Source organism: Paenochrobactrum glaciei (assembly GCF_039522165.1).
GTDB classification, from domain to species: domain Bacteria; phylum Pseudomonadota; class Alphaproteobacteria; order Rhizobiales; family Rhizobiaceae; genus Paenochrobactrum; species Paenochrobactrum glaciei.
The window spans coordinates 287804-403146 of record NZ_BAAADE010000003.1; the positions used below are offsets into that span (position 1 = coordinate 287804).

At 48.7% G+C, this 115343-nt stretch carries 107 protein-coding genes, 1 pseudogene and 2 riboswitches (2 of these 110 running past the window's edge); of the genes and pseudogenes, 66 read left to right on the forward strand and 42 right to left on the reverse strand.

All coding sequences use genetic code 11. From position 1 onward, the window contains the following. The 4 genes from attM to ABDZ76_RS10895 form a co-directional block, all read left to right on the forward strand. A protein-coding gene (attM, locus tag ABDZ76_RS10880; RefSeq protein ID WP_343805307.1) for an AttM family quorum-quenching N-acyl homoserine lactonase crosses the window boundary here: on the forward strand, positions 1–91 show its 3' portion. It extends 701 nt beyond the left edge of the window; the window shows 91 of its 792 coding nt (coding positions 702–792); its start codon lies beyond the left edge, outside the window; the stop codon is at positions 89–91. A gap of 212 nt (positions 92–303) precedes the next feature. After that, positions 304–2679 carry a penicillin acylase family protein gene (locus ABDZ76_RS10885; protein ID WP_343805310.1) on the forward strand — a complete coding sequence of 792 codons (2376 nt, stop codon included), beginning with the start codon at positions 304–306 and terminating at the stop codon, positions 2677–2679. A gap of 186 nt (positions 2680–2865) precedes the next feature. Then, a complete protein-coding gene (kynA, locus tag ABDZ76_RS10890) occupies positions 2866–3696 on the forward strand; it encodes a tryptophan 2,3-dioxygenase (protein WP_343805312.1) in 831 nt (276 codons plus the stop codon). Between the two features lie 37 nt (positions 3697–3733). Beyond that, a complete protein-coding gene (locus tag ABDZ76_RS10895; protein ID WP_343805314.1) occupies positions 3734–4537 on the forward strand; it encodes an alpha/beta hydrolase in 804 nt (267 codons plus the stop codon). A 26-nt stretch (positions 4538–4563) separates the two neighbouring features. On the opposite strand, the gene ABDZ76_RS10900 is transcribed toward ABDZ76_RS10895, so the two are convergent. From ABDZ76_RS10900 to ABDZ76_RS10915, 4 genes are all read right to left on the reverse strand, one after another. Further along, complete coding sequence (locus tag ABDZ76_RS10900; RefSeq protein WP_343805316.1) at positions 4564–5007, reverse strand: PACE efflux transporter; 444 nt, start codon at positions 5005–5007, stop codon at positions 4564–4566. 161 nt (positions 5008–5168) lie between these two features. Further along, positions 5169–6068: a bestrophin family protein gene (locus tag ABDZ76_RS10905; RefSeq protein ID WP_343805318.1), complete on the reverse strand. Its 900-nt coding sequence runs from the start codon at positions 6066–6068 to the stop codon at positions 5169–5171. Positions 6069–6256: 188 nt separating this feature from the next. Further along, on the reverse strand, positions 6257–7048 hold the full coding sequence (locus ABDZ76_RS10910; RefSeq protein WP_343805320.1) for an alpha/beta hydrolase: 792 nt from the start codon (positions 7046–7048) through the stop codon (positions 6257–6259). 27 nt (positions 7049–7075) lie between these two features. Beyond that, positions 7076–8209: an FAD-dependent oxidoreductase gene (locus tag ABDZ76_RS10915; RefSeq protein ID WP_343805322.1), complete on the reverse strand. Its 1134-nt coding sequence runs from the start codon at positions 8207–8209 to the stop codon at positions 7076–7078. Between the two features lie 494 nt (positions 8210–8703). On the opposite strand from ABDZ76_RS10915, the gene ABDZ76_RS10920 reads away from it, so the two are divergent. Then, a complete protein-coding gene (locus ABDZ76_RS10920) occupies positions 8704–9882 on the forward strand; it encodes an ABC transporter substrate-binding protein (RefSeq protein ID WP_343805324.1) in 1179 nt (392 codons plus the stop codon). Positions 9883–10044: 162 nt separating this feature from the next. Here ABDZ76_RS10920 and ABDZ76_RS10925 read toward each other — a convergent pair whose 3' ends face one another. Further along, positions 10045–12249, reverse strand: a complete 2205-nt coding sequence (locus ABDZ76_RS10925; protein WP_343805326.1) for a hypothetical protein — start codon at positions 12247–12249, stop codon at positions 10045–10047. 208 nt (positions 12250–12457) lie between these two features. Next, a riboswitch (cobalamin riboswitch) is annotated at positions 12458–12649 on the forward strand. A gap of 172 nt (positions 12650–12821) precedes the next feature. Between ABDZ76_RS10925 and ABDZ76_RS10930 the strand changes: the two genes are divergently transcribed. Genes ABDZ76_RS10930 through ABDZ76_RS10950 form a run of 5 tightly spaced genes read left to right on the forward strand, consistent with a single transcriptional unit; the run spans position 12822 to position 16849 of the window. Further along, entirely contained in the window at positions 12822–13832 is a 1011-nt protein-coding gene (locus ABDZ76_RS10930; RefSeq protein ID WP_343805328.1) for an ABC transporter substrate-binding protein, read from the forward strand. 2 nt (positions 13833–13834) lie between these two features. Then, complete coding sequence (locus tag ABDZ76_RS10935) at positions 13835–14881, forward strand: FecCD family ABC transporter permease (protein WP_374844570.1); 1047 nt, start codon at positions 13835–13837, stop codon at positions 14879–14881. Beyond that, positions 14878–15651 (forward strand): ABC transporter ATP-binding protein, encoded by a 774-nt coding sequence (locus ABDZ76_RS10940; protein WP_343805332.1) that lies wholly within the window; start codon positions 14878–14880, stop codon positions 15649–15651. The genes ABDZ76_RS10935 and ABDZ76_RS10940 overlap by 4 nt, the downstream gene beginning before the upstream one ends. Then, complete coding sequence (locus ABDZ76_RS10945; RefSeq protein WP_343805334.1) at positions 15651–16076, forward strand: pseudoazurin; 426 nt, start codon at positions 15651–15653, stop codon at positions 16074–16076. The genes ABDZ76_RS10940 and ABDZ76_RS10945 overlap by 1 nt, the downstream gene beginning before the upstream one ends. Next, the gene (locus ABDZ76_RS10950; protein WP_343805336.1) at positions 16076–16849 is read left to right on the forward strand and encodes a class I SAM-dependent methyltransferase; all 774 of its coding nucleotides are present in this window, start codon (positions 16076–16078) and stop codon (positions 16847–16849) included. The genes ABDZ76_RS10945 and ABDZ76_RS10950 overlap by 1 nt, the downstream gene beginning before the upstream one ends. Positions 16850–16938: 89 nt before the next feature. Here the strand turns inward: ABDZ76_RS10950 and ABDZ76_RS10955 are convergent, their stop codons facing one another. Beyond that, positions 16939–17097, reverse strand: coding sequence for a hypothetical protein (locus tag ABDZ76_RS10955; protein WP_343805338.1), 159 nt, complete (start codon positions 17095–17097; stop codon positions 16939–16941). 272 nt (positions 17098–17369) lie between these two features. On the opposite strand from ABDZ76_RS10955, the gene ABDZ76_RS10960 reads away from it, so the two are divergent. Beyond that, positions 17370–19040, forward strand: coding sequence for a formate--tetrahydrofolate ligase (locus ABDZ76_RS10960; protein WP_343805340.1), 1671 nt, complete (start codon positions 17370–17372; stop codon positions 19038–19040). 57 nt (positions 19041–19097) lie between these two features. On the opposite strand, the gene ABDZ76_RS10965 is transcribed toward ABDZ76_RS10960, so the two are convergent. Together ABDZ76_RS10965 and ABDZ76_RS10970 are read right to left on the reverse strand one after the other, a co-directional pair. Beyond that, positions 19098–19337, reverse strand: a complete 240-nt coding sequence (locus ABDZ76_RS10965) for a hypothetical protein (protein WP_343805342.1) — start codon at positions 19335–19337, stop codon at positions 19098–19100. Positions 19338–19383: 46 nt separating this feature from the next. After that, positions 19384–19560 (reverse strand): annotated as a pseudogene (locus tag ABDZ76_RS10970) (plasmid stabilization protein); the annotation flags it as partial. 201 nt (positions 19561–19761) lie between these two features. Here ABDZ76_RS10970 and ABDZ76_RS10975 point away from each other — a divergent pair. Continuing rightward, positions 19762–20157 carry a PRC-barrel domain-containing protein gene (locus ABDZ76_RS10975; protein WP_343805344.1) on the forward strand — a complete coding sequence of 132 codons (396 nt, stop codon included), beginning with the start codon at positions 19762–19764 and terminating at the stop codon, positions 20155–20157. Between the two features lie 137 nt (positions 20158–20294). On the opposite strand, the gene ABDZ76_RS10980 is transcribed toward ABDZ76_RS10975, so the two are convergent. Then, a complete protein-coding gene (locus tag ABDZ76_RS10980; RefSeq protein ID WP_343805346.1) occupies positions 20295–20498 on the reverse strand; it encodes a CsbD family protein in 204 nt (67 codons plus the stop codon). Positions 20499–20708: 210 nt separating this feature from the next. Here ABDZ76_RS10980 and ABDZ76_RS10985 point away from each other — a divergent pair, with 210 nt between their 5' ends. The 4 genes from ABDZ76_RS10985 (at position 20709) to ABDZ76_RS11000 (ending at position 22860) form a co-directional block, all read left to right on the forward strand. After that, positions 20709–21017 (forward strand): PepSY domain-containing protein, encoded by a 309-nt coding sequence (locus tag ABDZ76_RS10985; protein ID WP_343805348.1) that lies wholly within the window; start codon positions 20709–20711, stop codon positions 21015–21017. 17 nt (positions 21018–21034) lie between these two features. Continuing rightward, entirely contained in the window at positions 21035–21622 is a 588-nt protein-coding gene (locus ABDZ76_RS10990; protein ID WP_343805350.1) for a hypothetical protein, read from the forward strand. Positions 21623–21752: 130 nt separating this feature from the next. Continuing rightward, a complete protein-coding gene (locus tag ABDZ76_RS10995; RefSeq protein ID WP_343805352.1) occupies positions 21753–21965 on the forward strand; it encodes a hypothetical protein in 213 nt (70 codons plus the stop codon). 53 nt (positions 21966–22018) lie between these two features. Next, positions 22019–22134: riboswitch (TPP riboswitch) on the forward strand. Positions 22135–22212: 78 nt separating this feature from the next. After that, the gene (locus ABDZ76_RS11000) at positions 22213–22860 is read left to right on the forward strand and encodes a TenA family protein (protein WP_343805354.1); all 648 of its coding nucleotides are present in this window, start codon (positions 22213–22215) and stop codon (positions 22858–22860) included. 48 nt (positions 22861–22908) lie between these two features. On the opposite strand, the gene ABDZ76_RS11005 is transcribed toward ABDZ76_RS11000, so the two are convergent. Continuing rightward, complete coding sequence (locus ABDZ76_RS11005) at positions 22909–23841, reverse strand: LysR family transcriptional regulator (RefSeq protein ID WP_343805356.1); 933 nt, start codon at positions 23839–23841, stop codon at positions 22909–22911. A 602-nt stretch (positions 23842–24443) separates the two neighbouring features. On the opposite strand from ABDZ76_RS11005, the gene pip reads away from it, so the two are divergent. The 8 genes from pip to ABDZ76_RS11045 all read left to right on the forward strand — a co-directional run bounded on the left by pip (position 24444) and on the right by ABDZ76_RS11045 (position 34235). After that, complete coding sequence (gene pip / locus ABDZ76_RS11010) at positions 24444–25373, forward strand: prolyl aminopeptidase (RefSeq protein ID WP_343805358.1); 930 nt, start codon at positions 24444–24446, stop codon at positions 25371–25373. Between the two features lie 68 nt (positions 25374–25441). Continuing rightward, positions 25442–27250 carry a S9 family peptidase gene (locus ABDZ76_RS11015; RefSeq protein ID WP_343805360.1) on the forward strand — a complete coding sequence of 603 codons (1809 nt, stop codon included), beginning with the start codon at positions 25442–25444 and terminating at the stop codon, positions 27248–27250. Between the two features lie 38 nt (positions 27251–27288). Then, positions 27289–28713 carry a M20 family metallopeptidase gene (locus tag ABDZ76_RS11020; RefSeq protein WP_343805362.1) on the forward strand — a complete coding sequence of 475 codons (1425 nt, stop codon included), beginning with the start codon at positions 27289–27291 and terminating at the stop codon, positions 28711–28713. 105 nt (positions 28714–28818) lie between these two features. Continuing rightward, on the forward strand, positions 28819–30447 hold the full coding sequence (locus tag ABDZ76_RS11025) for an ABC transporter substrate-binding protein (RefSeq protein ID WP_343805364.1): 1629 nt from the start codon (positions 28819–28821) through the stop codon (positions 30445–30447). Positions 30448–30572: 125 nt separating this feature from the next. After that, entirely contained in the window at positions 30573–31640 is a 1068-nt protein-coding gene (locus tag ABDZ76_RS11030) for an ABC transporter permease (protein WP_343805367.1), read from the forward strand. Between the two features lie 6 nt (positions 31641–31646). Beyond that, positions 31647–32585, forward strand: a complete 939-nt coding sequence (nikC, locus tag ABDZ76_RS11035; protein WP_343805369.1) for a nickel transporter permease — start codon at positions 31647–31649, stop codon at positions 32583–32585. Positions 32586–32589: 4 nt separating this feature from the next. Beyond that, positions 32590–33453 (forward strand): ABC transporter ATP-binding protein, encoded by an 864-nt coding sequence (locus ABDZ76_RS11040; RefSeq protein ID WP_343805372.1) that lies wholly within the window; start codon positions 32590–32592, stop codon positions 33451–33453. A gap of 5 nt (positions 33454–33458) precedes the next feature. Continuing rightward, the gene (locus ABDZ76_RS11045) at positions 33459–34235 is read left to right on the forward strand and encodes an ABC transporter ATP-binding protein (RefSeq protein ID WP_343805582.1); all 777 of its coding nucleotides are present in this window, start codon (positions 33459–33461) and stop codon (positions 34233–34235) included. Between the two features lie 82 nt (positions 34236–34317). On the opposite strand, the gene uxuA is transcribed toward ABDZ76_RS11045, so the two are convergent. The 10 genes from uxuA to ABDZ76_RS11095 form a co-directional block, all read right to left on the reverse strand. Next, positions 34318–35517: a mannonate dehydratase gene (uxuA, locus tag ABDZ76_RS11050; protein WP_343805374.1), complete on the reverse strand. Its 1200-nt coding sequence runs from the start codon at positions 35515–35517 to the stop codon at positions 34318–34320. Between the two features lie 49 nt (positions 35518–35566). Continuing rightward, entirely contained in the window at positions 35567–36634 is a 1068-nt protein-coding gene (locus tag ABDZ76_RS11055) for an ABC transporter ATP-binding protein (RefSeq protein ID WP_343805376.1), read from the reverse strand. Between the two features lie 5 nt (positions 36635–36639). Continuing rightward, positions 36640–37875 carry an AGE family epimerase/isomerase gene (locus tag ABDZ76_RS11060; RefSeq protein ID WP_343805378.1) on the reverse strand — a complete coding sequence of 412 codons (1236 nt, stop codon included), beginning with the start codon at positions 37873–37875 and terminating at the stop codon, positions 36640–36642. 3 nt (positions 37876–37878) lie between these two features. Further along, positions 37879–38763, reverse strand: coding sequence for a carbohydrate ABC transporter permease (locus ABDZ76_RS11065; RefSeq protein WP_343805380.1), 885 nt, complete (start codon positions 38761–38763; stop codon positions 37879–37881). Next, the gene (locus ABDZ76_RS11070; RefSeq protein WP_343805382.1) at positions 38763–39647 is read right to left on the reverse strand and encodes a carbohydrate ABC transporter permease; all 885 of its coding nucleotides are present in this window, start codon (positions 39645–39647) and stop codon (positions 38763–38765) included. The genes ABDZ76_RS11065 and ABDZ76_RS11070 overlap by 1 nt, the downstream gene beginning before the upstream one ends. 107 nt (positions 39648–39754) lie before the next feature. Next, positions 39755–41083, reverse strand: coding sequence for an ABC transporter substrate-binding protein (locus ABDZ76_RS11075; RefSeq protein WP_343805384.1), 1329 nt, complete (start codon positions 41081–41083; stop codon positions 39755–39757). A 95-nt stretch (positions 41084–41178) separates the two neighbouring features. After that, on the reverse strand, positions 41179–42465 hold the full coding sequence (locus ABDZ76_RS11080; protein ID WP_343805386.1) for a neutral/alkaline non-lysosomal ceramidase N-terminal domain-containing protein: 1287 nt from the start codon (positions 42463–42465) through the stop codon (positions 41179–41181). Then, positions 42462–43631: an N-acetylglucosamine-6-phosphate deacetylase gene (locus tag ABDZ76_RS11085; protein ID WP_343805388.1), complete on the reverse strand. Its 1170-nt coding sequence runs from the start codon at positions 43629–43631 to the stop codon at positions 42462–42464. Before ABDZ76_RS11085 ends, ABDZ76_RS11080 begins: the two co-directional genes overlap by 4 nt. After that, complete coding sequence (locus ABDZ76_RS11090) at positions 43631–44410, reverse strand: sugar isomerase domain-containing protein (protein ID WP_343805391.1); 780 nt, start codon at positions 44408–44410, stop codon at positions 43631–43633. Before ABDZ76_RS11090 ends, ABDZ76_RS11085 begins: the two co-directional genes overlap by 1 nt. Beyond that, complete coding sequence (locus ABDZ76_RS11095) at positions 44403–45191, reverse strand: 6-phosphogluconolactonase (RefSeq protein ID WP_343805393.1); 789 nt, start codon at positions 45189–45191, stop codon at positions 44403–44405. The genes ABDZ76_RS11090 and ABDZ76_RS11095 overlap by 8 nt, the downstream gene beginning before the upstream one ends. A 278-nt stretch (positions 45192–45469) precedes the next feature. Between ABDZ76_RS11095 and ABDZ76_RS11100 the strand changes: the two genes are divergently transcribed. Beyond that, on the forward strand, positions 45470–46483 hold the full coding sequence (locus ABDZ76_RS11100) for a LacI family DNA-binding transcriptional regulator (RefSeq protein WP_343805395.1): 1014 nt from the start codon (positions 45470–45472) through the stop codon (positions 46481–46483). Between the two features lie 56 nt (positions 46484–46539). Here the strand turns inward: ABDZ76_RS11100 and nagB are convergent, their stop codons facing one another. After that, positions 46540–47307, reverse strand: a complete 768-nt coding sequence (gene nagB, locus ABDZ76_RS11105) for a glucosamine-6-phosphate deaminase (protein ID WP_343805397.1) — start codon at positions 47305–47307, stop codon at positions 46540–46542. 336 nt (positions 47308–47643) lie between these two features. On the opposite strand from nagB, the gene ABDZ76_RS11110 reads away from it, so the two are divergent. After that, complete coding sequence (locus ABDZ76_RS11110; RefSeq protein WP_343805399.1) at positions 47644–48480, forward strand: YggS family pyridoxal phosphate-dependent enzyme; 837 nt, start codon at positions 47644–47646, stop codon at positions 48478–48480. Here ABDZ76_RS11110 and yddG read toward each other — a convergent pair. Beyond that, positions 48449–49330, reverse strand: a complete 882-nt coding sequence (gene yddG, locus ABDZ76_RS11115) for an aromatic amino acid DMT transporter YddG (protein WP_343805401.1) — start codon at positions 49328–49330, stop codon at positions 48449–48451. The genes ABDZ76_RS11110 and yddG overlap by 32 nt on opposite strands. A 271-nt stretch (positions 49331–49601) precedes the next feature. Between yddG and ABDZ76_RS11120 the strand changes: the two genes are divergently transcribed. From ABDZ76_RS11120 to ABDZ76_RS11140, 5 genes are all read left to right on the forward strand, one after another. Then, on the forward strand, positions 49602–50795 hold the full coding sequence (locus ABDZ76_RS11120; protein WP_343805403.1) for a M20 aminoacylase family protein: 1194 nt from the start codon (positions 49602–49604) through the stop codon (positions 50793–50795). A gap of 271 nt (positions 50796–51066) precedes the next feature. Next, positions 51067–52362: an MFS transporter gene (locus ABDZ76_RS11125; RefSeq protein ID WP_343805405.1), complete on the forward strand. Its 1296-nt coding sequence runs from the start codon at positions 51067–51069 to the stop codon at positions 52360–52362. A 177-nt stretch (positions 52363–52539) separates the two neighbouring features. Then, positions 52540–53370 (forward strand): PhzF family phenazine biosynthesis protein, encoded by an 831-nt coding sequence (locus tag ABDZ76_RS11130; protein ID WP_343805407.1) that lies wholly within the window; start codon positions 52540–52542, stop codon positions 53368–53370. 240 nt (positions 53371–53610) lie between these two features. Then, positions 53611–54744, forward strand: coding sequence for a DmpA family aminopeptidase (locus ABDZ76_RS11135; protein ID WP_343805409.1), 1134 nt, complete (start codon positions 53611–53613; stop codon positions 54742–54744). Positions 54745–54926: 182 nt separating this feature from the next. Beyond that, entirely contained in the window at positions 54927–55679 is a 753-nt protein-coding gene (locus ABDZ76_RS11140) for a histidine utilization transcriptional repressor HutC (RefSeq protein ID WP_343805412.1), read from the forward strand. Between the two features lie 6 nt (positions 55680–55685). On the opposite strand, the gene ABDZ76_RS11145 is transcribed toward ABDZ76_RS11140, so the two are convergent. Next, positions 55686–57053: a formimidoylglutamate deiminase gene (locus ABDZ76_RS11145; RefSeq protein ID WP_343805414.1), complete on the reverse strand. Its 1368-nt coding sequence runs from the start codon at positions 57051–57053 to the stop codon at positions 55686–55688. Positions 57054–57189: 136 nt separating this feature from the next. On the opposite strand from ABDZ76_RS11145, the gene hutI reads away from it, so the two are divergent. The 5 genes from hutI to ABDZ76_RS11170 are packed head-to-tail and all read left to right on the forward strand — an operon-like array spanning position 57190 to position 63104. Next, complete coding sequence (hutI, locus tag ABDZ76_RS11150) at positions 57190–58407, forward strand: imidazolonepropionase (protein ID WP_343805416.1); 1218 nt, start codon at positions 57190–57192, stop codon at positions 58405–58407. Between the two features lie 40 nt (positions 58408–58447). Beyond that, positions 58448–59983 (forward strand): histidine ammonia-lyase, encoded by a 1536-nt coding sequence (gene hutH / locus ABDZ76_RS11155; protein WP_343805418.1) that lies wholly within the window; start codon positions 58448–58450, stop codon positions 59981–59983. A 2-nt stretch (positions 59984–59985) separates the two neighbouring features. After that, positions 59986–60780: an N-formylglutamate deformylase gene (gene hutG, locus ABDZ76_RS11160; protein WP_343805420.1), complete on the forward strand. Its 795-nt coding sequence runs from the start codon at positions 59986–59988 to the stop codon at positions 60778–60780. A 20-nt stretch (positions 60781–60800) separates the two neighbouring features. After that, positions 60801–62474 (forward strand): urocanate hydratase, encoded by a 1674-nt coding sequence (gene hutU, locus ABDZ76_RS11165; protein ID WP_184223642.1) that lies wholly within the window; start codon positions 60801–60803, stop codon positions 62472–62474. A 57-nt stretch (positions 62475–62531) separates the two neighbouring features. Beyond that, positions 62532–63104, forward strand: coding sequence for a HutD/Ves family protein (locus ABDZ76_RS11170; RefSeq protein ID WP_343805424.1), 573 nt, complete (start codon positions 62532–62534; stop codon positions 63102–63104). Here ABDZ76_RS11170 and ABDZ76_RS11175 read toward each other — a convergent pair. Further along, positions 63101–63952 (reverse strand): MurR/RpiR family transcriptional regulator, encoded by an 852-nt coding sequence (locus tag ABDZ76_RS11175; RefSeq protein ID WP_343805426.1) that lies wholly within the window; start codon positions 63950–63952, stop codon positions 63101–63103. The two genes, ABDZ76_RS11170 and ABDZ76_RS11175, sit on opposite strands and share 4 nt — an antisense overlap. A gap of 181 nt (positions 63953–64133) precedes the next feature. On the opposite strand from ABDZ76_RS11175, the gene murA reads away from it, so the two are divergent. From murA to ABDZ76_RS11220, 9 genes are all read left to right on the forward strand, one after another. Next, a complete protein-coding gene (gene murA / locus ABDZ76_RS11180; RefSeq protein WP_343805428.1) occupies positions 64134–65390 on the forward strand; it encodes a UDP-N-acetylglucosamine 1-carboxyvinyltransferase in 1257 nt (418 codons plus the stop codon). 8 nt (positions 65391–65398) lie between these two features. Continuing rightward, positions 65399–66286, forward strand: a complete 888-nt coding sequence (locus ABDZ76_RS11185) for a glucosamine kinase nucleotide-binding domain-containing protein (RefSeq protein WP_343805430.1) — start codon at positions 65399–65401, stop codon at positions 66284–66286. A gap of 179 nt (positions 66287–66465) precedes the next feature. After that, complete coding sequence (gene murQ, locus ABDZ76_RS11190; protein ID WP_343805432.1) at positions 66466–67389, forward strand: N-acetylmuramic acid 6-phosphate etherase; 924 nt, start codon at positions 66466–66468, stop codon at positions 67387–67389. A 68-nt stretch (positions 67390–67457) separates the two neighbouring features. Next, the gene (locus tag ABDZ76_RS11195; protein WP_374844571.1) at positions 67458–68960 is read left to right on the forward strand and encodes an ABC transporter substrate-binding protein; all 1503 of its coding nucleotides are present in this window, start codon (positions 67458–67460) and stop codon (positions 68958–68960) included. A gap of 76 nt (positions 68961–69036) precedes the next feature. After that, a complete protein-coding gene (locus ABDZ76_RS11200) occupies positions 69037–69996 on the forward strand; it encodes an ABC transporter permease (RefSeq protein ID WP_343805436.1) in 960 nt (319 codons plus the stop codon). After that, positions 69996–70835, forward strand: a complete 840-nt coding sequence (locus ABDZ76_RS11205; RefSeq protein WP_343805438.1) for an ABC transporter permease — start codon at positions 69996–69998, stop codon at positions 70833–70835. Before ABDZ76_RS11200 ends, ABDZ76_RS11205 begins: the two co-directional genes overlap by 1 nt. Then, positions 70832–72583, forward strand: a complete 1752-nt coding sequence (locus ABDZ76_RS11210) for an ABC transporter ATP-binding protein (RefSeq protein ID WP_343805440.1) — start codon at positions 70832–70834, stop codon at positions 72581–72583. Before ABDZ76_RS11205 ends, ABDZ76_RS11210 begins: the two co-directional genes overlap by 4 nt. Before the next feature lies 1 nt (position 72584). Then, entirely contained in the window at positions 72585–73580 is a 996-nt protein-coding gene (locus ABDZ76_RS11215; RefSeq protein ID WP_343805442.1) for a serine hydrolase domain-containing protein, read from the forward strand. Between the two features lie 11 nt (positions 73581–73591). Then, positions 73592–74707 carry an anhydro-N-acetylmuramic acid kinase gene (locus ABDZ76_RS11220; protein ID WP_343805444.1) on the forward strand — a complete coding sequence of 372 codons (1116 nt, stop codon included), beginning with the start codon at positions 73592–73594 and terminating at the stop codon, positions 74705–74707. 8 nt (positions 74708–74715) lie between these two features. Here ABDZ76_RS11220 and ABDZ76_RS11225 read toward each other — a convergent pair whose 3' ends face one another. Next, positions 74716–75147: a GNAT family N-acetyltransferase gene (locus ABDZ76_RS11225; protein ID WP_343805446.1), complete on the reverse strand. Its 432-nt coding sequence runs from the start codon at positions 75145–75147 to the stop codon at positions 74716–74718. A gap of 150 nt (positions 75148–75297) precedes the next feature. On the opposite strand from ABDZ76_RS11225, the gene nagA reads away from it, so the two are divergent. From nagA to ABDZ76_RS11250, 5 genes are all read left to right on the forward strand, one after another. Beyond that, positions 75298–76455, forward strand: coding sequence for an N-acetylglucosamine-6-phosphate deacetylase (nagA, locus tag ABDZ76_RS11230; RefSeq protein ID WP_343805448.1), 1158 nt, complete (start codon positions 75298–75300; stop codon positions 76453–76455). Between the two features lie 157 nt (positions 76456–76612). Continuing rightward, entirely contained in the window at positions 76613–77221 is a 609-nt protein-coding gene (locus tag ABDZ76_RS11235; protein WP_343805450.1) for a biliverdin-producing heme oxygenase, read from the forward strand. Between the two features lie 424 nt (positions 77222–77645). Continuing rightward, positions 77646–78491, forward strand: a complete 846-nt coding sequence (locus ABDZ76_RS11240; RefSeq protein ID WP_343805452.1) for an ABC transporter ATP-binding protein — start codon at positions 77646–77648, stop codon at positions 78489–78491. After that, positions 78488–79279 (forward strand): ABC transporter permease, encoded by a 792-nt coding sequence (locus tag ABDZ76_RS11245; RefSeq protein WP_343805454.1) that lies wholly within the window; start codon positions 78488–78490, stop codon positions 79277–79279. Before ABDZ76_RS11240 ends, ABDZ76_RS11245 begins: the two co-directional genes overlap by 4 nt. A gap of 24 nt (positions 79280–79303) precedes the next feature. Further along, the gene (locus ABDZ76_RS11250; RefSeq protein ID WP_343805456.1) at positions 79304–80344 is read left to right on the forward strand and encodes an ABC transporter substrate-binding protein; all 1041 of its coding nucleotides are present in this window, start codon (positions 79304–79306) and stop codon (positions 80342–80344) included. A gap of 106 nt (positions 80345–80450) precedes the next feature. On the opposite strand, the gene ABDZ76_RS11255 is transcribed toward ABDZ76_RS11250, so the two are convergent. The 3 genes from ABDZ76_RS11255 to ABDZ76_RS11265 form a co-directional block, all read right to left on the reverse strand. Continuing rightward, positions 80451–83357: a TonB-dependent receptor gene (locus tag ABDZ76_RS11255; RefSeq protein ID WP_343805458.1), complete on the reverse strand. Its 2907-nt coding sequence runs from the start codon at positions 83355–83357 to the stop codon at positions 80451–80453. Between the two features lie 85 nt (positions 83358–83442). Beyond that, positions 83443–84423: a FecR family protein gene (locus ABDZ76_RS11260; protein ID WP_343805460.1), complete on the reverse strand. Its 981-nt coding sequence runs from the start codon at positions 84421–84423 to the stop codon at positions 83443–83445. A 61-nt stretch (positions 84424–84484) separates the two neighbouring features. After that, the gene (locus ABDZ76_RS11265; protein ID WP_343805462.1) at positions 84485–84979 is read right to left on the reverse strand and encodes an RNA polymerase sigma factor; all 495 of its coding nucleotides are present in this window, start codon (positions 84977–84979) and stop codon (positions 84485–84487) included. A 318-nt stretch (positions 84980–85297) separates the two neighbouring features. On the opposite strand from ABDZ76_RS11265, the gene ABDZ76_RS11270 reads away from it, so the two are divergent. The 4 genes from ABDZ76_RS11270 to ABDZ76_RS11285 all read left to right on the forward strand — a co-directional run bounded on the left by ABDZ76_RS11270 (position 85298) and on the right by ABDZ76_RS11285 (position 90539). After that, positions 85298–85801, forward strand: coding sequence for a sigma-70 family RNA polymerase sigma factor (locus ABDZ76_RS11270; protein ID WP_343805464.1), 504 nt, complete (start codon positions 85298–85300; stop codon positions 85799–85801). 82 nt (positions 85802–85883) lie between these two features. Then, complete coding sequence (locus ABDZ76_RS11275) at positions 85884–86846, forward strand: FecR family protein (RefSeq protein WP_374844568.1); 963 nt, start codon at positions 85884–85886, stop codon at positions 86844–86846. A gap of 208 nt (positions 86847–87054) precedes the next feature. Further along, positions 87055–89748: a TonB-dependent receptor gene (locus ABDZ76_RS11280; RefSeq protein WP_343805468.1), complete on the forward strand. Its 2694-nt coding sequence runs from the start codon at positions 87055–87057 to the stop codon at positions 89746–89748. A gap of 185 nt (positions 89749–89933) precedes the next feature. Then, positions 89934–90539, forward strand: a complete 606-nt coding sequence (locus ABDZ76_RS11285; protein WP_343805470.1) for a flavin reductase family protein — start codon at positions 89934–89936, stop codon at positions 90537–90539. Between the two features lie 19 nt (positions 90540–90558). Here the strand turns inward: ABDZ76_RS11285 and ABDZ76_RS11290 are convergent, their stop codons facing one another. The 4 genes from ABDZ76_RS11290 to ABDZ76_RS11305 all read right to left on the reverse strand — a co-directional run bounded on the left by ABDZ76_RS11290 (position 90559) and on the right by ABDZ76_RS11305 (position 93296). Next, complete coding sequence (locus tag ABDZ76_RS11290) at positions 90559–91188, reverse strand: response regulator transcription factor (protein ID WP_343805584.1); 630 nt, start codon at positions 91186–91188, stop codon at positions 90559–90561. A 1-nt stretch (position 91189) separates the two neighbouring features. Beyond that, positions 91190–92254 carry a sensor histidine kinase gene (locus tag ABDZ76_RS11295; RefSeq protein ID WP_343805472.1) on the reverse strand — a complete coding sequence of 355 codons (1065 nt, stop codon included), beginning with the start codon at positions 92252–92254 and terminating at the stop codon, positions 91190–91192. A 40-nt stretch (positions 92255–92294) separates the two neighbouring features. After that, positions 92295–93023, reverse strand: a complete 729-nt coding sequence (locus ABDZ76_RS11300) for an MgtC/SapB family protein (RefSeq protein ID WP_343805586.1) — start codon at positions 93021–93023, stop codon at positions 92295–92297. Between the two features lie 87 nt (positions 93024–93110). Next, on the reverse strand, positions 93111–93296 hold the full coding sequence (locus ABDZ76_RS11305; RefSeq protein ID WP_343805474.1) for a hypothetical protein: 186 nt from the start codon (positions 93294–93296) through the stop codon (positions 93111–93113). 498 nt (positions 93297–93794) lie between these two features. On the opposite strand from ABDZ76_RS11305, the gene ABDZ76_RS11310 reads away from it, so the two are divergent. The 5 genes from ABDZ76_RS11310 (at position 93795) to ABDZ76_RS11330 (ending at position 97410) form a co-directional block, all read left to right on the forward strand. Then, positions 93795–94130 carry a hypothetical protein gene (locus ABDZ76_RS11310; RefSeq protein ID WP_343805476.1) on the forward strand — a complete coding sequence of 112 codons (336 nt, stop codon included), beginning with the start codon at positions 93795–93797 and terminating at the stop codon, positions 94128–94130. A gap of 97 nt (positions 94131–94227) precedes the next feature. After that, positions 94228–95196 carry a magnesium transporter CorA family protein gene (locus tag ABDZ76_RS11315; RefSeq protein WP_343805478.1) on the forward strand — a complete coding sequence of 323 codons (969 nt, stop codon included), beginning with the start codon at positions 94228–94230 and terminating at the stop codon, positions 95194–95196. Positions 95197–95253: 57 nt separating this feature from the next. Beyond that, entirely contained in the window at positions 95254–95514 is a 261-nt protein-coding gene (locus ABDZ76_RS11320) for a hypothetical protein (protein WP_343805480.1), read from the forward strand. 76 nt (positions 95515–95590) lie between these two features. Next, positions 95591–96517, forward strand: coding sequence for a CorA family divalent cation transporter (locus ABDZ76_RS11325; RefSeq protein WP_343805482.1), 927 nt, complete (start codon positions 95591–95593; stop codon positions 96515–96517). After that, the gene (locus ABDZ76_RS11330; protein ID WP_343805484.1) at positions 96514–97410 is read left to right on the forward strand and encodes a CorA family divalent cation transporter; all 897 of its coding nucleotides are present in this window, start codon (positions 96514–96516) and stop codon (positions 97408–97410) included. The genes ABDZ76_RS11325 and ABDZ76_RS11330 overlap by 4 nt, the downstream gene beginning before the upstream one ends. Before the next feature lie 62 nt (positions 97411–97472). Here ABDZ76_RS11330 and lplAB read toward each other — a convergent pair whose 3' ends face one another. After that, positions 97473–98522 carry a lipoate-protein ligase LplAB gene (lplAB, locus tag ABDZ76_RS11335; protein ID WP_343805486.1) on the reverse strand — a complete coding sequence of 350 codons (1050 nt, stop codon included), beginning with the start codon at positions 98520–98522 and terminating at the stop codon, positions 97473–97475. A 158-nt stretch (positions 98523–98680) separates the two neighbouring features. Between lplAB and ABDZ76_RS11340 the strand changes: the two genes are divergently transcribed. Next, a complete protein-coding gene (locus tag ABDZ76_RS11340) occupies positions 98681–99859 on the forward strand; it encodes a MalY/PatB family protein (RefSeq protein WP_343805488.1) in 1179 nt (392 codons plus the stop codon). A gap of 79 nt (positions 99860–99938) precedes the next feature. On the opposite strand, the gene ABDZ76_RS11345 is transcribed toward ABDZ76_RS11340, so the two are convergent. Next, complete coding sequence (locus ABDZ76_RS11345; RefSeq protein WP_343805490.1) at positions 99939–100382, reverse strand: acetyltransferase; 444 nt, start codon at positions 100380–100382, stop codon at positions 99939–99941. Between the two features lie 182 nt (positions 100383–100564). On the opposite strand from ABDZ76_RS11345, the gene ABDZ76_RS11350 reads away from it, so the two are divergent. Then, a complete protein-coding gene (locus ABDZ76_RS11350) occupies positions 100565–101149 on the forward strand; it encodes a class I SAM-dependent methyltransferase (RefSeq protein ID WP_343805492.1) in 585 nt (194 codons plus the stop codon). A 74-nt stretch (positions 101150–101223) separates the two neighbouring features. Here ABDZ76_RS11350 and efeO (ABDZ76_RS11355) read toward each other — a convergent pair whose 3' ends face one another. From efeO (ABDZ76_RS11355) to efeU, 4 genes are read right to left on the reverse strand one after another with little or no spacing between them, the layout of a single operon-like run. Further along, the gene (efeO, locus tag ABDZ76_RS11355) at positions 101224–102042 is read right to left on the reverse strand and encodes an iron uptake system protein EfeO (protein WP_343805494.1); all 819 of its coding nucleotides are present in this window, start codon (positions 102040–102042) and stop codon (positions 101224–101226) included. Between the two features lie 28 nt (positions 102043–102070). Beyond that, on the reverse strand, positions 102071–103381 hold the full coding sequence (gene efeB, locus ABDZ76_RS11360) for an iron uptake transporter deferrochelatase/peroxidase subunit (RefSeq protein WP_343805496.1): 1311 nt from the start codon (positions 103379–103381) through the stop codon (positions 102071–102073). Further along, positions 103378–104559 carry an iron uptake system protein EfeO gene (efeO, locus tag ABDZ76_RS11365; protein WP_343805498.1) on the reverse strand — a complete coding sequence of 394 codons (1182 nt, stop codon included), beginning with the start codon at positions 104557–104559 and terminating at the stop codon, positions 103378–103380. The genes efeB and efeO (ABDZ76_RS11365) overlap by 4 nt, the downstream gene beginning before the upstream one ends. Positions 104560–104568: 9 nt before the next feature. Continuing rightward, positions 104569–105390, reverse strand: a complete 822-nt coding sequence (gene efeU / locus ABDZ76_RS11370) for an iron uptake transporter permease EfeU (protein ID WP_343805500.1) — start codon at positions 105388–105390, stop codon at positions 104569–104571. Between the two features lie 417 nt (positions 105391–105807). On the opposite strand from efeU, the gene ABDZ76_RS11375 reads away from it, so the two are divergent. The 5 genes from ABDZ76_RS11375 (at position 105808) to xylB (ending at position 109735) form a co-directional block, all read left to right on the forward strand. Beyond that, positions 105808–106173, forward strand: coding sequence for a hypothetical protein (locus tag ABDZ76_RS11375; RefSeq protein WP_343805502.1), 366 nt, complete (start codon positions 105808–105810; stop codon positions 106171–106173). Between the two features lie 119 nt (positions 106174–106292). Then, positions 106293–106970 (forward strand): energy-coupling factor ABC transporter ATP-binding protein, encoded by a 678-nt coding sequence (locus ABDZ76_RS11380; RefSeq protein WP_343805504.1) that lies wholly within the window; start codon positions 106293–106295, stop codon positions 106968–106970. Further along, positions 106967–107596 (forward strand): energy-coupling factor transporter transmembrane component T family protein, encoded by a 630-nt coding sequence (locus tag ABDZ76_RS11385; protein WP_343805506.1) that lies wholly within the window; start codon positions 106967–106969, stop codon positions 107594–107596. The genes ABDZ76_RS11380 and ABDZ76_RS11385 overlap by 4 nt, the downstream gene beginning before the upstream one ends. A 10-nt stretch (positions 107597–107606) precedes the next feature. After that, positions 107607–108164, forward strand: a complete 558-nt coding sequence (locus ABDZ76_RS11390; protein WP_343805508.1) for a biotin transporter BioY — start codon at positions 107607–107609, stop codon at positions 108162–108164. Between the two features lie 107 nt (positions 108165–108271). Further along, complete coding sequence (gene xylB, locus ABDZ76_RS11395; protein WP_343805511.1) at positions 108272–109735, forward strand: xylulokinase; 1464 nt, start codon at positions 108272–108274, stop codon at positions 109733–109735. Between the two features lie 110 nt (positions 109736–109845). Here the strand turns inward: xylB and ABDZ76_RS11400 are convergent, their stop codons facing one another. From ABDZ76_RS11400 to ABDZ76_RS11415, 4 genes are all read right to left on the reverse strand, one after another. Then, on the reverse strand, positions 109846–111684 hold the full coding sequence (locus ABDZ76_RS11400) for an ABC transporter ATP-binding protein (RefSeq protein ID WP_343805513.1): 1839 nt from the start codon (positions 111682–111684) through the stop codon (positions 109846–109848). Between the two features lie 65 nt (positions 111685–111749). Further along, entirely contained in the window at positions 111750–113498 is a 1749-nt protein-coding gene (locus tag ABDZ76_RS11405; protein WP_343805515.1) for a gamma-glutamyltransferase family protein, read from the reverse strand. 44 nt (positions 113499–113542) lie between these two features. Next, positions 113543–114421: an ABC transporter permease gene (locus ABDZ76_RS11410; protein ID WP_343805517.1), complete on the reverse strand. Its 879-nt coding sequence runs from the start codon at positions 114419–114421 to the stop codon at positions 113543–113545. Continuing rightward, a protein-coding gene (locus ABDZ76_RS11415) for an ABC transporter permease (protein WP_343805519.1) crosses the window boundary here: on the reverse strand, positions 114418–115343 show its 3' portion. It continues 22 nt past the right edge of the window; only the last 926 of its 948 coding nucleotides appear in the window; its start codon lies beyond the right edge, outside the window; it ends in the stop codon at positions 114418–114420. Before ABDZ76_RS11415 ends, ABDZ76_RS11410 begins: the two co-directional genes overlap by 4 nt.

Here is a 115343-nt window from a genome sequence, read left to right on the forward strand (position 1 = left end):
AGTTGCAGAAAAAACCGGTGCAATGGTTGTGACCGGTCATGATCCGGATGCGTGGGGCTCATTCAAAAAAGCACCTGATTTCTACGCGTAATTTGAACGTCTGATCAGTATAAAAGGAGAGGTGAAAACCTCTCCTTTTTTGTTATTTATTTTAGGAAATTCTTATATTTGGTAATATTAACAACAGGATAGATGAATTGAACTAAAGTTGTAAAATTGATTGACCGACCGATCGGTTATGATTACAAATTTAAGAACGCTAAGGAGGATTAGCGCATAGTGTGAACATTGCAGGAGGATTTAATGTTCCAGAAACGCGCTTCGGCGCTTGTCGTTCTATTGTTGTCGACAACAGCAGTGACGCTGACAAATGCTCCGTCATTTGCTGCCACGGAAGTGGAAATTATCCGTGACAACTGGGGCGTGCCTCATGTTTATGCTGATACAGCCTATGGCGTTTATGCCGGCTTTGGTTATTCGGTCGCAACCGACAGACTTTTCCAGATGGAAATGTCAAAACACACTTCATTAGGCACGGTTTCTGAAGTTTTAGGTTCTGAAAAACTGGGCTATGATATTGGCACCCGTGCTGATTTTGATCATGCTGACATCAAAGCGCAAATCGAAGCTTTGCCGAGCGAGCAGCGCGATATTTTGCGCGGTTATGCTGCTGGTTATAACAAGCGCGTAGCTGAGGTTTTAGCAGATCGCGAACATCTTTTGCCAAAAGAGTTTTCTGATCTGGGCATCGAGCCGACTGTTTGGAGCGATTTTGATGTCGCGATGATCTATGTCGTGACCATGGCCGGACGTTTCTCGCATTACTCATTGGAACTCGATAATGCGAAAGTTTTGGCAAAGCTTGAAAAAGAACACGGTAAGGAAAAAGCTAAAATCCTTTTTGACCAGATGTACTGGCTTGAAGACCCGCTAGCACCAACAACAATGCCGAAAGAGCAAGAGCCACAGAAAAAAGCAGACTTAAACAATTTGCTGGATGGCACGCGTTTTAGTGCTTTGCTTGATAAGACTGTGCCGGGTGGTGATGAAGCCCGCCCGCGTGCATCCAATCTTTGGATTTTGGGGCCGAATAAAACCACTGATGGCTCAACCATTTTGATGAATGGCCCGCAATTTGGTAATTTCAATCCGTCTTATGTCTACTCAATCGGCTTGCATGGCGGTGGTTTTGATCTGACCGGCTCAACACCATTTGCGGTGCCTAATATTTTGTTTGGTACCAATGGCGAAATCGCTTGGGGGGCTACAGCTGGTCCTTTAGACGTCAATGACTATTACCAGCTGAAACTTAACCCTGAAAATCCGAAGCAATATTGGAAGAACGGCGCATGGCAGGATATGCATGTGCGCTCTGAAAGCTTCAAGGTTAAAGGTCAGGCTGACGTTCAAACCGATGTCTATGAAAGCGATTACGGCGTTGTCAGTCAGATTGATCTGAAAAACAATACGGCTTATGCCTTTAATCGCAGCTGGAAGGGTAAGGAAATCCAAACCCTGATGGCTTGGACAAATTCTACCAAAGCACAAAATCATGATGAGTGGTTGAAGCAGGCGCAGGATGTCGCGACAACCATCAATTGGTATTATAGCGATAAAAACGGCAATATCGGTTATGTTTCGCCGGGTTATCTGCCAGTACGACAGAAAAACCATGATGAGCGCGTACCGGCTTTAGGCGACGGAACAATGGACTGGATGGGTATCCGCCCGTTTGCCGATGTGCCAAAAACCTATAATCCGGCTCAAGGCTGGATTGCGAATTGGAACAACCGCTCTGCGGCTGGTTCGGTTGCTAATTTTGAAGCAACACCATGGGGTGCAGCTGATCGCGTTGATGAAATCATGGCGCTGATCACGCAAAAAGACAAGCTTACACCGGAAGATGTCTGGGATATTAATGAAAAGATTGCATTCCTTGATATCAATGCCCGTGCGCTTTTGCCTTTCCTGCTCAAAGCTGGCGAAAAACTGCCAGCCGATGATGCGCGCTTGCCAGCAATCAACATCCTGAAAAACTGGGATTCCCAGATGATCAGAGATGAAAAAGGCCGTGCTAATTCTCCGGCAGTGGCTATTTTCCAAGGCTGGGTTAAGGTCATGGTGCAGGATGTTCTGACGGCGAAGAAAGCCGGCATTGATCCGACAACGGCTGTTAATCGCATTTCCCGTGCAACGCAGGTTCTTCGCAATGCCTTGCTGGGCGATGAAGCCGGCATCAAACAAGAGTTTGATTTCTTTGAAGGCGCAGACAAAAATGAGGTCATGTTGACAGCATTGACCAAAACGCTTGCAGCTTTGTCAAAGGAATATGGCAGTGATCAGCCTGAAGCATGGTTGATGCCGCTTGATCAGCATGTGTTTCAGACCAAAAATTACCGTGGCATTTTGCAAACAACTGAAAATAACAAAATTGAAGTTGGTACCAATATGAACCGCGGTACACAAAGCGATCTCATCACCTTTAAAGATGGCGGTGTGAGTGTATGCATGGTGACCCCTCCGGGACAAAGCGGTTTTATCGATCCGGCAGGGCAAAAATCCAAACATTATGATGATCAGGTGAAGCTCTATGATGATTTTGAATGTCGTCCGCAAGCTTTCACCCGCGCAGATGTTGAAAAGTCGGGTGTGGAAAGGATCAAGCTGACGGTCGAGTAAAATCTGCACAAAATTATAATACGGCCCTGTCTTCAGGGCCGTATTTTTTATGCTGGCAAGATCGGTGTTTTCAGGCGGCATAGAGCCAATAAAATATTCGGCTTTTGTTATCTGCAAGATTAAGTATATGGTGCAGATAGTTTCAGCTTTTTATAAGCGACATCTAATAAAAGTAGTGAGCGAACAATGACTTATGACCCTTCTAAAGATGGTGCGCAGATGGATTTTCGCCAGCGCATGTCCTATGGCGATTATTTGCAGATCGACCAGATCCTATCTGCTCAGCATCCGCTCTCTGTCGCTCATGATGAGATGTTGTTTATCATCCAGCATCAAACTTCCGAACTCTGGATGAAACTGGCGCTTTATGAGGTTAATGGTGCACGCCAGATGATCGCGCAGGATCGTACCAGTGAAGCTTTGAAAATGTTGAGCCGCGTGGCGCGTATTTTTGAGCAGCTTAATTCTGCTTGGGATGTGCTGCGCACAATGACACCATCGGAATATACGCAGTTTCGTGACGATCTGGGGCAGAGTTCCGGCTTTCAGTCATGGCAATATCGCCTGATTGAATATGCCGTTGGCAACCGTAATCTGGCGATGTTGAAGCCACATGAACACCGTCCTGATCTGCTTGAGTTGCTGGAAGCTGAATTAGCACGGCCTTCGCTTTATGATGAGGTTTTGCGCCGCCTTTCCCGTATCGGCTTGAAAGTGCCGGAAGCGGTTTTGCAGCGCGATTTAAGACAAGCCTGGCAGTTTGATGAAGACGTTTTGAAAGTGTGGGCCGAAGTCTATCGTGATCCGTCGAAATATTGGGAAGCCTATGAAGTGGCTGAAAAACTGGTGGATTTTGAAGATTATTTCCGCCGATGGCGTTTCAACCATGTCACGACGGTTGAACGTGTTATTGGTTTCAAACGCGGAACTGGCGGCACGGCAGGCATCACTTATTTGCGCCGCATGCTAGAGGTGGAATTATTCCCTGAACTTTGGCGCGTCAGAACCGAGCTTTAAAAGCGCTGGAAATTAGTTTTTTAGAACGGACAAGACCATGCAGCGCGATTGGAATGAAGAATTTGCAAATTCGGCCTATATTCCGGGTTCTGAAATTCTGCCTCAACTTTGGGCGAAAAACGCAGCAGATTATCGCGCTTCAACGCCCGTTCAGCTTGATATTGCTTACGCTGATGCGCCGCGCACCCTTTTGGATTTGGTTTTTCCTGAAGGGACAAGCAAAGGTCTTGTTGTTTTTGTGCATGGCGGTTTTTGGACAGAATGCTCCAAATCCGATTGGACAGATTTGGCCGAAGGCGTCCGTTTAAATGGCTGGACTGTTGCCGTGCCGGGTTACACACTTGCTCCGGATGCTAAAATTTCGGACATTGTCAGTGAGATTGCCGCTGCCATTACAAAGGTAGCATCATTGGTTACTGGGCCAATTAAGCTGGTCGGACACTCAGCCGGCGGACATCTTGTAACACGGATGATCTGTCAGGATAGTTTGCTAGATAAAGCCATTTTAGATCGTATTCAGAATGTTTTATCTATCAGTGGCGTGCATGATCTGCGTTTGTTGCAAAAGACCAGATTGAATGAAAAATTACAGCTGGATGATCTGGAAGCAGAGCGCCAAAGTCCGGTATTGCTGCGGCCTTTACCTTCTATTCCGGTGACCTGCTGGGTGGGGGCTAATGAGCGGCCGGAATTTTTACGCCAATCACGTCTGCTGGCGATGATTTGGGATGGTATGGCGCCGGTCAAACTGGTTGAGGAACCGGAGCACAATCATTATTCCATCTTGGAAAGCTTAAAAAAGCCAGCCTCAGCACTGGTGGCTGAATTGCTGGCTTATTAATAGTCTGGCCAAAGCTCTTAAGTTTCTTAAAGTTTTTCAGCCTGTGTTTTATAATTCGGCAATGAAAAAATCATGTCGAATATATAGGTGAACACAAAGGTATAGATCAGGAAGAACAGCAATAGCACGGCTTCCATCTCGAAAGCCTTCCAAAAACCAACCGAATACCAAGCCATGTAAATCGGAATGATAATAACAAACAGGCCGAATTCGAAACCAAGTGCATGGCCAATACGAGTTATGAGTGTGCGGCCTTCGCTCTGTCGCATGGCTTCCATCTTCTCAAAGAGAAAATTGTAAGTGTAATTCCATGCAACGGCGATCAGCGAAATTGCAGTGGCAATTGGCAGTGAACCTTGCACATCACTTCCGCTCAACAACATGAGTAATGCAGTAGATGCGGCAATGGCAATAATTTCAAAAATAGCAACATAAAGAATGCGCCGTTTGACCGGCGATAGGACGAACATAGTCGGCTCCTGAGCTAGATACCTAACCTGCGAGCCGGCACGCCCCGGCACTCATAATAATGAAAAGAAAAAGCAGATCGCGGTTTTCCATCTGCTGAAGCAGAAATAATCAAGCATGGCTGATTAGTCAAGACTTGGCTAAAATAGGGTTGTGGAACTGGTTATTTCAACACATAGCCAACAGGTTCTATGCGCGGCGGCAGTGGTTTTTCGCCAAGCGCGAAAAGCAGTTCGCGCTCAACGGTTCTGCGCATTGTATCAAGCGGCAAAGCATTAGGGTCGTTGCCAAACGGGTCTTCCAACTGATGGCCGAGTGCTTCAAGCCCGAAAAATGTGTAAGCAACCAGCAGCACCGGCAGTAATGTCCACCATGCCAGCGAACCTGCCAAAGCAAAAGGCAGCGTGACGCAAAAAATAAGTGCTGTGCGGTGCAATAAAAGTGAATAAGCAAATGGCACGGGCGTTTGCATGATGCGGTCACAACCGGCATGAACTTGTGAAAGTCTGGTTAGCTGTGTTTCTAAAACAGAATAATGAATGGCACTGATTTTGCCGGTTTCGGTGAGTTCTAAGAGATGGGCGCCGATTTGATCCAAAATATCATTGGTTAGGTTAGGGCTTTCAGGATCCATTTGGATGTTATCGAGCCATGGTTTGATCGCAATATCGACAGGTGTTTTACGGGTATGCGCAGAAAGGCCTGCCGTGAAGGCACAGAGTCTGCGATAAATAAACTCTTTATCCTGTTGCTCAAGCTTTGAGGTCTGGCGCGCAAGTGAGCGGCAGGCGATGATCAGTTCGCCCCATAATTTGCGCCCCTCCCACCAACGGTCATAACAGGCATTGTTGCGAAAGCTCATAAAAACAGAAAGCGCAATACCGATCAGCGTAAACGGAATGGCGCTGATTTGTTCAAAAATGCCCGGATATTCTTTGGCTGCAAGCACAGCGACGATGCTTAAGATCGCAACTGCTATGAGATGGTAGATAATGCGTGGAATGATAGAGCCATTAATTGAAAAGAGTATGTCTTTGAAGGATGGCTTTGAGCGAATGATCATGAGGGCATTCCACGGCATAAGGGTTATGAAAGTGGCGGAACCTTATGCCTTCTCTTTAAGAGGCTCAATATAAAACTGTTAAAAAGAGTGAGCGAAAGCATGTTCGTTTGTCTCACGCTTTAAGTGAAATTTAAAAAAGCCGCAGTCACTTAATCAAATGACTGCGGCTTTATTGGTGTTTTTATGCGTTATTTGGCAAGCACATTTTTGATGACCTGTGCAACATTGGCTGGTTGCTCAAGGGTCGGAAAATGTGTGGTGCCTGCCAGTTTAGTTGGGTTGAACCATGGATTTTCGGCGGCAAAATCCAGTTGCGCTTGTGTATATTCCGGCTCAAAAGGCTGAGAATAAATATGGGTAATGGGGCGTGTTTGCGCCATTGCCGCCATGCGTTGCATTGGGCTGCCCCATTTGCGATAGGCTTTGCCAATCTCGCGGCCGGAACGCGCCCACATGTCATATGAATAATCAGCCATTTCATTGTTGACGTGATTAACAATGTCAGCGTTTTCAGTGTCGCCGATCCAATAATCAAAAAAGCCTGAGCGACCATCTTCCCAGACCTGGCGATCCTGAATGCCATCAATCAGCTCAAAAAAAGCTACATTTGGTTGGTTCATGATCCAGTCAATCACCACTGATTGTGGTACGCGGCTCGTGCCCAGACGGTCAGTAATTTCAATATTCGCCCAGCCACCATGCGATGTTGAAACCGGCAGAAATTGATCAAGTTTCAGCTCATTGACGAAGGCAGCCAGATCATCTGCTTGTTGATTAATGTCGAAATCACCATCATGCTCGCGATGGTCGCCATGTCCGCGCCAGTCAAAGCGAATGACACGGTGAGCTTTTGCAAGTTCCGGCACTAAAGTTTTGAATAAGCGATGATCCTGACACCAGCCGGAAAGCAGTACAATTGCCGGTCCGCTTCCAGTTTCATCCCATGAAAACTGATTATTGCCGATTTTAATCGAATTCATAATTGTTCCTCCTCACTTTTTATAAATTCAGGTGCCGGTCGGAACATGGCGCGCTGTTTTCATCCGCTCGGCGCCGATTTGTGCGCATTGAGCTGTGATTTTTAAGACATCCGAACGCACAGTATCCGGCCAGTAATTCATGTCACCCAATCGCTCGGCTGTATCTTGGGTGTGCTCAGTCATCGGGCGTTCACGCGCTTCCCAGGCCGCCAATGCGGTTGGAATGTCGCTGTGTTCATCCAGTGCTACTGCCAGACCCAAAGCATTCATCAATGCGCATCCGCCGCCTTGTCCCAAATAAGGCGGCATGGCATGAGCGCCATCACCTAAGATAGCAACCCGCCCTTTGCTCCATGCTTTCAGTTTCAAAACTTCAAACGCATCCCAGCGACCGGCATCACCAAAGCGATCAATTAAAGCGCCTAGATGTGGGAAACTTTCCTTCCAAAGTGCTGCATCAATCGGTGTCTGATAAGCAGCCTTGTCTTCTACAGACGCACAAAGCGCGATGTAGAGATCTTTTTCACTGGCTGGTGTATAAAGTATGCGGCGGGAGCCTGAAAAATATTCCAGATAACGTGGTAAATCTTCCGCGATAACATCGGAGTCAGCACGGTTGATCATCATCCGCACAGCACCGTATCCAAGAGGCTTCCGGTACATCAGCAGATCAAGAGAATCCCGCACTTTCGAGTTAATACCATCGGCACCAACAACCAAATCAGCTTTAACTCTACTGCCGTCAGCCAAAAGCAGTTCGCCTTCCGGTGTGGCTCCTATGGCCTCCGAATTGGTGACGATTTCAACGCCTGCGCGGCGCGCTGCATTCACAAGTGCAGTTAGAAGTGTTTCGCGTACAATTGTCACCAGCTTGGCGCCGCCCGGTTTGTTGCCAACCGGAATTTCTTCCATTGTTTCATTGAGGTGATCACGGGTATAGAATTCCGGCCCCTCATGAGCGCCGACGATGGCTTCTTCATAGGCGCCAACTGCCTTTAAAACACGTAAGCCATTGCTCCAGATATAAATACCGGCGCCGAATGTGCGTAAATTGGATGAGCGTTCATGCACTCTGATGCTCCATCCGCGTTGTGCAAGTGCTGCTGCCAAAGTTAAACCGGCAATGCCTGCGCCCGCTATCTCGGCATGACGTTTGGTCATCTTATTCCTCCCCAGGACCTTGATTTTTTTACAACGGTTTCAATAATCGCACATAAAGAAAAGTGAATTCTTGGGCTGTAGATATGAGTAAACTGAATAACTGATTAAAATCCAGCGAGCGTCAAAGTGAAATAGTGCGCGATAGCGATAAGGCATATCTCTGCTCACCACGGTATTTCTTGCATGAAAGCGTTCTTATCGGCGCTTTTGGCAAGGCAATAATCTTCTTTGATTTCCATATTTCAGCGGAATGGAATGTATGTTCTTTAAATAATTTGCAGCACCTGACGCGAGCATCACAAAATGGTGAGCGATATGCAAAAGCGTGGAAAGGGGTGCTCTCTCGATCAGGTATTCTTTATTGTCATAACAGAGAGCCAAGTCTTCAATTTACGGCTCTTTGCCTTTCGGCCTTAAATGTTGGTCAAAGTCTCCGGTTCAAATGTGATTGAGCTGAGAAAGACACGATAAAATCAACAAAAAAGGGGAAGAATATGCGCAAGTTTTTATATTGTAGTGGCACGGCACTGGCGTTAACGATGGCTATTTCAGCTTATGCGCAAGAGCCTGTCAGTATCGGGATGATAACGACCTTGTCAGGCCCTGCCGGTTATTTAGGGCAGGATATCCGCGATGGTTTCCAGCTTGCCATTGATGAAAATGGTGGTGCGCTTGGCGGTAAACAAGTAGTTCTCAAGGTTGAGGATGATAGTTTGAAGCCTGGCAATGCAAAGCAAATTGCAGAAAAAATGCTAAGTGAACAGGGGATCAAGCTTTTTACAGGGATGGTTTTTGCGAATGTGGCCAGTGCTGCATTAGTGGATATACTTGATGAAGACGGGATCTATGTGAGCCCGAATACGGCTTCAGCAAATTTTGCAGGGAAAGAGTGCCATCCAAACTATTTTGTAAGTTCATGGCAAGATGACGGACAAGGTGAGAGCGCCGGTGCCCTTGCTCAATCGATGAATTATCCGACCGCTTTTTTACTCGCGCCTAATTATCAGGCAGGCCATGAAACAATGGATGCCTTTAAGCGGTTTTATAAAGGCGAGATTATCGGTGAAATTTATACGCAAATGGCGCAAACGGATTTTTCTGCTGAAATTGCACAAATTCGCGCGGCCAAACCATCTGTTGTTTATGAGTTTCAACCGGGCGGGTTGGGAATTGCGTTTATGCAGCAATATCAACAATCGGGCTTGTTAAAAGAAATCCCTATGGTGGTTCATCCAGCTTCACTTGATCAGGTTATTGTACAAGCGGTTGGTGATGCAGCTAATGGTGTGCAGGTGACAAGCCATTGGAACGAGGATTTCGATAATCCGGAAAACAAGAAATTTGTAGCTGCATGGAAGGCGAAATATAAAGATCGTCCGGTTACATATTATGCTGCTCAAGGTTATGATGCAGCCTTGATGATGGGTGCAGGCCTGTCAGGTACAACAGGTGATAAGATTGTTCCTGAGGAGTTTCGTAAGTCGCTGCTTGGTGCCGAAATACCATCGGTGCGCGGTGAGTTTAAACTGGGCAAAAACCAGCACCCTGTTCAGGATTGGTACGCTTTGAGAGCTACAAAAGATGCAAATGGCAAAGCATATTTAAAAACGGACAAGAAGATATTGACAGCGCATAGCGATATATATGCTGCATCTTGTCAGATTGATGATTAAATGAGTGCTTTTAAAAGTCGCGCTTGCGGGACTTTTGAGCAATCCGGCGCTCTCAATATGTTTAGAACTATGGAGCTTATTATATAGTGCGAGTAACTCGCGCAATAAATGATCATAAAAATACCAGCCCGAAGGCTGGTATTTTTGTTTTATTGTAGGGTTTTACTCAGCTGTTGCGCTGATGTTCACCTTATCCAGCAAGCTCATTGGGTTTTGTGTAATGGCCAGCATTTCAAATGCACCAATGCCTCTTTCACTCTTTGCCTTGATGGAAAGCGTGAAAATATTCGGATTGGCAATGAACTTATTCAGCATTTTAACAGCGTCCTGAATTTGCGGGCTACTTTCTGCAAATTCAGCAGCCAACATTGCAATTGTCAGAGCTGCGAGCTGGCGTGTTTCTTCTTGCGTCGAGCCATTTTCCTGCGCGGCAATTTTAATGGCACTGTCAACCATGCCCTTATCTTCAATGCGCAGATTAATTTCTTTGGCTGTCAAACCAAAGGCTGCAATTTGCATCAGCGCTTTATCGCCGGAGAAGAAATCGCGTGACATGCCACCCATCACACCTGAAAGCGCGATAGAGCCAAGCTTATCGCCTTTATAGGAGATGTCTTTGAAGATCAGCGATTCACTTGGTTCATCCCAGAGAATGTGAGTATTGGATGAAATAACAAGACGATCCAGCCCCAGTTCGTGTAGTTTAAGCGATACGCTGTCAGCTTCCTGAGGGACAGGAATATCCAAATCATCATAGCTGATCTGAACGTCGGTCGGAATACCATTGACCGGATTAAGTAAGGCGAGACTCATGTTTTTCGCCTTGAACTTTACGCGTGTCGGCATCGCCGGAGTTGCGTCTTCTTCTGCTTCCTCGGCGTCTTCGATGACATCGTCACTATCATCGTCTGAATCTTCCGCAGTCGTATCGCCAGCTTCTGCCTCAGTTGTTTCTTCTGTTTCAGGTGCAGTGATTTCAGCTGCATCATCCTGATCTTCATCCGGTGTTGTCAGCGTGTCAGGTGTGCCTTCGATACCGTCCATTTCCGCGTCATCAACAGTATCGGCATCATCTAGTTCTGTGTTCGGCAGGTCAGCATCAATACCGGTAATACGGAATGTACCCATCGTCGGCATTAAAGTTGTAAATGGAAAATTGTCCATTTCATCTGAAGGGACTTCAAGCAGTTTCTTTGCGGCTTCAAGCGATGAAGTATAATCAAAGCCATTCCAGGAGAATTCATCCAGCTTGAAATAGTCGGTTTCGGTGCCGATGTTCATGCCTTTCATCGACATATCAAATGCTTGTTTATTGAAAGTCATCGCCACACTGGCAATGGTGCCGGAAGGCTTTGTTTCATCCTTAGGCATAATTTTGATGCCCAGAAATTCGGCGTCACCTTTACCAAAGATTTCGTAAATTGTAATCAGCTTACGGAAAAGATCGCGGCGTTCGTCGTCACTCAAATCATCGATTTTTTCAACGGCCGCCATTTCCTGAATCATATCCAGAAATGGAATTTCCGGCAGGCGCATGGAGAAACCGGCACTTTTGATTTCTTCAATCGTAGCGGTTGCTTCCGGCAGTTTGAAGGTGATGTCTTTGGTCGAATAAGCACCTTGGATTTGCTTGATGTCGTTATCATCACCGTTGGCTTTTTCGGTGTAGAACCGTGTCATGAAGGCGGCATCAATATCCTTGCCTTCAGTTTGGCCGATAAGAACAGTCATAGGCTCTTTGTTGATTGAGCCGTCATCCTGCGGGACTGCCACAGTCATGTCCACTTGTGCATTATCAAGCTTGATAGATGCAATTGAACCGCTCTTCATGTCGTTGAGCGTGAGGTTTTTATAAACGGTTTTTTGTGTCGTATCGAGAATAGACTGCTCGACCTGAATTTCAGAAAGATGAACTTTTTTAGCTGCAAAACGCTCAACGCGCTGCGCAGGTGTCAGATCGCTGCCGCCGCCAAAAACATCGGCGAGCATTTGACGGTTAAGATTGGCATCTTCAATCTGCAAATGCGGGATGTTGATTTTGAAATTGTTGAATTCAGTGCTGATGCCGGTGGCATCGACCTTGCCGGTTAAAAACAGAAATTCAGGGCGACCGTCAAAGCTGGCAATATTGACAATCTTGCCGTTCTTCATCGGCAATGACACGTTTTTCAGGTGAATATTGCCGAAGAAATCAGCCGAGACACTCTCAGCCTTGCCGCCGCGTTTTTCGATCTGACTGGTGATCGCATTTTGCAAGCTATATTTATAGCCGGTAAGGCCGCCACCAGCCACAACAATGATTGCAACCGTTGTCCAGAGAAGCGCTTTGCGTCCTTTTCTGCCAGTGGATTGAGCCTGATCTGCCATTTATAACCTCTAAATTCTGTTTTGCTAATAAATTGCTTAACCGCTTAAGGAGTGAAAGCCATCGCCGCAAGTAAAAAATAATGTCAGATTGTGTAGACTAAATGCTTATTCCAAAAAATGCGCGACCATAGAAAAAAGGCCGAACTATCAGTCGCTGCATATCGGCGAAGCGCAATGCCAATGATGACTTGCGGGATCAGGTATGTTCGACTAGACCTTCATCGTCGGTTTCCGTAAGGAATCAAAAGGGAATCCGCCATCGCTTGTCGATGAACCGGAACTGCCCCCGCAACTGTAGGCGTTGAGCGTACAACAATAAGCCACTGTGACTGATGTCATGGGAAGGCGTTGTACGTGTCGAGGCGCCAGTCAGGAGACCTGCCGGCAAAAAACTGTAACGCGGCCCGGACGGGGTGTCCGGGGGGGTGTCGTATGAATTTTGCCACAAGACGCATTGATGCGTCAGCCATTGTCAGCACAGAGAAAACAGCCTTTTCGGCTGTTATTGATGCTTGTCTTTGCACCGGCATTCCCTCCCTGTCTTCCGGTCGCCTCATCAACCGGAGACGTTCATGTTTCATAAGAGACTGATTGCGGCAGCTTTAACTGCTGTCTGTTTTGCATTGCCTGCACAGGCAGAAACCAGCTATCCGCTGACTTTGAAAAACTGTGGCGTCGATGTGACTTTCGATGCGGCACCTAAAAGCACTGTCAGTGTTGGTCAGGCTGCAACAGAAATTCTTTATTCGCTTGGTCTTGGTGACAAAGTGGTTGGAACTGGCGTTTGGTTCACCGAAGTTCTGCCAGAATATAAAGACCTGAACGCGAAGATTGAGCGTCTTGCTGACAATGATCCAAGCTTTGAAGCCATTGTTGCTAAAAAGCCGGAACTCGTCTCCGTTCAATATGAGTGGCATATCGGCCCGCAGGGCATTATTGCAACACGCGAACATTTCAAAGATGTCGGCATCCCGACCTATGTTCTGGCGACAGATTGCATGCAGAAAGACAATAGCGTTGGTTCCGACGGCACCCGCAGCGAAATGTTCAAAATTGAGAATATTTACGCCAGCGTTACCGAACTTTCGCAGATTTTCAACGTTCCTGAAAAAGGCGAAGCACTGGTTGCAGACCTGAAGGCACGCGAAGCCGCTGCTGCTGATAAAGCCAAAGCACTCGGCCTTTCCGATGCGACTGCTTTGTTCTGGTTCTCATCGGCTGAAATGGACGTTGATCCATATGTTGCCGGTGGCAAGGGCGCACCCGCCTATATGATGGAAAAGCTGAACCTTCGCAATGTCATTGAAAGCGATGAAGAATGGCCAACCGTCAGCTGGGAAACCATTGCACGCGCTAACCCGACCGTTATCGTGATTGCAAAAATGGATCGCCGCCGTTTCTTGGCTGATGATGTCGAGAAAAAGCTTGAATTCCTCAAAAATGATCCGGTCGCCAGCCAGATGGATGCAGTTAAAAACAACCGCATTATTATCATGAACGGCCATGCGATGGATCCGTCAATCCGTAATGTTGCAGCCCTTGAAATGCTGGCTGAAAAACTGGCCGGATTTGATCTGAAATGATTATGCGTGCAGCCTCCGGTTCTCAAGGACGTTCTGTCTTTTTGCGGGTTCTGTTTTGGAGCTTGCTGGGGGCTGCCGCTTTGATATTGGCAATCCTGATCGGGGTTGTTGTTGGTGAAACGCCTTTGCCGCTTGAAAGTGTGGCAACGGTGTTTGCCAATAATTTATGGGGCGCAACCTATCCGGTTGACCGCATTGATCAGGGCATTATCTGGTCATACCGTTTGCCGCGCACACTTGTGGCGGCGGCCTGTGGCGCAGGGCTGGCATTGTCCGGTGTGGTTTTGCAATCTTTAGTGCGCAATGCTTTGGCCGACCCTTATTTGCTCGGTGTTTCTGCCGGTGCCTCTACGGGTGCTGTGGCCGTGACGGTGCTTGGGATTGGCGGTGGTGCTATTGGCATTTCGGCTGGTGCATTCAGCGGTGCCGCTTTAGCCTTTTTGCTGGTTGCAGCCTTGGCGCGCGCAGCTGGTGGTGGCTCGGTTCAGCTGGTGCTTGCCGGTATTGCCGGATCGCAGCTTTTCAATGCGTTAACCTCGTTTTTTATTGCAAAATCAGCCAATGCCGAACAAGCGCGCGGCATCATGTTTTGGCTGCTTGGTAATTTGTCCGGCGTGCGCTGGCCGGATGTGACTTTGGCTGTTCCAGCCGCTTTTTTCGGCTTTCTGGTTTGTTTATGGTTCACCCGCGCCATGGATGCTTTCACCTTTGGCGCTTCGTCGGCTGCCTCATTAGGGATTGCGGTCAGGCGGGTGCAAATTGTGCTGATCGGTGCCACAACATTGATGACGGCGACGATGGTCAGCCTTGTGGGTTCCATTGGTTTTGTCGGCCTTGTTATTCCGCACGCCATGCGCTTCGTCGTGGGGCCGCGTCATGGGCGGTTGGTGCCAGCCTCTGCCTTGGCGGGTGCTGTGTTTTTGATTGCTGCAGATATTGCTTCGCGCACTCTTATTCCGGGGCAGGTAGTGCCAATTGGCGTTGTTACGGCTCTTGTGGGGGCTCCTGGTTTTGCATTGATCCTTATCAGCAACCGGAGGCGCATATGATACTGGCTGCGGAAAAACTCGGCTGGGCATCCGGCGGCAAACAGATTGTTTCTGATGTTTCATTTGAGATCAGAGCGGGCGAAAGCTTCGGGCTGATCGGGCCTAATGGCTCGGGTAAATCTACCTTGTTGCGTTTGCTGGCAGGGCTTTTGCCGCGGGCGCAGGGGCAAGTCATGCTTGATGATGTGCCGCTGAAGCGCCTGACGCGCCGTGAAATTGCGCAACGCATTGCGTTGGTTGAACAAATTGCCGAGACATCGGAAGCATTGCGCGTGCGTGATGTGGTGGAGCTTGGCCGTACACCTTGGTTGTCGGCGCTCTCACCCTATGGCGCGCAAGATCTTGCAATCGTTGATGAAGCTTTATGTTCTGTCGATATGCTGCATATGGCCGACAATGATTGGGCAACCTTATCAGGCGGTGAAAGGCAGCGCGTTCATATTGCGCGCGCCTTGGCACAACGCCCGAAACTTTTAATTCTTGATGAGCCGACCAACCATCTCGACATTCATCATCAGCTGGCTTTATTGCGCCTTGTCAGCTCATTGCAGGTGACAGTGGTGATGGCGTTGCATGATCTTAATCAGGCCATGGCGTGTGACCGTTTGGCGGTGATGGATGGCGGCCGGATGATTGCTTGCGGCAAGCCCGCCGAAGTGCTGACGCCTGAACGTATCTCCGGCATTTTCCGTGTTGGTGCAAGGCCGCTGCATGACTGCGCCGACGATAGTATGATTTTTCGCTTTCACCATTTAGAGGAACATAATTGATGAAACTCGTTGCCGCCTTGCTGGTTTGTCTGATTGCATCTCCTGCACTTGCCGAAACTTGGGAAGTGAAAATGTATAACCGCAATGAGCATGGTTCGATGATTTATGAGCCGGAATATTTGAAAATTGCACCGGGCGACTCTGTTAAATTTGTGAAAACCCACCCAGGTCATAATGCGGCAACGATTGATGGTATGATCCCTGAGGGGGCTGAGCCGTTTAAGTCCAAAATCAATGAAGAAGACTTCACTATCAGCCTGCCGGTTGAAGGCAGCTATGCGATTAAATGCTCGCCGCATTATGGCATGGGCATGGTAATGCTGATTGAAGTGGGCGAAAATGCACCGGCACCGGTTTTTGCAGAAGATATGCCAAAGCGTGCCCGTGATCGTTTTGAAAAAATCATCGCAGAGAACCGCCAGTAATGAGCAGCAATTACGATCTGAAAGAAGATATTCGTGATTACTGGTCGCGCCGCTCGAAAAGTTTTGATCGGGCTTTTGGTCATAAAATTGAAAAAGGGCTGGAAGCGGAAGCATGGGCGCAGCCGATGCGTGATCATTTGGGAGAGACGCCAAAACGCGTGTTGGAACTGGCCTGCGGCACCGGCGAAGTGACAAGGCTGGTGCATGATCTCGGTCATGATGTGACAGCGCTTGATTTTTCTGAAGATATGCTGGCGGTCGCACGCTTAAAACATGCGGGCAAAGACCGCTTGCGCTTTTTGTTGGCTGATGCCGGTCAAACGATGGAAGCGGCAGACAGCTATGATGCTATTTTGTGCCGCCATCTGGTTTGGACATTGGTGGAGCCGGAGGTGGCATTTGCTGATTGGTTCCGCATATTGCGTCCCGGTGGCCGTATTTTGATTTATGATGGTGATTGGGCAAAGCCGCAGGCATCAGGTCAGTGGGCTGCGCGTTTGCTGGCGTTGTGGGACAAAATCTCACCGGATGAATATTATGACGGGCCTGTCAGTGAGCGCCATGCAACAATTATGGAGCGGTTGCCGTTTGGCGAAGGGCTCACTTTTGAGCGCCTCGCACCGATGCTGGAAGCCGCCGGTTTCAATTCTATCAAGCGATTGTCGCATGATCCGATTGCGCAGGCACAAAGGCGCACATGTGGTTTGCGGAATAATCTCCGCACCCGCGTTTACAGCCGCTTTATTTTGGTGGCTGAAAAGCCATCTGCTTGAAGATAACAACATCATTCACATGATTGAGCCCCGAAACGGGGCTCAATTTGTTTTAAACTCGGATTAGAATTTAATGTTCAGTTTGGCATTCACGCCATTTTGCGTAATGCCGGAGCCGAATTGGCATGATATTCTGTATCTGCTGCAACAGGCAGTTTTTCTGGTGCTGTTTGCGCAAAGGCTAACTGCGGCGCTACCAGTGCAGTTGAAAGCGCAAGAAATTTTAGACCTTGGTTTGAAGAATACATAGCCGCCCCAAATATTTTTATTGATTATATGCATTTTGACGATGACATAAGATCAGTATTGTTAGAGAACTTATTTGAAAGCTTCTATCGCTGAAAATAGGTAATTATGAAAAGTGAATTAATTTTTACGTATGAAATTGACCACAAACACTTCGAAGAAACGGCATGTATGGAAAATACGGGATGAACACGGAACGTGACAGAATGCCGTTGTGAAAACCAGTGCTGAGCGGTTATGACTAGTAAAAGCTGTTTTGCCACTGGAGTGTTCTATGAAGTCTGATATCGAAATCGCTCGCGCCGCTCACAAACTACCAATTACAGAGATCGCCGCGAAGCTTGATCTCGTGGCGGGTGATTTACTGCCTTATGGTCACGATAAGGCAAAGCTGACGCATGATGTGGTCAACAGATTGCAAAACGCACCTCGCGGCAAGCTTGTTTTAGTGACGTCCATTAATCCGACGCCGGCAGGTGAAGGTAAAACCACGACATCAGTCGGGCTTGGTGATGCGCTGAACCGGATTGGTAAAAAAGCAGTCATATGCTTGCGTGAACCAAGTCTCGGACCCAATTTTGGTATGAAAGGCGGTGCCGCTGGTGGCGGTTATTCGCAAGTCATTCCGATGGAAGATATCAACCTGCATTTTACGGGCGATTTTCACGCAATCAGCAGTGCCAATAATCTGCTGGCTGCTATGATCGATAATCATATCCATTGGGGTAACGATTTAAGATTTGACACTAGGCGTGTGACTTGGCGCCGTGTGGTTGACATGAATGATCGTGCACTGCGTGATATTACTGTTGCTTTGGGCGGTCCCTCGAATGGCTACCCACGTGAAACCGGCTTTGATATTTCGGTTGCTTCCGAAGTGATGGCTATTCTTTGTTTAGCTGAAGATCTGAGCGATTTAAAAGCGCGTTTGGCGCGGATTATTGTCGGTTATAATCTGGATAAGCAGCCGATAACCGCAGCTGACTTAAAAGCTGATGGTGCAATGACCGCTTTGTTGAAGGATGCTTTGCAACCTAATCTGGTGCAGACCATCGAGAATAATCCGGTCCTGATCCATGGCGGGCCATTTGCTAATATTGCGCATGGTTGCAACAGTGTGATTGCAACAAAAACAGCACTGGCACTGGGTGATTATGTGGTCACTGAAGCCGGATTTGGCGCAGACCTCGGCGCGGAAAAGTTCTTCAATATTAAATGCCGCAAGGTTGGGTTGAGCCCTGATGCGGTGGTGGTTGTTGCTACAATCCGTGCGCTGAAAATGAATGGTGGGGTTGCTAAGAGCGAGCTTGCCGCAGAAAATACGCAGGCTTTGAAAAAAGGTAGCGTTAATCTCATTCGCCATATTCAAAATGTGCAAAAATTCGGTTTACCTGTTGTGGTCGCCATCAATCATTTTGTGACTGACACTGAAGCAGAAATTGCGGTGTTGAACGAGGTTTGTGATAATCTCGGCGTGCAGGCTATTTTGTGCCGTCATTGGTCAGAAGGTGGTGCCGGTGCAGAGGAACTGGCTCATGCTGTTGCAAAATTAGCAGATCATAATGAAGCTAAACTACAATTGCTCTATGATAATAAACTGCCATTGTGGGAAAAAGTGCAAAAGATTGCGCGTGAAATTTATGGTGCAGCTGATGTAAGCGCTGACTCGTCTGTGCTGAAGCAATTGGAACAGTGGCAGGCGGCCGGATTTGGTGATCTGCCGGTTTGCATGGCGAAAACACAGTATAGTTTTTCAGCTGATCCAACGGCCCTTGGCGCGCCGTCAGGACATATTATTCCTGTACGAGAAGTAAAACTCTCTGCGGGTGCCGGCTTTATTGTAGTTATTTGTGGAAGCATCATGACCATGCCGGGCTTGCCGCGCGTGCCGGCAGCTGAGCATATTGGCCTTAACGAGAATAATGAAATTCAGGGGTTATCCTGATTTTTTAAAAATTAATGAAGTGAAACACCCCTAAGCCATAATAGCTTAGGGGTGTTTTTATTTATTATGTAATGTTTTTCTTTTCTGCCAATAGCGGTTGCGCAGTCGTGGTGCTATCATCCATGAGGCGATGGGTGTGAGAACAATGCTCAAAACCACCACAGCAGGTAATAAATATTTCGCTTCCTCTGCTAGTTCAGGCACCGATAAAACGATGATTGCCCCAACTCCAAAAAATACGGCATTGACCATAACGCTTAGTGCGGCAGCGATTTGAAATCTAACTGAAGTCATCATTTCCTCCTGCTAAGTGTTTGTTTCATCTTGGTTAGGTTTTTTTCTGTTTGGCACGGCCGGAACCACCCGGTTTTTTGCCGCCGCCATCCTGTTTGTTGACAGTCACCCAAGCAATCCGCTCAGCTTCTTTCTCGGATGTGCCGTGCTTTTCATAGCCTTCTGCTATGTGTTCTGCTTTTCGTTTTTGCTTGTCGGTATATTTGGATTTGTCACCATTCTCCATCGTCTTCTCCTATGCCAAAGTTGAACGATAAGTACTCTGTAAGGGTAACGGGGAGCAGCTGGATGGGTTCCGGCTAAAGTAAAATTCAAATTAGGATCACAAAATAATTCAAAGATATCAAAAGCTTGATGAAACTTTCATAAGCGCTACTGCATTCATCTTATGTACGTCATAACAATGATCAAGAAGATGGAGAATAAAATGCGCCGTATTCTTATTACGACTTTAGCCACAGCTGCGATGATTAGTTTTGCTCATGCGCAAACCGTTACAACGACAGAAACAGAAGTGTTTGTAACCGCACAACCAACTGATGTTTTGAGCAGTAATGTCGTTGGTCTTAATGTGTCAGATGCTGAAGGAACTGTTTTTGGCGAAATTAAAGATCTGATCGTTTCTGACAATGAGCTGGCGGGTTATATTGTTTCTGTTGGCGGCTTCTTAGGGATAGGTGAAAAATATGTGATTGTTAGTCCGCAATCTGTAAACATCACCTATGTCGCTGATGATAAATCATGGCAGGCAACTATGAGTGCGACTAAGGAAGAAATCGAAAAGGCGCCTGAATTTAAATATGTAGGGCGTTGGGAAAAATAAGTCCCTATTTAAACAAATGCCGCCAGTCTGTGGCGGCATTTTTATGCGTTAAAATAGCATTTTAATAATAAGCCTATGGTGCTTTTTATACAATCGATACATATAAACAGTGCGCCATGAAGGCGCACTGTTTTTAATTACCAATTCTGATTGTTGTACCAGCTATCTATCTCATTCTTGACGCGGTCTTTTTCAATGCCGTAGCGTTCTTGAATTTTACCTTCGAGCTGTTCCCGGCGGCCTTGAATTTGATCGAGGTCATCGTCTGTGAGCTTTCCCCATTGCTCTTTAACTTTGCCTTTAACCTGTTTCCAATTACCTTCGATACGGTTCCAATCCATTGATCTTCTCCTTTGCTTTATGAGGGTATTAAACCAACGCGGCAGCTTCAAAATGGTTCATAGTATTTTGAAGAAAAATCATAACTCTATATAAAATAAAGATATTTTTGTTTATGTAACTTGTTGTGAATAAAAATTCAGGAACAATTTTCAAAGCTCATGTGTTTACCAAATATCACTGAAATGCAGTGACAAACACAGGAGCTGATCATGAATTATAAAACTATGACGCTCGTAGCTGCTTGCATTTGTATCCCAACATTAGGGCAGGCACAGACGACACCAACCACAGATAAGCCAGCAGTTGTTATGCCGGATCAAGCCAATCCGTCAGCACCCGTTAAAGGTGAAAATAGCTTCACTCAAGATCAGGCGAAAAGCCGGATGGAAGAAGCGGGGTTTACCAATGTGATGGGGCTCACCCTCGATGATGAAGGTGTGTGGCATGCGGCCGGTGAAAAAAATGGAACGCCAGTGATGATCAAGATGGATTATCAGGGCAACATCACTTCAGGTTAATACAACGGGAGATTATTATGAAAACGCTTAATCAGTTATTCGATAATTACGACGCTGCAAAGAGTGTAGTTATTCAACTTGAAGCAGCGGGTATACCATACAAAGATATTAGTATTGTTTCGCACCATGCCGAAAACCGAAGCGAAGCCGGAGAAGGTGCAGGTGTCGGTGCCGGAGTGGGCGCTGCACTTGGTGCAGGTGGAGGATTGCTTGCTGGTCTTGGCATGATTGCAATTCCTGGAGTTGGCCCTGTCGTTGCGGCCGGATGGCTATCTGCCACCCTTGCAGGCGCTGTTGGCGGAGCCGTAGCTGGTGGTGCAGCAGGGGGATTGATCGGCGCACTTATTGACAGCGGTGTGCCTGATGACGAGGCTCATGTTTATGCTGAGGGTGTTCGTCGTGGCGGTGCTATAGTATCAGTGAAAGTTGACGATGAAAAAGCACCGGTTGCTCGACGTATTCTAGCAGATGCTGGTGGTGTTGATGTGAATGCGCGGCGCCAATATTATCGTGAGCAAGGATGGGAGCGTTTTGATCATACGTCCGCTCCATATACGCCTGAAGACGTAGAGCTTGAAAGACAGAAGCTTCTGAATATGCGCTGACAGAGCGTTCCTGCTGATGATTGAAGTCATCGAAAAATTGAAGTGGCTTGAGAAAAGAGATGCGCCATGATGCATATTTCTCAGCCACTCCTCGCTTTTGAACGTAAATATTCAAAAACAGGAGGATGCAATGAAAAAAGTTCCTGCAGAGGATGCGCGACAGGGGCGCAAGGGTGTCTCTGTGTTGGTTGTTTTGCTGTGCAGCCTGTTATTGGCAGTTCTTGTTTGGGTGGGTGTGGAAGCTTACGGACGCATTACATCGGAGAGTAATCATTCATTTGCCAATGATGACAAAGTACCGGATGTCAGCGTGCCTGTTCAGGAGCCCGCTTCGGCTCAGTAATTATTAAACTTTAGGTCAGATGCTTGACGGATCGTGGTCATAGCCTTACTCATGGACAGACCAAGGGGTGTCCCGTCAAGGGGCTGAGATATTGCTATTATCAAAAGCGCAGTGACCCTTCGAACCTGATCCGGATCATGCCGGCGAAGGGATGGGAACAAAAGCCTGCCTTTTGCCGGCCTCTTTGCGAGGCCGTTTATGAATAAAAACTTGTCGGTCTTGCAGCCAACCTTGAAAAGGCAGCATTATGACTGAACGCTTTACTGAAATCTTAAAAAACAGCAGCCAGCCGCTCTGGTCACAAGCGGTTGATCATCGTTTTGTGCAGGAATTGCATGCAGGCACAATCAGCGATGAAGTGATGGCAGCCTATTTGATACAGGACCATCGGTTCTTGGATAGTTTCCTCACATTGCTGGGTGCAGCGATTGCAACGGCTGATACTTTCGAAGCGCGTTTACGTTTCGGCCAATTTGCGGGCATGGTTTCAAGTGATGAAAACACTTATTTCTTACGTGCTTTTGAAGCGCTTGGTGTGAGTGCTGACATGAGAGCTGCTATTCCTGATAGTCAGCCAACTAAAGGTTTTCAGGCAATTATGCGCGAAGCTGCCGAGACCCGTTCTTATGCCGCTATTTTGTCCGTTCTCAATGTAGCAGAATGGCTTTATCTGGAGTGGGCGTCAGATCGTGATAAGGCTCTGCCGGATAATTTTGTGCATGCTGAATGGATTACCTTGCATGATAATCCATTTTTTTGCGATTTTGTTGCGTTCTTACGCGGTGAACTTGATCGCGTTGGTCCGACAGAGGTGGAGTGCAGTAAAGACTTTTTCACGCGCGCTGTTCAGCTTGAACTGGCATTTTTTGATGCAGCTTATCAAGAATACGCATAATTAATAAAGGTCAGGTCAGGCGGTGATGAATATCGTCTGGCCTGATCTTTAACCAGCAGGCAGTGCTTTTTCGGCTTTTAAAGTTGTGAGATATGAGGCGCGGCGCCAGAATTTTTCTGCTTGCTGATTGCGGAAATTATGTGTTCGGTAAATACGGATTTCCACTAAAAGATCATCTTCGGTCGTGCCAGCACGAACCAGTAACCCACGGCTCAGTTCGTCATTGACCAGGCTTTGTGGAACCCATGTGACGCCATGACCGGAAATAGCCATTGCTTTAAGTGCGCTGGACATTCCGTTTTCATAGACAGAATGAAGATTATATTGCCGTTTCTCAATTAAATGCTGCAATGCAAGGGAGAAAAATGCATTGCTGCGATAGCTTAAAAAATGTGTCGGTAGATAGCTCTTGGTGAGGCTGTGCATAGGGCTGCCGTCGCGATTAGGCGCACTGACTGCAATAACGCGCTCCATGCCAACCGACAAAAATGGAAATTTTTTCAAGTCTTCCATTTGCTTTACATCATCAAGAGCATAGGTCAGGAAAAAGTCGCATTGGCCATGTACCAATGTTGACATATTTCCTAAAAATGAGGCGTGTGGATCAGTAAAACGCACACGAAATTCATCGCCAACAGCTTCCATGTCAGCCATCCAAAGCGGGAAGAAACTTAAAGATAAGCTGTTTAACGTTGCGAAAGAGAGCACTTCCCAGACGGGATTATACTGCTCATAAAGCCATTTTCTGGAGTTATATAAAAGATCAATGGCATCATGGGCAGAGGGCAAAAAACTTGCACCTGCCGCTGTCAGCTTAATCGGATTGCTGCTACGGTCAATCAAAGGCATGCCGACCCAGTTTTCAAGCTGACGGATGCGGCGGCTGAGCGCAGATTGCGTGATGTTCCGTTCCTGAGCAGCGCGAGAAAAGCTGGAATATTGTGCAAGTGAAACAAAATCTTTCAGCCACTTCAGTTCCATGTACACTCACTTTAATTTTAGTCACAGTTTCTGTTTTTAGTTTAGTTCTTTGTTGATAACCGGACAATTGTAAATTGCATCTCCCTTAGCGAAAGAAGGGATGGGCTTATGCAAATTTAGAATATACGATTATTCTTAAATTCCGATTTGTGGGCAATTTTTCAGATATAAGATTTTAGCGCGCGCTAATGGTTTGTTTTATTTTTTAGTGATAACTAATTAAGGTCGTGCGCATTGAAAGCTTTGCATTATAAGGCTTTTTACGTTTTTCTGGTGCATATTGCGTGTCGGTAATATTTATAAAAAGGAAGGCGTTTCGTTGCATTTTCCCCCAGAAAACTTGCTGTATGATCTTATTTTTAATGCACTGCATTGGTGCAATCCATAGTTGTTTAACCGTTGATTTGTGAGCAAAATAAATTGGAATAATCTATCATACTATTCCAATTCAGAATAACTAGTCTGATTTTGCATTGGTATTGTCCTTGTTTTCTTGGCACTAAAATGGACGCTCGTTGCTCTAGGTGGAGGCATTAGAGCTGCGGCTGTAAAAAGTTTTATGCGGCAGATCTGTTTTTAACGGATTGGTTTTGGGGGACATAATGGCATTAACGCATGCAGAATTTCGTCTGGCGGTTGGTGACGGGCATGAATTGGCTGTCTATACTTATGGCAACCCGCAAGGTATTCCAGCGGTGTTTCTGCATGGTGGTCCGGGCGCTGGTGCATCTGCCCGTTCGGTCGAGAGCTTTGATCCTGATACTTATTATGTCGTCACATTTGACCAGCGCGGCTGTGGTCAGTCCACACCTTTTGCCGAACTTGAAAATAACAATACGCAAAAACTGATTGGCGATATTGAAGCCATTCGCGCGCATTTAAATATTGATCGCTGGGTTGTGACCGGCGGTTCCTGGGGCTCGTGCTTGTCATTGGCTTATGGGATTGCGCATCCTGAAAGATGTCTGGGCTTTCGCATTCACGGTATTTTTCTTGCCGGTGATGAAGATGTGGCGTGGTGGTTTCATGGTTCCCGCGCAATTTTCCCAGACTTTTGGCAGGAATTTGCGGAATTTTTACCTGAAGAAGAACGCGGTGATCTGTTGAGCGCTTATTATAAGCGTTTGACATCTGGTGATGAAAGCCAAGAAATGGCGGCCGCGCAAGCTTTGCGCGGATTTTCAGCCCGCACCCAGACCTTTGAGCCAAGCTCTGATCATGTGGCAAAACTGCTTAATCCGCAGGCTGCTTTGGCGGTGTCAAAAATTTTCACGCATTATTCGATCAATCGTGCCTTTCTGCCGGCAAATTATCTGACCGATAATATCGATAAGATCCGCCATATACCGGCGGAAATTGTACAGGCGCGTTACGACACGGTGACGCCGATGATGACGGCGTGGAAACTGAAACAAGCATGGCCGGAAGCCAATTTCACGATTGTTACATTGGCTAATCATCAGGCCACTGTCGGGCCGATGATGGAGGCGCTGACAAAGGCGACTGAACGTCTGGCGGTAAATATCGCGTGAATTGCGCAATGGCCGCTATAGCGGCTTAAACCGCAATAGAGAATTTTTATAAAACGGGTAGGATAGTTATGGGTAGCGGCGATAAATCAATTTCGATGATTGATTACATTGATATTTGTAAGGCGGTCAAACCAGCATTTTCCACGGATGGTGCATGGCTGGTTTATTTGAGTGATCAAAGCGGAATGATGCAGGTGTGGATGCAGCCGGCGGCAGGTGGGGAGCCACGCCAGTTGACCAATATGCCTGAGCCTGTCGGTGCAATGGCTTTTAACCCGAAAAGCAATGACCTGCTGATCACGACAGACTGGGGTGGCGATGAACGTCACCAGTTGTGGCTGATTAAAGACCTGCAAGGTGAACCGCAGCCGCTGACAACAGATACAACTGTGGTGCATGCATGGGGCTGCTGGTCACCGGAAGGCACGCATATCGCTTATGCTGCAAACTATCGCAACAAATCCGACATGGATTTATATGTGATGGACGTGGCTTCTGCCCAAGCGACTTGTGTTTATGAAGGCATTGGCTGGCGCACGCCTGCTGCCTTTACCCGTGATGGCAAAGCGCTGATGGTCAATGATTGCATCCGTGCAATGACGGATCAGGATTTCTGCCTGCTTAATCTTGAAACCAAAGCTTATACAAAGACATTACCGCATCAGGGACGCGCACGTTATCAGGCAATCCGTTCGCTGAAAGATGATAGCGGCTTGCTGATGATCAGCGATCAGGAGCGGGAATATCTTTCTGTAATGTTCAAACCTGCAAATAAGGATGTGCTTACACAAGTGGCAGCTTTTGACGCTCAGGATGTAGAAGCACTGGTGCTTTCAGCTGAGCAGGATAAGTTTGCACTCGTTCTTAACCGTCAGGGCTGGAACGATATCGTGCTGGTCAACCGTCAGGGTGAAGTGCTGAAGCGCTATGAAATGCCGGTTGCCGGTGTTGTGGCTTCGCTCATCTGGTCGAAAGACGGCCAATATCTGGTTATGCCGATTGAAGGTGCCGCACATTCTTCAGACATCTGGAGCTGCGATGTTGAGACCGGTGTTTTCACACGCCTGACCGATGCGCCAAAAGCTAAGAAAACCTTGCCTGTATTTCTGGAGCCGACGGTTACCAGTGTTGCAAGCTTTGATGGTCTGGACATTCCTTATTTTGTCTATCACCCGCAGGTGCCGGCGGGTGAGAATGGCTATCCGGTGATGATCATCATTCATGGTGGCCCTGAAGCACAATGGAAGCCGGATTTCCGCGCTGACATTCAATATATGCTGGCGCAGGGCATTATGGTGGTTGCGCCGAATATTCGTGGCAGCACCGGTTATGGCCGTGCTTATCAGCACCTTGATGACCGTGAATTGCGTCTTGATAGTGTGGCTGATTTGAAAGCTGTGCGCATGGCTGTAGGTGGTCGCGCTGATGTGGATGAAAGCCGTATCGGTGTTTTTGGTCGCTCTTATGGCGGTTATATGGTGCTGGCAGCGCTCACTGAATATCCGGATTTGTGGAAGCTCGGGGTTGAATATTACGGTATTGCCAATTTCCTTACATTGCTGACAACCACAGGCCCTTGGCGCAAACAATTGCGCGCTATCGAATATGGCGATGTGGAAACCATGCGTGATGATCTGGAGCGTTTCTCGCCGATCAACAAGATGGATCAGGTGCAGGCGCCATTGATGATTGTTCACGGGCTTGAAGATCCGCGCGTTACCCCTTGTGAGGGCGAGCAGGTTTATTCATGCCTGCGCGGTCTTGGCAAGCCGGTTGAAATCTTGCGTGTTCCGCATGAAGGCCACGGCTTTGCCCGCGTTGAAAACCGTCGTTTGGTTTTTGGCGAGCTGGCACGTTTCCTGAGTGAAAATCTCTAAAATCTTAATATCTGGAATTATTACTGGGAGTGAGCACCGTGAAGAATGGTGAAATAATCTGGGATCATGTGGACGCTAAAAAGGCTGAGTTTGAAGCTCTGAGCGACCGCGTTTGGGGGATGCCGGAAATCGCATATACGGAATATAAGTCTTGCGCTGAACATACAGCAATGCTGAAAGAGCAGGGCTTCCGCATTACCGAAAATGTTGGCGGTATTCCAACTGCTGTAATGGGTGAAGCTGGTGAAGGCGGCCCTGTTATTGCAATTTTGGGTGAATATGATGCGCTGCCGGGCTTAAGTCAGGAAGCAGGCATTGCTGAACCACGCCCGATGGCAGGCAGCACCAATGGCCACGGCTGCGGCCACAACCTGCTGGGTTCTGCTGCGATGCTGGCTGCAACAGCTGTTAAAGACTGGCTGGAAGCAACCGGTAAAAAAGGCCGTGTCCGTTATTATGGTTGTCCGGCCGAAGAAGGTGGCGCTGCCAAATCCTTTATGGGGCGTGCGGGTGCATTTGACGATGTTGATATTGCCATTTGCTGGCATCCGGCATCTTTCACGCAAGTCGATGACGCACAGTCTTTGGCAAACACCCGTATGGATTTTGAATTTACCGGTCGCGCGTCCCATGCGGCAGCAGCACCGCATCTTGGCCGTTCCGCACTTGATGCGGTGGAACTGATGAGTGTTGGCTGCAATTATTTGCGCGAGCATGTGCCGGCAGATTGCCGCTTGCATTATGCTTATCTGGATGCCGGTGGCATCGCGCCAAACGTGGTTCAGGCGAAAGCAAAAGTGCGCTATGCCATCCGTGCAACGGATCTGGCTGGTATGTTCGCATTGAATGAACGCGTCAAAAAAGTAGCGCAGGGCGCTGCGATGATGACCGACACTACCGTCGATATTTCCATCATGAGTGCGGTTTCCAATCTTCTTGGCAACACACCTTTGGAAATTGCTATGCAGTCCAATATGGATCGTCTGGGCGGCGTGCCTTTTGATGATGCTGACCGTGCATTCGCGCGTGAAATTCAGGCAACTCTCTCCCAGGAAGATATCGAAACCGATTACCTGCGCGTTGGTCAGGAGTTTGACGCCAATTCACCACTTTGCGATTACGTGTTGCCGCGTGAGCAAAAAGGCGTGCCGATGATTGGTTCAACCGATCTGGGCGATGTCAGCTGGATTGTGCCAACCGTTCAGGCACGCGTTGCAACCCATGCGATCGGCTCACCGGGTCACTCTTGGCAGATTACTGCGCAGGGCAAAATGCCTGCCGCGCATAAGGGCATGGTCTATGCCGCCAAAGTGATGGCTGGCACAGCTATTGACGTCATGGAAGACGAAAAAATCATGGCGGAAGCAAAAGCAGACCATAAGGCACGCACTGCGAAAATGCCTTACACCTGCCCAATTCCGCCGGAAGTCAATCCGCCTTTGCAGCCACGTCCTGCTGAGTAACGGGCCGAATAAACGGCAGACTTCACACGCCATATCCGGTTTCGTCCAACATGCGGCTTGGGCGAAACCGCTCAATCTAAACCAAAAAATAAAGTGGGAGACATCATGACCTTAACAATGAAATCAATTCTTGGTCGCAGCAGTGCAATTGCTATTGCTGCCGGTTTGGCCGGTGCAGGCTTTGGCGCAACTTTTGCGGCTGAAGCAGCCTCGCCACCGAATACTTTGGTGATGGCGTGGAATATTGACGCGATCAGCACCTTTGATCCGGCGCAGATCGGTGAAGCAGCGACCAACGAAATTATTCAGAATATTTGCGATCCCTTGGTGGATATTGATCCGGCAGATGAAAGCAAAGTCGTGCCTAATCTTGCTAAAAGCTGGGATGTGTCGGAAGACGGCAAGCAGATCACGTTCCATATGCGCGATGATCTGAAATTTGAGAATGGCGACAAAGCCACTGCCAAAGATATGGCCTGGTCATTGCAGCGCGTCGTCAAACTTGGTTTTGGTAACGCAGCAACATTGAATGAATATGGCTTTGTGAAAGAAACCATTGACGACACTATTTCAGCGCCTGATGATAATACATTGGTGATGAAGCTGGATAAGCCATATCCGGTTAATCTCGTTCTTTCGGCTATTGCAGCCAATCGTGTTGCTTCGCTGTTGAACCAAAAAGTGCTGATGGAACAGCAGGTTGATGGCGATATGGGCAATAAATATCTGACCACCCGCTCGGAGTGTGTCGGCCCATACAAACTTGTACGCTGGAACCCTGCCGAAGTTGTGATTATGCAGGCTTCCACTAACTATTGGGGTGATGCGCCGAAGTTGCAACAAGTGTTGATCCGCCATGTTTCCGAAGCTGGTACGCAGCGTTTGTTACTTGAAAAAGGCGACATTGATGTTGCCCGTGACCTGACCCCGGAAGATTTGGACGATCTTGAAGCGCAGGACAAAATCAATGTGTCCCGCATTCTGAATCCGTCGATTTTCTATTGGAACCTGAATAACGGCGATCCGATTTTTGCCAATGAAAAAGTGCGTCTCGCGATGCGCTACCTGATTGATTATCAGGGCTTTGCGGATACGATTATTAAGAACCGTGGTGTACCGCGTGCATCCTTTGCCCAGCTGGGTGCTTTCGGTGCGCTTGATGCAGAAGAAGGTCAGCCGTTTAAACTGGATGTTGAAAAAGCCAAGGAATTGCTGGTTGAAGCCGGTTATCCGAATGGTTTTGAAACAACCATGCTGATTACCAATCAGCCATATGCAGCACCGATTGCCCAGTCTATTCAGGATGCAGCAAGCAAAATTGGTGTTAAAATCAAGATTGAACGCATGGCTTCTTCGCAGCTTTTCAGCCGCGTGCGCGGCCGTGAATTCCAGACAAGCCTGCTGGCATGGAAAACCACTGTTCCTGACGCACACGGCAATGCTTCACGCCAGATTTACAATCCGGACAATCGTCTTGAAGCCAAGCAGTCAATGTATCCAAGCTGGCGCGCTTCTTATTTTGATGCGGCTGTAAATGCTAAAGTGGATGAAGCATTGCTGGAACGTGATGAAGAAAAGCGTAAAGAGCTTTATCATGCACTGCAAAAGGAAATGCTGGAAAAAGGCCCACACGCCTATATTTTCCAAAGCCTGACCACTGCGAGCCTTAACAAGGCAATGAAAGATTGGAAGTGGAACGGCTTCCGCGCCTATTACAACTTGGCTGAAAAATAAGTGTTAAAAAGCTTTCCTGCCGGTGTTTAACCGGCAGGAAAGCATGTTTTTTCAGCTCTGCTTGTGACAAGCACTTGCCCTCGCTTGTATAAATTCTTGCTCTTATTTTTTAGGAATAACTGCCGATGACGACGCATGAAATCATTGAGGACGGGGAGGTTGAACGAGAACTTAGCCCTGTGCTTCAGTTTCTCGCCGCCGCCGCGCGTCTTATCATTTCTGTAGCGATTACGCTCTTGGGATTGGTTACGCTCACCTTCTTTATCAGCCGGCTTTTGCCGCTTGATCCGATCATTGCCATGCTGGGAGATAATATCTCTCAGGAAACTTATGATATGATGTATCGTAAGCTTGGCCTCGATCAGCCTTTGATCGTGCAATATGGGATGTATATCAAAAATGCTCTGATGTTCGATTTCGGACAGGCGCTGACATCCGGCCGCCCTGTGCTGGAAGATATTGCCCGCGTATTTCCGGCAACCATTGAACTGGCAACCGTTGCAATTGTTATTGGTACGGCTTTTGGTATTCCGCTCGGTGTGTATTCCGCTATGTATCGCAACTCACCGCTCGATCATGGCGTTCGTATTGTCAGCCTGTTTGGTTATTCAACCCCGAATTTCTGGCTGGGCTTGATGGCGCTGATTATTTTTTATGCCAAACTGGATTGGATTGGTGGGCCGGGACGCATTGATTTCATTTATGAATATGCGTTTGAGAGCAAAACCGGCTTCATGTTGCTGGATACGGCGATGCAAGGCCAGTGGGAAGCATTCCGCAATGCTTTCAGTCACATCATTATGCCGGCTTTGATTTTGGCTTTTGGTTCGATGGCTTATATCAGCCGTATGACCCGCGGCTTCATGATTGAGCAGCTCAATCAGGAATATATCATTACCGCCCGCGTGAAAGGTCTTTCATGGTCGCGCACAGTATGGGGACATGCTTTCCGCAATGTTGCCGTGCAGGTGGTAACAATTGTTGCGCTTTCTTACGCCTTTTTGCTGGAAGGTGCTGTGTTGACCGAAACGATTTTCGCATGGCCTGGCTTTGGCCGCTATCTCACCAATGCTTTGATGGCGGGTGATATGAATGCGGTTGTTGGTTGTACGCTGCTGATTGGTATTCTCTTTGTAGCCATCAACCTGATCAGCGATCTTCTCTATCGCGTCTTCGATCCGCGCACCAGATAAGGAAATATGACAATGAGTAATCATTCCGCTTCTGAACCGTTGCGCAAACAATCGGCATTTCGCGCATGGCTGACTGCTCCTGTTGCTGCCACCGCTTTGCAGTCCCGTGTGCAGCAATCCTATCGCTCTTGGCTCAAATTTCGCATGAATACCTCGGCGATGTTTGGCATGATGATTGTGTTCGCTTTGGTGTTGATCGCAATTTTTGCGCCTTACATTGCGCCATATGATATTTATAGCAGTGATCTGGCTAATCGTTTGCAACCGCCATCATTCCAGCATTATTTTGGCACGGATGAAATTGGTCGTGATATTTATAGCCGCCTGATTTATGGCTCCCGTATCACACTCTATATTGTAACACTGACTGCCATTATTGCTGGTCCTATTGGATTGGTTGTTGGTACAACTGCTGGCTATATGGGCGGCTGGGTTGATACAGCTTTGATGCGTATCGTCGACATTTTTCTGGCCTTCCCAAGTCTGGTATTGGCGCTTGCCTTTGCCGCAGCCCTTGGACCCGGTCTTGAAAACGCTGTGATTGCGATTTCGCTTGCCTCATGGCCGCCGATTGCGCGTCTGGCGCGAGCTGAAACCCTGACCATTCGCTCATCCGACTACGTGGCGGCGATTAAATTGCAGGGTGCATCAACCATGCGCATCATTTTGCGCCATGTGGTGCCGATGTGTATTCCGTCTGTGGTGATCCGTATCACCTTGAATATGGCTTCCATTATTCTGACCGCTGCAGGTCTGGGCTTTCTCGGCCTTGGTGCGCAGCCGCCAAGCCCGGAATGGGGTGCGATGCTTTCAAGTGGCCGTGAATTCATGATGACATCATGGTGGCTGGCGGCTGTTCCAGGTTGCGCCATCTTGCTCTCAAGCCTTGCCTTCAATCTGTTTGGCGATGGATTGCGTGATGTTCTTGACCCGCGGAATGGATAATAAAATGACCAAGCCTTTACTTGAAGTTGAAGATCTGTGGGTGTCTTTTCCGGGTGTTGATCGGGACTTTGATGTCGTGCGCGGCATTAGTTTTTCGATCGGACGCGAAAAAGTCGGTATTGTTGGTGAATCCGGCTCAGGCAAGTCGATGACCGGCCGCTCGGTGCTCAAACTCACCCCGAAAGCTGCAAAAATCCGTGCCAAAACCATGCGTTTTGGCGATACGGATTTGCTCAATGCGTCTGAAAAAGACATGCGGAAGGTTCGCGGCAACAAGATTTCGATGATCTTGCAGGATCCGAAATATTCGCTCAATCCATTGATCCGCATCGGCGATCAGATCATGGAAGCCTATCGCCTGCATCATAAGGTCAACAAGGCGGAAGCGCGCCAGCGTACACTGAATATGCTGGAAGCCGTACATATTCGTGATGCTGAACGTGTCATGCAATTATTCCCGCATGAAATTTCCGGTGGCATGGGGCAGCGCGTGATGATCGCGATGATGCTGATCCCTGAGCCGGACATGATTATTGCAGATGAGCCAACCTCAGCGCTGGACGTAACTGTTCGCCGTCAGGTTCTGACCGTTTTGGACGAACTGGTCAGCCGTTCCGGCACCGGTTTGATGTTCATCAGCCATGATCTCAATCTGGTTGCGGATTTCTGTGACCGAGTGCTGGTGATGTATGCTGGCCGCATAATGGAAGACTTGCCGGCTAAAGAACTGCACAAAGCGCAGCATCCTTATACGCAAGCGCTTCTTGCCAGTTTGCCGCGCCTTAATCAGCCGGTTGATATGCTGGAAGTGCCGCAGCGTGACCCAAGCTGGCTGACCGAACCAACAATGACTGGAGCAAATGAATGACAGATATGACACAAGCTCCGCTCGTTGATGTGCGCAATCTTTCTATCAGCTTTGGTAAAGGCAGCAAGCGCGCCCGCGTTGTCAAGCAGGTCAACTTCCACATCGAACGTGGTGAAGCCTATGGTTTAATCGGTGAATCCGGTTGCGGTAAATCGACGATCCTGCGTGCGCTTGCAGGGCTTATTCCGCATTATCAGGGCGATTTTGTCTTTGATAATGTAAAGCTCGACCAGCAGCGCGACAAAGCTTTTTTCCGCCGTGTGCAGATGGTGTTTCAAGACCCATATGCTTCACTGCATCCGCGCAAACAAGTGCATAAAGTGCTGGCGGAAAGTCTTGCCATTCACAATATGGATCGCAAGGAAGAGCGCATTCTGGATGTGCTGAAAGCAGTGGGTCTGGGCCCGAGCTTTCTCTATCGTTACCCGCATGAGTTATCGGGCGGTCAGCGTCAGCGCGTGGCTATTGCGCGTGCTTTGATTATTGAACCGGAAGTTTTGCTGCTGGATGAGCCAACCTCTGCACTGGACGTGTCTGTGCAGGCAGAAATTCTCAACCTGCTGAAGGTACTTCGCCGCGACAGAAACCTCACCTATCTGATGGTGAGCCATGATCTGGCGGTGGTCGCGCATATTTGCGAGCGCGTTGGCGTTATGCATAAAGGCATTATTCTGGAGGAATTGACGGCGGATGATCTGCGCCAGTCCCGTGCCAATGCTGAATATACGCAAAGCTTTCTGCAAGCGAGTATTGAAGCCGTTGAGCGCCGTGAGCAAGCTTGACGCAACTTTACCAATAGCCCGCATTTAAAAAATGGCCTGCATGATTTTATCATGCAGGCCATTTTGTTTTATGATGTTAAATCTATTTAACGGTACATAGTGCTTGAGGATCAAGCGCAGTAATAATGCCGCGAAGTTCGGCTAAGCCACGCATACGGCCGATCACTGGATAGCCAGGTGTTACTTTTTTATCTAAGTCATCCAACATGCGATGGCCGTGGTCGGAGCGAAAAATGATTTTATCGCCTTTGTCACGCTTGCGGTCTTCTTCAACAAGCACGCGTAACAGGGCAACCATATCCACATCGCCTTCGAGATGTGCAGCTTCATAGAAGCTGCGACCATCGCCAAGCCGTGTTGTTGCGCGCAAATGTGAAAAATAAATGCGCGAAGCAAAGCGTTTGGCCATAGCTGGTAAGTCATTATCCGCATTGACACCAAGGCTGCCTGAGCAAAAGCACATACCATTGGCTTGTGATGGTACGGCATCGAAAATTGCCGCATAGTCGGTTTCATTCGATGCAATACGTGGCAAGCCGAAGAGTGAACGTGGCGGATCATCTGGATGCAATGTCAGACGAACGCCGAGCTTTTCAGCAATCGGTGTTACTTCTTCCAAGAACTCGATCAGGTTCTGACGGAGCTTGTCTGCATCAATATGGGTGTAGGTTTCGAGTTTTTCACGGAATGCCGGAATTGTAAGCGGCTCTGTTGTAGAGCCGGGCAATGCACTGGCAATATTGGCAATCAGTTGGTTAATGTCATTGTCGCTCATCGCCTCGAAGGTAGAGCGTGCGGCAATACGATCTGCTTCTGAATAGTCCTTCTCGGCGCCTTTACGTTGCAAAATATGCAAATCAAACGCGGCAAACCGATCCTGATCGAAATACATTGCTGTCGCGCCGGTGGAGACTTCATAATCAAGATCGGTGCGGCACCAATCCACTACCGGCATGAAATTATAGCAGATGACCTTAATGTCATTTTCAGCTAATGCTTCCATCGAAGCGATCCATGCTGCAATATCCTGACTTGCTGCACGTCCCTCACGCTTGATTTTATCCGAAATCGGAATGCTTTCAACAACCGACCAGATAAGAGGTGTACGGCCGGAAGGGGTGTTCTCAATCAGGTTTTTGCGTGTACGCACCTGATCGGATGTCCAGGCTTGACCAATCGGCACTTCATGCAAAGCTGACACAATGTCAGTTGCCCCAGCTTGCCGCACTGCATCTAATGGTATGCCTCCATTGGGGCCAAACCATCTCCATCCCTGACGCATGTCAAATTCCTCACTTCATTCTTTAATTCGGTCTAAGACGAATTTGGCTTTAGTTAATACGGATGCCGGTTGAGGCATCAAAAAGATGCACATTTCCAGTTGCATAGTTTAAATGTACCGTGTCACCGATGCGTGCATTCAGGCGTTGGTGCAATTGCACTTCAATCTTTTGAGTGCCGATCATGCCTTGAATAAACGTGTCAGATCCTGTCGGTTCCAGATTGGTAATGGTGACCGGAATGCCCTGAGCTTCATCTGTTAGTGTCAGATGTTCCGGGCGAATGCCGAAAGTAACATCGCTGCTGCCTGCCAGCGCGGTGGCTGCACCAAGAGGCAGGTTTATACCATCAGATGTTTGGACTGACTTTTGATCTGCTGACACTTTACCTTTGATGAAATTCATCGACGGAGAGCCAATGAAGCTGGCCACAAAAACATTGGCCGGATGATCATAAAGCTCAAGCGGTGAGCCCACCTGTTCAATCAATCCGTCTTTCATGACAACGATTTTATCGGCCATTGTCATGGCTTCAATCTGATCGTGGGTGACGTAAACGGTTGTTGTTTTCAGGCGTGCATGTAGTTCTTTGAGCTCGGCACGCATTTGCACGCGCAGCTTTGCATCCAGATTGGAAAGCGGCTCGTCAAAGAGGAAAACCTGCGGATTGCGCACTACTGCACGTCCCATTGCCACACGTTGGCGTTGGCCACCGGAAAGCTGTTTTGGATAGCGGTCAAGATAATCAGAAAGGCCGAGCATCCGTGCAGCTTCTGCAACGCGCGACTGAATTTCAGCCGCTGGCTTTTTAGCTAAACGCAGTGAGAAGCCCATATTTTCGGCAATGGTCATATGCGGATAAAGCGCATAATTTTGAAACACCATCGCAATGTCACGATGTTTTGGTTCTACATCATTGACCACTCGGCCACCGATGCGGATTTCACCGCCGGTGATGTCTTCAAGCCCTGCAATCATGCGCAGCAATGTGGATTTGCCGCAGCCCGACGGCCCAACCAGTACGACAAAAGAACCATCAGACACATCAACTGAAACGCCCTTGATGGTTTCAAGCTGACCATAGGCCTTGGTGACGTTTGAAATTTCAACAGAAGCCATATCTCTTAAACCTTATGCGTTGCAGATAATGAAGATTTATTGCTCAATCTGTCTGCCACCTGAAGGGCAGCAAGCAGACTGAGACCGGTATGGTAGCCCGGATCAAGATCCGGTGTGGCAGGTACAAAATCTATTTGGCCATCCTGCGTCATGGTTTGACGGGCTAATGGCGGCGTGCCGAGCCAGTAATTTTTGAAGAAGGCTTGATCGGCCGTTTTCCAGACATCAAGAACTTCATTGCTGCGGTTGCGTTCATAAAGCAGCGCTGCCGCGCGGATTGTTTCTGGCAGTGACCACCACGGGCAGGTTTTATTGGTGGCTTGGGTTGTGGCAACCGAAACTGACAAAGCAATACCCGGATTGATAAAGCCTGTTTTGAATGAAGCGAGCAGAATTTTTTCTAAGTTTTTAATCAGTGATGGGTCTGCATCCTCGCCTAAATAATCAAGCGCGAAACCAACAAATTCGATGCCATGACCGACATTGCATTCATCACCTTGAGGTACATTGCGAAGCAAACCTGTTTTTACATCGAAATGCCGGTCGATAATATGACTGATAAAACGTTCGGCATAGGCTGTGTGATTATGCAGACCAACACGATTGAAAAGGGCCGCTGCACCAAGCAATATCATGCGGGGGCCGATATCATCCGGTTGCTTTGCAATCGCCACTTCTGACAAGGGTTGGCGTTCGTCGATTTGAAAACGTCCGTCTTCAATCGCCTGAATGACATTTTCCAGATAAGCGACATGGTTTTTATCAGGCGTGCCGTGATAACGATTGCTTGCAACCATCAACCCTTTTGACACGAAGGAGTCAGAATAGGTGTAGATGTTGTTGGCCGGATTTTGGTGGGCAAGCTTGTAGTTTTGATCCGGATAAACCGGATTATGGTTTGGATCATAACAAAAATAAGCATGGCCATCTTTGGCAATAAGCTTTTCCAAAAGCGGAGAAAGCGCCTTGCCAGCGGTATCAAGTTTTGTAGCGAGTGGCGGTAATTCCAGATCAAAGAAATTGGCATGGGTGGCGAGTGCTTCCAGCCCGCGACCTTGTATCCAGCCATAGGTATAATCGGGGCCGCGCATGCCGTCAGCATTACCATAATCTTGCAAGGTAAGGCTGTTATGCTTGGTGTTCAGAAATCCACCTTGTAACTGCGCGCGCGACAGCATCCAGTAGAATGTGCCGCTATTAACAGCTAAATATTGGCTGCGGGCTGCATCGAGAAAATTCATCACCTACTCCTTCATGCCAGTGCTGGCGATGCCTTGCACAAAGTTGCGGCGCAGCAGAACAAAGAGAAGAACAGACGGAATAAGCACGGTGGCCGAAGCAGCACTAAGGCGACCCAAATCAACGGTGAAACCGGTTTGGAATAGCGCAAGCCCGACTTCAATTGTGTAGCTCTCACGCGTTGTTGCAACAATCATCGGCCATGCGAAAGATGTCCATGCCTGGAAAAAAGCCAGCACTGCAAGCGCAGCCAATGCACCGCGTAAGAGCGGCAGAACAATGCGCAGGAAAATCCAAAACTCACTGGCGCCATCAATGCGTGCTGCTTCCAGTAATTCATCCGGAATGGAGTGAATGACATTTTGACGGATAAGAAAAATACCAAAACTCATGACCATATAGCCGAATAATAATCCCCAGACGGAGTTCAAGAAGCCTAAGCTTTTGACCTGAAAATAGAGCGGGATCATATAGACTTCAAAAGGCACAACAGCCGTTGCCAAGAAGAGCGCGAAGATGATGCTCATGCTGCGGTAGCGGAATTTGCCGAGCACATAACCGGCAATCGCGGATGTGGCGACAATGCAGATGGTGGAAAGACATGCAAACAGAATGCTGTTCATGATCCAGCGCAAAAGCGGTGTGTCGCTCAAAACCGATTTGAAATTTTCAAGAGTTGGATCCGCCGGAATAATGGTTGGCGGCCAGGCTAGCATTTCTTGCGGTGTTTTGAATGCATTTGCTACCAGAAACATCAGGGGCAATAGCATGGAGATGGAGATCACAAAGAGCAGCACATCAATGGATAAATTGATATTGCGCTTTTTGCGCCGCAAGCGGTGCCCGTATTGATGGTGGTCAGCTGTTTGTGTGGTTTGAACTTGGGTCATTATCGGCCCTTTTCACGTAACAGAGTAAACTGGATCAGGGTGAGCACCAATACAATGGCAAGCAGTACGACAGCTTCAGACGCAGCATAACCGATACGGTAATTGCGGAAGCTGTTTTCCAGCATGTCAAGCACCAGCACGCGAACCTGTCGACCGGGCGCGCCTTGAGAGTCCGAGGCGAGCACAAAGGCTTGCGCATAAACGTTAAAGCCGGAGACAAGCGTTACAACGGACACGTAAAGGGTAATCGGCTTGAGCATTGGCACAGATAAATGCCAGAAAGATTGCCGCGCTGTGGCGCCATCAAGTTTGGCTGCTTCATAAAGCGAAACGGGAAGGCTTTTAAAGCCGACCAGATAGATTAAAACCGCATACCCAAGTGCCTGCCAAGAGCACAGAACAATCATACAAATAACCGATAAAACCGGATCAAAAAGCCATGGTTGCGGGCTGATACCGAAGATCGACAAAAAGGCGTTTAAAGGGCCAAGACGCGCATCAAATATCCATTTCCATGCCATCGCTGCGGGAACAAGCGAGACGATATAGGGAATGAAAATCGCGGTTTCAAAAAAGGCCGAAAAGCGCGATGTGCTGCGATGATGGATCAAACCGGCAATTATCATTGCGGTTGGAATGGTGATAATCAACACGCCGAAAGCGATGATACTGGTATTTACCAGTGCATCGAGAAAGAGCTGATCGCTCATTAATTCGCGAAAATTATCGAGGCCGATGAAGGGTTTTTTCTTCGATAGAAGATCCCATTTATGCAGGCTGAGCCGCAATGTGTCGACGATGGGATAAATCCGCATCCATGAGAAAATGGCAAGCGTCGGGAGGATTGCCAGGATTGCAAAAATCCATCGTTTACGGGTCAGCATGGCTCTTCCCTTAGAAAATGGGCCTTAGAAAACAGACCTTGGAAAAGTGGCATTGGAAAAACGGGTCGGGCAATGCTGCCCGACCAGAAAGACTGATGTTGAAATGCTTATTTGCCAAGCAGGTCTTCACGATCGAGAATTTTCTCAACCTCTTCGCTGGCAGTTTTCAAGAAAGCATCAATCGCTGCATCATCATTGACCAGATTGGCATTGCCAAAAGCATTGGTTAACTGTGCTGCAAAGCGGGTGAGAATTTCTTCAACCGGACCAATGGATGGCAAAGTGAAGAATTCATAGCCTTCAGGATAATCAACAAAAGCTGCGAAAGCCGGTTGGCTGTTGGTGACCGATGAATAATCAACGCCGGAACGGTTTGGCAGCCAGCCAACATTTTTGAGCATCCAGACAAGATTTTCGGGAGTATTGGCAGCTTTGGCAAATTCCCAGCCAATATTGACCTTGTCACCTTCACCCGCAACATAAAGATTGTTTGGCAGGCCGATGGAACCGCGCGGCAGCGGGGCAGTGGCATATTTCAGATCAGGTGCCTTGGAAGCAATATCACTGATAACCCATGACTCACGGATGAACATGGCTGTTTCACCGCGCTCAAATGCTTCCGCATCAGCAGGCATTTCCGGTGTGACTGTTTTCAGCGTGTAAACATTTTCCAGATATTGCTTGAGCGCCTTACGGCCAGCTTCATTGGCAAAATCAGTAACCCATTTGCCGTCATCGGTTTGCTTGACGATGTTGCCGCCAAACTGGAACAGATTGATCCAGAATTTTTCTGCAATACCCTGACCGCCACCGGTGAGACGCAGGCTCCAGCCGGAAACGGTTGGTTTGCCGGACGCATCACGCTTGGTGAGCTTTTCAGCGAACTCGGAATATTCCTCCATGGTTTTGGGCGCACCATCAAGACCGGCTGCTGCAAACATTTCGGTATTATAGAAAAGTGAACCCTGACCACGGAACAATGGCACGCCGTAAACGGTGCCATCCATGCTGGCAGTTTGGCTGAAGAACGAGCCAAAGTTAGCCGGATCTTTCACAAAAGATGCAACTTCATCGGGCGCTGCCGGCAGCAGTTCATTTTCAATATAACGGCTGGCGGTGGAGCCGGAAAGTTCAATAACCGTTGTGTCGGATGTGCCCGATGACAAACCAAGAGCGACGCGTTTTTCATGCTCACGCAATGCAATCGCTTCTACTTTGACCTGCAAATCAGGAAATTTTTCCTTCATGCCTTCAGCAACATGCTGATAGAAAGGCGCCATTTCCGGATAGCCGCTCCAAACAGTCAGTGTTTCGGCAGAAACGCCGGAAAGGCCAGCGAGAAGCCCTGCGCTGAGCACAGCGCCAAAGATGGTTTTTTTATTGGCTGTTGTCTGAGTGACAAATTGTTTTGACCAGATTTTATTAATTATTGTCATTACTTCCTCCCTCATTTTAATGTAAAATTTCTCATGCAACCGGTTGCGTGTCAAGTTAACAAAGCAGATCTGCACGATTTTGGTTGTTTATTTTGTTATTCTTTCGTTGTTTTTTGTGCGAGAAGGATGATGCTATTTGTGAGCAATTCTGCACATCCGGGGGCAAAAGTTGCGCTTTGTCCATAATAGCGATGGGCTTCATCTACTTCGTAACCGCCATGGATGTATTCATCCTCCGGTGGAATATATCCCGGATTATCATCGGAAAACCCGGCAACCAGCAAAAATTCGTAAGTTTGCAAGGCTTGGCGTATGTTAAGGCCGCTCTGAGCAAAAATTTCACCGGGTAAAGCGGCAATGCCAATTCCAGCCCAGTTCAAAAAGCTAATTCGTGCATTAAGCGGCTTTAGTGGTTCAAGGGTTTTGCACTTTGCCCAATCACACCAATAGTGAAGTAGGGCACGCCGTGCCGGTTCGGCAGTTTTTGCCTCATTCTGCCAAAGCGTGAAAAGTTCTTGTGGCGTTTGTTTTTCACGCCGTTCAAAGGTTAGTTCAATTGTCATATTTTGTGCGCTGACCGCGCCGTGTAACTGTTGTTCAGGTGCCGTCATGGCCGCATTGACAATCTTTTGACCGATGCGCTCGGCATTTTCATAAGTGCGATCCGGTGTGGCTGTTAGGCTTACCGAAGCGTGGGCGTTATGGCCGGTATTCACATCACCAATCGCACCGGTGACAAATAAAGCGACTGCATCCGGATAGTGCTCTTCCAGTTTTTCACGCACATAAAAAGGATAGTCAGCTGTCCAGAGAAGGTTGTCTGCACCTAAAACAACTGGGTGGCAGGCATAATTGATGATAAGCGCCAGCATTTTCCCAGAGCTATCGCGGATGCGGATAAGTGGCAAGGCAGTGTCAACCGGCCCGTCTTTATGGCGGCGATTACGCCCGACATCAGGATCGGAGCCGTGCGCTGCTGTGATAGTTACGGGTTGCAAATTGCTTGCTGCCTGATTGATCGCAGTGACACAAGCATCTTCTAACCGTTCCAGCCATGCGGCATCGGCTTGAATACTTAAACGGTCGGCCATAGACACTGGCCCGCCATGATTGTGCAATGCGCTGATAACAATATTATCTGCGGCTAAGCAGCAGCGTTGACGAATCCGAGCACTCATATCTGCACTGATGCCGATAACGTCGGCAACGACAAGAGCGGTATCGTTGAGCACAACAGCACGCACACTGAGGCGGTCATGCGCACCTTCGGCCGGTTTTGTGCGAGCGGCAAAACCGGACATGGCAACGCCACATGTCGGAGTGATGTCGATAACAGCAACGCCCGCAGATATATTTACTGGTGAGGTGCTGCTGCTCATCATATAACCCGCTTTCCGGCAACCCAGACGGCCTGAATATCAAGCTGTTTCATCTGCGGCTCATAAATGAAGCTGATCAGGTCAGCGCGTTCGCCAATCTGCAATTTACCGCGGCCATTGATGAAATGACCCGGATTACTGGTCGCCAATTGCAGCGCTTCAGACAAAGACAAGTTCGCCATTTGCATGGCAATTGGCACATTGGCTGCGAGCGGCAGACCAGCGCCTGCAAGATAAGGCGTATCTGCAACGCCGATGCGACCGTTTTCAGAAACTTCAACCGTGCCGCCGATTGCCTGTTCATAGCGTCCGGCTGGCATACCAGCCAGAGCCACACTGTCTGAGACCAGAAAAGAACGCTCAAATCCGCGCGCACGCAGCATGGCTTTAAATGTATCCGGTGATAAATGCCAGCCATCAGCGATGAAGCCTGCCGATAGCTTATCATTGGCAAGTTGCGCCCAGATTAGATTGGGATGGCGTGGCATAGTTGCTGCAACACCATTGCCAAGGTGAGTGGACATGGACGCACCAACTTCAACGGCTTGATGAATATCATCCGGCGAGGCGGCACTATGACCAATGGAAACGGTTATATTTTGTACAGTTAAAGCGCGGATATAATCAATGGCGCCAGTTTGCTCCGGTGCGATTGTTACTAAAGTCACTAAATTGCCGCTGGCTTTCTGCCACTCATCAAATTCGTCTAATGAGGGGGCGCGGACATGTTGCAACGGATGCGCACCGCGTGGGCCCTCAAGCGGTGAAATCGATGGGCCTTCGACATGTACACCGGCAATCATTTGCTCCGCCAGCCAATCCGTGCGGCGCGCTTCAGCAATGGACTGTAACGCGGAAATGATCGAGCTTTTTGATGCGGTGATGAGCGTTGGTAACCAGCTGGTGACGCCCAGCTCACATAGCTTGCGGCATAAAGCACTGACTGTTTCAGGCGTGAGTTCGCCTGAATTCAGATCAAGGCCGGCATAACCGTTAATTTGCAGGTCGATAAGTCCTGCTGAAATATAGGGGAGGGGCGTTGTTTTCTCACCTGAAAGTGAAAGCTTGGCAGCATCATCTTTTTCGATCGAAACAATGCGACCATCCTGTATGGAAATTTTGCGACCGTGTTGGGTGGCAGGATCAATGCCATACAGGATGCCTGTCATTACAGTGCTTTCACTCGATGCTGGAAATTAGCAATAAAACGACCATTGGCTTCATCACCACCTGGTGCATTGCCACTACGCCAGACAGGCGGCTCGACATTATCTTCAACCAGTTTTGCCACAGTGCGCATCACCAGACAGTTAAGCGTGAAAGCATTGGCAAAAGTTGAAATAGCTGCGATCTTTTCGCTCATGCCTGGCATGGTCACAACAGCATCGCCAATCGGCACTTTCGTATCAATGGCAATGTCAACGAGATCATGCAAATTATGCTTGGTCGGATGGCGAGCCGGATGGTCCGGGCTGGTGTTTTCAGCATGCTCGCGAGAGCTGACGCCGATAACAAATGCGCCACGTTTTTTGGCCTCAAGGGCTGCGTCAATCAAAGCTGCATTAATGCCGTAAGCATTAACAAGAATAAGCAGGTCTGTGCTATCAAGCTTCTGATCGGTAATAACAATTTTGCCATAACCGGGCAGACGTTCAATAGCCATGGAGCGCAGAGCGCCATTGGACAATAAGGTGCCTTCATCCAAAATGGCGCTGATATGCATCAGACCACCGGCGCGAAAGAAAACCTCTTGCGCGGCAAGATTGGAATGGCCGCCGGGCCCAAAAATATGGATCAGCCGGTCTGCCTTGATCTGTTCTGCCAGTTTGGCGGCGGCTTTATCCAGCGCAGATGTTTCTTCGCTTAAAATGCGCTTCATAAGCGCATGGGTTTTGTCCAGATAATCAGCGCATAACTGGTCAGCATTGATGGAATGAGTTTCAGGCATCCGGATCAGAATCCTTATCTAGATACAATGTGCAGGACGGATGATTGCGTAAAATACTGGCCGGACATGCTGTGGTGATTTCGCCATAAAGCGTATCACGCACTGCATTTTGCTTAAATGCACCAGGGACGACGCAAAATAACTGTTCGCCACCCATCAGGCATGGAATGGTGAGTGTAATGGCTTGTTCCGGCACATCATTGAAAGTGGCAAAACATTTATCATCAACCTGTTGTTGACGGCAGACATCATCCAGCACAACAATTTTGACCGTTTCAGGATCATCAAACAGCGCAACCGGCGGATCATTAAAGGCGATATGGCCATTAACACCGATGCCAAGGCAGATAAAATCAATCGGCGCTTCTTCCAGCAATGCTGCATAACGCTTTGCCGCTGCGGACGCATCATTGCCCGGCATAATGCGATGCACTTGCCCAAAGGGAAGCTGATCAAAAATATGGCGGTTCAGCCAGAGGCCAAAACGTGCCGGATGATCTAGGCTCAAGCCGATATATTCATCCATATGGAAAGCTGTAACGCGGCTCCAGTCAATATCAGGGGCAGCACAAAGCATTTTGAGCATATCTGCCTGACTTGGGGCGGCGGCAAAGATCATACGAACCTGATCTTTGGTTTGAAGGCACGCACGCAGCGCCGCGGCAATATCTTTTGCCGCTGCCTCTCCCATGCAATCGCGGGTTTCAAACGACCGAACCTTTAAGCTACCGTAATGACGGTTGCGCAGAGCTAAGCTCTCACCAATAATTGCTTCCGACAAAAATCTCTCCAGCATTTTAGGTGCGGCACGATCAGGAGCCAGCGATCAGTCTTTTTGGCTTTTGATGCAAATTACGCACGATTATTTATTTTTATATTTGTCATGAAGATTCCATGCAACCGGTTGCATGTCAATAACATAAATTGCACATTGGCGCATAATCACGCATGCTATAGGCGTTTAAAGAGATGGAAAACAGTTTTTAATGTGGGTAAAAAGAGCGGTAAAAGCTTGGAAAACTTAGCATTTCGACGCAAGAAAAACGGGCACGAATAACAATGATCAAACAAATCAAGGGGGTCACAATTAGTCAGGTGGCAGAGGCAGCCGGTGTTGCACGCTCCAGCGTTTCCCGTGCTTTTACCCGCCCTGATATGTTGAGCCCTGAAACTGTGACCCGTATTTTGGATGCGGCAAAAACGCTTGGTTATGTGCCAAATCATACTGCGCGCGCTTTAAGTACCGGCCGTTATGGCAATATTGCTTTGACAGTTCCTGATATCGCTAACCCGTTTTTTCCGCCGCTGATTCAGGCGGCACAAATGGAAGCTGATCGCTCGGATTTTTGCATTTTCTTAGGCAACGGCAGTGAAGATCCGGTTCAGGAAGATAAATTGCTCAAGCGTTTTGCCGGACAGGTGGAAGGTTTTGTGCTGGCGTCATCGCGTCTGTCTGATGCGCAAATTCGCGAACATGCCAGCCAGCATCCCCTCGTTTTGATCAATCGTGACGTTGAGGGAATTGCGCGCGTGCTGATTGATAGTGGCACAGGTGTTTGGCAGGCGGTGGAACATTTAGCTAAGCTGGGGCATCGCAAGATTGTTTATGTCAGCGGGCCATCGACATCATGGTCGAACCAGCAGCGCAGCGCCGCTGTGCGTGATGCGTCAGAAAAATTCAACCTAATTGCTCAGACCGTTGCAACCATTGTACCCTCTTTTGAGGCGGGGAAAAATGCCGTTGATGCGATTTTAAAAACGGGTGCCAGCGCGGCGATTGCCTTTGATGATTTAACGGCGCAGGGGGTGCTCGCCGGCATGGCCGAGCGGCATGTGATCGTGCCAAAAGATTTCAGTCTGATCGGTTGCGATGATGTGCTGGGCGCGATGACATATCCGGCCCTTACATCGGTTTCCAATCAATCAAGTGAGGCAGGCCGTGTCGCGGTCTCGCTGCTCATGGAAATATTGCAGGCCGGTTCCATTCGCGATGTGCGCCACACGTTGGAAACGCATCTTGTTATTCGTGATACGATGACAAATATTCCGGCGGAATTTGCACCGGCTAGCTAAATAAACTCAGGCGCTGCAATTTCTTACAGCGCATGAAATGTGTCTATACGGTTTAATTAAATGCCGTCCGGATGCACATGCTGATAATAATCAGTAAGGCGCAATTGGCTTGCAGCTTCCTGGTCGGTGATGATGGTCGCATGACGATGGAACTGTAATGCTGATGCAGGGCAAGCTGCTGAAACAGCACCCTCAATCATATCAGCAACAGCTTGTGCTTTATCGGCACCTGTTGCGATCAGCAGGCATTCACGCGCATCCAAAATAGTGCCGATACCCATAGTCAGTGCAAAACGCGGCGTTTCTTCACCTTCGGGAAAATATTGGCGGTTTGCGTTACGTGTGGTTTCGGTCAGCGTTTTTACGCGGGTGCGTGATGCAAGCGATGAGGAAGGTTCATTAAAACCGATATGGCCGTTTTTGCCAATGCCTAATAATTGCAATGAGATACCGCCAGCTGCGGTGATTTCTGCTTCATAGCGTTCACCTTCCGCATCCACATCATCCGGCATGCCATGCGGCAGATGCGTGCGGGATTGGTCGATATCGATGTGCTGGAACAGAATATCACGCATATAGGTATGATATGAGCAAGGATGCTCCGGCGGAATGCCGATATATTCATCCAGATTGAAGGTTGTCACACCGGCAAAAGAGACGGCACCGGCCTGATAGGCACTGACGAGACGCTCATATAAAGGCACCATAGTGCCGCCTGTTGCAAGGCCGAGGACGGCTTTAGGCTTGGCATTAACGTGATCGATGATGATGCCTTTGGCGCGCTCAATCGCTGCATCGCGATCAGGACAAATGAGAACTTTCACTGCAAACTTCTTTCTGTATGTAAGGCACGTCAAGGTGCATTATCATGTTGACCGCATCGATGAGCGACGTCGTTAGCTTCAGAATTATTGCCATCAAACAGTTTTTGCAAGCAGTCAGCCAGGCTTAGATCACTAAAATCTGCGTATCTTTTATATTTATCTGACAAGTCTGCACATTTACTTTTAAAACGATTTAAATTTCAACGCATCCGGCCTGGCTGTTTTATCTAAAGCGGCTGATTTAACTCAACCGGTTTCATGGTAATTGCGAGTTATGCTTTATGTTTCATAGGGCAAACCCGCTGGAATGAGATTGTCGTAAAAGGGTGCTTTGTGATGCCGAGCGAGATAAAACTGACCGAAGCAGAAATCGCCCGTTTTGGTGACGACCCGAAAACATCCTTTGCCGCTAATCTTGTTAAAGTACAAGAGCGTATTCAGGCCGCCTGTCAGCGTTCCGGACGTAATATTGATGATGTGCGCCTGCTGCCGGTTACAAAAACAGTTCCGGCAAATGTCTTACGCCTTGCTTATGCGGCGGGTATTTCTGATTTCAGCGAGAATAAATTGCAGGAAGCGCGCGATAAACAGGCAATTTTAAGCGAATATCCGATTAATTGGAGCATTATTGGTCATTTGCAGACCAATAAAGTGAAATATTTGGTGCGCCTTTCGTCTGAGTTTCATGCGCTCGATAGTTTTAGATTGGCTGAGGAAATCAACCGCCGCTTGGATAATATGGATCGCGACATGGATGTTTTTGTGCAGGTCAATACATCCGGCGAGGAAAGCAAATATGGTTTGCATCCGGATGATCTTTTACCCTTTGTCGAGCGGCTATCGGATTATCCGCGTCTGAAACCGCGTGGTTTAATGACATTGGCAATTTTCAGCAGTGACCAAGAGCGGGTTCGCACTTGTTTTCGTTTGTTGCGTGATCTGCGCGATAAGGCCGTGAAAATTCACTCGGGACTTACTCAGCTTTCGATGGGAATGTCGGGTGATTTTGAAACAGCCATCGAAGAAGGTGCAACAGTGGTTCGTGTCGGACAGGCGATCTTTGGTGCAAGACCGACGGATGACGGATTTTATTGGCCGGGTTTTGCACCCTCTAAAACAGATCATGTCAGCGCTACAAATATTAATGCGTCCTTGTCGCCCACCAGCACATAAGTGAGCCTGCACTAACCAGTAATGTGCCAAGCCAGAAGGAAATATCTAAATTTTCACCCAGCAGCTGCGCAGCAAAAAATGCTGAAAGCACGGGTGTGAAATAGGATGCCGTGGCAAGCACAGTGACATTGCCGTAGAGAATGCCGGTATTCCATGCGGCATAGCCTAAACCCATAGCACATGAGACGAGTGACAGCTCTATCAGCAGCTGCGGCGTGAAGTTAAAAGCCTGATTTTCAGTGAAGGCAAATTGAAGCCATAAGGCCGCTGCCGTCAGGATGAAAAACAGGGTTATACCGTTACAGCCTTTTGCAATTTTCTTGGTTAGAACGCAGTAAATGCTCCATATAATCGCACCAGCAAAAGCAAGCCCATAACTGAGCGGATTGGAACCAATATTAACGGCCATATGATGCAATGAAAGACCATTTTCACCACCCAGCACCTTGCTGACACCTATCAGACAGACAGTCATACCCACAAATATAAGCGGGCGTAACGTTTGCTTGCTGGTTATCACGGTGAGTAAAAGCGTCATGCTTGGCCAGAGATAATTGACCATGCTGACTTCGATGGCTTGGGTGCCAGAATCCGCAAAACCAATAGAGAGTGACAAACACATCTCATAAGCAGCGAAAAGGAGTCCACCCCAAATAAGATATCGGCGCGGGAAAGCGGATAGTTTTGGAATACCTACTGCAATAAGCAGAATAACAGAGCTGAGCGTATAGACCATTGCGGCGCCTCCGACCGCGCCTAATGCTTCGGTGACAGATCGGACAAGGCCGACGATCGTGCTCCAAAGAAAAACGGCTGTTAAGCCTATGGCGGTTGCTCTGCTGTAAGGCACTGAAAAATTTCTCGTTTTGAGGTTCTAAAGTATCCGATTGATTTGCCCCTTGCTAATCGATGCAAATGTTTTTGTCATCATTGAGCTGTGAGAGAGCATGGTCGTCAACAAATGAGTGACAGTATGAGGGATCGCCGATTAAAGAGCAGTGCTTTGGGCTTTATTCTTTAAGGATGAGATTGAAAAGCTGACATATTTGTGTAGTCCTTGTGAGGTTAAACAATTCATCACGTGACAGGAGCCCCCGCGAGAAACTGACGGGGTGAAGAGTATGAGCCAGTCAGATAAATTTGCCCGTATCGCTGATCTTGAACCAAACCGCCCAGCGTTGGAAGAAATGCGCCATCACTTGCATGCGCATCCGGAGCTTTCTTTTGAAGAAGAAAAAACGGCTGCTTATGTGGCGGATAAGCTTGAGGGCTGGGGCTATGAGGTGACGCGTAATGTCGGTGGACACGGTGTTGTTGGTTGTCTGACGGTTGGTACAGGCGGTCGCAATATTGCGATCCGCGCTGATATGGATGCTTTGCCAATTCTGGAAAAAACCGGCGTTGCTTATGCCAGTGAAATTGATGGTAAAATGCATGCCTGTGGTCACGATGGTCACACCACGATGTTGCTTGGAGCGGCTGAATATTTGGCACGTACCAAGAATTTTAATGGCACCGTTACATTGGTTTTCCAACCGGCTGAAGAAGCAGGCGAGGGCAGTGGCGCACAAGCCATGATTGCTGACGGCTTGTTTGAACGTTTTCCTGTGGACGCGATTTTTGGTCTGCATAATCATCCGGGCATGCCGGAAGGTACGGTGCTTTCTCGTTCAGGGCCAATGATGGCAGCGTCAGACACTGCTTTAATCCGTGTTATTGGTAAAGGTGGCCACGCTTCACGCCCGCATTTGACTGTTGATCCGATTATGGTTGCCTGCAGTCTGGTGATGGCACTGCAAACGGTTGTGTCGCGTAATATTGATCCGACAGAAACGGCTGTGATCACTGTGGGCACGATCCATGGCGGTGAAGCCTCAAACGTTATTTCCGAACATGTCGATCTGGCTATCAGTATCCGTTCATTTTCACCGGCGGTGCGTGAGTTGTTGCGCAAGCGCGTTTGTGAACTGACCGAGCAGCATGTTGCAGCCTATGGCGCAAAAGCTGAAATCAAATATGAGCTCGGATATCCGGTTGTTGTTAATTCCGATGAAGAAACGGTTTTTGCCACAGAAGTTGCGCGTGAACTGGTAGGCGACAGCAATGTCTCGACCTGTCCGCTAATTCCGGGCAGTGAAGACTTTGCTTACTTCCTGCAACATAAACCGGGCAGCTTTTTGCGACTCGGCAATGGTCTGGATTCTGCAGTCTTGCATAACCCGAAATATAATTTCAATGATGAAAATCTGACGGTGGGCGCAGCCCTTTGGGCTCGCTTGGCAGAGCGCTATCTGGCCGCTGGTGGCAATGTCTAATACAAGTTTTGCTTGATTTCTCTCGCCGGTATTTTGCAAAAATACCGGCGTGAAAGCCTGCGTTAGATGGGGTTCTCTGTCAAATTAGGATTACCAATTTCATTTACTGATTTTATCTGAATTTTTGTGACCCAAGGGTTGGTCTTGCGGCAAAAAAAAGCATTGTTTCTATTCAACAAAATTATGCTTGATTTATCATATAAATTATATGAACTGCCTTGATATTATGGCTACGTAATTTTTTTGAAGCTTAGTGCCGTTAGAGGTTTAAATGTCTGCGCAAGTGATTGCGATGATACTCGCACCGCTGTTAGGGTTGTTTATTGTCAGTATCGGCAATGGTTTCTTGTCATCATTGACAACCTTGCGTCTGGATAGTGCGGGTGTCTCCGAGACGATGATCGGTATCGTGTCATCCTCTTATTTTATAGGCCTGACGGTTGGTGCTATTTATCATGATCGTCTGATTGCGCGTATTGGACATATCCGTGCCTATAGTAGCTTTGCTTCGCTCATTACGGTGAGTGTATTGCTGCAAGGCATGTATTTTGATGTCTGGTTTTGGCTAAGCCTGCGCTTTCTTTATGGTTGGGCGGCAATTGGTATTTATCTGGTTATTGAAAGCTGGTTGTTGTTGGCAGCTGACCAAAAAATGCGCGGCCGTATTCTGGCACTTTATATGATTGCTTTATACGGATCCGGTATGCTTGGCCAACTAGCGCTTGGTACTGCTGATGCGATGGGCGCGGTTATACCATTCATGGCAGCGGCAATTCTCATTTCGCTTTCCGTTCTGCCCATTGTGATTTTGCCGCGCGTAACCCCGGTTGTTGAGCGTGTTGAAGCACTTAACCCGCTGGATTTGCTGCGTATGACACCAAGTGGTGTGATTGGTTGCTTTGGCTCCGGTATTGCAATTGCCGCCGTTTATTCTTTGTTTCCATTGTATTTGCAGCGCGCAGGCCTTGAGACCAGTGAAATTGGTACAATGATGGCGAGTGTGATTTTCGGTGCAATGGTGCTGCAATATCCGGTAGGTCGCTGGTCTGACAGGCGCGATCGCCGTATCGTACTGATTACGCTGAGTGTTGCCTGTGCTTTATTGTCGGCATTGGTGATCACTTTGCCGCAAAATTCACCTTTGCTGATTGTGGTATTCTTTTTGCTGGGCGGCGCTATTTTTGCGATTTATCCGGTTGCTGTCAGTTTTGCGGCGGATAGTACCTCGTCAGACGCATTGGTGCGTATGATACAGGGTTTGTTACTGATTAATTCGGTGGGCTGTGCTATCAGTCCGCTTATTATTTCGCCGGTTATGGCATTGATGGGACCATTAGGGCTTTTCTGGTCGCTTGGCCTTCTCAATGTGCTGATGATTGCTTTCTTCATGTGGCGTCGTGGTGCGCGCCCAGAATCGACACCGGCTGCACCTTTTGCGCCGGCAACGCCTTATTCACCGATTGGTGCCGAGTTGCGCGTAACGGATGAGCTGATACAGGGCGCCGTTGAGAACGAGAAAAACGATGCCGTGCATGTTGTTTTGCCGGAGAGTGAACAAGACACCTAACTGATAAGCGGACAATAGTGCTTAATGGACTAGTTGTCCGCCTCAATCTTGTGAGATTCATAATATTTCGGAAGGACTCGGATTGTGTGCTTTGTCTTCACGCAAACTAGTCTGTCTCTCATTCTGAGCATGTCATTGTCGTAAAAGAATTTATATGTTTGAAGGAACGTGGCTAAAATGAATATTTTACGTATTGCTGCTTTTTCCGAAGGTAATCAGGGCGGAAATCCTGCCGGTGTGGTTATTCTTGATACATTGCCGGGTGAGCAGATTATGCAGAAAACTGCTGCGGAAGTAGGTTTTTCAGAAACAGTCTTTACAGCTAAAACCGGTGATGGCTGGCGCACGCGATATTTTGCGCCAAGTTTTGAAGTGCCGTTTTGCGGTCATGCCACCATTGCATTGGGTGCTGCCTTGGCATTGCAGGAGGGTGATGGCATTTTTCCATTGATCCTTAATCAAAGCCGGATCACGGTTGAAGGACACCATCAAAATGGAAAGATAAGCGCCGCACTTCAGTCGCCGCCAACGTGGCATAAAGCGGCAACGAAAGAGATGACTGAGGATGCTCTTAATCTTTTTGGTTTGACTTATGCCGATCTTAATCCTGATATTCCTCCTGCATTTATTCATGGTGGTGCCGATCATTTTTGCCTGTCATTGCAATCGCGAGACGCTTTGAAAACTATGCATTATGATTTTGAAAAAGGTCGTGCACTGATGCGCAAACATGGCTGGGTGACTATTTTGCTCAACTATGCCGAGACGAAACAGCTTTTCCATACACGCAACCCGTTTGCTGCGGGTGGTGTTTATGAAGATGCAGCAACAGGTGCGGCTACAGCAGCGTTTGCTGGCTATTTGCGTGATCTGAATTGGCCGCATGGCGGCGTTATCGAAATTATTCAGGGGGAAGATATGGGGATGCTTTCCCGATTGCGTGCTGAGATATCACCTGAAAAAGGCAGTTCAATTCGCATCTCAGGTGCAGCACATATAATGGAATAATTCTAAAATTATATTCACCAATACAGTGAAGTTCCCAATCGTGATGGTGTTTACTATAATTGAACTAGTAAATATTTGATTTTGGCATGTTTAAATAATTGCACTGACGGAAGGGCAGTGTTTTAATAGTGGTGGCTGCTTATCATAATATTAAATTTAAATCGCAGTCATTCAATGGGAGGTTTTATCATGTTCAAGATGAAGTCTGCGCTCTTGAGTGCGGTCTATGGAGCTATATTGGTGAGCACTATTTCTACAGCGCATGCAGAAGATAAACCCCGTGCACGAGACCTCGGCATACCATTTACAGGTGAAACAGGTCCCAATAATGCAATTACCGACGTTGAGGGTGTAACAGTTGGTTATTCCACCATCATCGAAGGCGAAGGTAAAATCGAAGTCGGTAAAGGGCCTGTCCGTACAGGTGTGACGGCTATTTTGCCCCGTGGTAAAACCTTCAATCCGGTCTTTTCCGGCTGGTATTCCTTAAATGGTAACGGTGAAATGACCGGTACGACATGGGTGGAGGAAAGCGGCTTTCTGGAAGGGCCGATTACCATCACCAATACGCATAGTGTTGGGGTTGTGCGGGATTCAGTTGTCTCATGGCTTGCTGATAATGATCTGACAGGGCCGCATTTCAGAGATCTCTACTGGCTGTTGCCGGTTGTTGCAGAAACATGGGACGGCATCCTTAACGATATTAACGGCATGCATGTGAAAAAAGAGCATGTTTATGCAGCCCTTGATAATGCGACCAGTGGTCAGATTGCCGAAGGCAATGTCGGCGGCGGCACCGGTATGAACCTTTTCAACTTTAAAGGTGGCACCGGTACATCATCACGTAAACTCAGTGATGAACAAGGTGGCTATACGGTTGGCGTTCTGGTGCAGGGCAATTTTGGCTCGCGCAAAGATTTACTGATTGCCGGTGTGCCTGTCGGGCAGGAAATCACGGACATGATGCCGGACACGTCGTGGACACGTGAGGAAACCGGTTCCATCATCGTGGTGGTTGCAACGGATGCGCCATTGTTGCCGCAACAGCTGAAGCGTTTGGCACGCCGTGTACCGATTGGTATTGGCCGTGTTGGTGGTTTTGGCGGCAATGGTAGCGGTGATATTTTCATCAGTTTCTCGACCGGCAACCCTGAAGCCTATAGTCGTGAAGAAAATACCAAGCTTGAAATGGTATCAAATAACAAGATGGATCCGCTTATTCAGGCCGCAGCTCTGGCAACTGAAGAAGCCATTGTAAACGCGATGATTGCGGCTGAAACAATGAAGGGGCGCGATGACAATGTGTCTTTCGCTATTCCGCATGATCGTCTTGTCGATGTGATGAAAAAATATAATCGTCTGGACGCGAAATAGTCGTTTGAAAATAGAAAAGCGGCCTTTAGAGGCCGCTTTTTTATATGTGGTTTGTTGCTTGCATCTGAAATAATAGTCTATACAAAAAGACATTGGTCATCTTTGCATGAAATATATAAAGTAAGATGATTTTATTATTGTGTTTGAAATCAGCACTTTGCTGAGAGTGACGAAGGTGCAGTTTGAATCAGGAAAATAATGCTCCAGTCAGTCTTTCAGAGCAAATTCAAAAAGATATTGAAGAAAATATCATTAATGGTCATTGGGCGCCGGGTGATAAAATTCCAAGCGAAAGCGATTTTATGGAGCAATATCAGTGCTCCCGCATGACCGTTAATCGCGTTTTATCGCGCCTTGCCGAACGTGGATTGATCAATCGTCGCCGCAAAGCAGGTTCATTCGTCTCTGCGCCGCAGGCTGATAGTGTGATGTTTATGCAGATCCGTGACTTTGCTAAAGAGGCAAAGGAAACCGGCCAGCAATATCGCCATGAAATTTTGCTGCGTCGTGAAGAACGTATCGCACCAGCAAAAGCAAAAGAATTGCAGCTTGCAACTGATCACAAGATTTTACGCATTTTGTGCCTGCATATCGTCAATGAAAAGCCTGAAGCCTATGAAGACCGCATCATTTCCTTGGCAAAAGTGCCGGAAGTGGCGGCGGAAACATTTGAAGAAACCCCGCCCGGCACATGGTTGCTTGGCCATATTCCGTGGAATGAAGCTAAGCATACTATTCGTGCGATCAATGCCGATACCACATTAGCAGGCATACTTGGCATTGAAACCAATGCGGCGTGTTTGAAGCTTAACCGGCGCACATGGCACCGTGCGGAGCTGATCACCGATGTGGATATTATTTATCCGGGTCTCGGACACGAGATTACAGGTGTTTTCTCCTCTAATCTCGGGTCTTTTCCGCAAGTCAATGCGTGAGCCTGTTTAATTCAATAGCTCACCTATTGTTTGCTGGAATGCACGCTCGGCCTCATCGCGCATGGCGTGGCGGCCATTTTCCACCTGTTTTTTGCCGCGTACCCAGACATCGGAAACGCTTGCGCGACCAGCGAAAATCCAGGTGTCAAGGATAGTATCGCCTTTGGTGTCGGGCAAACGCTGCATGTCGAGCGAGAGAAAATCGGCAGATGCGCCGGTTTTTAAGCCGTCTTGAGCGCGTCCCATGGAAATATTGCCGCCTTGAACGGCACCATCAAACACGGCGCGTCCGGTGGAGCGTTCATTTTGTGCCAGTACATTGCGGGCGCGATGCTGCAGGCGCTGTGAATATTCATATTGGCGTAATTCGTCACCAATGCCGATCAGCACATTGGAATCGGAGCCAATACCGAACTGCCCGCCATGCTCATGAAAGCACGGGGCGTTGAAGGCGCCGTCACCCAAATTGGCTTCTGTCACAGGGCATAGACCGGCAATTGCACCTGCATTTGCAACGTCTTTTGTTTCTGCGTCGCTCATGTGGGTTGCATGAATAAGGCACCAGCGGGATGACAAATCTTGATAGTTTAACAGCCATTCGACAGGACGCTGTCCTGACCATGCGAGGCAATCTTCAACTTCTTTCACTTGCTCGGAAATGTGAATATGCACCGGCGCATCGGGCAAAATCTGTGCCGCAAAGTTCAATTCATCCGGCGTTACAGCGCGCAAACTATGGGGCGCCACGCCCAAAACTGCACCGTCAATAAGGGATAAAGATTTTTGGCAACCTTCAATGAGGCGCGCAAAACTTGTCTCATCATTGATGAAACGGCGCTGGCCTTCATTGGGAGCGCTGCCGCCAAAACCGGAATGGGCATAGAATACCGGCAGCAGTGTGAGGCCTATACCGGCTGTTTGCGCAGCGGAAACAATCTGATCGGCCATCTCGGAAATATTGGCATAAGGCCTGCCGTCGCGGTCGTGATGGAGATAGTGAAACTCGCCAACGCGGGTAAAGCCTGCCTCCAGCATATCGATATAAAGGCGCAGCGCGACTGTGCGCGTTTGATCGGGCGACATGGTCAGCGCAAATTTATACATAATTTCGCGCCAGCTCCAGAAGCTGTCGGCAGAGCTGCCGCGCTTTTCGGCAAGGCCTGCCATGCCATATTGAAATGCGTGGCTGTGAATATTCGGCATGCCGCTGAGAATGACATGATGGCGCTCGTCATGAGCCTGAGCTTCTACATCAGTTTCGATGCTGCTTATCTTGCCGCCGGCAATGGTGAGGCGCACATTTTGCGCCCAGCCGTTTGGCAACAGAGCTTGGCTTGCATGGATAGTGCTCGCATGAGTGGCGCTTGCCGACATAGATCAAAACTCCTCTTGCCGCTTGGTTTTCCCGTTTGTTTTTCAACAAAATGTAATTTTGTACATTTTTCCTCTTGGCGGCTTGATTATTATGTATATACATTATGTGCAATCAGGGGAAGAGAGAAAAATGCTGATGGCAAAGAAATCCGACTTCGTTTTAATCAATGCGCGCATGATTACGCTTGCAGAAAAACTAAGTGGTCTGGGCTTAATTGAAGATGCAGCACTTGCTGTGCGCGATGGCAAAATCGCCTATGCGGGTGGATTGGGCGAATTGCCGCCTGAATTTACTGATTTTAAAACAATCGATTGTCAGGGGCGTCTGATTACGCCCGGTCTGATTGATTGTCATACGCATCTTGTGCATGCGGGTAATCGCGCGCACGAGTTTGAACTGCGCCTTAATGGTGCAACTTATGAAGAAGTTGCGCGCGCTGGCGGGGGCATTGTTTCATCGGTTAAAAACTTACGTGCAGCAAGTGAAGATGATCTGGTGCAAGAGAGCCTGCCGCGTCTGGATGCATTGATTGCTGAAGGTGTGACAACGATCGAGATCAAATCCGGTTATGGGCTGGACGCTGAAAACGAAATGAAAGCATTGCGTGCGGCACGTAAACTTGGTGAAAAGCGTGATGTTGCTGTGCGCACGACCTTCTTGGGCGCACATGCTTTGCCGCCGGAAATGAACGGCGATAAGCAGGCCTATATTGATAAAATCATCCATGATATGTTGCCGCGTATTGCCGTCGAAAAACTGGCAGATGCGGTTGACGGCTTTTGTGAAGGCATTGCCTTTTTGCCAGATGAAATGGCGCGTGTTTTTGATGCCGCAAAAACCCATCATCTGCCGGTGAAGCTCCATGCTGATCAGTTGTCGAATTTGCATGGAGCAGCATTAGCCGCTTCATATCAGGCGCTTTCTGCTGATCATCTGGAATATACTGATGAAGCTGGTGCGCAGGCGATGGCACAGGCCGGAACTGTCGCCGTCTTGTTGCCGGGGGCATATTATTTCATCCGCGAAACGCAAAAGCCGCCGGTTGATCTTTTCCGTGCGGCTGGCACAAAAATGGCGCTGGCAACCGATAATAATCCGGGCACATCGCCGCTGACATCGCTGCTTTTAACCATGAATATGGGCGCTACACTTTTCCGCATGACCGTGGATGAGTGCATTGCCGGTGTGACGCGTGAAGCAGCGCGAGCGCTTGGTGTGTTAGCGCAAACCGGCACGCTTGAGACCGGCAAAGATGCCGACATTGCCATTTGGGACGTCGAGCGTCCGGCAGAACTTGTTTACCGGATCGGTTTCAATCCGCTTTGGAAGCGGATTTTCAAAGGTCAGATTTAATTTTCATAACCCGTGGGCATTGTCCCCGATGGAGCAACAGATGACTCTCGTTCTCAAACCCGGCAGTGTTTCTCTTGGAACTCTTGAGAAAATCTATCGTGAAAATTTAAGCGTACGTATTGATACGTCTTTTCATGGCGCTATCGAAAAAGCTGCCAATCGTATTGCCGAAATCGCGGCTGGTGATGCACCGGTTTATGGCATTAATACCGGCTTTGGTAAGCTGGCTTCCATCCGCATTGCGCCGGAAGATGTAGCAACGCTGCAACGCAACCTGATCTTGTCACATTGCTGCGGCGTGGGTGAACCATTAAGCCAAGACATTGTGCGCTTGATTATGGCGCTGAAGCTTATCTCGCTTGGTCGCGGTGCATCCGGTGTACGTCTTCAACTCATCACCTTGATTGAAGGCATGCTGGAAAAAGGCGTGCATCCGATGATCCCTGCCAAGGGCTCAGTGGGTGCTTCCGGTGATCTGGCACCGCTTGCTCATATGGCTGCGGTGATGATCGGCGAAGGTGAAGCTTTTTATCAAGGCGCCCGCCTTTCCGGTGCAGATGCTTTGAAAAAAGCAGGGCTTACGCCTGTTGTGCTGGCTGCCAAAGAAGGTCTGGCACTTATTAACGGCACCCAGACCTCAACCGCTTTAGCGCTTGCAGGGCTTTTCCGTGCGCATCGGGCGTTGCAATCAGCATTGATTACCGGCGCACTTTCCACCGATGCCGCGATGGGTTCCACCGCGCCATTCCATCCGGATATTCATACATTGCGTGGCCATCAAGGGCAGATTGATACCGCATCAGCTCTGCGCAGTTTGCTCGCCGGTTCGGTTATTCGAGACAGCCATCTGGAAGGCGATCAGCGCGTGCAGGATCCTTATTGCATTCGTTGCCAGCCGCAGGTGGATGGCGCATGTCTTGATATCTTGCGTCAGGCTGCCCGCAGCCTTGAAATTGAAGCAAATGCGGTTACCGATAATCCGCTGGTGCTTTCCGATGACAGTGTGATTTCCGGCGGTAATTTCCATGCTGAACCGGTGGCCTTTGCTGCGGATCAGATCGCTTTGGCGATTTGCGAAATTGGTGCGATTGCGCAGCGCCGTATCGCGCTTTTGGTTGATCCGGCGCTGTCTTTTGGTCTGCCAGCTTTCTTGGCTAAAAAGCCGGGTCTTAATTCCGGCCTGATGATTGCCGAAGTGACTTCAGCCGCCTTGATGAGCGAAAATAAGCAGATGGCACATCCGGCATCGGTGGATTCTACCCCGACCTCTGCCAATCAGGAAGATCATGTTTCGATGGCTTGTCATGGTGCGCGTCGCTTGCTGCAAATGACCGACAATCTCAATGCCATTATCGGCATTGAAGCTTTGAGCGGTGCTCTTGGTGTAGAGCTGCGCGGACCATTGGAAACCAGCCCTGAACTGAAAAACGCGATGGCTGCTTTACGCGCTAAAGTGCCGACACTCGATATTGATCGCTACATGGCAAATGACCTTGAAGCTGCAACAGCTGTTGTTGCTGATGGTTCACTGAACGCGAGCATCAGCAATGGCATTCTGCCATCCTTGGAGGCTTAAACATGCAAGCCTTTGAGGTTAAACAAGGCTCATCGCCGGTCATAATCGGTTTGCCTCATACCGGCACAAATGTGCCGGATGATATATGGGCAAGACTTAATGATAATGGCCGTATTCTTGCCGATACGGATTGGCATATTCACAAGCTCTATGACGGCTTGTTGGAAAATGCCACGACAGTGCGAGCAACTTTCCATCGCTATTGCATTGATGCCAATCGTGATCCTGAAGGTGTGAGCCTTTATCCGGGACAGAATACAACCAGCTTGATCCCGATCACGGATTTTGATGGTCTTGCTATCTGGAAAGAAGGCGAGGAGCCGAAATCAGATGATATTCAGGATCGTTTGAGCCGGTTTCATAAGCCTTATCACGATGCTTTTGCGGCTGAAATTGAGCGGGTTAAAAACATTCACGGCATTGCAGTTGTCTATGATTGCCATTCCATCCGCTCCCATATTCCGTTTTTGTTTGAAGGCACGCTGCCGGATTTCAATATCGGCACTGATATGGGCAAAACCTGCGCTGCGGAAATTGAAGCTATTGCCGTCGATGTGACCAGTAAAGCCAGCGGCTATAGCTCGATTTTGAACGGTCGCTTTAAAGGTGGCTGGACAACCCGTTATTATGGCCAACCGGAAAATCGCGTGCACGCTATTCAGATGGAGCTTGCGCAAAAGACCCATTTAGCCTCGGAAAGCCTGCCTTTTGCCTATGACGAAGCCAAGGCAGAGCGTTTGCGCATCCATCTCAAAACATTGCTGCAACGCATTGAAGACGTTGCGGCCAAGCTTTAAAATTTAAACAAGGGGAAATCATGTCCAATCCACGTCACAATGAGCGCGATGTACGCGCACCGCGCGGCACAGAATTGAACGCAAAAAGCTGGCTCACCGAAGCGCCGCTGCGTATGCTGATGAACAATCTTGATCCTGATGTTGCCGAGCGCCCGCATGAGCTGGTGGTTTATGGCGGCATTGGCCGCGCCGCCCGCACATGGGATGATTTTGACAAGATTGTCGCCACGCTGAAAACCTTGGAAGACAATGAAACCTTGCTGGTACAATCCGGCAAGCCTGTTGGTGTGTTCCGCACCCATAAAGATGCGCCGCGCGTATTGATTGCGAACTCCAATCTGGTGCCGCATTGGGCGACATGGGATCATTTCAACGAATTGGATAAAAAAGGCTTGGCCATGTATGGCCAGATGACAGCCGGTTCGTGGATTTATATCGGCGCGCAAGGGATTGTGCAGGGCACTTATGAAACCTTTGTGGAAGCTGGTCGCCAGCATTATAACGGTAATCTGAAGGGTAAATGGATTTTGACCGGCGGTCTTGGCGGTATGGGTGGCGCGCAGCCGCTTGCTGCCGTGATGGCAGGTGCTTGCTGCTTGGCGGTTGAATGCGATGAAACCCGCGCCGACTTCCGTTTGCGTACCCGTTATGTCGATGAAAAGACCCATAGCCTTGATGAAGCATTAATGAAAATTGACGAATGGACGAAGGCGGGCGAAGCTAAATCCATTGCGTTGATTGGCAATGCGGCGGAAATTTACCCTGAACTCGTCAAGCGCGGTGTGCGCCCTGATATCGTTACCGATCAGACCTCGGCGCATGATCCGGTACACGGCTATTTGCCGATTGGCTGGAGCGTTGCGGAATGGCGCGCCAAACAGGAAAGCGACCCGAAAGGCGTTGCAAAAGCTGCCCGTGCTTCCATGAAGGTGCAGGTTCAGGCCATGCTCGATTTCTGGAATGCCGGTATTCCGACCGTTGATTATGGCAATAATATCCGTCAGATGGCGCTGGAAGAGGGCTTGGAAGATGCATTTGCATTCCCGGGCTTTGTGCCGGCCTATATCCGCCCGCTGTTCTGCCGTGGTGTCGGGCCTTTCCGTTGGGCTGCTCTTTCGGGTGATCCGGAAGATATTGCCAAGACCGATGCTAAAGTTAAAGAGCTGTTGCCGGATAATAAGCATCTGCATAACTGGCTCGATATGGCGAAGGAACGCATTGAGTTTCAGGGCTTGCCAGCACGTATCTGCTGGGTAGGTTTGGGTGATCGTCATCGCCTTGGGCTTGCATTCAACGAAATGGTGCGCAACGGCGAATTGAAAGCGCCAATTGTGATCGGTCGCGATCATCTGGATAGTGGTTCGGTGGCGTCACCTAACCGTGAAACAGAAGCGATGCAGGATGGTTCGGATGCTGTATCCGACTGGCCGCTGCTCAACGCGCTGCTCAATACAGCATCGGGTGCAACATGGGTTTCGCTCCATCATGGTGGTGGTGTCGGCATGGGCTTCAGCCAGCATTCCGGCATGGTGATTTGCTGTGACGGTTCCGCCGATGCGGATGAACGTATTGGCCGTGTGCTTTGGAACGATCCGGCAACCGGTGTGATGCGCCATGCTGATGCAGGCTATGATATTGCGCTTGATTGGGCAAAACAGCAGGGGCTTCGTCTGCCTGCTATTCTCGGCAATTAATATATTCTTCTCCCGCAAGTGCCGCACTTGCGGGAGATTTTTTGTGAGATAAAACCGATGAAAATTTTGCGTGCCAGTGGCCAAAAGCAAATGCCGTGGAAAAACGGTGGTGGTGTGACAATTGAAATCGCCATTCATCCGGCGGATGCAACAGTTGATAATTTTGACTGGCGCATTTCCACCGCAACAGTCGCGCAAGATGGTGCTTTCTCGGTTTTTCCTGACATCGAACGCACACTGGCTGTACTAGAGGGAAACGGTATTATTTTATCGGTTGATGGTGTTGAGACGACACTCACGCAAGTGAGCGAGCCATATAGTTTTGCCGCTGACGCACAAACAAGTGCACACCTGATTGACGGTACAATCACTGACCTTAATATTATGACGCGGCGTGGTGCCTATACGCATGAAGTCAAGCGGATTGTGCTGGATAATCAAACAGCGCATTTAAATTTTGAAGAGCAAAGCTTTTTGTTTGTTGTGAGTGGCACTATAAAAATTCAACACCTTGAAGGTGAAGAGATCTTGTTGGCAAAAGATTGCGCGAGTTTTAGCGCTGCGCAAAAAGGCAGTGTTGCAATTTCAGGTGAGGCGGTCGCTTATCTGATCACGCTCAAACGTAATTAACCGTTTTTAAGTGTCGTGACGGCATGTTCACTGTTGCGGATATAGTCATAAGCGTCACTCTGCTTTTGGATCAGCAGGATGAAAAGCAGATCGGTCAAAATAAGCTGCGCATCGCGCGATGTGATCGACGATGAACGTACTTTTTCTTCATCCGCGACCGTATAAAGATTAATATCGGCATTGGATGCCAGTTTGTTTTCTTTCAAACCGGTGACCGAAATAACCAGTGCGCCGCGCTCTTTTGCAGCCTCTGCAATCCGCAAAGTTTCAATACTGGCGCCAGACTGTGAAAAAGCGACAAGCACATCCTCGCTGCTCAATGTTGAAGCATTGGCCATCTGAATATGGCTGTCGTCATTATGCAGTACATTGCGGCCGAGCTTCATCATCTTGTAAGAAAAATCACGCGCGACAAGCGATGATGCACCGACACCTGCCAGATGAATGCGCCGCGCTGCATCAAGGGCAGATAATGCTTTGCCGATATCGTCTTCATTATTGACCGCGACCGTCTGCTGCATGGATTGCAGCTTACTGCCAATCAGTTTTTGCAAAATGGTCAGATAGCCATCATCTTTTTCAATGGAACCGTGAATAACACCGGCAGGCACGCGCCATTCTTGCGCTTTTGCCTCAATAACCGCCCGTTTTAACTCTTGATATCCGGCAAAGCCGAGCTTCTGGCTGAATTTTACAACGCTGGACTGGCTGCGTCCGGTTTCCTGCGCCAGTGCCGCTGATGAAAGTTTGGCGACTTGCTCGGGGCGTTCCAGAATAAACTCACCGATCTGCTGGTCGGCAGGCGCCATGTCTGTTAACCTGACACTGATCATCTGTAATACCGACACTGGTGACCTCCCAAGCATAAAGCAGATATTTTCACTATCCTATGTTTTTTTAATTCGTGTTCACAATAGGATGAGATGAGGAATATATTATTCCAAATCAATTGACACATGGTACTGCTGAATTAATATCCGATGCAAGTCCATCATAGCAGCCCATTATAGTAACAAGGCAGTTTGTTCCATGGATAAATTACGAATAGTTGGCGGAAAGCGCCTTCAGGGTGCGGTTAGTATTGCCGGTGCGAAAAACTCGGCGCTGCCGCAAATTGCTGCCTCGTTGCTGAGCCCGTTTCCGCTGGAGCTGACCAATCTGCCGGTTGTGACTGACGTGCAAGCCATGTTGAATGTAGTAGGAGCGCAAGGTGCGGTGGTGAGCCGCTCGGCGCAAGGCACGACCATTGAAGCGCGTGCGCTGCTTACCGTTGATACAACATATGAAACCGTGCGCAAGATGCGTGCGACCGTGCTTGTATTAGCGCCTCTTTTGGCGCGAAACGGACAGGCGCGGGTTTCGATGCCAGGTGGCTGTGCTATTGGCGCCAGACCGGTGGACTTGCATGTCAAAGCGTTGCAGGCATTGGGTGCGCATGTGGAAATTGACCGTGGTGTTATTGCGGCATCGTTGAAGAGCGGCCTTCGTGGTGCCCGCATTGTTTTAGGTGCGCCATCTGTGGGAGCAACCGCTACGGCGCTGATGGCTGCCACATATGCCAAGGGCGAAACGGAAATTCTCAATGCAGCGCGTGAGCCGGAGCTGGCTGATCTTGCAGCATGTTTGACGGCAATGGGCGCCGAAATTGAAGGGGCCGGCACACATCGCATTTTGATTAATGGCGAAACATCATGGCGTGCAGCCAGCCATCACAGTATTCCTGATCGCATTGAAGCGGGGACTTATGCGGTGGCTGCCGCGATTACCGGCGGGCAGCTGGAATTGACCAATGCCCGGCTTGAGCATCTGGCATCTGCGGTGCAAATTTTAGAAATGATGGGCGTGAATGTCTGGCCAAGTGATCGGGGCATTGTCATCTCACGCGATGGTGCATTACGGCCGGTTGATCTGACAACAGAGCCTTATCCGGGCTTTCCAACCGATTTGCAGGCGCAGATTATGGCGCTGGCAACTTGTGCTAATGGAGCCTCGCTTATACGTGAGGCGGTGTTTGAAAGTCGCTTCATGCATGTGCCGGAACTTTGCCGATTGGGTGCGGATATTACGCTGAAAGGCACCTCGGCCTTGGTGCGCGGTGGTGGAAAACTATATGGCACAGAGGTGATGGCAACCGATTTGCGCGCATCTGTTTCGTTGATTTTGGCGGCTCTGGTGGCTGAGGGCGAAACGATTGTTAATCGCGTTTATCATCTTGATCGAGGCTATGAGCAGCTTGACCGCAAGCTTCGCCAATGCGGCGCCGATATTGAACGGCTGAAAGGGTAAGTGCCATCATGTCACAAATTTCAGCCTATTTTCTTGGTGTTGATGGTGGTGGAACCGGTTGCCGCGCGCGTATTGAAGACGCGGAAGGTCATGTTTTAGGGCAAGGTGTTTCGGGGCCGGCGACAACACGCCTTGGTATTGAAGCGGCGTGGAACTCGGTGATGCGCGCCAGTGAGGCAGCGATTGAGGAAGCCGGTTTGCGTGACACTCAATATGGTCAGGTCAATGTCGGTATTGCGCTTGCCGGTCTTGGTCGCAAGGGCGCATTGCAAGCCTTGCAGGCCATTCCGCATCAGTTTGCATCAATTGCTTTTGTCAATGATGGCAAGGGGGCTTGTCTTGGTGCGCATTCCGGCCGTGACGGTGCAATTGTGATTGCCGGTACAGGCTCGGTTGGGCTTGGCTTTGCTGATGGTGAAGATTTGCGTGTTGGCGGCTATGGTTTTCCTGTTTCAGATGAGGGGAGTGGCGCTTATCTGGGGCTGAAGGCCATTCAACATGCACTGCGGGCGCATGATGGCCGCTTGGAAAAAACGGCTCTTTTATCTGAAGTAATGCAGCGCTTTGGCAATGATCCGATGGAAGTGGTCGCGTGGATGGATCAGGCTGCGGCCACCGAATATGCGACCCTTGCGCCGATGGTTATGCGCCATGCTGATCAGGGTGACGGGGCGGCACGCCGTATCGTGCAAGGGGCTGCCGGACATGTGGATACACTGGTGCGCGCTTTGTTTGAGCGTGGTGCGCCGCGTGTCTCGTTGCTTGGCGGGCTGGCGACGCCGCTTTTGGCATGGCTTGCGCCTGATGTGCGCCGTCGTTTGAAGCCTGCGGATGGTGATGCGGTGTCGGGTGCAATTATTTTGGCCAGACGCGGAAGTGAGACTAAAAATCAGTAATTCCTGACATGCTGTGAATTGGAATAATAAATTCCAATAATTTATTGACATCTGGAATATTTAAACTTAGATTTTGTCTGTAAGGCAGGCATTGGAAGAGGGCTGTGTTGCATTTGCGCTCTCCTTTCAAAGCTCTGCCGGACGAATGAATTCCAGATGCGATTTTTAAGGCGATCCGCATGTTGAAGCGAGAATTATTGTCAGAGCTGGACGGATTGGTATCCGAGGGACGTAACCCGCGGACAATGGATATTGATCTGCTCGACAGTCTCGCTGTTGTTCGTAAAATCAACGATGATGACAAGATTGTGCCGCTGGCAGTTGAAAAAGTGCTGCCGGAAGTAGCTCGGGCTGTTGATGCCATCGTTGCTGCTTTTCATAAAAATGCCCGTCTCATTTACATTGGTGCCGGTACGAGCGGCCGTTTAGGTGTTTTGGATGCCTCCGAATGTCCTCCCACATTCGGGGTGCCGGAAACTATGGTTGTTGGCCTGATTGCCGGTGGAGATGAGGCGCTGTTGCGCGCGATTGAAGGTGCGGAAGATGATGCTTCGCAAGGTGAAGCGGATTTGCGCAATATTCAATTGAGCGCTGATGACGTGGTTGTCGGCATCGCGGTGAGTGGTCGCACGCCTTATGTGATTGGTGCGTTAAATTATGCCAAATCATTGGGTGCGGTGACGGTTGCTCTTTCGTGCAATCCGCAATCCACAATTGCAGCGCTTGCTGACATTGCGATCTCTCCGGTTGTGGGGCCGGAAGTTTTAACCGGTTCAACGCGTTTGAAATCCGGTACTGCGCAGAAGCTGGTGCTTAACATGCTGACAACCGCAAGCATGATCCGTATCGGAAAAAGCTATCAAAATCTGATGGTTGATGTGTCTGCGACCAATGAAAAACTGGTTGCCCGCGCGGTTCGTATTGTGATGCAGGCAAGCGAATGTGACGAGCGCACAGCCGAGGAAGCGCTTCGTCTGACAAACAATGATGTCAAGCTTGCGATTCTTGTTGTAATGAATGAAACAGGGGTTGAAGAAGCTCGCCGCGCACTGCATGAAGCGAACGGCTTTTTAAGACCGGCAATACATGTAAAATCAGTTTGAGATCAGGCATAGTTCCGCGATGGATATAGGGATCGCTAAGGGGAGCACGAATGAAAACATCATTTAAAATGAAACTGCTGGGCTGCGTTGCAGCTTTGGCAATGTATTCGCCGGTAATGGCCGGTGATGCAATGGCGCAGACATTGCGCATGGCTTGGTCGCAGGATGCAACCGGCCTTGATCCGCATAAGCAGCCGGCTTTCTCATCGCAGCGTTTGCTTGAGCTGGTTTATGAGCCACTGGTTCGTGTTGATGCCGATCTGGTGATCGCGCCTGCTATTGCTGAAAGCTGGGAATTCTCAGATGAAGGCAAGGTTCTGACTTTCAAGCTGAATAAAGCTTCCAAGTTCCAGAATGGTGCTCCTGTGACTGCGGCTGACGTTAAGGCTTCTTTCGAGCGCATTTTGGATGAAGCAACCGGTGCTGTTGCACGTGCAAACTTCCAGTCGATTGAAGCAATCGAAACACCGGATGATGCAACTGTTATTTTCAAGCTGAAGCAAGCTGACACACCATTGCTCACCGCAATGGCTTCGGTGAATGCTGCTGTTGTTCCTGCCAGTGAAATTGCTGCGGGCAATGTTGGCACCAAGGCACTTGGCTCGGGCCCTTTCATTCTTGAAAGCTGGAACCCGAATTCCAAGGAAGTTTTGAAAACCAATCCTGACTGGGCAGGCGGTAAAGTTGAAATCGACGGCATCGACATCAGTGTTCTGCCGGATGAAACAGCAATTCTGGCGGCATTGCGCGCCAAGCAAATTGACTTTGCTGTGCTCAATGACCCGATGGTTGCAACCATGGTTGCACGCGAGCAGAATGTAACACTCGACCGCACACCTGGTCTTGCTTACCATGTTTTGCAGATGAACCCGTCGCGTTCTGCGATGAAAGAACTGGCCGTACGTCAGGCAATTTCTTGCGCGATTGACCGTAAAGATGTGCTGGAAACCGCATCTCTTGGTGAAGGTGCTGTAACCGGCCCGTTGACCTCGCCAGCTTTTGCGAATGATCCGTCAACCTTGTTCTGCTATGAAAAAGATCTGGATAAAGCCAAGCAACTGATGGCTGATGCAGGCTTTAAAGATGGCTTTTCGGCAACTGTGATTGCTGCAACCGGTGAGCCGCCGACCGCTGCATCAGAAGCACAGGTTATCCAGTCTCAGCTTGCTGAAATCGGCATCAAGCTCGACATCCGCATGATGGAACTCAACGTCTATGTTGACACCTGGCTGAAGGGTGATTTTGACATGGCTGTTGCACTGAATGCCGGTAGCGCTGATCCTTACACCATGTATAACCGCTATTGGACCAAGAACGGCAACCTACAAAAAGTTGCACAGTTCTCGGATGATAAGCTGGACAGCCTGTTGCAGGAAGGCCGTGCTGAACCTGACCATGAAAAGCGTAAGGCAATTTTCTCGGAATTCGAGAAGCATATTGCTGAAATGTCCCCATGGGTCTGGCTCTATACGTCATACAACTATGCTGCATTCCAGAAGAATGTAACCGGTTTTGAACCACGCCGCACCAACTCCATTTTTGGTGTGACCAAGATCAAGCTGGCTAACTAAACCCTTTAAAAGCCCGTCCGCACGCGTTCAAACGCTGGCGGACGGGTTGATTTATCCACTGATAAGGTCTGCCACAATGAGTTACCTGACACGGCGGCTAGTGACATTTCCATTGGTCATGGTCGGAGTATCGATTTTTGTTTTCGTCTCCATCCGTTTGGTGCCGGGGGATTCCATTACGGCTATGCTTGGGACAGAAGCAGGACTTCTGACACCACAGCAACGTCAGGCGCTGGCAGAATATTTTGGCCTTGATCGCAGTTGGCTGGCACAATATTGGCACTGGCTGACCGGTATGTTGCAAGGCGATATGGGCTTGTCGGTTACTTATGGTAAGCCGGTTCTTGATGTTATTCTTGAGCGCTTCCCGCTGACACTGCAACTGGCTCTGATGTCGATGGTGGTGGCGCTGGCTGTGGGCTTGCCTGCGGGTGTTTATGCGGCAACCCGCAATGAGCGTCCATCTGATCTGATCGTGCGTATTTTTGCGATGATCGGTCAGTCGACACCAAGTTTTGTACTTGGTCTATTGATTATTTATGTCCTTTCGGCTGGTTTTGGCATTTTGCCCACCATGGGCGAATATGTACCGATCTGGGTTGATCCGCTGGCTAATCTTGGTCAGTTGATTTTCCCGTCGCTGACGCTCGGCTTTGCTTTTGCAGCTTCCGTTACCCGTATTTCCCGCTCGGCAATGCTTGATGTGCTGGGCGATGATTATGTGCGCACAGCGCGCAGTAAAGGTGTGCCGGCACGCAAGGTTATTTGGCGTCATGCGCTGCCAAATGCACTGATACCGGTGGTGACATTGTGCGGTGTGGAATTTGGCTATTTGTTGGGCGGCGCGGTTTTGGTTGAGCAGATTTATGCGCTTCCGGGTCTTGGCCGTATGGTTCTTGAAGCTATTTTGCAGCGCGATTATGCGATGGTGCAAGGTGCAGTTTTGTTTATCGCTTTCAATTTCATGATTGTTAATTTGCTTGTTGATCTTGCCTATGTGGCGCTCGATCCGCGTATCCGGATGGAGGAACGCTGATGCAACTTCTTCGTTCGATTTTCTCCCATCCGAGCGGTCGCATCGGTGGTGTTATCATTGTTGTTTATCTGATCGTGGCCGTTATGGGCTATGTGGGGCTGACCCCGCATGATCCGCTGATGCAATATCGTATCGACCGTTTGCAGGCACCAAACAGCACGTATTGGATGGGCACTGATCTTTTCGGTCGTGATGTGATGAGCCGTTTGATGACGGGTATCACGCAATCCTTTATGGTGGGCTTTGCCGCTGTTGCTATTGCAACGCTTGCCGGCACAGTTCTGGGACTGACTGCTGCATGGTTTGGCCGTTGGTGGGATGGCGCGGTTATGCGCGTAATGGATGTGCTGCTGGCATTTCCGGCAATTTTGCTTGCACTTCTCATCATCACTGTGGTGGGGCCGGGTGTTGGCACCAGTATTGCTGCGATTGCGATTGTTTATACGCCGATTTTCACCCGTGTTGTGCGCGGGCCTGCATTGTCCTTGCGTTCGCGCGATTTTGTAGATGCGGCGCGCACTTTCGGCAGCAGCCGTTTTTACATCTTAACACGTCATTTGCTGCTTAATCTGGTTGCACCTTTGACCGTGCAGATTACGCTGGCGCTTGCCTGGTCATTGCTGACCGAAGCAGGTTTGAGCTTCTTAGGCCTTGGGACGCAGCCGCCTGCCTCATCGCTTGGCCTGATGCTGGCTGATGCGCGCAACCTGATGGAAAGCGCTCCATGGCTGCTGGTTTTCCCGGCGCTGGCTATTATGATCGGTATTCTTGGTTTCAATCTGCTCGGTGATGCGCTTCGCGATATTCTCGATCCTAAGACGCGGAGGACCGCATCGTGACCGCTCTTCTTTCAGTTAAAGACCTGCGCGTCGGTTTTGGCCGTGATCCAAAGGCTAATGAGATCGTTCGCGGTGTTAGTTTCGATCTGAACGCCGGTGAGACAATGGCGATTGTCGGCGAAAGTGGCTCAGGTAAATCCGTCACTTCGCTTTCAGTTAATCGTCTGGTTGATTTCGGCGGTGGCAGTATCATTGGCGGTTCAATGTTGTTCCAGCGTGCTGATGGCTCGGTCATTGATCTGGCAACGGCACAGGAAAAAGAACTGACGACAATTCGCGGTGCGGAAATCGGCATGATTTTTCAGGAACCGATGACCTCGCTTAACCCTGTTTTGAGCATCGGAACGCAGATTGAGGAATCTTTCCGTCTGCATCGCGGGCTGACAGGCAGCCAAGCGCATGCGGCGGCAAAGGATGCGCTGGATCGCGTGCGTATTCCGGATGCCGCGCGTCGTTTGAAATATAGTCCCAACCAGTTTTCCGGCGGTATGTTGCAGCGCGTGATGATTGCCATTGCGCTGGCTTGCAACCCACGTTTGCTGATTGCGGATGAACCGACAACGGCACTTGATGTGACCGTGCAGGCGCAGATTATGGCGCTTTTGGCCGAACTAAAGCGCGAAACCAATATGGGGATGATTTTCATCACCCATGATATTGGTCTTGTGGCTGGTATTGCCGACAAGGTGATGGTGATGCAGTCCGGCCAAGTGGTCGAACAGGGCACGATTTCCGATGTGCTGGATCGCCCGCAACATGCTTATACGCAGCATCTTTTGCAGGCTGTGCCGCATTTTGAAAATGGTGCAGCGGTGCGCCATGACTATCAGCGCCCGCCAGCAGAAGATGGTGAAAAGCCAGCCCTTAAAGTGGAAGATCTGACGGTTCGCTTCTCGGTCAAATCCGGTCTTTTTGCCCGCACAACCGGTAATGTTCATGCGGTGGATGGTGTTGATTTTGATCTAATGCCGGGTGAAACACTGGCCATTGTCGGTGAAAGTGGTTCCGGTAAATCCACCACAGCCCGTGCCATTTTGGGGCTTGTGAAAGCAACACGAGGCGCATTTGAAACCAATGTGGTGAAATCAGCGCATGGCAATGCGGATGCACCGGTGCAGATGGTGTTCCAGAACCCGTATGCGTCGCTTAACCCGCGTTTGCGTGTTGATGAAATTCTTGCTGAGCCGGTCATTGCTGCAGGCGGAAGCCGCACGGCTGAAGTGAAGGCCAAAATGATTGCGCTGTTGAAGCGCGTTGGTTTGCCTGAAGATAGTTTGCTGCGTTATCCGCATCAGTTTTCAGGTGGTCAGCGCCAGCGTTTATGCATTGCGCGTGCGCTGATGCTCAATCCGTCCGTGTTGGTGCTTGATGAGGCGGTTTCGGCGCTGGACGTCTCGGTGCAGGCAAAAGTGCTGGAACTTCTTGTCGATTTGCAAAAAGAATATGGCCTTGCTTATCTTTTTGTCTCGCATGATATGGCGGTGGTTGAGCGTATTGCCCACCGTGTGGCGGTTGTTTATGCGGGGCAGATTGTGGAAATCGGCGATGCAGCTTCGGTGCTTTCCAAGCCGCAACATTCTTATACCAAACGTTTGATTTCAGCTGTGCCGAGTGTTTCTAAGCGGAATGAGCATTTCACACTGGATTCTCGTCAGGTGCCGTCATTGGTGCGTCCGTTAGGCTATGAACCACCGGCTGCCGATTGGCTGCATTATGGTGCCGATCATATGGCACGGGCAGAGGCATAAAATGAGCGAAGGTTTCACCCAAGCTTTTGGCATTGTTGAAGAGGCGGTCAAAGCCGGTCGCATACCGGGCGCTGTTTTAGGTCTGGTTGAGGCCGACGGAACACGCAAAATCAAGGCAATCGGGCGCGCACAAATTGTGCCGTCTGAACGGGAAATGCGTGAAGACACATGGTTTGATCTGGCATCTTTGACCAAAGTGCTTTTCACCACGCCGCGCATTCTGGAACTGGCCGAACAGGGCGTGATTGATCTTGATGCGCCTTTAATAAGTCATCTGCCGGATTTGCGCCAATATAATGCCAATGCATGGGAGCGGAAGGTAACATTCCGCCAGTGTTTGGGGCATCAGACACCGTTTCCGGCGGTAGAACCAATCTACACGTATGGCCGCGATGCGGATTTATTGCGCACATTCATTATGCAGCGCGAATGGAAAGCCGGTGCGCCGGTTTATTCCGATATCAATTTCATTTTGCTGGGCTTTGTGCTGGAGCGTCTCTCGCGCAAAACCATCCGTGAAATGGATGCGGGAGTGGGTTTTGATTGGGGTGCGGCTGCCGATCAAACGGCTGCTACCGAAGATTGCACTTGGCGCCACCGTGTCCTTTGCGGCGAAGTGCATGATGATAATTGTAGCGCCTTACAAGGGGCAGGCCATGCGGGTCTGTTTGGCACAGCCGCATCGGTTCTTAATTTCGGTGAGGGCCTGTTAAATGGCAGTGGCGCCAGTAAACAGGTGATTGACTGGATGCGCACGCCTTTATCATCCAGCCGCACGCATGGTTTTGAACGCGCACACCAAGGCTGGGCGGGCGGTTCTGTCTGTTCAGCGGAAACAATCGGCCATACCGGTTTTACCGGAACTGGTTTATGGGTTGATTTTGAGAAAGGGCGGGCATGGACATTGCTCACCAATCGCATTCATCCTACCCGTCATTTTGACAGTCAAATCGTGTCGCTGCGCATAGCTGTTGGCGATCATATCTCTCAAGGCTAGGAGTTTAAGACATGAAACCTGTATGGGCTGTTGGTCTGATGACCGGAACTGTTCTTGATGGCAATGTGGATGTGGCGCTTTTAAAAACCGATGGCGAAACCGTCACTGAGTTTGGTGCCTATGCGCTTAAACCCTATCCGCAGGAAATCCGCGATCTGTTGGAAGAAACCTTGGCGCAAGCGCTGAAATGGGGTTTTGACGGGCCGGAACCGGAAATTTTCAAAACGGCTGAGGAAGCGTTGACCAGAGCGCAATCTACGGCTGTCCGTGAGTTGGTGACTGAGAGCGGCCTGACCATGGCTGATATCGGCGTTGTTGGTTTTCATGGCCAGACAGTGCTGCATCGCGCTCCAACCAAAGAGCGTTTGGGCGACACCCGTCAGCTTGGCGACGGCGCTTTGATGAGCGAATTGCTGGGCACTAAAGTTGTCTATGATTTCCGCACCGCTGATATGCGTGCCGGTGGTCAGGGCGCACCGCTTTCAGCCGTTTATCATGCGGCATTGCTGAAAGGTGCTGATGCCAGCGGTGAAACAGCTGTGCTTAATTTGGGCGGCGTTGCCAATGTGACATGGTGGGATGGTGCAGATGCCGTTGTGGCCTTTGATACAGGCCCTGCCAACGCGCCATTGAATGATTTTATCAAAGCGCATACCGGCGCTGAAATGGATCGCGATGGTGCTCTGGGGCTTGCAGGCCAAGTGGATGAGGCACGTCTAGCCAAATTGCTGGAGCATAAATATCTGACCGCTCCCTATCCAAAATCACTGGATCGTTTCGACTTTGGCGCCAGCATGGCTGACGGGCTGGAGCTTGAAAACGGTGCTGCTACATTGACCGCTTTCACGGCAAGTGCAGTGGGTAAAGCGTTGGATCTGTTGCCGCACCGCCCAAAACGTCTGGCTGTGAGTGGCGGTGGCCGTCATAATCCGGCAATGATGAAAATGCTGGGCGAGCGCGCAGACGTTGAAGCTGTACAGGCTGAAACATTTGGCTGGCGCGGTGATGCGGTTGAAGCAGAATGCTTCGCGTTTTTGGCTGTGCGTGCATTGCGTGGCCTGCCGATCAGTTATCCGGGTACAACCGGCGTGCCGGCACCAATGACAGGTGGCCGGTTGGCCGGTTAATGCGCTGATTAGCTATCGCTTTTCAGGCGTTTTTTAAGAAAGCTGCGGGTGCGCCCGATAGGAAAATCGGGCAGCTCACCAAAAACTTCATAGCCCTGACGTTCATAAGCAATTTTAGCGACAGGGCTAAAAGTATCGATCAGCGCACTATGGCATCCGCGTGCCAGCGCTTCATCTTCTGCGGCTTGCAACATTTTTCCGGCCACGCGTTGGCCGCGTAAGGAACTATCGACCCAAAGCCACTGAATATAGAGCCACCCCCAAGCCGTATATCCTGAAATACCAGCCAGTATTTTGCCATTTTCATCACGTACGAAAACAGCCAGTGATGAGCGTTCGGAAGCACCAACATCAGCATCGTTAAAAGCTGATAATTGTTGACCGACAAAAGCGAGGTCATCGGCGGAAGGTGTGGCGGTAATTTCAAATTCTGTGGTCATTTCGGTTGTCCGATGAGAATGAAACTGAGCGCTATGCTCGATAATTTATGTGAAAGCATAGGCGGTTTTTATCGCCTTCTGTCAATTCGTATTTAAGGCGTTGCCGCCATTAAAATACTTATGACATAATACACTGACGGAGACAGTCTGATGAATGCTTATAGTTTAAAAGGCGCACGGGTTTTTGACGGCGAACGCTTGACTAATCATAAGGCTGTGATTGTTCGTGATGGGCGTATTGAAGCGATTGTTGCTGAAAATGACATCGACACAAACCTGCCGCAGATCAATCTGGATGGTGGTATTTTAGCGCCGGGCTTTATTGATGCGCAGGTTAATGGCGGTGGCGGTATCATGCTCAATGACGCGCCAACTGCTGAAAATATGCGTATTATGGCTGCGGCTCACCGCCCGTTTGGCACCACAAGCATGTTGCCGACACTGATCACCGATGTGCAGGAAAAATCTGAGCAAGCCATTGCAGCAGCCATTGCCGTGATGGATGAAAATGCAGGTGTTGTCGGTTTGCATTTGGAAGGCCCGCATATTGCACCGGCTCGTAAGGGCGTACATTTGCCGAAATTTATGCGCCCTGTCAGCGATGATGATGTGGCTGCGATGGTTGAAGCTGCAAAGCACATCGATGCTTTACTGGTTACCATGGCAGCAGAGCAGGTGAGCGCTGCGCAGGTCGAGAAATTATCGGCTAACGGTGTTATTGTTTGTCTTGGCCATACGGATGCAACGGCAGAAGCTGCAACAAAGCTGTTTGAAGCGGGTGCTCATGGTGTCACCCATTTGTTCAATGCGATGAGCCAGCTTGGCAGCCGCACACCGGGTGTGGTTGGCGCGGCCTTGGATCATCCGGCGGTTTGGGGCGGTATTATTGCAGACGGGCATCATATTGATCCGATGAGCCTGCGCGTGGCGATCCGTGCCAAGCACGCCAATATGGGCGAGGGAAAACTGTTTTTTGTCACCGATGCGATGAGCCTGGTTGGCTCTGACAAAAATAGCTTTGATTTGCATGGCCGCACGGTCAGCCGGAGTATAGGCGATGGTTTGCCGAAGCTTACTCTTGATGATGGCACAATTGCCGGTTCTGATCTCGATATGGCCGCAGCGGTTCGTTTTGGTATCGAAATGCTTGATTTGAGCGTTGCCACTGCACTTGCGATGGCGACATCTTATCCGGCGCGTTTCTTGCGTTTGACAGATCGTGGTTTTATCCGCGCAGGATTGCGTGCGGATTTGGTTCATCTTGATGATCAGTGTCATGTACGCCGTACATGGATTTCCGGTGTTTAGTATCTTAAACGACGGCAAATAACCGCAAATTATGAATGTTGTCAGAGCCTGAAACACATGTCTGGTTTAATGGTGACAAAAAATCTCTAGTTTTTATGGCGGTGGGGTAGTATCAACTCTTAATTAACGTTGATTCTTACATTGAGAAAGCCTTGTTATGAGTGAAGCCATTGCTCTTGAAATCGCTACTGATTTGCCGCGCTCCAAGCGTTTGAAGGCTGTAACAACCGGAACGCATGATACGCTTGATAAATCTATTATGGCTGGCGAACCTTTCAAGGATCGTGAAAGATATTCACTTTTTCTGAAAGTACAGCATCTGTTTCATCGCGATATCAATTCACTTTATGACAATGCGCAGTTGGATGCACTGTTGCCGGATCTGAAAGGACGTCGCCGTTTTAGCCTGATTGGTGATGACTTGTCGGACTTGGAAGTGACAGCACCTGAAGCTGTTGATCTACCAGCTTTTGCTAATAGCGAAGCTGTTGATTTACCAACAGCATTGGGCTGGCTCTATGTTGCTGAAGGCTCCAATATGGGTGCGGCTTTCTTGTTGAAGGCAGCTCAAAAGATTGGTTTGTCGGAAGAGTTTGGCGCTCGTCATCTGGCCGGTGCACCTGAAGGCCGCGGTCTTCATTGGCGCACTTTTACTCAGGCACTGGATGATATCGACCTGAGCGAAGATGAAGAAGGCAAGGTTGTTGCCGGTGCGGAAGCCGCTTTCAAGCGCGTGCATGCACTGGTTAAACAGATGTTTGGCTGATCTTATAGGTTTTGTTGAATGACGGGCTGGGGCCGAGTGTTTAATCTCTCTGCCTCAGCTTTTTTTATGTAATTTTGATGTGGGTGCTGATGCGATAAACCAATACAGAGATATGGTTGAGTAATTGGCGTTCTGCGATCATGTCGGCTGGTTTATAACTATTCATTAGCAGAGGCTGCAGAGTCTTAAGAAATATTCCGCGCAATAATATTACGTCTGCTGTCTTTTTGTGGATAAATCTTGCGTTTTAGGGCGCTTTTTGATTGCGTATTCATATTTGAGCATTATAAGGATAGCCTAATTTATCAAAAAAATAGGACGGTTTTTATTGTATGGCTCTGCCGTCCGAGCATCTCTCCGGAGGACTGAAATTTATGAACCATTCTCGCATGGCGCTTTGTCTTTACTGTAAAGGGGAAAGACAATGAATGCCTCGACCAATGCTGTTCAGCCGGACAATGCCCCAAAAACAGTAATTGAACTTAAAAACGTTGCGATTTCATTCAATCTGGCCAATGGCGGCCGGTATGATGCGGTGGCGGAAAGCAATCTTAAAGTTGCTGACAATGAATTTGTTGCCATTGTTGGACCGACAGGTTGCGGCAAATCCACTTTGTTGAATGCTGTCGCAGGTCTTTTGACGCCGGCAAGCGGCACCGTGGAAATCAGCGGCAAGCAATTAAGCGGTCTTAACCGCCAAGCCGGTTATCTTTTCCAGCAGGATGCACTGATGCCATGGAAAACCGTGCTGGAAAATGTTGCTATCGGACTGGAAATTGCCGGTACACCTAAAAAAGAAGCCCGTGCGCAAGCGCAAGAATGGCTCGCGCGTGTGGGGCTTGCCAATTTTGGTGATCGCTATCCGCATATGTTGTCGGGTGGCCAGCGCAAGCGTATCGGCTTGGCGCAGGTGCTGATCCGCAATCCTAAATATTTGCTGATGGATGAGCCTTTTGGGCCTTTGGATGCACAAACGCGCGTGATCATGGGTGATCTGCTGCTTGACCTCTGGTCGCAGGATCGTAAAGCCGTGATGTTTGTTACTCATGATCTTGAAGAAGCGATCGCATTGGCTGATCGTGTTGTGATTATGTCTGCCGGTCCGCGTGCCCATATTCTGGCTGAATATCAAATTCCGCTGGAGCGCCCGCGTGAGATTTCTGAAATTCGCTTGAATGACCAGTTCCATGAAATTCATCGTGAAATCTGGGGTGCGCTGAAAGAAGAAGTGCTTAAAGGCTATCAGCAGACAAGCGGAGTGCGCAAATGAACAAGCCTCTCTTATTTTTAGCGCAGCTTAGTGTGGCTGTGTTCGTTATTCTTGTCTGGTATTTGTTTACCGAAACACATTTGTTCGGCAATCCGGCGAATGCCAAGTTCTTCTTTGCGACACCAACACAAGTGGCGGTGCGTATTTATAAATGGTTTGCCGAAGGCAGCATTTGGTATCACCTAGGCATTACACTGGTGGAAGCCATGCTTGCTTTCGTCATTGGTTCCGTCAGCGGCGTGATGATCGGTTTTTGGTTTGCCCGCAAGCCAATGCTGGCAGCTGTTTTTGATCCTTATGTGAAGGCTGCCAACTCGTTGCCGCGTGTGGTGCTTGCACCAATTTTCATGCTCTGGCTGGGTTTGGGGATTTGGTCGAAAGTGGCGCTTGGCGTTTCGCTGGTCTTTTTCATTGTGTTCTTCAACGTTTATCAGGGCGTTAAAGAAGTCAACCAAACCGTTCTGGCCAATGCCCGTATGCTTGGCATGAATGAGCGCCAGTTGTTGCGCAACGTCTATTTGCCATCTGCATTGTCATGGATGTTCTCAAGCCTTCACACGGCGGTTGGTTTTGCGGTTGTTGGCGCGGTTGTGGGTGAATATCTGGGTTCGTCCGCAGGGCTTGGCTATCTCATTCATCAGGCGGAAGGCGTCTTTGATGTCACCGGTGTTTTTGCCGGAATGATTGTGCTGACGGCCTTTGTTTTGCTCATCGATTGGGCAGTTTCGATTGTAGAAACGCGCTTGCTCATCTGGCGGCCTAAAACAGTCGGACCAAACGGCGCTTAAAACGATAATTCAAGGAATATAATCATGAATATAACACGTCGCGATTTAATGCTTGGTGCAGCCGCTTTTGGGCTGATGAATATCGCTGCTCAGTTGCCGGCTTTTGCGCAAGACCCTGATGCTAAGCCTGAAAAAACTGATCTGATGCTGGGCGTTGGCGGTAAGCCTTTGTTTTATTATTTGCCGCTGACGATTGCCGAGCGTTTGGGCTTCTTTGAAGAGCAAGAACTTAACGTCACAGTCAACGATTTCGGTGGTGGTGCAAAATCCTTGCAGGCGTTGATCGGCGGTTCGGTTGATGTGGTTACCGGTGCTTATGAGCATACATTGCGCATGCAGCATCGTGGTCAGGATATTAAAGCCATTTGTGAACTTGGCCGTTTTCCGGGCATTTGCATCGGGGTGCGCAGTGATCTGGCTGACGAGATCAAAACCATTGCTGATCTGAAAGGCCGCAATATTGGTGTGACTGCACCGGGCTCCTCCACTTCGCTTTTCTTGCAATATGCAATGATCAAAAATGGTCTGGCTGCGGATGATGCCTCGATTATTGGTGTTGGCGGTGGTGCAAGTGCTGTTGCCGCGATCAAAAAAGGTGACATTGCAGCATTGGTTCACCTTGATCCGGTAATCACCAAGCTGGAGGTTGACGGCGACATTAAAATTCTGCTCGACACCCGTACAGAAGAAGGCACCCGTGCTTTGTTTGACGGCACCAATCCGGCAGCTATTGTCTATATGCAGCAGAGCTTTATCACGGCCAATCCGGTGACCACGCAGCGCGTCGTCAATGCTTTTGTTAAAGCACTTAACTGGATTCACAATGCAACACCTGATGAGGTGGCGGATGCTGTGCCGGAAGAATATTTGTTTGGTGACCGCGAACTTTACAAGACAGGCTTTGTAAAATCCCGTGCCATGTATTCTGAACAAGGTTTAATTGCAGAAGATGGTTTCAAGAGCATGTATGACATGCTGAAAAAGCTTGATCCTGATCTGGCTGATAGTGATCTGAAATTCTCACAGACGTTTGATCCACGTTTTGTTGAATATGCTAATATCTAATTCAGTTAAACACTAAAAAATAAAAAGCCCGGCTTGTGTAAGCAAACCGGGCTTTTTTTATCGCTGCACTGCTCCGGTCTGAAGTTTGACCGGAGCAGTGATGTTTTTAAAATTTCATCGTCAAACCGGCGCGGAAAGTACGGCCCGGTGCTGGCATATAGCTCTGTGCCAGCGGATCGAGATAATAGCGGTTGGCGATATTTTGTACCGATGCGTTGATCACAGCATCTTCACGCAGCTTGTAAGTTACAAATGCGTCAAACAATGTAACCGGCTTATAAAGAATTTGTGGTGTTGTTGCACCGGTCTGCCAAGGCTTGTCGATTTTCTCAACTGGTCCTGATGTGTAGGTCATGCGACCGCCGACTGTCAGAGTTTCGTCGAAGAAACGGCTGCCCAGTGTCAGATTGACCGAATATTTAGGCGGGTTCTGGGTGTTGGTGAATGAACCCATATAGCTGCCCGGTGTACAATCAGGTGTGTTTTCGGTTTTCTGATACTGATCGGCAGTTTCACGCAGACGGGCAGCAAAATTAGCGTCACAGGTTTCAGTTTTGAAGTAATAGGTCGCGGAAAGATCGGCAAAAATCCGGCCGCTATCATAGCTTGACTGAAACTCAAGACCATTGGCCTTATAGCTGTCTGCATTGCTGAATGTCATGCCGCCATTGGATTCAGGATCATAATAGCGTGCAATGTAGTTTTTGATATTATTGTCGAAATAAGCCAGTTTAAACGATGCTGTATCACCAGTGATAAAGAGATTATCCTGTGTGGTGCTGGCACCGATTTCGATGGCGCGGGAACGCTCAGGACGCAAGCCCTTGCTTGGATCAACCTGCAATGTGCCCAATGTTGTTTCAAACAAGGACGGTAGGCGGTAGCCTTGCGTATAGCTCGCATAGACCAGTGTCTGCGGCATGATTTCATAATTGAAACCAAAGGCAGGTGTAAAGCTGCTGCTCTTGTCGGAGAGCTTTTCTCCGCGTGTAAAGCCGGTCACAACATTACTGTATCCCGCTGAACCCACATTCATATAAGTGGGTGTGCCATATTCATCAAATGGGGTGCCGTCAAACGGGTTATTGGTGTTTGATGCGGCAATGCCATTGTTCAGACGGGGATCTGTAGCATCGGTAAACTGACCATTTTCGTCTGCACGCCAGAACATGCTGTCCCATGTGCCCGGGCCACGAGAAAGTGTGATATACTTTCCATAAAGGTTTTCACGAATTGCAATACTTGGTGTATTGCGGTCATGGGAGCTGAAACGGCCATAGCGACCACCAGCCCAAAACTGCAAATTTTCTTGCGGCTCATATTCAACCTTACCGGTAAGGTTGATTTCTGAGCGGCGACCATCACGCAAGTGACGGTTCATGTTGATGTCATGTTCAGTGATCAGGACATTTTTCTGAGGACGGATATCTTCATACTGGAATGAGCCGCCGAAATCGAAAGCAAAGCCGCCAACAGATGTTTTAACTTCTGATCGGTTGGAAACGTCACCGCCGACACGCACGTCATCCATACGCACCCATGTGCGATCAGGGCTATTATAAACCTGTTGGGATTTTGGCCCATTAGTAGCGTTGATCTGGTCGGTTCTGGCATTGGTTGCCCAGAAATTAGCTTTGAAATCCAGCAGATCATTATCGTTAGGATTATAGTGATAGCGCGCAGTACCGGAGTTGATCACAACACTGCCGGTCGGGTATTGATAATGGCCTGCGGTGCCAAAACGATAAATATCCGAAGGCATGACCTCGCCGAAACGTCCGTCATAATAACGGTAGGTTAATTCTAAAGCCTGTTCGTCAGTTGGTTTAATGGTTGCCTTCAACAGAACGGAATCTGTCTCTGCTGAAGAGTTTAAAACTTCTTCGCCAGCCATGTAGGATTTGGCGACGGTGTTTTGTTCATAGCCATATTTATCAAATTGGCGGTATTGCTCGCGGCCATGTTTACCTGCAAAATAATTGCCTTGCTTGCGCTTGGCATAGGCGGCAACAACATCAAAATATTCGCTGCTATAGGCTGCGGCAATGCTGCCGGATTTTGCGGCAGAATTAAAGATATTCGGGCGATCATTACGCACATTAGCTTCCAGATCAGAGCCGCTATTCATATAATCTGGGCGATGCGCTTGTTTGACGCCATTATCCCAGATTTCGCCTTTAAGACGGACACCGAAATTTTTACCGTCTTTGAGAATATCCTGAACGCCGATCGTGGTCATATTGACCGCGCCACCAATGGCACCAGCTCCAGCCGCGGTTAAATCAGGGCCTTTATTAATAATGACATCGCTGATGAGATCAGGGTCAATGTAACTGCGCTGCTGTGTGCCGCCATAGCCACGATAAACATTAAGCGATTGCATTGAGCCGTCAACAGTCACAGCCACACGGCTTTGGCCCTGAATACCGCGAATATTAACGTCAAGACCGCCACCATTGCGGCTGTCGCCTACCTGCACACCTGCCACACCTTTCAGCATGTCAGATGGTGAAAGATTGCCGTAGCGTTCCATCTGCTCGGCTGATAAATGCACGGTGGAGCGTGGTGCGGTATAAACGGCTGCGGCGCCGGAAGGCTTGCTGACCGTAATGGTGTTCAACAGTACAGAGCCATCAGCCGTATTGATGCCGCTTGCATTGTTGCTGGCGTCTTCTGCTGCATAGAGGCTGATCGTTTTGCTATCGACAAAACGATATTGAAGATTGCTCTTTCCCAGAACTCGCTTCAGTGCCGCTTCGGGGGATTGACGTCCGATAACAGGCGTGGATTGTCCGGAGATTGCGCTCCCGTTCTGGCGCACAACCTGAATGCCCGTTGTTGCGGTAAAATCAGCCAATGCGGTAAGCAATGGTTTAGCCGGAATGTTGAAATTATAGCTAGTCTGATTTTGTGTCGTTTGAGGTGCTTGCGCAAGTGCTGCCACGGGGCACGCTGAGACAAGCGCAATAAGCGAAACACCGCTGGCGGTGAACGCAGTTCTGATCGTTTTCATTCTTGACGTTTCCTGTTCAAATTCAAGGACGTCTGGTCCCATACTCAAACAACGATCAGCCCGATGAAAACCCGTAAAAATAATCTTAACGATAGATAATTGTCATTAAACCCGGCACGCGTACGACAGTGAGTTTGAGTGTCGAACGTAAAGCATCAAAAACTGCATCAGGATTTTTAGTCTGGAAAACGCCGGAAACAGGCAGGTTTTCCAATGATTTATCATGCAAAATAATGCGACCGCTGGAATATTTGCTTAATTCTTCAAGCACAGTTTTCAGCGGTGTCTGGTTCATCATGATGAGGCCGCGTTTCCACGCAAGGCTAATTTCCGTGTCATTGCCGTCAATATATGCAATCTGGTTTTGTGAAACGGACGCGCTTTGGCCAGCCTGCAAATTGATGCTGTCAACAAAGTCGCTGGCATGAACGGCAACAAGTCCGCGCTCAACGGTTACTTTGGTCACGTCCGGTTCCAGCTCCACTGCAAATGCAGTGCCTAAGACCTGTACTTGTGCTCTGCCGCCCGTGACCATGAAGGGGCGGTTTTCATTGCGGGTGACATCAAACCATGCACGTCCGCGGATTAATTCTATGTTGCGCTCGTCAGCGTTGAATTTTGCATTGATCGCGCTGTCGCCATCCAAATAAACACGGGAGCCGTCACTAAGGGTAAATTCGCTGTGGCTGCCGGGTGCCGCAGCATAATCAGCAAAGCCGCGCTGGAGCAGGCCTGCATCACGCCATAAAGCGCCGGCAGTGGTGAGCATAACAAGGCTTGCGGCAAGGCTTGCCCATTTGAATGCAGGCATAAATGTAAAGGATGACTGTTTCTTCCGACGATGCCAACCACTGCGTGCTGCTTCACGGGCAGGAGCATGAAGATCTTGCCACAAGCGTTCTGTCTGCTGATAGGCTTGAGAATTCAGTGGGCAGTCATCCAGCCATTGCTGAAAAGATTGTTGCAAAACGACGCTTGCCGGCTGATTGCTCATCCGCACAAACCACTGTGCAGCTTCCTCTATAGCTGCATTGTTTCGTTTTTCAGAGCTGTTATTGTTCAGCATAAGACAGAGCGTTTTCCTCAAATACGCGAGATGTTTTTCATGCAGCAAGTTACAGAAACTATCATTTCTGCCCCCTCATTTGCTGCCATTTATGGCAAGATGCAATGGCTGCCGCCATTTCTTTTTCGACGGTGCTCAGCGAGATATCCAAATGTTGTGCTATCTGCTGATAGGTCATTCCGTCAACTCTGGCCAGCAGAAAAATCTGTGCCCGCCGTTTTGGTAAGGCATTGATAGCATTCAAAAGTGCTGAAAGATCGCAACGTGCGGAGACAATGCGCTCTGGCTGGATGAAATCCGTTGCATCGCTCTGATGAGCATCCTGAAGCGACAGGCTGGTGCGGATTTTGCGTGATCGAATATGATCAAGCGCCAATGTGGTAACTGTTCGCACAATCAGGCCGCTGTCACTGTCGGTTAACGGGCGTTTGGATAGTTTGACATATGTATCGTGCAGAATATCGTCAGCATCATCTGCATTGCCCAAGATGCTGGCTGCAAGCCGTTTCAGGCGCAATCGTTCCCTGACATAAATCCGTTCAAAAACAGCACTCATGGAGGGAATCGATATCCTGTGACTTATACGGCGAGGCCGTCATTCATATAACTGGAGTTATTTACTCATATTAAATTTCAATGGCAAGCAAAAGCTAGAAAAATATAAGTGGTTGTGCATAAACTTTGTTTTTTAGAGAATTAAGATGATGAATAATTATATCTTGATAAATTTTATCATATTATTTAAATGGTGCAATGTAAGACACGTTTTTCAGCCTGTCAGGCTTGTTCGTATCGAGGCAAATTGTGCGCTTATTTTATCGCGGATCAGATAAAATGCACTTAATCAGCAATAGTTTTGCGAGGTTTTTATAAAATGAGCTGGGACATTCAAATGTTGTTCCGCCGTCATGCTCGCGATATTGCCCGATCTTTAAAACGTAATGGTCTTACCGAAGAAGCTGCTGCTGATATTACTCAGGATACATTTGTCAGAGTATTGGCAAAGCCACCGGCTGCAACGACAGGGACACATAATCCTAAGGCCTATCTCTATAAAATTTCGCGCAATCTTCGTATTAATCAACAAAAGCGCGAGCGGCTGATCGAAACAGTCGATATTGAAAGCGATGCCGCACAAAATCTGGCTGATCCTGCTCCTTCACCTGAATCTATTGTTTATTCAAGGCAATGTTTGGCGCAAACGCATCAAGCGCTTGCCGAGTTGCCGGAACGGACAAGACGTGCCTTTGAAATGCATCGTCTGGGCGAGCGCACGCTTAATGAAGTGGCGCAAGAACTGAATATTTCCACCACCGGAGCGTGGACGCTGATACGTGATGCCTATAAACACCTGCTCGCTCGGGTGGACGAGTTTTGATAAGAATGATTGTGAAAATTTCAGCCGCTGGATTGTATTATAATCAGATAGATATTTATTCTTGTTACAGGTAATCAGGAAAATGGAAGTGAGCACGGGTAAATCAGATCAGGATATTCTGCTTGATGAGGCGATTGATCTGGTCATCCGTTTGCAGAATGATCCTGATAATTCTGTGGCCGTAGAGATGATCCATACCTGGCGCACGCGCAGTGAAATCCATGAAAAAATATGGCTGCGTGTTGAAAAAATTCATGGTGTTTCAGGAAAAATTTTAAACTTTCAGCGACGGGTCGAGCGTCGCGAAGGTTTGACGCGCCGACATTTTTTATTGGGTGCCTTTATGGCAGCGGGCGGCGGAGCCGCGCTTTATTCATTTGTGCCGGAATTATTGCTTAACCAGCGGGCGGATTATCGCACGGCGAAAGGCGAAATCCGTAAAATTGAATTGGAAGACCGAAGTTTAATAACGCTCGGGCCAGATAGTGCCATTACGATCGATTATGACAATAAGCAACGCGCTATTCAGCTTTTTGCGGGCATGGCTTATTTTGAAGTTGCCAAGGAAAGAAATAGGCCGTTCACGGTGTATTCGGCCTCCGCACAAGTGACAGCGCTAGGTACAGCTTTCGAAGTGTCGAATGATGCCGGTTTTATGACTGTGGGTGTCGATCACGGCATAGTGGAGATGCAAAGCAGCATCAGTAATGTCAATATAAGGGAAATATTGCATCAAGGCCAGTGGCTGGTATTTGATCCTTCACAGTTATCAATAGAGCGCAGTGATCGTGAGAGTGGTCAAGTCGCCAGCTGGCGTGATCATTTTCTTGTTGCTGAAAAAGAAACATTGGCTTCTTTGGTGGCACGCATTGGCCGCTGGCATCAGGGGCGCATTGTGGTTGTTGATCCTTATATTGGTGAAAAGCGCATTAGCGGCATTTTCGACCTGCATAATCCGCTCGGTGCTCTGGAAGCAGTGGTCAAGCCGGCAGGTGGAAAAGTCTATCAGCTGACGTCTGCTTTGACGATTGTTTCGCCAATTTGAAAAAACTTGAGTTTTTGAGTGAAAATATCTGTTCCCCGATTGTAATAGTATCAGGAGCTGCATTTACCCTATGCAGGCACAGCTGCTCCTCAGATATGTTTTAGATTGATGGAGCAGTTTAGCCATGCGGCTTAAGGCAGTAAAAAATAGGGTTCTGGCGGATACTTTCAGCAAGGCATTAGTGGCATCATTGATGATGTCGACGGCCATGAGTTTTTATTCTATTGGTGTTCGTCCAGCCGTGGCACAGGAAAATGTGCAAAAGAATTTTGCCATTCCCGCAGGGCCGCTTAATCAGGCTTTGACGAGTTTTGGCCGTCAGGCAGGCCTTCAGGTTAGCTATTTGGCTTCTGTTGCATCGGGAAAAACAAGCCCCGGAGTTTTGGGCAGGCTATCCAATCAGGCGGCACTTGCACGTCTTTTACAAGGCTCAGGGCTTGAATATTCCTTTATCAATGCCACGACCGTATCTATTAGTCATGCAAGCAATGTGAGCGGTGCTGTTCAAAGCGCTGACGGTTCGATTTTGCTGGATACGATTACTGTCACTAATAATTTGAACGCAGCAATGGATGCGACTTATTCCAGTGCTGGCTCCTCCACCTATTTGTCGCAACAAAAAATCGAACAATTCCGCGGTATGTCGACGGGTGACTTTCTTAAAGGTCAGGCGGGTGTGATGACAGGTGACAACCGCAATAGTGGCGCGGTTGATATCAATATTCGCGGCATGCAGGGTTTTGGCCGTGTGCCGGTCGTTGTTGACGGTGCGCAGCAGCAAAATACGGTTTATCGTGGTTATTCCGGTGTTGCCTCGCGCAACTATATCGACCCTGACATGATCGGCGGGGTGGAAATTGTTAAAGGTCCATCTTCGGGTGTCTATGGTGTCGGTGCAACAGGTGGTGTCGCGGTCATGCGAACTCTTAATGCCGAGGATATTATCAAGGAAGGGCAAAACTACGGCTTCAGAGTGCGTGGCAGTATGATCGGTAATACGTCAACGCCACCAGCTGAAGGCACGCGCGGTGGCTTGGATCAATATTATAAATCCTATCTGACGGGTTGTAGCTGGGCATGTACACCGCAGACCGTTCCAGATGAAGTTCTGAATTACGATGTCTCTCAGTTGGGCTCGCCGAATGGAATGGACAGACCTGGTTTTTTAAAGCCGACGTCAGGGTCTGGTAGTGTTGCTTTTGCCAGCCGCTGGGAAAATCTGGAGGTTGTCGCTGGTTATACCAGACGTAAAACGGGTAATTATCACGCCGGTAAACATGGTGATACGCCTGGCAAAATTATCTCGACAACGAGAAAAGATAGTTGGTCGGGTGGTCCGGGCAAACCGGATATCTATAATGAGTGGACAGATGTGACGGTTGGTGGCCTCAATCGCTATCGTGGTGGCGAAGAAGTCCTCAATACGTCGCAGGACAACACCTCTTATATGCTTAAAAGCAAATTTATGCTTGATGATGGCCATTCACTTAATCTTGGCTACATGAAATATAAAAGCGATTTTGGCGAATTGATGCCTTCGATGATTATTCGCTTTGATGGGGCAGAACAGGCGCCATTGAGCCATGTGAGTGTGGATACTTATACAGCCCGCTATAATTGGAAGCCGGATGATAATGAGCTGATCAACTTGACGGCAAACCTCTGGCACACCAAGACCGACACGCATATTATGACGCCTTATAAATTTGGTGCTGTTGAGATGCCGACCGGTTATTGGGATATTGCAAAGCGCACCGGTTTTGATCTTTCAAATGAAAGTAAATTCGACACCGGTTTTGGTGACTTAACATTGAGTTATGGTGGTTCCTATACTTATGAGACACTCGCACCGCCAAGTGATGTTGATAAGGCTCTGGATGCGGGCCTTACTATTGAAGCAGCACGAGATGGCTGGCGCAAAGAGGGTAGTGGTTATATTAGCGGCGAGTGGAAACCGTTGGATTGGCTTAAACTGGATGCAGGTTTACGCTACACTAAGACCCATTCTTATGATCGCAAGCCAATTCAGGATCCGAAACCGGATGAAAATTATGATACGGCTCCTTGGCAAAATAAAGAGGAGCGTAGTTCGGGTTTCACTCCGATTGTAGCGGTCACTGTCGAGCCTTTGAGTGGTCTGCAGTTTTATGTGCGTTATGCCGAAGCAATTCGTGCGCCTAGCTTATTTGAATCTACAACAGGTTTTTCAGTAAGCGCATTACCGTCTATCGCCATTAAACCTGAACACGCAAAAAATTGGGAATTTGGTACCAATCTCAGCATGGATAATGTCTTTGATACCGGTGATGAATTGCGTCTTAAAGCGGTTTATTTCAATAATACTATTGATGATTATTTGACCCGTGGAATCCGTGCAGATCAACGTGGCGGAACGTCTATGCGTAATCTTAAACTAGCAAAATTCAAAGGTTTTGAATTGTCTGGTCGTTACGATATGGGAGCGTTTTATACGGAGGCGTCAGGTATTTACTACACGGATACACAGTTTTGTATGAGTGAAGCGTTTAAAGGGCAGAATTGCTTCTCTGATGGTAATCCCGCTGGTTATTCGCAGTTACATGTCCAGCCAAAGATAAGCGGTTCCATCACATTGGGAGCACGTATGTTTGAAGAAAGTTTGGATGTCGGTACCCGTATTAGCTACACAGGCAAACGGCCAACAGAGCTGCTCAATATATCTAATGGCAGTCAGACAACTACTATTGCATGGAAACCCTATACATTGGTTGACTTATTCGCCAGCTACAAGATCAATGAAGATACGACACTGGATTTCAACGTCGATAACGTCACCGATGTTTATTATATGGATGCGCTGACATTGGGGCTGATGCCTTCGCCGGGGCGTACTTTCCGCGCCAGCTTGACAGCTAAATTCTGATGATCTGCTGTCTATGTGGCGTGAATATTTCACGCCACATAAAATTTTATTGTAACAGGCAGATGAAATAATCCGTTGATAGTGCTGAACAGCATAATGCTTGTTGCTTGATGATTGATAGTCAGGCTACAACTCCGTGAAAATGAAAAGTGCCTTGATGGCTCGTGATTTGCGGAGATTTTAAAGTGTTTTATCAACCAAAAAACGGACACCAGCTGCCGCATAATCCGCTTAAAGCTATCGTTACACCACGGCCTATCGGCTGGATTGGTACACGCTCCAAAGAGGGTGCTCTCAATCTTGCGCCATATTCATTTTTTAACGTCATTTGTGACAACCCGCCATTGGTGATGTTTTGCTCTTCCGGCTACAAAGACAGTGTTGCTTTTGTGGAGGAAACAGGTGAGTTCACCGCCAATATGGTTGGTGCGCATCTGGCAAAAGAAATGAATGCAACATCGGTAAATTCACCACGCGGTGTCAGTGAATTTGATTATGCCGGCTTGACCCCTGCGGCTTGTGAAATGATCAAGGCGCCACGCGTGGCTGAAGCCTATGCTGCGCTGGAATGTGTGGCAGTGGAAGTCAAACGCTTAACCGGCAAAGACGGCGCTTTGGCGGAATCCTATATGGTAATCGGCGAGATTGTCGGCGTTCATATTGATGAAGCCATTTTAGTTGATGGCCGGATTGATATAACCAAGTCACAGCCGGTTTCGCGCCTTGGTTATATGGACTTTGCAACGACTGATAAGGTCTATGAAATGTTCCGCCCGAAATGGGAAGAATAATTAAGCCTCACCGTATCCGTTATTTTTCCTGATGCAGGGCGTCATACATCCGCACCAGATCAACGAGTGAATTGGCTTCCATTTTCTGCATCAGTTTTGCGCGGCGAACTTTAACGGTGATTTCACTGATATTGAGTTCGCCCGCGATTTGTTTGTTTAAAAGACCGGCGACCACCAGTTTGAAAACATCACTTTCACCTTGCGAGAGCGATTTTTCCTTGGCGCTGAGTTGAGATTGCGCCTCTTCGCTGGCGAGTTGGCTGATTTCCAGCTCAATGCCGCGCTGCACCACCTCGATCAGTTCATGATCTTTAAAAGGCTTGGTTAAAAATTCGAGTGCACCGTCTTTAATCGCTTTAACGCCCATGCTGATGTCGCCATGACCGGTGATAAAAATAACCGGAATATTGATGCCGTTTTCACGCATATAGCGATAAAAATCGGTGCCGCTTTGCCCTGGCATCCGCACATCCAGTATGAGGCATGAGGGACGCGTTTTTTCGCGATTATATTCCAAAAATTCTGATGCTGACGCAAAGGTAACGGCTTCCAGCCCGATGGATGCCAGTAGATCGTCAATGGCTATTCTGATAGAGGCATCATCATCAATAACATAAACAATGGGTTTGGTGTCATGTTGGCTCATGATCTTATCCTTTGACTGCTGGTAGGGTAAATTTCATTTCAGTGCCTAGGCCAAGAGTGGATTTAACGCTGATTTGTCCGCCATTGGCTTCAATGATGGAGCGGCAAATGGTGAGGCCAAGGCCAAAGCCACCTGCTTTTGTCGTGTAAAATGCATCAAACAGTTGTTCTTGTGCATCGTGTGACAGGCCGGTGCCATTATCTTTTATGGTTACTGATAGGAAGCGTTGATTTTCTTGTGCGGCAATTATTTCCAGCAATTTGTGTTCAGGATTGTGCTGTGCAATGGCATCCAGCGCATTGAGCACAAGATTACCCAAAACTTGCTGGATTTGGATTTTATCCGCATAGGCCAAGCCCAGATTTTGCGGCAGCGATAATTCGGTTTCGATCTTGAGATTGTCAATTTCCCGTTGTGAAAGGCTGACGATTTCTGCAATCGATTGGTTTAAATCAAAAATGGTTTTTTTGGTTTCTTCACCGCGTGCCAGTGAGCGCATGCGTTGCAGCACTTCGCTGGCACGATGGGCTTCTCCGGCGATACGTTCCACTGCCGCTTGGGCTTTTTCAACATTGGGCGGATCAAAAGATAGCCACCGATTGCAGGCATTGGCGCTGGTGGCAATGGCAGCAAGTGGCTGATTGATCTCATGAGCAATGGATGCAGTTAGCTGGCCAAGAGTTGTCACGCGTGCAAGACGCAGCAAATGCTCGCGGGTTTTATGGGCTGCGGCTTGTGCCGAGACCACCAGCAGACCTAAATATGTAGTGATGATAATGGCGATAATGCTGATGATTGTATTGATCAGGCCCACTTCAAAATCGCCCGAGCGGGTGAGATAAAAGCTAACAATCGTCAAAATAACGCAGGCCCATGCAAACCAGATCACAGTGCGGCGTGATAATAACCGTACCGCAATCAGGATGATGCAAATATGAAAGCTGGCGGCTGCAATGGCATAATCGGTGACGGTATCAAAGACAAAAATGCCAAGCATAACCGCAATTAAAATCAGCGCGGTCAATGACGACTGGCTGACGCGTAAGCGGCTTTGAAAAAAGTCTTTCATTGAGCAGGCCTGACATTAATTTGCATAAGTGATGGCGATATTAGTCTGAACTATTCATCCATTTCGGATCGGTAATATACCAACGAACGGAGGTAATCATAGGCTCAAGGCTTAATCTACCGATAATATGTTCTAATTTACGTTCGTTTTTCTTCAGGGAGTGGATGGCAGAGCTAACCTCGACGCGGTTGGAATCTTCAATATTTTTGCTTTCCAGCCGGTGAATGTGTAATTCGTCGCCAAGATCACGTAACAGTAATGCGCGCACATGGGCTTCATAATCACCATGGCACACAATGCTGATGCCGTAATTATAGCCATCTTCCGCGGCGATGCGGTCTTGTGGCTCCAGCAGGTTGACAATCGGGCGTAGCAGAGCATTGACAGCAATGATGAAAAAACTGGCAATCATGGCATGAAAGAAGAAACCGGCGCCGCACATGACACCTACGGCGGCTGAACACCATAGTGTCGCGGCGGTGTTGAGGCCGCGCACATTCATGCCTTCCTTGAAGATAATACCCGCACCTAAAAAACCGATGCCGGAGACCACTTGGGCAGCTACACGGGTGGGGCTTGCATCATTGGGCACAAGGGAAGCAAATAGCACAAAGCTTGCAGCGCCAACGGCGACCAAAGTGTTGGTGCGCAAACCCGCCATACGCTGGCGCCATTGGCGCTCAATGCCAATGATGCCGCCAAGCAGAAACGCGCCTGCAAGGCACAATGCTGCATGAAGCAGATTATCTGCCGGTGCCAGATAGGTCATGATATGCCTGCCTTGCTTGGAGCGGCGTTGAGCATTCATGCTTTTGCCGCTCTGTTATAAGCGAATGGAAAATAAACTGTCTTTGGCTTAAAGGCTGAAAGCGTTGGTTTCAGCAGCAATAACAAAACCAAGCATGATGAGCATGGCGATATAAGCGCAGAAGCTAATGATATAATCGCGCAAATTTGGGTTATTGCCCTGCACTGGTGGCTGTGGGCGGTTAACCGATAAAGTGCGATTGTTGTGGTGGGAAACAGCGAAATGATTGTTCATGATAGTCTCCTCAGCCGGCAGGCTGCGGGAGACAGGCAGACCGGCTTAAGTTTGTTTTTGTAAGGCTTGTTGACTGCAACTCGAAGGGTCGTCAGGCATCGTTTGTCCTTTGATTGGTGGTCTGCATGTGAAGGAGATTGTCTTTCACACAGTTCGGCACGCAGCATCATGATGTAGCTGCGTTTGATAATGCGGCATTAGCAAGAACCAATAGATAAAGCCAGCATTGTCATGAATATGTGCTTATATATATCGTATATGGAAGATATACTTTGGTATATCCACGCCTTTTCATAAGTAATTTTTGATAAATTTTAGAAAATATACGAAGGTATATCAATTGTGAACTTAATACAGTTTTTAATTTATCGCATAAGATGCCAATAAGCCAGCAGAAAATTTGATGGTTGTTTTAAATAAAAATTAAAGTGAATGAAGGTTCATTTTTATTTTGTTTTAATGAACCATCTACCTCTACTTGAAAAAGGTAGGTTTATTATGGCCTTTACTGATCCTGCGAGCAGGGTAAACAAAACACATTATGCTGGTACATCATCGCAAACACTGCAACCGGCCTGGTCGATAAAATTGCGCGACGGCAAAGGGCAGGCTGGCCTGAAATCATCGAAGGGCTGGTCACGTTATGAGCGCTTGTCGCTGGTGACAGTGCTTTTGCTTAGTGGTGTCATGTTCGCGGTGACTGCCGGTTTGCATTGGTGGAATTACGATCTGGAAACAAAAAGTTCTTCCACATCCGGCAGTCATTCCAGTTTCTATAAAGATACGGACAGCTCTGAAGCTACCGGCGAAGAAACCGATCAGAACGCCGAATAAATAATCATTCAACGGGCAGGTTTGTCACGGATGTTGCAAGGTCAGCATCCGAACAGTGGCTGCTTGTCTTTTCTCATCAATTCCAAGGAACAAACCGATGAAAAAACAGACTGCGAATAGTGCCGTTCTTTTCGAAGGTGTTAAGTCTATTCATAATGGCCGCTGGCTGCGCGTCAGCAGTGACAAAAAAGACGTGCTTGATTTCATTTTGAAGAAAACAGGCGCGGATTTTCGCCATGCTGCGGATAAAACCGCAACGGCACAAAATAAATTCAGTTTCTTGCCGGTCACTTTCATTGATACATCGGCCAGTGACGGCACATCGGTTGCCGCATTTAATGCGGTGCGCGTGACATTTGCAATTAGCGATGATGTGGTTGTGTCACTGGAGCCGCAGCAAGTGCCTGCTGCAATGGAACTTGCCTTGCAGCGTATGAACAGCGACGGGCGTGATAGCGAAGACCCGTTTGAAATTGTGGTCGATATTTTTCAGGCTATTGCTGATCGCACCGACTACATTATCGGCCAGCTTAACGACATGACCGAACAGGTGATGATCGAAACAAATGCTATTTTGAAAAGTCTGGAAGTTAAAAGCCGCGATTTTGGTGTGACAGACATTGCCTCTACCCAGCTTGATCTGGGCGATATGGAGGAGCTGCTTTCGCATTGTATGGAAAGCCAGATGGCGCTTGTCGGTGCTGTGCGCCATATGCGGGCACGCATCTCAGCAGAGCGCAGTGATATTCGTGTGCTTTATGATACGCTTATTCAGGACATTGAAGCGATCGAAGAGCATGTGGAATTCGTTCATGATCGGGTGCGTTTTTTGCAACAGATTAACAATATGGCGCTCAACGTGAAGCAAAACCAGATTGTTAAAGTGTTCTCTGTGGTCACGGCTGTGTTTCTGCCATCGATGATGGTGACGACTTATTACAGCATGAACTTTGAATATATGCCGATCCTGGAATGGCAATATGGCGAGCCATTGGTGATGATCCTGACTTTCCTGTTTGCGTTGATGCCACTGTTTTATATCAAACATCGTGGCTGGCTGCGCTGATTTTCGCGCATATCTGACAACAATTTCCCGAAATTTAAAAAATTATAGAGGCTTCAAATGGCTTACACACACACTCAGGGTAAACATTCCGGTGCAGCTGACAATCGCGGTCTGACATGGAGTTCCAAACTGACCATGAATGGCATTATTGCCGAAGGCGTCAATGAGCGCGAACAGGCAATCCGCCAGATTAATGCAGCACGGCCGCGCACCGCGCGTATCGAGCGCGAAATCATCTGGGCTGTCGTGGTTCTTTATAGCGCCATTATCGCAACCTTTGCCGGCCTTCATCTCTATGGTCACTTTGCGCTCAGCTAAGCTTGGCAAGGCGAGAATGAAAGAAACAGGTGAGGCGCATAAATGCGCAATTGCATCAAAAGCGTGAGCAATTGATATGAATTATTTTGTAAATCCGACCGTCAGCCAGACTGATACGAAAAAGCCGCAAAAAGGCTGGATCCGCTTGAAATCCCATAACAGAAAAGCACTCTCAGAAGTTCAGAAACTTTATGGTGTTGATCTTGAACAGGAAGTAACCCATGCCGTTGAGGAAAATGGCTTCGTGTTGTTGCCGGTGGAAATGCCGGTTCTGATTGGTGAACATTTTCGCTCGGTGCGTTTTTTAATGGCGCTGAGCTCTGATGTGCTGATCACGCTGGAACCGGAAAGCGGCATTGCTCCGATTGATGATGTGGAAGCACGGGTTAAATTATCGTCAGAAGAAATCAGCAGCAAAGACATGGTGTTGATGCTGATTGAAACGCTGATTGATACGACCCATGAAACGGTTAACCACATCTCTCTCGCACTTGATAGTCTGGCTCAGGAAGCACTGGCAACCAGCGGTGGTTTTGATCTTAAAGGCCGTCAGGTGGGCGTTGCCGATATTGCTGATACAGCGATTGGCTTGGGCGAAGCGGAAGAACTGCTTGCTCATACGGTAGAAGGTCAGCTGATGTTAGCGCGTGCAGTGCGCTGGGTGCGCCGCACCATGAAAGCGGATTATACCGACACTTCGATTATCCTGTCAGATATTCAAGGTAGCCGCCGTCATGCGCAATTTCAGCATTCCAAAGTGCGAAATGTGCAGCAATCATTGATGACAACGCTTGATCTGAAGCAAAACCAGATCATCAAAATCTTTACCATCGTGACGGCTGTTTTCACGCCGCCAACACTGATCGCCGCTTATTATGGCCAGAACTTCGCTTATATGCCGGAGCTTGGTTTTGCATGGGGTGAGTGGAGTGTGATGGCTGCAACCGCGTTCTTTGCGCTGGTGCCGATGCTCTATATCAAAAAGAAGGGTTGGCTGAGATGACGGCTAAACTGATCACCAACGGGGCCTGGACACGCATTTTTGTGTCCAATGCCAATGATTTGGAGCAGGCGGAGCGCTTGACCGGTGTTGATCTGCGCCCGCATACCAATCAGCCTTTATTTATGCCTGCCATATTGAAAGTGGCTTATTGGCACTCTGGTAAAATTGAACTGGCTGATCTGATCATTGCCAATGACGGCAAAAATCTGATTACAGTGGAGGCTGGTGATGGCCTGCCATTTTTGAATGATCTGGGTGATCGTCTGCGCCGCCAAAACCTGAATAAGCAGGAGCAGACGGCGGTTTTTTATGTGGCCATTCAGGCCGCTTATGATGCCGCAACGCAAATTCTGGATGAGGTAGAGACGCATTTTGACGACATTCGCTTGTCGGTGCGCAATATGCAGTTAAGCCTTGATCAGGTGAACTCACATGGTGTGAGTGATCTGCCAGAGCTTGATGACAAGCTGACAACCATCGCACAGGCGCTGTCACATGTGGCGCATTCATTCGGTCAGCTGGTGCAATGCGCCCGAATTTTGCGCCGTGAAGCCAAATATAGCAGTGAAATCAGCCGTCAGAATATGGATGATCTGATTGCTGATGGTGAATCTTCCTTACGCCGCGTGCAGTTTGTCGTTGATCGTCAGCGTTTCCATGCACGCCAAACCGCGCAGGTCGTTGCAACCAGCGATTTGAATGTGATCAAGATCTTTACGATTTTGTGGACGGTTTTCTTGCCCGGCACTGCGCTGGTCAACTGGTATGGTCAAAACTTTCAGACCATGCCGGAACTCAGCTGGTATTGGTCAACATGGATCCAGATTTTTGGTGTTCTGATCCTGACCGTTATCCCGATCATGGCAACCAAAATGAGCGGGCAATTGCGCTAAAGTGATTATAAACAAAACGGGCAGGTGTTTTTGTCAAACATCCGCCCGTTTTATATGTTGCTTTACGGAATATGATGCAGCCATTCTTTGGTAGAGAATTTTTCTTCCACCAGCTGTTCAGCCGCTGCAAATTCTTCTGGTGTGATTGTGCCTTTGACCCCGCCATTTAATGAAATAAATGTTTCAATCATCCGGTCAATCACTTCGCGGCGTGGCAGACCGGTTTGGCTGCGCACCGGATCAACACGTTTAACAGCGCTGGTGGTGCCTTTATCGGAAAGCTTTTCACGGCCGATGCGCAAAACCTGCACCATTTTATCGGCATCCATATCATAAGCCATGGTGACATGGTGCAAGACCGTGCCGCGTGCATAGCGCTTTTGTGCGGCGCCGCCGATTTTACCTTTTGAACTCGAAATATCATTGAGCGGCTTATAAAAAGCATCGACACCCAATGAATTGAGCGATTTCAATACCCAATCATCAAGGAATGCATAAGAATCTGCAAAGCTCATATCGCGCACCAGATCACCGGGCGCATAAAGCGAATAGGTGATGGTGTTGCCTGGTTCCACAAACATGGCGCCGCCACCGGTCACACGGCGCACAGTTTCCACGCCCATGGCTTCGGCTGCTTCCAAATCCACTTCATTGCGTAGTGATTGAAATGCACCAATGATGATGGAAGGGCGCTCCCATTCCCAGAAGCGCAAGAGAGGGGCGCGTCGCCCTGCTGCCACTTCACGCGCCAGCACTTCATCAAGCGCCAAATGCATGGCTGGTGACAAAGGCGGAATGTCAATAATCTGCCATTCATAATCGCGCCATGTCTTGGCAACACCAAGGGCGCGGCGCACAGCAATAGCTGCCGCTTCAGGGCTGAAGCCGATCATCATTGCGTCAGCACGCAAACCATTGCGCACAGCATTGGCGATATCCTCAACACTTGATGTCGCTGGTAAGCCGTTTAAAGCGTCACGAATATCATCCAGCGCCTCAGCAGGTTCGAGAAAAAAGTCACCTGCAACCTGTACTTCATGCAATTTATTGTCTTGCACTTCCAGATCAATAACAACCAGTTTGCCACCGTGGACTTTATATTCGCCGTGCATTGTTTTGGAACCTTACCAGAGAGGGATAATAAGTGAGCCGATTGCTTAATTCTTAGCTTATTATTGCCTGCGAATATATCATAAATATTTGAAAAAAGACTATTCTTGTCCATCCATCCTGCTCTATCCTCTGCATTGATTGAGAGGGAAATGACGTGATGACAGACTTCGATAAGGTGATTAACCGCCGCAATAGCAATTCGGTGAAATGGGCAAGCGCTTATAAAAACTTGGCACGTGAGGAAGCCGCAGCAGAACCACTGCCAATGTGGGTTGCGGATATGGATTTTCGCTCACCTGAAGCTGTGACGCAAGCCCTGCAAAAAGCGGTGCGTGATGAAATTTTTGGCTATCCGCTGCGGAGCGATAGCTATGATGAGGCAATTTGCGGTTGGCAGAAACGCCGTTTTGGCTGGGATGTTAAGCCTGAATGGCTGGTGCAGACACCGGGTGTTGTCACAGCACTTAACAAGCTGATCCAGACATTCAGCAATGAAGGTGATGCTGTTTTGGTGCAGCCGCCGGTTTACGGGCATTTTTTCAGCACTGTGCGCGGTAATGGCAGGCAGATGATTGAAGCGCCTTTATGTGAACAGGAGCGCTCATACAGTTTTGATCCGGATCGTTTCGAGGCTGCAATTACCCCAAATACGAAGATTTTCATTCTGTGCAATCCGCATAATCCGACCGGTAATGTCTGGTCAGAAAGTGATTTGCGCCGCATGGGCGAAATTTGTTTGGCGCATAATATTCTGGTGATCTCGGATGAGGTGCATCAGGATTTGATCCTGAATAAACAAGTAAAGCATATTCCCTTTGCATCTCTGGCTGAGGAATTTGCGCAAATTTCGGTGACATGCACGGCACCAAGTAAAACTTTCAATATGGCCGGAATGCAATGCTCCAATCTCTTCATTGCAAACCCTAAGATCAGGGAAGAATTCAAGCAGGCGCTAGAGCGTGACGGGCTCAATTTCGTCAATACGCTTGGCTCAATTGCATGTGAGGCAGCTTACAGGCATGGCGAAGAATGGCTCGACGATTTGCTTGGCTATATCCGTGGCAACCAGCAGCATTTTTCTTCCGCTGTCGAAGAGCATTTTCCGCAATTGAAGGTGTTCAAAAGTGATGCGCTCTATCTGGCATGGATGGATTGCCGCGGCCTTGGTCTCGACATTGATGCGCTGGACAAGTTTTTGCTGACCAAGGCGCGGGTATGGTTTGATCGCGGCCCTAAATTCGGCAGCCAAGGGCATGGTTTTATGCGGGTTAATCTTGGTTGCCCGCGCGCGACGGTTGATGAGGCTTTGGCCAGAATGAAAAGCGCTTTAATATAGATGAAATAAAAAATGACCGGCATTGATGCCGGTCATTTGCCGTTGTGGATAAGATGAAAGCAACGCACATGGTTGCATCCTATGCTGCGTTGAGTTTCAATTTTAAAATCGGATAAGGTTTACCTTGATCGTCAATATCTGTGCGGCCTGTTTGCACAAAACCCATATGTAAGTAAAAGCCAAAACCTTGGCTGTTTTGCTCATTCACATCAACCGTAATCTGATTGTCAAAAAGTGCTTTTGCATGTGCGATCATTTGCTTACCCACGCCTTTACCGCGCATGCTTGGTGCAATGAAAAGACTGTCAATGTGATTGTCAGTCATTCCCATAAAGCCAACAGGGCTTTCATTTTCTTCCACCACCCAAACTTCAGCATTTGGCAGATATTGCTGGCGCACCATTGTTTCAATTTCTTGAAAATCCGACGGGCTTAAAAAATCATGCGTTGCAAGTGCGCTGTCGCGCCAGATATCAGCCAGAGCAGGTGCATCATTGCTGGTGGATTTTCTGATAGTAATCATTTTTATGTTCCTTAACTGAATTGGAACGTACCAAATAATACATCGCTTACGAAAACACCTAACGGACTTTTTGTCGCAACTTCATTTTTTTAAGCCTTAAACAGACCACAGTCAGGCATACATATAGCTGTAAATCAGCGTAACTGAACGAATGACTATAACTGTTATCGGCGGGCATATTGATGCAAGATAATACTCTGGATTTTTACAACACCAATGCCGTGCAATATGCAGCGGATGGTCTGATAGCGAACCCAAAATTGTCTGGCTTTTTAGCAAAGTGCAAAACGGGTGGCCATATTTTGGAAATGGGAACTGGTTCGGGTGTTGATGCAAGAGCCATTATCGATGCCGGTTTTCAGCTGGATGCCACAGATGGTTCAACTGAACTGGCAGCCATCGCTTCACAACTAATCGGGCAACCTGTACGCCAAATGATGTTCGATGAACTCGATGCGCATGAGACCTATGACGGTATTTATGCTTGTGCTGCCTTAACGCACGCACCGCGTAATCAACTTGGTGCGATCATTCAAAAGATCCATGCCGCGTTAAAACCTGGTGGTGTCGTATGGGCAAGTTTTAAGGTTGGTGGCGGTGAGGGAATGAATGATCTTGGCCGTTTCTATAACTATTTACCACTGTCGGATTTGCTCGATATTTGGCAGAATAATGCATCATGGTCACAGCTGACAATAGATAAATGGCAGGGTAGCGCATATGATAAAAAGCTTACCGAATGGGCGGCAGTTGTTGCGGTTCGCTAGCTTTCAATTTAGCTGTGTTGAAAGAAAAAACGCCACTATGAAATGGCGTTTTGACGTTTTTAAAGTATCAAAACTTAGTTCAAACCAAGCTTACCGCGCAGCGTGGAAAGGTCTTCCGCCAAAGTGTTGACAGCTAGTGCGAGCACTTTGCGATCTTTTTCGTCCAGCTTGTCGTAAGTCTGGTAGCCGTCGCCTTCTTTATATTTGGCAAGCGTTTCATCGACAGTGTTGAAATTGTCGTCAACTTTTTTGACAAATTCGCCTTCTTTTTCTTCAATCAGCGGACGCATCAGATCAAAGATTTTACGTGCGCCATCAAAGTTGCCTTTAAAGTCCCAAAGGTCTGTGTGGCTATAGCGATCTTCTTCACCTGAAATTTTGGTGGCCGCGACTTCTTCCATCAATACGGCTGCACCACCCACTACTTTTTCAGGTGGGAAAGTCAGATCAGCAATGCGCTTGTTTAATTCGCTGACATCAGCCATCAATTTATCGGCAAACGGGGTCAGTTCTTCGGTGGAATTCTTGACCCACAGACCATATTCAATGCGGTGGAAGCCGGTGAATTCTGGATCTTCTTCGGCTTTTTCCCAATCGTCAGCGCGTGAATCGATCGACACGTCAAGATCGTTAAAAAGCTCAGCAATTGGCTCAATTGCTTCATAGCTCAAACGGGTTGAAGCAAAGAGTGACTTCGCTTTTTCAACATCACCGGCTTTAACCGCATCGGTAAATGCTTTGGTGTCTTCTTCCAGCTTCTGGGCTTTTTCGCTGACATAGATTTTATATTCAGCAATAGGCTCAACCAGATCATATGATGCTTCCTGCGCCATAGCCTGCATTGAGAGGCCGGACAGGAACACCGAGGCGACAAGTAAAGATCCAAATTTCATTACAGACGTCCTTGAGTTCAGTTTTGGATTATAGTTTTTGCGTTTTACGGACTGCCTCAACCAAAGAGCGGCCGAGACAGTCTTGGGTATCAACGGCGCCAGGCAGGATATAATAATATCCGCCTCCCACCGGCTTGATATATTCTTCCAGCGGCTCACCATCGAGCCTGCGCTGGACGGTGATAAAGCCCTGTTCCAGATCAGCCTGATAGCAAATGAACAGTAGTCCCTGATCAAGTTGTCCTGACTTGGTAACGCCGTTGGAATAGTTGAACGGGCGGCGCAGCATCAGGTTTTTCTGTGCTGCATGGCTGTGGTCATTAGCCAGCCGGATATGCGCATCGAGCGGCGTAACCGCACCGTCTTGGTCTTTTGTATAGTCGGGCACCTGGCTTTCTTTTTCGCCATCAAGGGGGGCGCCGCTGGCCTTCTTTCGACCAATAATTTGTTCTTGTTCCTGTAGGGGGGTGCGATCCCAGCGCTCAACAAAATTGCGGATGATGCGGACGGCCTGATAGCTGCCATTTAAGGCCCAGTCTGGCTCCGCATTGTTTTCACCCACCCAGACAAGCTGATCCATGAGTTGATTGTCACCGGCATCGGGATTGGCCGAACCATCACGAAAGCCCAGAAAATTGCGCGCACTTTCCACTTCGCCTGTCGGTGACGGTGGAATAACCGGCACATTGCCTTCTTGTTTCCAGCGCAAATAAAGCTGGTCGGACATGGTTTTCAAAATGTCGCGCAGCGCATGGATGATCGTGTCTGGCGTATTGGCGCAAAATTGCAGTGATAAGTCACCGTGGCAGAGATCTGCAACCAAAGCATCATTTTGAAACTTGGTCATCCGTTGCAGCAATTTAGGCTTATGAGCAGCGAGCCAATCATGTTCGGTGAAAAGCGAACTGCCCAAACCCACGGTAATGGTCAGATTATCAGGGCGGATTTCAGGGCCTAAGATGCCGGAATCTGCAGGTGGTAATTTGGGATCGAGATCAGGCGGCGTGCCGCCTTGCATCAGAAAGACTATGCGCTGGGTCAGCGCTTTAAACAAGCGTTCGAGGTCATCGGGCGATTTAACCAGCACATCAAAGGCTGCAATCATACCATGTGCAGGTCGCGCATTAATAATGCCGCTTTGATAGCGTCCGTAAAAAGGCTGGCTTTGATGAAAGCCATTGGCGCTGACTGGCGCGTCGGTGACGTGATGCTCAAGCGGAGCGGCAGAAGGTGTTGCATGGGCAAAACCTGACGTGACACTGCCGCCAAGCGCCAGACCTAATGTTTTCAACACTGTGCGCCGATTGGCGGCATTTTTGTTCAATGGCTGGTTTGTCATTCATTCAGTCCTAAAGCTGCTGACAGATGATCAATGGTTTCGGCAAGTTTAGTTGCCTTGTCTGCCAGTTTCCGGCGCGTATCCGGATCAATATTTTTGTAATCAACTGATGTGTTTCCGGCTGAAACCGCTGCAATTTCAGTGCTGTATTCATTCAAGGCTGCTTTTAATGCAGCCGTTTGTGCCCCAGCAGGATTGATGCTGAGTGGCTCAAAGAGTTTAAATATTTTCTCGATGCTTTCCGCCTGAGCAGCAAACTCGGTTGCATCAAGACCGGCATAGCTATCCGTTCCGTTTAAAATTGGCCCATCGGCCTGTTGTTGCAGAAAGGACGAAGCATGACGCAAAACCAGATCAGGGGTTAGCTTTACGCTTTTCAGGCGATCTTTGAGTCCGTTGAGATCATCGATCAGTTGCTTTGCAAAATTATCTAAACCAGCCGTGCTGTTTTGATCCCATAATCCATATTCAATACGCGGAAAACCGGTAAAGGCTTTATCCTGCTCACGGTTTTCCAGATAAGCGGCCGCTGGGTCGATTTTTGCCGATAAATCGGCAAAGCGACTGGCAATCATCTCGGTGCGGTTATAGGCAGCGCGTGCTTGAACATAGCCGAGGCGAGCTGTCTCAAGATCGCCTTGGCTGATTGCTTTCTGCAATGTATCGGCAGCCCTCAACATGCTGTTGGCTTGCATGATGAGAAACACTTTATACTCCGACAGAATACCAATAAAGGCACGTGTTTCCGGCTTGGCGGCATTGGCATTGGCTGAGTGTTCAGAAGGCGTGACGGTCAAAGACCCACGCGGGTTGGATAATAATCCGCAGGTGATTTGGTAGTCACCCGGCATCAGTTGCGCACGTAAAATCGCCTTCATGCGGGGAATGATGTTTTCACGCTCTTCCACCACCATGACACCGTCGAGGATTTCCCATTCGACAGGGCGATCAGAGAGATTGTGGATTTCAAAACTATGATTGCCGGATGGCAAGGTGAGGTTCATCGGGTTGCAAGCTTTGGCGCCTACCTCAATTTTAATCAGCTCTTCATCATGGTTTTGCGGTTTGTTGACGCTGACATAATAGAACAGGCCACCGGCTGCGATGGCAAGTACACCGGATGCCGCGACTGCCAGTTTCATGAGGACGGGAGAGGTTTGTGTTTTTTGTTCACGCATTACTGATCCTCACGCATGGGCATTTTGTTGAGGCGCAACGGGCCTGAAATAAAGCAGCATCGCGCCAATCAAAAAGACAAAATAAGCCAGAACTTCACCCAAAACCGGTGTCTCGTGATAACCAAGTAAGCCGGATAAGAGCGTGCCAAGCGGGGAGGAGAGCGGCAGGCTTTGGCTTAAATCCCAGACGGGTTGCTGGAGATGGTTCCAGATACCGGCTTCATGCAGATTGCGCAGAGCGCCGGAGAGCAAGCCTGCGGCAACAAAGATGATTAAAATGCCGGTGCAACGGAAAAACAGACGCAAATTTAAGCGCAGACCACCGTGATAGATCAGCAATCCTAAAATGACTGAAACTGCGAGCCCCAAGAATGCACCAAGCGGTGCGCTATAGCCTTCGCTTTGCTGGAAAATTGCCAGCAGGAAAAAGACCGATTCCAGCCCTTCACGCGCCACGGAAAAAAACACCATGCCGATCAGCGCCCAGCTGGCAGAGCGGCTGGCAAATGCCTGATCAATGGAATGCTGCAATTCATCCTTGATGGTGCGGGCAGCTTTTTTCATCCACATCACCATTGACATCAAAACGATGACCGCAATAAAGCCGACAATGGCTTCGAACAATTCTTGTATCTTTTGCGGAAATTCAGCGCTGATCAGTTGCAGCGCCGCGCCTGCAAAAAAGGACAAGGCGATGGCCAGAAAAATACCGATCCATACCGCCGGCATATAATGTGAACGGCCGGTTTTGTTGAGATAGCTGGCAATAATACTGGTGAGAAGGGCGGCTTCAAGCCCTTCACGCAACATGATCAAAAAAGGTGCTAGCATTTATAATGTACTCTCGGAGTTAAATGCAGACTAGATTTTTAGATATAGATATAAACAGGCTTCAGGATTCACAGGAAAAGTCGTGCCTATAACGGCAAATCACGCGATAATCATTCCTAAAACAGTCACCTTTTATAGAATTTTATGAAAATCGACAATCAAAAACCGACATATAAGTGCTAAATATATAGTCTAAACAGGAAGGAAACTTCTGCTGAAAGAGCGACTGGCACTCAGCTAATGACGGACAATCCCTTCGTTGATCACTCATGTCAGTTGTAATCACATTCATTTTGCATGCGATATATAAGTTTAAGATTTACTGAAATCATTTGATTGCTAAAGGTCCGGAAATCACAATAAAGGGCAAAGAATGCCGTGTAATAATGTTAACTTCTATAAATCACAGGATTTATTATGAAAATTAAAGCTTTGCCTATTGTCGCAACATCTCTTTTGGCACTGCCGCTTTTGTCATCCGTTTCATTTGCGGATGAACAGAGCGATCAGGTTTACAATTCGGCACGTAATCAGCTTGGTATGATTAAATATTGTGCGGAAAATGGCCATCTTCCAACAGAAGCTGTTGCTGCATTTGAGAAGATTGTAGCCGTTCTGCCTGTTGCTTCTGATAAAGCTGTTAGCGACAAATATGAAGCTGAAGGTGTTGCCGGTAATAGCTATGACGGCACACAAGTTGTTTCCCTGAAAGACATTTCAGCTGGTATGGGCTCAAGCATTGCCGACTATTGCGCAACCTATAAATCACTGATTGCTCAATAAGTTTTTTTGAGATTAAAAATTGAGCGCAGCAGATGAAAATTCTGCTGCGCTATTTTCAAATAGTGTAAGCTTCGTATATAGAGTTTGAAAGCTCCAGAATATTTGAAGTTGGAATAAAATTGGACATTTCTTTTCATCAGGCATCGGCACGTTTTGCAGATAGAGAAGTGCTTGCACCTTTATCCTTGCGCCTGACGGAAAGACGCATTGGCATTATTGGCCTTAATGGTTCTGGAAAGACGACTTTCTCCCGTATGATCAATGGTTTGGTTTTGCCGGATCAAGGCCGTGTCACCACCAATGGTTTTGATACACGACAGGATGCAGCAAAAGTTCGCGAATGTGTTGGCTATGTTTTTCAAAATCCGGCTAATCAAATTGTTTTGCCTCTCATTAAAGATGATATTGCACTTGGATTAAAAGCACGTGGTCTTAGCAAAGTTGAGACTGAACAAGCTGTCGGCAATGTTTTAAAACGTGTGGGAATTGAGCATCTGGGTGAGCGCCGCGCTCATGAATTATCGGGCGGTGAAGTGCAACTTGCGGCTTTGGCTTCTGTTCTTGTAACTCAGCCTGATATCGTGATTTTGGATGAGCCAACCAACCAGCTGGATTTAAAAAATCGCAATATGGTTGAGCGCGCAATTGCAGATCTGCCTGAAAATATCATTGTTATAACACATGATTTATCGCTGCTTGATGGATTTGAGCGCGTTATCTTGTTTCATCAGGGCAAAATTGCAGCCGATGATTGCGCAAGTAAAGCAATTGAAAGATATCTTGAGATTGCCAAATGATTATGAGCGAAGGGCGTGGGACTGCGGGTGTTGAAACCGGATTTTTATACCGAATTCGCCCAGCGATTAAACTCTGCGCTTTATTTTTGCTGAGCATCGCGCTTTTTTCAACCCACTCACTTCTCATTTTAGGTGGTATTGCCGGCATTGTTTTTGTTGGTGCTTTGATCATGTGTCGTGCCGCGTTCAAGCAATGGCTGCGTACATGGGTGCTTTTGCTCACCATTGCAGTGGTCGTTATATGGACCGCATTTGCAATAAGCCCGGAAGCGGCACTCATTACTTTGCTGCGTCTTGCCAGTTTAAGTTTGTTTGCAACAATGGTGACTGTCACCACCAGCATTGGCCAGTTTATTGATACGATTACGAATTTTTCCCGCCCGCTGGAGAAAACAGGTCTGGCCAATGCGCGGGATATCGGCTTGGCGATCGGGCTTGTCATTCGTTTTATACCGGATGTGCAGGCTCGATATCGCGCTGTTGCGGACGCGCATCGTGCACGCGGTTTAAAATTACGGCTTTCTACGATTATTGTACCAATGGTCATCGGCACCTTGCAAAGTGCGGAAGATATTGCCAATGCCATTGATGCGCGCAATATTCGCGGACCTCAGGAAAAGCTATAAGGGATTTAACATGCAGACTAAGTCACTGGTTATGATTGCTCTTTTTACTGCGATCATTGTTGTCTTGGGGCTTATCCCGCCTATTATGCTGACATTTATACCAGTGCCGATCCATGCGCAAAGTATGGGCGTTTTGCTGGCCGGTGTCGTCCTTGGTGCGCGCGGCGGCACACTATCAGTGCTGTTATTAATTGGACTTGTCGCGATTGGCTTGCCGGTTTTAGCGGGTGGGCGTGGTGGTTTAGGTGTGTTTTTTAGCCCAACTGCAGGTTATCTGGTTGGTTTTTTACCAGCTGCTTTTCTAACCGGCTTGATTGCTAGCAAAGTTACAGCAACCACAAAAACGGGTTGGCCGATATTTACCGGTTTGATGTTTGCTGCAGTGATTGGCGTGATTGCCGATCATATCTTTGGTGTTGTGTGGTTAGTGATCTATATCGGGCTTTTACCAAAAGACGCACTGATCGGTGATCTGCTGTTTGTACCGGGAGATCTGATTAAGGCCGCCATCGCAGCCTATATTGGTCAATTCATTTTCCAAAATTTTGGCCGCCGATTGATGGTGTGAATGAAATCCAATAGGCTTGAAAAGAGTCGCGATCTTTCACGTTAAGATCTTGGATCAAAGTCTCAGCTGTCGCGGGCTTGCTCCGCATATTAAAGAAAGTGCTTTTTATGTATCTTGGTCTTGATATGGGAACTTCGGCGATTAAAGCGCTGCTGATGAATGACGATCACACCGTGATTGCCTCTGCGACTGCTGAACTTTCTATCTCGCGTCCTATGGTTGGATGGTCAGAGCAAAATCCGTTGGACTGGTGTCAGGGCACAATAGACGCACTCGCAGTTTTAAAGAAATCTCATGCCCGTGAATTAGCAATGGTGCAGGGCATTGGGTTGTCAGGTCAGATGCATGGCGCAGTATTGCTCGGCGCAAATGATGAAGTGCTGCGTCCGGCAATTTTGTGGAATGATACGCGAAGCCATATTCAGGCTGCAAGATTGGATGCCGACCCGCAATTTCGTACTATTACCGGCAACATCGTCTTTCCAGGCTTTACAGCACCAAAGCTGGTTTGGGTGAAAGAAAATGAACCGGAAATATTTTCGCGTGTTCGAAAAGTGTTGTTGCCGAAAGACTATTTAAGACTTTGGCTGGCGGGTGAATATATATCCGATATGTCGGATTCATCCGGCACATCATGGCTGAATACGGCTGAACGTAGATGGTCGTCAGAGCTTCTTGATAAGACTGATATGACCATTGAGCAAATGCCGGATTTGGTGGAAGGAACCGATCAGGCTGGACGGTTGCGCCCTGAGATTGCAGAATTATTGGGATTGCCGGTCGGCACGATTATTGCAGGCGGTGGCGGTGATAATGCAGTGTCTGCTTGTGGTGTTGGCACAGTGACGGCCAATCGTGCCTTCATTTCACTTGGCACATCAGGCGTCCTGTTTGCAGCTAATGATCAATATCGTCCGAATGCCGACAGTGCGGTTCATAGCTTCTGCCATGCTTTGCCACAAACATGGCATCAAATGGGAGTGATTTTATCAGCTGCGGATTCATTAAATTGGTTTGCCAAAATCAACGATAAAAAAGCTGCGGATCTGACCGCAGAACTAGGCGATGATTTAAAAGCACCGGGACTTGTACGGTTTTTGCCATATCTGTCGGGGGAACGGACCCCTCATAATGACGCTTTGATACGCGGAAGCTTTGTCGGGTTGGCACATGGAAATAGCCGTGCCGATCTGACCCAAGCCATTCTCGAGGGCGTTTCTTTTGCTATCCGCGATAATTTTGAAGCTTTGCGTGTGGCCGGAACCACTATCGAAAGTGTGACTGCGATTGGTGGCGGTTCACGCTCGCATTATTGGCTTGCTTCGATTGCGACTGTTTTAGGTATTCCGATTGAAGTGCCGCAAGATGGTGATTATGGCGCAGCATTCGGTGCGGTGCGATTGGGTATGATCGCGGCACATAAGCTTGATCCGGTTACAGTATGCAAAGCACCCGTAACCGGACACATTATTGAGCCTGTAGAGCAGTTACGCTCTGTCTATGAAGATGCCTATCAGCATTATCGCTCGGTTTATCCGGCCCTTAAGTCCATTCATGACTTTTCCACATAGGCTCTAATTAGCGAATGATGGGTAGGCGAGTGTCATCTTCTTGCCGCCGCCAGTAATACTGGAAGAAGATCCAGAACTTTTCGGATAGATAAAATAATTCGTGTTTTATATCAGGCAGCAGGAGCTGCCTGATTTTCGTCTACACGCACCATATGACCAGGGCTGACCTCATGATAAATGCGGGCAGGCGGCACATAGCTTAACGGGCGGATCGGGCTGCGGATTTCATCATTGCTGACAGCACGGCTCATATGACGGCGTGCAGGATCTGGCACCGGAACCGCCGACATCAGTTTGCGTGTATATGGATGCTGAGGATTAGCAAAAATGCTTTCGCGTGGTCCGATTTCAACGATCTCACCCAAATACATTACCGCAACACGATGGCTGACACGTTCAACCACAGCCATATCATGGCTAATGAAGAGGTAGGACAAGCCCAGTTCTTCTTGCAGATCAAGCAACAGATTAACCACCTGCGCTTTGATAGAAACGTCGAGAGCCGAGACAGATTCATCCGCAATGATTATGCTAGGATCAAGCGCCAAAGCACGGGCAATCGAAATACGCTGGCGTTGACCACCGGAAAACTCATGTGGATAACGACGCAACATATCAGCCGAAAGACCGACCTTTTCCATCAGGCTTGCTGCTTTATCACGCGCCTGCTGGCGAGTGCCAAGACCATGCGCCAGAAATGGCTCTGTCAGTGCTGATGCAACCGACATACGCGGATTGAGACTTGCGAACGGATCCTGAAAGATCATCTGAACTTTTCTGCGCATTGCTGTCAGTTCATTTTTGCGCATCGTGCGGACGTTTTTACCGTCCAGCAAAATTTCACCTTCGCGGCTGTCGGTCAAACGCATGATGGAGCGGCCGATCGTGGATTTACCACAACCGGATTCACCCACAAGCGCCAGTGTCTCACCTTTAAACAAATCAAAAGATACATTTTCAACCGCGTGAACAGCACCGGTTTTACGGCCTAACCAGCCGCCGGTTACATCAAAGCGGGTAACAAGATTGCGTACCTGCAAAACAGGTGCTGACATGTCAACCGGAGCATCCAGCGGCAAAGCTTCGCCTGCAATGCCGGTATCTTTATCAACAATGCCAAAACGCTGCGGATATTGCAGACCAGTCATGGAGCCCATGCGCGGCACCGCAGCCAGAAGTGCGCGGGTATAAGGGTTTTCCTGATGATCAAAAATCTGTTCAGTCGGGCCGCTTTCAACCGCATTACCGCGGAACATCACAACGGTGCGATCAGACACCTCAGCCACCACCCCCATATCATGGGTAATGAAGAGCACAGCCATATGCTCTTCTTCCTGAAGTGTTTTGATCAGGTCAAGAATTTGCCCCTGAATGGTCACGTCCAGGGCAGTGGTTGGCTCATCGGCAATGAGCAGCTTCGGATTGGACGCAAGCGCCATAGCAATCATCACACGCTGACGCATACCGCCTGAAAATTCATGCGGATAGGATGAAAGACGCTTGTCAGCATTGGGAATTCGCACTTTTTCAAGCAAGCGAATTGTTTCAGCGCGCACATCTTCTTTTGACATGGTGCGATGTGCTGTCAGCGCTTCACCGATTTGACGGCCAATGGTGAAAACCGGATTGAGCGATGTCATCGGCTCCTGAAAAATCATAGCGACTTCAGTACCGCGTAATTTGCGCATTTCAGCTTCATCAATGCCAATCAGCTCACGTCCGTTTAGCTTGATGGAGCCTGAAAGACGTGTGCCTTTACGGTTTAAAAGCCCCATAACAGAAAGTGAGGTGACACTCTTACCGGAACCGGATTCACCAACAATTGCAACTGTTTCGCCCGGCATGACATCAAATGAAATACCGTGCAAAACCTCATGCCATTCGCCGTCGACGAGGAAAGAGGTTTTCAGATCCCGGATTGAAAGAACAGGTTGAACTTGGTTGGTCATGGTCTTCTCACTTTTGTTACTTGCAAGGCCGTGTTGCCACGGCCTTGAGCGACATTTTTTAGCGCTTATTCAAGCACAATCGCACCGCCATATGTACCACGGCGGGTAATGGCTGCTTCCAGTTTATTGTCAGGATGATAAACGGCGGCACTCACACGTCCGATACTGCCTGCCGGCACGACCTGAACTTTGTGGCCACGCTCATTCAGCGCATCAACAGTTGTTTGCGGCAAATCAGCTTCGGCAACAACACCACCCGGCTCACGCGAGCGGGGATAAAAGCTTGATGGCATATGTGTGGAATGGAACATCGGCGCATCAAGCGCAGATTTCAAATCCATATTGCCATGCACATAACGCAGGAAGAACAACAACTGCCATTGATCCTGCTGATCACCACCTGGTGTACCAAAGCTCAAACGGCGGCCATCTTCATGCCAGCCAAGGCTTGGCGACAATGTGGTGCGCGGACGGTTGCCCGGTTTAAGCGATGTTGGAAGACCTTCTTCCAGCCAGAACATTTGCGCCCGTGAATTGAGGCAGAAGCCCAAACCAGGAATGGTCGGTGAGCTTTGCAACCAGCCACCAGACGGGGTAGCCGAAACCATATTGCCCCAGCGGTCAATCACATCAAGATGCACAGTGTCGCCGCTTGGTGTGCGACGCAAATGCGCCATTGTCGGTTCATAAACAGCACCTGCCGGACGGCTTAGTCTTTCAAACAGGTCAAGCATACGGGCGCGTTGATCTGCAAAGCCTTCCGGTGTGCCCGGATTGAGGCTGTTGTCTGCTTTATCGCCAATCAATGCGCGGCGCGCCTCATAATAGGCTGGCTGCAACATTTCTTTGATCGGAACAGGTGATTTGGCCGGATCACCATAATAGGTATCACGATCAGCAAAGGCGAGTTTTTCGGCTTCGATAACCAGATGCGCAAATTCGTTGCCCAGCGGATCAAGCGATGACAGATCATAACCGGCCAGCAATGACAAAGTTTGCAGCAGAACTGGACCTTGTCCCCAGGCATCGGTTTTGGCAATTGTCCAACCCTGATATTGGAAGGTCAGCGGCTCTTCATAAGAAGCGCTGTAACCAGCCATATCTTCGGCAGTCAGAACACCGTGATGCGTTGAACCACTGGCATCCATGGCCTGCATTTGAGCACAAAACTCGCCAATGCGTTCCGCCACAAAACCGCGGTAGAAAACATCGCGTGCTGCATCAATACGGGCTTCACGACTGTCGCCTACGGATTCTTTAAGAATACGCTGCCATGTTGCGGCCAGTTCCGTATTCCGGAAAAGGCTGCCCTTGGCCGGAGCTTCACCATTCGGCAACCAAAGATCAGCAGAACCCTGCCAATGTTTGCGGAAGAAATCAGCAAGACCGGCAATTGTATCAACTGCACGATCAAGGATCGGATGCCCTTCATCGGCAAGTTTGATGGCAGCGGCCATGACATCGGCCAATTCCACCGTGCCGTGATCACGCAGCATCAGCATCCAGCCGTCAAAAGCACCCGGAATAACTGTCGCCAAAAGGCCGTCACCCGGAATGAGTTCCAGACCTTCATTGCGGTAGTGCTCAAGAGTAGCACCGGCAGGAACAGGGGCTTGCGCACATAAAATCTGTGCTTTGCCGTCTTTCCATAAAATGGCAGGTAGATCACCGCCGGGGCCATTCAAATGCGGCTCTACCACTTGCAAGACTAGACCGGCAGCCACAGCGGCGTCAAAAGCATTGCCGCCGCGTGCCAGAATATCTGCACCTGCGCGGGTTGCCAGATCGTGAGTTGAGGCAATTGCGCCTTTCATAGTCATTCTCCTTAGAATTCCGATGTGATTTTCAGCTAATAATTTTAGCCGTTGTCACGCGGATCAAGCGCATCACGCAATCCATCGCCCAATAGGTTGAAGCCCATTACAACCAAGAAAATTGCCAGACCAGGCCATATTGCCATATGCGGCGCCTGTGTCAGGAAGTTTTTGGCTGTTGCCAACATTGAGCCCCAGCTTGGTGCGGGTGCCTGCTGGCCAAGGCCGAGGAAGGAAAGCGAAGCTTCAGCAATAATTGCACTGGCGATTGTCAATGTTGCCTGCACCAAAACGGGTGCAAAAATATTCGGCAAAATGTAACGCGCCATAATACGTATATGGCTGAGGCCAATGGAACGCGCGGCATCAACATATTCTTCGGTTTTCACCGCCATCGCCTGTCCGCGGGTAAGGCGGATAAAGACGGGCATTGCAGAAACACCGATTGCAATCATCGCATTGGTGAGGCTCGGCCCCAAAAAGGCTGCAAGTGCAATGGCCATAATCAGAAATGGCATGGCAAGCAAAGCGTCGGTAACGCGTGCGATAACCTGATCTGTCCAGCCACCAAAATAACCGGCCAGCATGCCAAGCGGCAAGCCTAGTGCGACAGCAATCATCACGGAGATAACACCGGCCTGAAGCGAAGCGCCTGCACCATAAATCATGCGCGAGAATATATCGCGTCCCAGTTCATCTGTGCCCAGCCAATGAACGGCTGATGGCGGCTGACGAATGGCTGTCCAGCTTGTCAAAATCGGATCGGCCAAGGGAAATAATGGCCCAAGAATTGCGACAAGAATAAAGAAAATAACAACAATGCCGCCTAAAACGGCACTGCGGTTGGATTTGAACTTTGCCCAAACACGGTTTTTATGACGACGCGGTGCAGGGGCTGCAGCAGTTTTCGTTGCGGTACTCACAGGCTTGCCCTCATGCGCGGATTAAGTACAAAATAAAGCAGATCAGCGAGGAGGTTGATCAGGATAAAGGATGTTGCCGTTACCAGCACAACGCCCTGAACAACGGCATAATCGCGGTTGAACACAGCATCAACAATCATTTTACCAAAACCCGGAATGGTAAAGATCTGCTCAGTCAGAACAGCACCTGCCAAAAGCTCACCAAACATGACTGCGGAAAGCGTAATGATCGGCAAGAGAGCATTGCGGAAAGCATGCTGCAAGATCACAACTTTTTCACGCAAACCTTTGGCGCGCGCGGTGCGCACATAATCTTGCTGCAAAACACTCAGCATCGCCGAACGTGTATGGCGCATCAAAGATCCGGCAATGGCTGTACCAAGTACAAAAGCAGGCATTAATGTGGTTTGCAGACTGCGCCAAGGATCATTGAATGGTGTTTCATAGCCCGATGCCGGCAGCCAGCCTAAATTGACGGAAATAAGCAGGATCAGCATAATGCCGAGCCAGAAATTGGGGACGGACAAACCGGAAAGCGCAACAAAGTTGGCCAGATAGTCCCAAACCGTGCCTTTTTTCACAGCCGAAATCACACCCGCAGGAATACCGCACAGGGTTGCGAAAATCATAGCCATAACAGCAAGCTGAATGGTGACGGGCAGTTTCTGCGCGATCAGTTCGGTTACCGGCAGGCCGGTGCGCAAAGATGTACCGAGATCACCATGCAAAACATCTTTAAGCCAATAGATATATTGCCAGATCAGCGGATCATTCATGCGATATTTTTCACGCAAGAACGCAATCGTTTCCGCGTCGCGGCTTTCACCGGCCATCACGAGGATCGGATCACCAGGCAGAAGCTTTTGCAGCAAGAAAACAAATACCGAAATCAAAAACAAAGTCGGTATAGCCACCAAAAGGC

Coding starts and splice junctions, on each gene's coding strand:
- ABDZ76_RS10885 (WP_343805310.1), top strand. CDS start 304: ATGTTCCAGAAACGCGCTTCGGCGCTTGTCGTTCTATTGTTGTCGACA.
- kynA (WP_343805312.1), top strand. CDS start 2,866: ATGACTTATGACCCTTCTAAAGATGGTGCGCAGATGGATTTTCGCCAG.
- ABDZ76_RS10895 (WP_343805314.1), top strand. CDS start 3,734: ATGCAGCGCGATTGGAATGAAGAATTTGCAAATTCGGCCTATATTCCG.
- ABDZ76_RS10900 (WP_343805316.1), bottom strand. CDS start 5,007: ATGTTCGTCCTATCGCCGGTCAAACGGCGCATTCTTTATGTTGCTATT.
- ABDZ76_RS10905 (WP_343805318.1), bottom strand. CDS start 6,068: ATGATCATTCGCTCAAAGCCATCCTTCAAAGACATACTCTTTTCAATT.
- ABDZ76_RS10910 (WP_343805320.1), bottom strand. CDS start 7,048: ATGAATTCGATTAAAATCGGCAATAATCAGTTTTCATGGGATGAAACT.
- ABDZ76_RS10915 (WP_343805322.1), bottom strand. CDS start 8,209: ATGACCAAACGTCATGCCGAGATAGCGGGCGCAGGCATTGCCGGTTTA.
- ABDZ76_RS10920 (WP_343805324.1), top strand. CDS start 8,704: ATGCGCAAGTTTTTATATTGTAGTGGCACGGCACTGGCGTTAACGATG.
- ABDZ76_RS10925 (WP_343805326.1), bottom strand. CDS start 12,249: ATGGCAGATCAGGCTCAATCCACTGGCAGAAAAGGACGCAAAGCGCTT.
- ABDZ76_RS10930 (WP_343805328.1), top strand. CDS start 12,822: ATGTTTCATAAGAGACTGATTGCGGCAGCTTTAACTGCTGTCTGTTTT.
- ABDZ76_RS10935 (WP_374844570.1), top strand. CDS start 13,835: ATGCGTGCAGCCTCCGGTTCTCAAGGACGTTCTGTCTTTTTGCGGGTT.
- ABDZ76_RS10940 (WP_343805332.1), top strand. CDS start 14,878: ATGATACTGGCTGCGGAAAAACTCGGCTGGGCATCCGGCGGCAAACAG.
- ABDZ76_RS10945 (WP_343805334.1), top strand. CDS start 15,651: ATGAAACTCGTTGCCGCCTTGCTGGTTTGTCTGATTGCATCTCCTGCA.
- ABDZ76_RS10950 (WP_343805336.1), top strand. CDS start 16,076: ATGAGCAGCAATTACGATCTGAAAGAAGATATTCGTGATTACTGGTCG.
- ABDZ76_RS10955 (WP_343805338.1), bottom strand. CDS start 17,097: ATGTATTCTTCAAACCAAGGTCTAAAATTTCTTGCGCTTTCAACTGCA.
- ABDZ76_RS10960 (WP_343805340.1), top strand. CDS start 17,370: ATGAAGTCTGATATCGAAATCGCTCGCGCCGCTCACAAACTACCAATT.
- ABDZ76_RS10965 (WP_343805342.1), bottom strand. CDS start 19,337: ATGATGACTTCAGTTAGATTTCAAATCGCTGCCGCACTAAGCGTTATG.
- ABDZ76_RS10975 (WP_343805344.1), top strand. CDS start 19,762: ATGCGCCGTATTCTTATTACGACTTTAGCCACAGCTGCGATGATTAGT.
- ABDZ76_RS10980 (WP_343805346.1), bottom strand. CDS start 20,498: ATGGATTGGAACCGTATCGAAGGTAATTGGAAACAGGTTAAAGGCAAA.
- ABDZ76_RS10985 (WP_343805348.1), top strand. CDS start 20,709: ATGAATTATAAAACTATGACGCTCGTAGCTGCTTGCATTTGTATCCCA.
- ABDZ76_RS10990 (WP_343805350.1), top strand. CDS start 21,035: ATGAAAACGCTTAATCAGTTATTCGATAATTACGACGCTGCAAAGAGT.
- ABDZ76_RS10995 (WP_343805352.1), top strand. CDS start 21,753: ATGAAAAAAGTTCCTGCAGAGGATGCGCGACAGGGGCGCAAGGGTGTC.
- ABDZ76_RS11000 (WP_343805354.1), top strand. CDS start 22,213: ATGACTGAACGCTTTACTGAAATCTTAAAAAACAGCAGCCAGCCGCTC.
- ABDZ76_RS11005 (WP_343805356.1), bottom strand. CDS start 23,841: ATGGAACTGAAGTGGCTGAAAGATTTTGTTTCACTTGCACAATATTCC.
- pip (WP_343805358.1), top strand. CDS start 24,444: ATGGCATTAACGCATGCAGAATTTCGTCTGGCGGTTGGTGACGGGCAT.
- ABDZ76_RS11015 (WP_343805360.1), top strand. CDS start 25,442: ATGGGTAGCGGCGATAAATCAATTTCGATGATTGATTACATTGATATT.
- ABDZ76_RS11025 (WP_343805364.1), top strand. CDS start 28,819: ATGACCTTAACAATGAAATCAATTCTTGGTCGCAGCAGTGCAATTGCT.
- ABDZ76_RS11030 (WP_343805367.1), top strand. CDS start 30,573: ATGACGACGCATGAAATCATTGAGGACGGGGAGGTTGAACGAGAACTT.
- nikC (WP_343805369.1), top strand. CDS start 31,647: ATGACAATGAGTAATCATTCCGCTTCTGAACCGTTGCGCAAACAATCG.
- ABDZ76_RS11040 (WP_343805372.1), top strand. CDS start 32,590: ATGACCAAGCCTTTACTTGAAGTTGAAGATCTGTGGGTGTCTTTTCCG.
- ABDZ76_RS11045 (WP_343805582.1), top strand. CDS start 33,459: ATGACACAAGCTCCGCTCGTTGATGTGCGCAATCTTTCTATCAGCTTT.
- uxuA (WP_343805374.1), bottom strand. CDS start 35,517: ATGCGTCAGGGATGGAGATGGTTTGGCCCCAATGGAGGCATACCATTA.
- ABDZ76_RS11055 (WP_343805376.1), bottom strand. CDS start 36,634: ATGGCTTCTGTTGAAATTTCAAACGTCACCAAGGCCTATGGTCAGCTT.
- ABDZ76_RS11060 (WP_343805378.1), bottom strand. CDS start 37,875: ATGAATTTTCTCGATGCAGCCCGCAGCCAATATTTAGCTGTTAATAGC.
- ABDZ76_RS11065 (WP_343805380.1), bottom strand. CDS start 38,763: ATGACCCAAGTTCAAACCACACAAACAGCTGACCACCATCAATACGGG.
- ABDZ76_RS11070 (WP_343805382.1), bottom strand. CDS start 39,647: ATGCTGACCCGTAAACGATGGATTTTTGCAATCCTGGCAATCCTCCCG.
- ABDZ76_RS11075 (WP_343805384.1), bottom strand. CDS start 41,083: ATGACAATAATTAATAAAATCTGGTCAAAACAATTTGTCACTCAGACA.
- ABDZ76_RS11080 (WP_343805386.1), bottom strand. CDS start 42,465: ATGATGAGCAGCAGCACCTCACCAGTAAATATATCTGCGGGCGTTGCT.
- ABDZ76_RS11085 (WP_343805388.1), bottom strand. CDS start 43,631: ATGACAGGCATCCTGTATGGCATTGATCCTGCCACCCAACACGGTCGC.
- ABDZ76_RS11090 (WP_343805391.1), bottom strand. CDS start 44,410: ATGCCTGAAACTCATTCCATCAATGCTGACCAGTTATGCGCTGATTAT.
- ABDZ76_RS11100 (WP_343805395.1), top strand. CDS start 45,470: ATGATCAAACAAATCAAGGGGGTCACAATTAGTCAGGTGGCAGAGGCA.
- ABDZ76_RS11110 (WP_343805399.1), top strand. CDS start 47,644: ATGCCGAGCGAGATAAAACTGACCGAAGCAGAAATCGCCCGTTTTGGT.
- ABDZ76_RS11120 (WP_343805403.1), top strand. CDS start 49,602: ATGAGCCAGTCAGATAAATTTGCCCGTATCGCTGATCTTGAACCAAAC.
- ABDZ76_RS11125 (WP_343805405.1), top strand. CDS start 51,067: ATGTCTGCGCAAGTGATTGCGATGATACTCGCACCGCTGTTAGGGTTG.
- ABDZ76_RS11130 (WP_343805407.1), top strand. CDS start 52,540: ATGAATATTTTACGTATTGCTGCTTTTTCCGAAGGTAATCAGGGCGGA.
- ABDZ76_RS11145 (WP_343805414.1), bottom strand. CDS start 57,053: ATGTCGGCAAGCGCCACTCATGCGAGCACTATCCATGCAAGCCAAGCT.
- hutI (WP_343805416.1), top strand. CDS start 57,190: ATGGCAAAGAAATCCGACTTCGTTTTAATCAATGCGCGCATGATTACG.
- hutH (WP_343805418.1), top strand. CDS start 58,448: ATGACTCTCGTTCTCAAACCCGGCAGTGTTTCTCTTGGAACTCTTGAG.
- hutG (WP_343805420.1), top strand. CDS start 59,986: ATGCAAGCCTTTGAGGTTAAACAAGGCTCATCGCCGGTCATAATCGGT.
- hutU (WP_184223642.1), top strand. CDS start 60,801: ATGTCCAATCCACGTCACAATGAGCGCGATGTACGCGCACCGCGCGGC.
- ABDZ76_RS11170 (WP_343805424.1), top strand. CDS start 62,532: ATGAAAATTTTGCGTGCCAGTGGCCAAAAGCAAATGCCGTGGAAAAAC.
- murA (WP_343805428.1), top strand. CDS start 64,134: ATGGATAAATTACGAATAGTTGGCGGAAAGCGCCTTCAGGGTGCGGTT.
- ABDZ76_RS11185 (WP_343805430.1), top strand. CDS start 65,399: ATGTCACAAATTTCAGCCTATTTTCTTGGTGTTGATGGTGGTGGAACC.
- murQ (WP_343805432.1), top strand. CDS start 66,466: ATGTTGAAGCGAGAATTATTGTCAGAGCTGGACGGATTGGTATCCGAG.
- ABDZ76_RS11195 (WP_374844571.1), top strand. CDS start 67,458: ATGAAACTGCTGGGCTGCGTTGCAGCTTTGGCAATGTATTCGCCGGTA.
- ABDZ76_RS11200 (WP_343805436.1), top strand. CDS start 69,037: ATGAGTTACCTGACACGGCGGCTAGTGACATTTCCATTGGTCATGGTC.
- ABDZ76_RS11205 (WP_343805438.1), top strand. CDS start 69,996: ATGCAACTTCTTCGTTCGATTTTCTCCCATCCGAGCGGTCGCATCGGT.
- ABDZ76_RS11215 (WP_343805442.1), top strand. CDS start 72,585: ATGAGCGAAGGTTTCACCCAAGCTTTTGGCATTGTTGAAGAGGCGGTC.
- ABDZ76_RS11220 (WP_343805444.1), top strand. CDS start 73,592: ATGAAACCTGTATGGGCTGTTGGTCTGATGACCGGAACTGTTCTTGAT.
- ABDZ76_RS11225 (WP_343805446.1), bottom strand. CDS start 75,147: ATGACCACAGAATTTGAAATTACCGCCACACCTTCCGCCGATGACCTC.
- nagA (WP_343805448.1), top strand. CDS start 75,298: ATGAATGCTTATAGTTTAAAAGGCGCACGGGTTTTTGACGGCGAACGC.
- ABDZ76_RS11235 (WP_343805450.1), top strand. CDS start 76,613: ATGAGTGAAGCCATTGCTCTTGAAATCGCTACTGATTTGCCGCGCTCC.
- ABDZ76_RS11240 (WP_343805452.1), top strand. CDS start 77,646: ATGAATGCCTCGACCAATGCTGTTCAGCCGGACAATGCCCCAAAAACA.
- ABDZ76_RS11245 (WP_343805454.1), top strand. CDS start 78,488: ATGAACAAGCCTCTCTTATTTTTAGCGCAGCTTAGTGTGGCTGTGTTC.
- ABDZ76_RS11250 (WP_343805456.1), top strand. CDS start 79,304: ATGAATATAACACGTCGCGATTTAATGCTTGGTGCAGCCGCTTTTGGG.
- ABDZ76_RS11255 (WP_343805458.1), bottom strand. CDS start 83,357: ATGAAAACGATCAGAACTGCGTTCACCGCCAGCGGTGTTTCGCTTATT.
- ABDZ76_RS11260 (WP_343805460.1), bottom strand. CDS start 84,423: ATGCTGAACAATAACAGCTCTGAAAAACGAAACAATGCAGCTATAGAG.
- ABDZ76_RS11265 (WP_343805462.1), bottom strand. CDS start 84,979: ATGAGTGCTGTTTTTGAACGGATTTATGTCAGGGAACGATTGCGCCTG.
- ABDZ76_RS11270 (WP_343805464.1), top strand. CDS start 85,298: ATGAGCTGGGACATTCAAATGTTGTTCCGCCGTCATGCTCGCGATATT.
- ABDZ76_RS11275 (WP_374844568.1), top strand. CDS start 85,884: ATGGAAGTGAGCACGGGTAAATCAGATCAGGATATTCTGCTTGATGAG.
- ABDZ76_RS11280 (WP_343805468.1), top strand. CDS start 87,055: ATGAGTTTTTATTCTATTGGTGTTCGTCCAGCCGTGGCACAGGAAAAT.
- ABDZ76_RS11295 (WP_343805472.1), bottom strand. CDS start 92,254: ATGAAAGACTTTTTTCAAAGCCGCTTACGCGTCAGCCAGTCGTCATTG.
- ABDZ76_RS11300 (WP_343805586.1), bottom strand. CDS start 93,023: ATGACCTATCTGGCACCGGCAGATAATCTGCTTCATGCAGCATTGTGC.
- ABDZ76_RS11305 (WP_343805474.1), bottom strand. CDS start 93,296: ATGAACAATCATTTCGCTGTTTCCCACCACAACAATCGCACTTTATCG.
- ABDZ76_RS11310 (WP_343805476.1), top strand. CDS start 93,795: ATGGCCTTTACTGATCCTGCGAGCAGGGTAAACAAAACACATTATGCT.
- ABDZ76_RS11315 (WP_343805478.1), top strand. CDS start 94,228: ATGAAAAAACAGACTGCGAATAGTGCCGTTCTTTTCGAAGGTGTTAAG.
- ABDZ76_RS11320 (WP_343805480.1), top strand. CDS start 95,254: ATGGCTTACACACACACTCAGGGTAAACATTCCGGTGCAGCTGACAAT.
- ABDZ76_RS11325 (WP_343805482.1), top strand. CDS start 95,591: ATGAATTATTTTGTAAATCCGACCGTCAGCCAGACTGATACGAAAAAG.
- ABDZ76_RS11330 (WP_343805484.1), top strand. CDS start 96,514: ATGACGGCTAAACTGATCACCAACGGGGCCTGGACACGCATTTTTGTG.
- lplAB (WP_343805486.1), bottom strand. CDS start 98,522: ATGCACGGCGAATATAAAGTCCACGGTGGCAAACTGGTTGTTATTGAT.
- ABDZ76_RS11340 (WP_343805488.1), top strand. CDS start 98,681: ATGACAGACTTCGATAAGGTGATTAACCGCCGCAATAGCAATTCGGTG.
- ABDZ76_RS11345 (WP_343805490.1), bottom strand. CDS start 100,382: ATGATTACTATCAGAAAATCCACCAGCAATGATGCACCTGCTCTGGCT.
- ABDZ76_RS11350 (WP_343805492.1), top strand. CDS start 100,565: ATGCAAGATAATACTCTGGATTTTTACAACACCAATGCCGTGCAATAT.
- efeO (WP_343805494.1), bottom strand. CDS start 102,042: ATGAAATTTGGATCTTTACTTGTCGCCTCGGTGTTCCTGTCCGGCCTC.
- efeB (WP_343805496.1), bottom strand. CDS start 103,381: ATGACAAACCAGCCATTGAACAAAAATGCCGCCAATCGGCGCACAGTG.
- efeO (WP_343805498.1), bottom strand. CDS start 104,559: ATGCGTGAACAAAAAACACAAACCTCTCCCGTCCTCATGAAACTGGCA.
- efeU (WP_343805500.1), bottom strand. CDS start 105,390: ATGCTAGCACCTTTTTTGATCATGTTGCGTGAAGGGCTTGAAGCCGCC.
- ABDZ76_RS11375 (WP_343805502.1), top strand. CDS start 105,808: ATGAAAATTAAAGCTTTGCCTATTGTCGCAACATCTCTTTTGGCACTG.
- ABDZ76_RS11385 (WP_343805506.1), top strand. CDS start 106,967: ATGATTATGAGCGAAGGGCGTGGGACTGCGGGTGTTGAAACCGGATTT.
- ABDZ76_RS11390 (WP_343805508.1), top strand. CDS start 107,607: ATGCAGACTAAGTCACTGGTTATGATTGCTCTTTTTACTGCGATCATT.
- xylB (WP_343805511.1), top strand. CDS start 108,272: ATGTATCTTGGTCTTGATATGGGAACTTCGGCGATTAAAGCGCTGCTG.
- ABDZ76_RS11400 (WP_343805513.1), bottom strand. CDS start 111,684: ATGACCAACCAAGTTCAACCTGTTCTTTCAATCCGGGATCTGAAAACC.
- ABDZ76_RS11405 (WP_343805515.1), bottom strand. CDS start 113,498: ATGAAAGGCGCAATTGCCTCAACTCACGATCTGGCAACCCGCGCAGGT.